The sequence below is a fragment of the Marinobacter sp. UBA3604 genome, from assembly GCF_002375325.1.
GTDB lineage: Bacteria > Pseudomonadota > Gammaproteobacteria > Pseudomonadales > Oleiphilaceae > Marinobacter > Marinobacter salarius.
In genome coordinates this window covers 1-113,122 of the sequence record NZ_DFMB01000046.1, presented here as the reverse complement: position 1 = coordinate 113,122, position 113,122 = coordinate 1, and the positions used below count along the sequence as shown (strand labels likewise).

General features: G+C 57.8%; 108 protein-coding genes and 2 pseudogenes (1 of these 110 cut by a window edge). 58 read left to right on the top strand and 52 right to left on the bottom strand.

Annotated elements, in window-relative coordinates; translation table 11 throughout:
* From B2590_RS14535 to B2590_RS14525, 3 genes are all read left to right on the top strand, one after another.
* On the top strand, positions 1-73 hold the end of the coding sequence (locus B2590_RS14535) for a pyridoxamine 5'-phosphate oxidase family protein (RefSeq protein ID WP_126811843.1). It extends 548 nt beyond the left edge of the window; only the last 73 of its 621 coding nucleotides appear in the window; its start codon lies off the left edge, out of view; it ends in the stop codon at positions 71-73.
* Between the two features lie 120 nt (positions 74-193).
* Positions 194-520, top strand: coding sequence for a hypothetical protein (locus tag B2590_RS14530; RefSeq protein ID WP_036209362.1), 327 nt, complete (start codon positions 194-196; stop codon positions 518-520).
* Between the two features lie 40 nt (positions 521-560).
* Positions 561-3,131 carry a DUF2339 domain-containing protein gene (locus tag B2590_RS14525; RefSeq protein WP_286811450.1) on the top strand — a complete coding sequence of 857 codons (2,571 nt, stop codon included), beginning with the start codon at positions 561-563 and terminating at the stop codon, positions 3,129-3,131.
* Between the two features lie 41 nt (positions 3,132-3,172).
* On the opposite strand, the gene B2590_RS14520 is transcribed toward B2590_RS14525, so the two are convergent.
* The 4 genes from B2590_RS14520 to B2590_RS14505 form a co-directional block, all read right to left on the bottom strand.
* Positions 3,173-3,592 carry a DUF7282 domain-containing protein gene (locus B2590_RS14520; protein WP_041334169.1) on the bottom strand — a complete coding sequence of 140 codons (420 nt, stop codon included), beginning with the start codon at positions 3,590-3,592 and terminating at the stop codon, positions 3,173-3,175.
* Positions 3,593-3,698: 106 nt separating this feature from the next.
* Complete coding sequence (locus tag B2590_RS14515; protein ID WP_286811449.1) at positions 3,699-4,454, bottom strand: anti-sigma factor; 756 nt, start codon at positions 4,452-4,454, stop codon at positions 3,699-3,701.
* On the bottom strand, positions 4,451-4,999 hold the full coding sequence (locus tag B2590_RS14510) for a sigma-70 family RNA polymerase sigma factor (RefSeq protein ID WP_036209373.1): 549 nt from the start codon (positions 4,997-4,999) through the stop codon (positions 4,451-4,453). Before B2590_RS14510 ends, B2590_RS14515 begins: the two co-directional genes overlap by 4 nt.
* Positions 5,000-5,158: 159 nt before the next feature.
* A complete protein-coding gene (locus tag B2590_RS14505; RefSeq protein WP_286811448.1) occupies positions 5,159-7,252 on the bottom strand; it encodes a TonB-dependent siderophore receptor in 2,094 nt (697 codons plus the stop codon).
* Between the two features lie 255 nt (positions 7,253-7,507).
* Between B2590_RS14505 and B2590_RS14500 the strand changes: the two genes are divergently transcribed.
* Positions 7,508-8,545 (top strand): threonine aldolase family protein, encoded by a 1,038-nt coding sequence (locus B2590_RS14500; RefSeq protein WP_036209376.1) that lies wholly within the window; start codon positions 7,508-7,510, stop codon positions 8,543-8,545.
* 88 nt (positions 8,546-8,633) lie between these two features.
* The gene (gene yeiP, locus B2590_RS14495) at positions 8,634-9,200 is read left to right on the top strand and encodes an elongation factor P-like protein YeiP (protein ID WP_036209377.1); all 567 of its coding nucleotides are present in this window, start codon (positions 8,634-8,636) and stop codon (positions 9,198-9,200) included.
* 43 nt (positions 9,201-9,243) lie between these two features.
* On the opposite strand, the gene B2590_RS14490 is transcribed toward yeiP, so the two are convergent.
* Positions 9,244-9,696, bottom strand: coding sequence for an Lrp/AsnC ligand binding domain-containing protein (locus B2590_RS14490; protein ID WP_007152658.1), 453 nt, complete (start codon positions 9,694-9,696; stop codon positions 9,244-9,246).
* 158 nt (positions 9,697-9,854) lie between these two features.
* On the opposite strand from B2590_RS14490, the gene B2590_RS14485 reads away from it, so the two are divergent.
* The gene (locus B2590_RS14485; RefSeq protein ID WP_286811447.1) at positions 9,855-13,355 is read left to right on the top strand and encodes an NAD-glutamate dehydrogenase; all 3,501 of its coding nucleotides are present in this window, start codon (positions 9,855-9,857) and stop codon (positions 13,353-13,355) included.
* Positions 13,356-13,524: 169 nt separating this feature from the next.
* Positions 13,525-17,154 carry a bifunctional proline dehydrogenase/L-glutamate gamma-semialdehyde dehydrogenase PutA gene (gene putA / locus B2590_RS14480; RefSeq protein ID WP_286811446.1) on the top strand — a complete coding sequence of 1,210 codons (3,630 nt, stop codon included), beginning with the start codon at positions 13,525-13,527 and terminating at the stop codon, positions 17,152-17,154.
* 49 nt (positions 17,155-17,203) lie between these two features.
* Here putA and B2590_RS14475 read toward each other — a convergent pair whose 3' ends face one another.
* The gene (locus B2590_RS14475) at positions 17,204-17,848 is read right to left on the bottom strand and encodes a DsbA family oxidoreductase (protein WP_286811445.1); all 645 of its coding nucleotides are present in this window, start codon (positions 17,846-17,848) and stop codon (positions 17,204-17,206) included.
* Positions 17,849-18,079: 231 nt separating this feature from the next.
* Here B2590_RS14475 and B2590_RS14470 point away from each other — a divergent pair, with 231 nt between their 5' ends.
* Entirely contained in the window at positions 18,080-19,819 is a 1,740-nt protein-coding gene (locus B2590_RS14470; RefSeq protein ID WP_286811444.1) for a PHB depolymerase family esterase, read from the top strand.
* 55 nt (positions 19,820-19,874) lie between these two features.
* On the opposite strand, the gene B2590_RS14465 is transcribed toward B2590_RS14470, so the two are convergent.
* The gene (locus B2590_RS14465; protein WP_286811443.1) at positions 19,875-20,567 is read right to left on the bottom strand and encodes a pseudouridine synthase; all 693 of its coding nucleotides are present in this window, start codon (positions 20,565-20,567) and stop codon (positions 19,875-19,877) included.
* A 64-nt stretch (positions 20,568-20,631) separates the two neighbouring features.
* Between B2590_RS14465 and mtgA the strand changes: the two genes are divergently transcribed.
* Both mtgA and B2590_RS14455 read left to right on the top strand, forming a co-directional pair.
* Positions 20,632-21,333, top strand: a complete 702-nt coding sequence (mtgA, locus tag B2590_RS14460; protein WP_286811442.1) for a monofunctional biosynthetic peptidoglycan transglycosylase — start codon at positions 20,632-20,634, stop codon at positions 21,331-21,333.
* A 36-nt stretch (positions 21,334-21,369) separates the two neighbouring features.
* The gene (locus B2590_RS14455; RefSeq protein WP_036209386.1) at positions 21,370-21,996 is read left to right on the top strand and encodes a LysE family translocator; all 627 of its coding nucleotides are present in this window, start codon (positions 21,370-21,372) and stop codon (positions 21,994-21,996) included.
* 5 nt (positions 21,997-22,001) lie between these two features.
* Here B2590_RS14455 and B2590_RS14450 read toward each other — a convergent pair whose 3' ends face one another.
* On the bottom strand, positions 22,002-22,703 hold the full coding sequence (locus B2590_RS14450; protein WP_075197010.1) for a lytic transglycosylase domain-containing protein: 702 nt from the start codon (positions 22,701-22,703) through the stop codon (positions 22,002-22,004).
* A gap of 179 nt (positions 22,704-22,882) precedes the next feature.
* On the opposite strand from B2590_RS14450, the gene B2590_RS14445 reads away from it, so the two are divergent.
* On the top strand, positions 22,883-23,407 hold the full coding sequence (locus B2590_RS14445; RefSeq protein WP_286811453.1) for a shikimate kinase: 525 nt from the start codon (positions 22,883-22,885) through the stop codon (positions 23,405-23,407).
* Between the two features lie 26 nt (positions 23,408-23,433).
* Here B2590_RS14445 and B2590_RS14440 read toward each other — a convergent pair whose 3' ends face one another.
* The gene (locus B2590_RS14440) at positions 23,434-23,610 is read right to left on the bottom strand and encodes a DUF1328 domain-containing protein (protein WP_007152648.1); all 177 of its coding nucleotides are present in this window, start codon (positions 23,608-23,610) and stop codon (positions 23,434-23,436) included.
* A 221-nt stretch (positions 23,611-23,831) separates the two neighbouring features.
* On the opposite strand from B2590_RS14440, the gene B2590_RS14435 reads away from it, so the two are divergent.
* Together B2590_RS14435 and B2590_RS14430 are read left to right on the top strand one after the other, a co-directional pair.
* On the top strand, positions 23,832-24,311 hold the full coding sequence (locus B2590_RS14435) for a hypothetical protein (RefSeq protein WP_051947025.1): 480 nt from the start codon (positions 23,832-23,834) through the stop codon (positions 24,309-24,311).
* 144 nt (positions 24,312-24,455) lie between these two features.
* The gene (locus B2590_RS14430) at positions 24,456-25,349 is read left to right on the top strand and encodes a DMT family transporter (protein ID WP_075197011.1); all 894 of its coding nucleotides are present in this window, start codon (positions 24,456-24,458) and stop codon (positions 25,347-25,349) included.
* Here the strand turns inward: B2590_RS14430 and B2590_RS14425 are convergent.
* The 7 genes from B2590_RS14425 to B2590_RS14395 form a co-directional block, all read right to left on the bottom strand.
* A complete protein-coding gene (locus B2590_RS14425) occupies positions 25,346-26,089 on the bottom strand; it encodes a maleate cis-trans isomerase family protein (RefSeq protein ID WP_286811441.1) in 744 nt (247 codons plus the stop codon). The genes B2590_RS14430 and B2590_RS14425 overlap by 4 nt on opposite strands.
* 51 nt (positions 26,090-26,140) lie before the next feature.
* Positions 26,141-28,024, bottom strand: coding sequence for an N-acyl-D-amino-acid deacylase family protein (locus B2590_RS14420; protein WP_286811440.1), 1,884 nt, complete (start codon positions 28,022-28,024; stop codon positions 26,141-26,143).
* A gap of 51 nt (positions 28,025-28,075) precedes the next feature.
* Positions 28,076-28,294, bottom strand: coding sequence for a hypothetical protein (locus tag B2590_RS14415; RefSeq protein ID WP_126811866.1), 219 nt, complete (start codon positions 28,292-28,294; stop codon positions 28,076-28,078).
* 99 nt (positions 28,295-28,393) lie between these two features.
* Entirely contained in the window at positions 28,394-28,852 is a 459-nt protein-coding gene (locus tag B2590_RS14410) for a DUF4112 domain-containing protein (RefSeq protein WP_286811438.1), read from the bottom strand.
* Positions 28,853-28,856: 4 nt separating this feature from the next.
* Positions 28,857-29,564, bottom strand: coding sequence for a DUF3581 family protein (locus B2590_RS14405; protein WP_036209399.1), 708 nt, complete (start codon positions 29,562-29,564; stop codon positions 28,857-28,859).
* 165 nt (positions 29,565-29,729) lie between these two features.
* Positions 29,730-30,014: a SelT/SelW/SelH family protein gene (locus B2590_RS14400; RefSeq protein ID WP_286811437.1), complete on the bottom strand. Its 285-nt coding sequence runs from the start codon at positions 30,012-30,014 to the stop codon at positions 29,730-29,732.
* A gap of 35 nt (positions 30,015-30,049) precedes the next feature.
* A complete protein-coding gene (locus tag B2590_RS14395) occupies positions 30,050-33,751 on the bottom strand; it encodes a DUF1631 family protein (RefSeq protein WP_286811436.1) in 3,702 nt (1,233 codons plus the stop codon).
* 209 nt (positions 33,752-33,960) lie between these two features.
* On the opposite strand from B2590_RS14395, the gene B2590_RS14390 reads away from it, so the two are divergent.
* From B2590_RS14390 to B2590_RS14380, 3 genes are all read left to right on the top strand, one after another.
* Positions 33,961-34,746, top strand: coding sequence for a substrate-binding periplasmic protein (locus B2590_RS14390; protein ID WP_127401747.1), 786 nt, complete (start codon positions 33,961-33,963; stop codon positions 34,744-34,746).
* 104 nt (positions 34,747-34,850) lie between these two features.
* Positions 34,851-35,573, top strand: coding sequence for a hypothetical protein (locus tag B2590_RS14385; protein WP_036209409.1), 723 nt, complete (start codon positions 34,851-34,853; stop codon positions 35,571-35,573).
* A gap of 12 nt (positions 35,574-35,585) precedes the next feature.
* Complete coding sequence (locus B2590_RS14380) at positions 35,586-36,653, top strand: peptidoglycan -binding protein (RefSeq protein ID WP_127401746.1); 1,068 nt, start codon at positions 35,586-35,588, stop codon at positions 36,651-36,653.
* A 15-nt stretch (positions 36,654-36,668) separates the two neighbouring features.
* Here the strand turns inward: B2590_RS14380 and B2590_RS14375 are convergent, their stop codons facing one another.
* The gene (locus B2590_RS14375) at positions 36,669-37,334 is read right to left on the bottom strand and encodes a hypothetical protein (protein ID WP_286811435.1); all 666 of its coding nucleotides are present in this window, start codon (positions 37,332-37,334) and stop codon (positions 36,669-36,671) included.
* Between the two features lie 235 nt (positions 37,335-37,569).
* Here B2590_RS14375 and B2590_RS14370 point away from each other — a divergent pair, with 235 nt between their 5' ends.
* Positions 37,570-38,358: a TSUP family transporter gene (locus B2590_RS14370; protein ID WP_075197021.1), complete on the top strand. Its 789-nt coding sequence runs from the start codon at positions 37,570-37,572 to the stop codon at positions 38,356-38,358.
* On the opposite strand, the gene B2590_RS14365 is transcribed toward B2590_RS14370, so the two are convergent.
* Positions 38,355-39,140: a ZIP family metal transporter gene (locus tag B2590_RS14365; RefSeq protein WP_286811434.1), complete on the bottom strand. Its 786-nt coding sequence runs from the start codon at positions 39,138-39,140 to the stop codon at positions 38,355-38,357. The genes B2590_RS14370 and B2590_RS14365 overlap by 4 nt on opposite strands.
* A gap of 134 nt (positions 39,141-39,274) precedes the next feature.
* On the opposite strand from B2590_RS14365, the gene B2590_RS14360 reads away from it, so the two are divergent.
* Positions 39,275-40,147 carry a diacylglycerol/lipid kinase family protein gene (locus B2590_RS14360; protein ID WP_041334184.1) on the top strand — a complete coding sequence of 291 codons (873 nt, stop codon included), beginning with the start codon at positions 39,275-39,277 and terminating at the stop codon, positions 40,145-40,147.
* Positions 40,148-40,159: 12 nt separating this feature from the next.
* Here B2590_RS14360 and B2590_RS14355 read toward each other — a convergent pair whose 3' ends face one another.
* Together B2590_RS14355 and B2590_RS14350 are read right to left on the bottom strand one after the other, a co-directional pair.
* Positions 40,160-40,966: a DUF1338 domain-containing protein gene (locus tag B2590_RS14355; RefSeq protein WP_286811433.1), complete on the bottom strand. Its 807-nt coding sequence runs from the start codon at positions 40,964-40,966 to the stop codon at positions 40,160-40,162.
* Positions 40,953-42,083 (bottom strand): arginine N-succinyltransferase, encoded by a 1,131-nt coding sequence (locus tag B2590_RS14350; RefSeq protein ID WP_199480698.1) that lies wholly within the window; start codon positions 42,081-42,083, stop codon positions 40,953-40,955. The genes B2590_RS14355 and B2590_RS14350 overlap by 14 nt, the downstream gene beginning before the upstream one ends.
* 130 nt (positions 42,084-42,213) lie before the next feature.
* On the opposite strand from B2590_RS14350, the gene B2590_RS14345 reads away from it, so the two are divergent.
* Both B2590_RS14345 and B2590_RS14340 read left to right on the top strand, forming a co-directional pair.
* Entirely contained in the window at positions 42,214-42,642 is a 429-nt protein-coding gene (locus B2590_RS14345) for an Lrp/AsnC family transcriptional regulator (RefSeq protein WP_040474313.1), read from the top strand.
* A 624-nt stretch (positions 42,643-43,266) separates the two neighbouring features.
* Positions 43,267-44,814, top strand: coding sequence for a peroxidase family protein (locus B2590_RS14340; RefSeq protein WP_085679639.1), 1,548 nt, complete (start codon positions 43,267-43,269; stop codon positions 44,812-44,814).
* A 64-nt stretch (positions 44,815-44,878) separates the two neighbouring features.
* Here the strand turns inward: B2590_RS14340 and B2590_RS14335 are convergent, their stop codons facing one another.
* Positions 44,879-45,154, bottom strand: coding sequence for a YebG family protein (locus B2590_RS14335; protein ID WP_007152627.1), 276 nt, complete (start codon positions 45,152-45,154; stop codon positions 44,879-44,881).
* A 206-nt stretch (positions 45,155-45,360) separates the two neighbouring features.
* Between B2590_RS14335 and B2590_RS14330 the strand changes: the two genes are divergently transcribed.
* The 4 genes from B2590_RS14330 to B2590_RS14315 all read left to right on the top strand — a co-directional run bounded on the left by B2590_RS14330 (position 45,361) and on the right by B2590_RS14315 (position 48,711).
* Complete coding sequence (locus B2590_RS14330) at positions 45,361-45,963, top strand: LemA family protein (RefSeq protein ID WP_164732149.1); 603 nt, start codon at positions 45,361-45,363, stop codon at positions 45,961-45,963.
* Positions 45,963-46,718, top strand: a complete 756-nt coding sequence (locus tag B2590_RS14325; RefSeq protein WP_036209438.1) for a TPM domain-containing protein — start codon at positions 45,963-45,965, stop codon at positions 46,716-46,718. The genes B2590_RS14330 and B2590_RS14325 overlap by 1 nt, the downstream gene beginning before the upstream one ends.
* Before the next feature lie 59 nt (positions 46,719-46,777).
* On the top strand, positions 46,778-47,404 hold the full coding sequence (locus tag B2590_RS14320; RefSeq protein ID WP_036209441.1) for a TPM domain-containing protein: 627 nt from the start codon (positions 46,778-46,780) through the stop codon (positions 47,402-47,404).
* 89 nt (positions 47,405-47,493) lie between these two features.
* Positions 47,494-48,711, top strand: coding sequence for a DUF5610 domain-containing protein (locus B2590_RS14315; protein WP_286847962.1), 1,218 nt, complete (start codon positions 47,494-47,496; stop codon positions 48,709-48,711).
* A gap of 4 nt (positions 48,712-48,715) precedes the next feature.
* Here the strand turns inward: B2590_RS14315 and B2590_RS14310 are convergent, their stop codons facing one another.
* Positions 48,716-49,630, bottom strand: coding sequence for a glutathione S-transferase family protein (locus B2590_RS14310; RefSeq protein WP_286811429.1), 915 nt, complete (start codon positions 49,628-49,630; stop codon positions 48,716-48,718).
* A 208-nt stretch (positions 49,631-49,838) separates the two neighbouring features.
* On the opposite strand from B2590_RS14310, the gene B2590_RS14305 reads away from it, so the two are divergent.
* Positions 49,839-51,521, top strand: a complete 1,683-nt coding sequence (locus tag B2590_RS14305; protein WP_036209447.1) for an AMP-binding protein — start codon at positions 49,839-49,841, stop codon at positions 51,519-51,521.
* Between the two features lie 93 nt (positions 51,522-51,614).
* On the opposite strand, the gene B2590_RS14300 is transcribed toward B2590_RS14305, so the two are convergent.
* Positions 51,615-51,812, bottom strand: a complete 198-nt coding sequence (locus tag B2590_RS14300; RefSeq protein WP_036209452.1) for a hypothetical protein — start codon at positions 51,810-51,812, stop codon at positions 51,615-51,617.
* Between the two features lie 126 nt (positions 51,813-51,938).
* On the opposite strand from B2590_RS14300, the gene B2590_RS14295 reads away from it, so the two are divergent.
* The gene (locus B2590_RS14295) at positions 51,939-52,832 is read left to right on the top strand and encodes a LysR family transcriptional regulator (RefSeq protein WP_091640855.1); all 894 of its coding nucleotides are present in this window, start codon (positions 51,939-51,941) and stop codon (positions 52,830-52,832) included.
* A gap of 20 nt (positions 52,833-52,852) precedes the next feature.
* On the opposite strand, the gene B2590_RS14290 is transcribed toward B2590_RS14295, so the two are convergent.
* Positions 52,853-53,506, bottom strand: a complete 654-nt coding sequence (locus B2590_RS14290; protein ID WP_197061343.1) for a lysozyme-like domain containing protein — start codon at positions 53,504-53,506, stop codon at positions 52,853-52,855.
* 204 nt (positions 53,507-53,710) lie between these two features.
* Here B2590_RS14290 and B2590_RS14285 point away from each other — a divergent pair, with 204 nt between their 5' ends.
* Entirely contained in the window at positions 53,711-54,529 is an 819-nt protein-coding gene (locus tag B2590_RS14285) for a DUF2059 domain-containing protein (protein ID WP_036209463.1), read from the top strand.
* A gap of 74 nt (positions 54,530-54,603) precedes the next feature.
* Positions 54,604-55,782, top strand: coding sequence for a M24 family metallopeptidase (locus B2590_RS14280; RefSeq protein WP_286810302.1), 1,179 nt, complete (start codon positions 54,604-54,606; stop codon positions 55,780-55,782).
* Between the two features lie 10 nt (positions 55,783-55,792).
* On the opposite strand, the gene B2590_RS14275 is transcribed toward B2590_RS14280, so the two are convergent.
* From B2590_RS14275 to B2590_RS14265, 3 genes and pseudogenes are all read right to left on the bottom strand, one after another.
* Positions 55,793-56,575: a substrate-binding periplasmic protein gene (locus B2590_RS14275; RefSeq protein WP_036209469.1), complete on the bottom strand. Its 783-nt coding sequence runs from the start codon at positions 56,573-56,575 to the stop codon at positions 55,793-55,795.
* A gap of 92 nt (positions 56,576-56,667) precedes the next feature.
* On the bottom strand, positions 56,668-57,624 hold the full coding sequence (locus tag B2590_RS14270) for a succinyl-CoA synthetase subunit beta (RefSeq protein ID WP_286810300.1): 957 nt from the start codon (positions 57,622-57,624) through the stop codon (positions 56,668-56,670).
* Positions 57,624-57,908: pseudogene (locus tag B2590_RS14265) on the bottom strand (peptidylprolyl isomerase); the annotation flags it as partial. The gene B2590_RS14270 and the pseudogene B2590_RS14265, both read right to left, overlap by 1 nt.
* Before the next feature lie 186 nt (positions 57,909-58,094).
* Between B2590_RS14265 and B2590_RS14260 the strand changes: the two are divergent.
* Complete coding sequence (locus B2590_RS14260; protein ID WP_036209478.1) at positions 58,095-59,681, top strand: ABC-F family ATPase; 1,587 nt, start codon at positions 58,095-58,097, stop codon at positions 59,679-59,681.
* Here the strand turns inward: B2590_RS14260 and B2590_RS14255 are convergent.
* Positions 59,672-60,577, bottom strand: coding sequence for a haloalkane dehalogenase (locus tag B2590_RS14255; RefSeq protein ID WP_286810299.1), 906 nt, complete (start codon positions 60,575-60,577; stop codon positions 59,672-59,674). The genes B2590_RS14260 and B2590_RS14255 overlap by 10 nt on opposite strands.
* Before the next feature lie 165 nt (positions 60,578-60,742).
* On the opposite strand from B2590_RS14255, the gene B2590_RS14250 reads away from it, so the two are divergent.
* Together B2590_RS14250 and B2590_RS14245 are read left to right on the top strand one after the other, a co-directional pair.
* Entirely contained in the window at positions 60,743-61,291 is a 549-nt protein-coding gene (locus B2590_RS14250) for a DUF1415 domain-containing protein (protein ID WP_085681968.1), read from the top strand.
* A 130-nt stretch (positions 61,292-61,421) separates the two neighbouring features.
* Positions 61,422-62,036 (top strand): LysE family translocator, encoded by a 615-nt coding sequence (locus B2590_RS14245; protein WP_041332348.1) that lies wholly within the window; start codon positions 61,422-61,424, stop codon positions 62,034-62,036.
* Between the two features lie 61 nt (positions 62,037-62,097).
* Here B2590_RS14245 and B2590_RS14240 read toward each other — a convergent pair whose 3' ends face one another.
* Complete coding sequence (locus tag B2590_RS14240; protein ID WP_075197036.1) at positions 62,098-62,526, bottom strand: organic hydroperoxide resistance protein; 429 nt, start codon at positions 62,524-62,526, stop codon at positions 62,098-62,100.
* A 235-nt stretch (positions 62,527-62,761) separates the two neighbouring features.
* Between B2590_RS14240 and B2590_RS14235 the strand changes: the two genes are divergently transcribed.
* The 3 genes from B2590_RS14235 to B2590_RS14225 are packed head-to-tail and all read left to right on the top strand — an operon-like array spanning position 62,762 to position 64,733.
* On the top strand, positions 62,762-63,616 hold the full coding sequence (locus B2590_RS14235; protein WP_087148971.1) for an NAD-dependent protein deacetylase: 855 nt from the start codon (positions 62,762-62,764) through the stop codon (positions 63,614-63,616).
* A gap of 53 nt (positions 63,617-63,669) precedes the next feature.
* Complete coding sequence (locus tag B2590_RS14230; RefSeq protein ID WP_085679660.1) at positions 63,670-64,413, top strand: AzlC family ABC transporter permease; 744 nt, start codon at positions 63,670-63,672, stop codon at positions 64,411-64,413.
* The gene (locus B2590_RS14225) at positions 64,410-64,733 is read left to right on the top strand and encodes an AzlD family protein (RefSeq protein ID WP_036209492.1); all 324 of its coding nucleotides are present in this window, start codon (positions 64,410-64,412) and stop codon (positions 64,731-64,733) included. Before B2590_RS14230 ends, B2590_RS14225 begins: the two co-directional genes overlap by 4 nt.
* Positions 64,734-64,823: 90 nt before the next feature.
* Here the strand turns inward: B2590_RS14225 and B2590_RS14220 are convergent, their stop codons facing one another.
* Positions 64,824-65,681, bottom strand: coding sequence for a DUF3750 domain-containing protein (locus tag B2590_RS14220; RefSeq protein WP_213479515.1), 858 nt, complete (start codon positions 65,679-65,681; stop codon positions 64,824-64,826).
* A gap of 193 nt (positions 65,682-65,874) precedes the next feature.
* On the opposite strand from B2590_RS14220, the gene B2590_RS14215 reads away from it, so the two are divergent.
* The 3 genes from B2590_RS14215 to B2590_RS14205 are packed head-to-tail and all read left to right on the top strand — an operon-like array spanning position 65,875 to position 68,037.
* A complete protein-coding gene (locus B2590_RS14215) occupies positions 65,875-66,090 on the top strand; it encodes a dodecin (RefSeq protein ID WP_007154494.1) in 216 nt (71 codons plus the stop codon).
* 49 nt (positions 66,091-66,139) lie between these two features.
* Positions 66,140-66,688, top strand: coding sequence for an isochorismatase family protein (locus B2590_RS14210; RefSeq protein ID WP_136633209.1), 549 nt, complete (start codon positions 66,140-66,142; stop codon positions 66,686-66,688).
* Entirely contained in the window at positions 66,682-68,037 is a 1,356-nt protein-coding gene (locus tag B2590_RS14205; protein ID WP_286810298.1) for a nicotinate phosphoribosyltransferase, read from the top strand. The genes B2590_RS14210 and B2590_RS14205 overlap by 7 nt, the downstream gene beginning before the upstream one ends.
* Before the next feature lie 38 nt (positions 68,038-68,075).
* Here B2590_RS14205 and B2590_RS14200 read toward each other — a convergent pair whose 3' ends face one another.
* Genes B2590_RS14200 through B2590_RS14190 form a run of 3 tightly spaced genes read right to left on the bottom strand, consistent with a single transcriptional unit; the run spans position 68,076 to position 70,355 of the window.
* Positions 68,076-68,729 (bottom strand): hypothetical protein, encoded by a 654-nt coding sequence (locus B2590_RS14200; RefSeq protein ID WP_036209499.1) that lies wholly within the window; start codon positions 68,727-68,729, stop codon positions 68,076-68,078.
* A 41-nt stretch (positions 68,730-68,770) separates the two neighbouring features.
* Positions 68,771-69,940, bottom strand: coding sequence for a GNAT family N-acetyltransferase (locus B2590_RS14195; RefSeq protein ID WP_213479517.1), 1,170 nt, complete (start codon positions 69,938-69,940; stop codon positions 68,771-68,773).
* A 55-nt stretch (positions 69,941-69,995) separates the two neighbouring features.
* Positions 69,996-70,355, bottom strand: coding sequence for a hypothetical protein (locus tag B2590_RS14190; protein ID WP_213479518.1), 360 nt, complete (start codon positions 70,353-70,355; stop codon positions 69,996-69,998).
* 189 nt (positions 70,356-70,544) lie between these two features.
* Here B2590_RS14190 and B2590_RS14185 point away from each other — a divergent pair, with 189 nt between their 5' ends.
* The 6 genes and pseudogenes from B2590_RS14185 (at position 70,545) to B2590_RS14160 (ending at position 75,523) form a co-directional block, all read left to right on the top strand.
* Positions 70,545-71,231: a response regulator transcription factor gene (locus B2590_RS14185; protein WP_199447177.1), complete on the top strand. Its 687-nt coding sequence runs from the start codon at positions 70,545-70,547 to the stop codon at positions 71,229-71,231.
* The gene (locus B2590_RS14180; protein WP_213479519.1) at positions 71,228-72,550 is read left to right on the top strand and encodes a sensor histidine kinase; all 1,323 of its coding nucleotides are present in this window, start codon (positions 71,228-71,230) and stop codon (positions 72,548-72,550) included. The genes B2590_RS14185 and B2590_RS14180 overlap by 4 nt, the downstream gene beginning before the upstream one ends.
* Before the next feature lie 58 nt (positions 72,551-72,608).
* The gene (locus B2590_RS14175) at positions 72,609-73,214 is read left to right on the top strand and encodes a YigZ family protein (RefSeq protein ID WP_286810293.1); all 606 of its coding nucleotides are present in this window, start codon (positions 72,609-72,611) and stop codon (positions 73,212-73,214) included.
* A 78-nt stretch (positions 73,215-73,292) separates the two neighbouring features.
* The gene (locus tag B2590_RS14170; RefSeq protein ID WP_286810292.1) at positions 73,293-73,817 is read left to right on the top strand and encodes a DUF4136 domain-containing protein; all 525 of its coding nucleotides are present in this window, start codon (positions 73,293-73,295) and stop codon (positions 73,815-73,817) included.
* A gap of 37 nt (positions 73,818-73,854) precedes the next feature.
* The gene (locus B2590_RS14165) at positions 73,855-74,208 is read left to right on the top strand and encodes a translation initiation factor Sui1 (RefSeq protein WP_036209515.1); all 354 of its coding nucleotides are present in this window, start codon (positions 73,855-73,857) and stop codon (positions 74,206-74,208) included.
* A gap of 60 nt (positions 74,209-74,268) precedes the next feature.
* Positions 74,269-75,523 (top strand): annotated as a pseudogene (locus B2590_RS14160) (D-amino acid dehydrogenase).
* On the opposite strand, the gene B2590_RS14155 reads toward B2590_RS14160, so the two are convergent.
* From B2590_RS14155 to B2590_RS14115, 9 genes are all read right to left on the bottom strand, one after another.
* Positions 75,520-77,169, bottom strand: coding sequence for a fatty acid--CoA ligase (locus B2590_RS14155; RefSeq protein ID WP_286810291.1), 1,650 nt, complete (start codon positions 77,167-77,169; stop codon positions 75,520-75,522). The pseudogene B2590_RS14160 and the gene B2590_RS14155 overlap by 4 nt on opposite strands.
* A 185-nt stretch (positions 77,170-77,354) precedes the next feature.
* Positions 77,355-77,636, bottom strand: coding sequence for a pyrimidine/purine nucleoside phosphorylase (locus B2590_RS14150; RefSeq protein ID WP_007154483.1), 282 nt, complete (start codon positions 77,634-77,636; stop codon positions 77,355-77,357).
* 72 nt (positions 77,637-77,708) lie between these two features.
* Positions 77,709-78,041 (bottom strand): Na+/H+ antiporter subunit G, encoded by a 333-nt coding sequence (locus B2590_RS14145; RefSeq protein ID WP_286810290.1) that lies wholly within the window; start codon positions 78,039-78,041, stop codon positions 77,709-77,711.
* Between the two features lie 39 nt (positions 78,042-78,080).
* Positions 78,081-78,350: a K+/H+ antiporter subunit F gene (locus B2590_RS14140; RefSeq protein ID WP_075197051.1), complete on the bottom strand. Its 270-nt coding sequence runs from the start codon at positions 78,348-78,350 to the stop codon at positions 78,081-78,083.
* On the bottom strand, positions 78,347-78,835 hold the full coding sequence (locus B2590_RS14135; RefSeq protein WP_286810308.1) for a Na+/H+ antiporter subunit E: 489 nt from the start codon (positions 78,833-78,835) through the stop codon (positions 78,347-78,349). Before B2590_RS14135 ends, B2590_RS14140 begins: the two co-directional genes overlap by 4 nt.
* A complete protein-coding gene (locus tag B2590_RS14130; protein ID WP_286847961.1) occupies positions 78,835-80,352 on the bottom strand; it encodes a monovalent cation/H+ antiporter subunit D in 1,518 nt (505 codons plus the stop codon). Before B2590_RS14130 ends, B2590_RS14135 begins: the two co-directional genes overlap by 1 nt.
* A complete protein-coding gene (locus tag B2590_RS14125) occupies positions 80,349-80,720 on the bottom strand; it encodes a Na+/H+ antiporter subunit C (RefSeq protein ID WP_075197054.1) in 372 nt (123 codons plus the stop codon). Before B2590_RS14125 ends, B2590_RS14130 begins: the two co-directional genes overlap by 4 nt.
* Entirely contained in the window at positions 80,720-83,527 is a 2,808-nt protein-coding gene (locus tag B2590_RS14120; protein WP_085679695.1) for a monovalent cation/H+ antiporter subunit A, read from the bottom strand. Before B2590_RS14120 ends, B2590_RS14125 begins: the two co-directional genes overlap by 1 nt.
* 309 nt (positions 83,528-83,836) lie before the next feature.
* Entirely contained in the window at positions 83,837-84,649 is an 813-nt protein-coding gene (locus tag B2590_RS14115) for a crotonase/enoyl-CoA hydratase family protein (RefSeq protein WP_075197056.1), read from the bottom strand.
* A 114-nt stretch (positions 84,650-84,763) separates the two neighbouring features.
* Here B2590_RS14115 and B2590_RS14110 point away from each other — a divergent pair, with 114 nt between their 5' ends.
* A complete protein-coding gene (locus tag B2590_RS14110; protein ID WP_041332370.1) occupies positions 84,764-86,818 on the top strand; it encodes an NADPH-dependent 2,4-dienoyl-CoA reductase in 2,055 nt (684 codons plus the stop codon).
* Between the two features lie 89 nt (positions 86,819-86,907).
* Here the strand turns inward: B2590_RS14110 and B2590_RS14105 are convergent, their stop codons facing one another.
* Entirely contained in the window at positions 86,908-87,072 is a 165-nt protein-coding gene (locus tag B2590_RS14105; protein WP_007154474.1) for a hypothetical protein, read from the bottom strand.
* A 114-nt stretch (positions 87,073-87,186) separates the two neighbouring features.
* The gene (locus B2590_RS14100; protein ID WP_136633464.1) at positions 87,187-88,182 is read right to left on the bottom strand and encodes a GlxA family transcriptional regulator; all 996 of its coding nucleotides are present in this window, start codon (positions 88,180-88,182) and stop codon (positions 87,187-87,189) included.
* Between the two features lie 151 nt (positions 88,183-88,333).
* Here B2590_RS14100 and B2590_RS14095 point away from each other — a divergent pair, with 151 nt between their 5' ends.
* From B2590_RS14095 to B2590_RS14070, 6 genes are all read left to right on the top strand, one after another.
* Positions 88,334-90,136 carry an acyl-CoA dehydrogenase gene (locus B2590_RS14095; protein ID WP_036209548.1) on the top strand — a complete coding sequence of 601 codons (1,803 nt, stop codon included), beginning with the start codon at positions 88,334-88,336 and terminating at the stop codon, positions 90,134-90,136.
* A gap of 111 nt (positions 90,137-90,247) precedes the next feature.
* Complete coding sequence (locus B2590_RS14090; protein WP_041332374.1) at positions 90,248-90,508, top strand: hypothetical protein; 261 nt, start codon at positions 90,248-90,250, stop codon at positions 90,506-90,508.
* Positions 90,509-90,642: 134 nt separating this feature from the next.
* Positions 90,643-90,945 (top strand): hypothetical protein, encoded by a 303-nt coding sequence (locus B2590_RS14085; RefSeq protein ID WP_007154470.1) that lies wholly within the window; start codon positions 90,643-90,645, stop codon positions 90,943-90,945.
* Between the two features lie 152 nt (positions 90,946-91,097).
* Positions 91,098-93,128 (top strand): PhoX family protein, encoded by a 2,031-nt coding sequence (locus tag B2590_RS14080; protein ID WP_286810287.1) that lies wholly within the window; start codon positions 91,098-91,100, stop codon positions 93,126-93,128.
* 234 nt (positions 93,129-93,362) lie between these two features.
* The gene (locus B2590_RS14075) at positions 93,363-95,003 is read left to right on the top strand and encodes a methyl-accepting chemotaxis protein (RefSeq protein ID WP_286810286.1); all 1,641 of its coding nucleotides are present in this window, start codon (positions 93,363-93,365) and stop codon (positions 95,001-95,003) included.
* Positions 95,004-95,068: 65 nt separating this feature from the next.
* On the top strand, positions 95,069-95,440 hold the full coding sequence (locus B2590_RS14070) for a DUF4870 family protein (protein WP_075197060.1): 372 nt from the start codon (positions 95,069-95,071) through the stop codon (positions 95,438-95,440).
* Here the strand turns inward: B2590_RS14070 and B2590_RS14065 are convergent.
* From B2590_RS14065 to B2590_RS14045, 5 genes are all read right to left on the bottom strand, one after another.
* The gene (locus B2590_RS14065; RefSeq protein WP_286810285.1) at positions 95,434-96,750 is read right to left on the bottom strand and encodes an MFS transporter; all 1,317 of its coding nucleotides are present in this window, start codon (positions 96,748-96,750) and stop codon (positions 95,434-95,436) included. The two genes, B2590_RS14070 and B2590_RS14065, sit on opposite strands and share 7 nt — an antisense overlap.
* Before the next feature lie 85 nt (positions 96,751-96,835).
* A complete protein-coding gene (locus B2590_RS14060) occupies positions 96,836-97,957 on the bottom strand; it encodes a DUF1513 domain-containing protein (RefSeq protein ID WP_286810284.1) in 1,122 nt (373 codons plus the stop codon).
* Positions 97,957-99,000: an imelysin family protein gene (locus tag B2590_RS14055; protein ID WP_286810283.1), complete on the bottom strand. Its 1,044-nt coding sequence runs from the start codon at positions 98,998-99,000 to the stop codon at positions 97,957-97,959. Before B2590_RS14055 ends, B2590_RS14060 begins: the two co-directional genes overlap by 1 nt.
* 9 nt (positions 99,001-99,009) lie before the next feature.
* The gene (locus B2590_RS14050) at positions 99,010-100,428 is read right to left on the bottom strand and encodes a di-heme oxidoredictase family protein (RefSeq protein ID WP_286810282.1); all 1,419 of its coding nucleotides are present in this window, start codon (positions 100,426-100,428) and stop codon (positions 99,010-99,012) included.
* A gap of 55 nt (positions 100,429-100,483) precedes the next feature.
* On the bottom strand, positions 100,484-101,812 hold the full coding sequence (locus B2590_RS14045; protein WP_286810281.1) for an imelysin family protein: 1,329 nt from the start codon (positions 101,810-101,812) through the stop codon (positions 100,484-100,486).
* A 187-nt stretch (positions 101,813-101,999) separates the two neighbouring features.
* Between B2590_RS14045 and B2590_RS14040 the strand changes: the two genes are divergently transcribed.
* Positions 102,000-102,842 (top strand): 23S rRNA (adenine(2030)-N(6))-methyltransferase RlmJ, encoded by an 843-nt coding sequence (locus B2590_RS14040; RefSeq protein ID WP_036209582.1) that lies wholly within the window; start codon positions 102,000-102,002, stop codon positions 102,840-102,842.
* 2 nt (positions 102,843-102,844) lie between these two features.
* On the opposite strand, the gene dctP is transcribed toward B2590_RS14040, so the two are convergent.
* Both dctP and B2590_RS14030 read right to left on the bottom strand, forming a co-directional pair.
* Entirely contained in the window at positions 102,845-103,936 is a 1,092-nt protein-coding gene (gene dctP, locus B2590_RS14035) for a TRAP transporter substrate-binding protein DctP (protein WP_286810279.1), read from the bottom strand.
* A gap of 141 nt (positions 103,937-104,077) precedes the next feature.
* Positions 104,078-104,476 carry a DUF4168 domain-containing protein gene (locus B2590_RS14030; RefSeq protein WP_126811944.1) on the bottom strand — a complete coding sequence of 133 codons (399 nt, stop codon included), beginning with the start codon at positions 104,474-104,476 and terminating at the stop codon, positions 104,078-104,080.
* Between the two features lie 241 nt (positions 104,477-104,717).
* On the opposite strand from B2590_RS14030, the gene B2590_RS14025 reads away from it, so the two are divergent.
* From B2590_RS14025 to B2590_RS14010, 4 genes are read left to right on the top strand one after another with little or no spacing between them, the layout of a single operon-like run.
* Positions 104,718-106,220 (top strand): ATP-binding protein, encoded by a 1,503-nt coding sequence (locus B2590_RS14025; protein WP_226909943.1) that lies wholly within the window; start codon positions 104,718-104,720, stop codon positions 106,218-106,220.
* Complete coding sequence (locus B2590_RS14020; RefSeq protein ID WP_091640904.1) at positions 106,210-107,595, top strand: sigma-54-dependent transcriptional regulator; 1,386 nt, start codon at positions 106,210-106,212, stop codon at positions 107,593-107,595. Before B2590_RS14025 ends, B2590_RS14020 begins: the two co-directional genes overlap by 11 nt.
* On the top strand, positions 107,588-108,493 hold the full coding sequence (locus tag B2590_RS14015; protein ID WP_036209597.1) for a DMT family transporter: 906 nt from the start codon (positions 107,588-107,590) through the stop codon (positions 108,491-108,493). Before B2590_RS14020 ends, B2590_RS14015 begins: the two co-directional genes overlap by 8 nt.
* The gene (locus B2590_RS14010; protein WP_036209599.1) at positions 108,490-108,780 is read left to right on the top strand and encodes a GIY-YIG nuclease family protein; all 291 of its coding nucleotides are present in this window, start codon (positions 108,490-108,492) and stop codon (positions 108,778-108,780) included. Before B2590_RS14015 ends, B2590_RS14010 begins: the two co-directional genes overlap by 4 nt.
* Here B2590_RS14010 and B2590_RS14005 read toward each other — a convergent pair.
* Positions 108,755-109,648, bottom strand: coding sequence for an alpha/beta hydrolase (locus B2590_RS14005; RefSeq protein WP_213479529.1), 894 nt, complete (start codon positions 109,646-109,648; stop codon positions 108,755-108,757). The two genes, B2590_RS14010 and B2590_RS14005, sit on opposite strands and share 26 nt — an antisense overlap.
* A 98-nt stretch (positions 109,649-109,746) precedes the next feature.
* Here B2590_RS14005 and B2590_RS14000 point away from each other — a divergent pair, with 98 nt between their 5' ends.
* The 3 genes from B2590_RS14000 (at position 109,747) to B2590_RS13990 (ending at position 113,062) form a co-directional block, all read left to right on the top strand.
* Positions 109,747-110,766, top strand: coding sequence for an alpha/beta hydrolase (locus B2590_RS14000; protein ID WP_036209603.1), 1,020 nt, complete (start codon positions 109,747-109,749; stop codon positions 110,764-110,766).
* Positions 110,767-110,829: 63 nt separating this feature from the next.
* Entirely contained in the window at positions 110,830-111,486 is a 657-nt protein-coding gene (locus B2590_RS13995; RefSeq protein WP_036210301.1) for an OmpA family protein, read from the top strand.
* A 283-nt stretch (positions 111,487-111,769) separates the two neighbouring features.
* Positions 111,770-113,062, top strand: coding sequence for a S8 family peptidase (locus tag B2590_RS13990; protein WP_198324912.1), 1,293 nt, complete (start codon positions 111,770-111,772; stop codon positions 113,060-113,062).
* The last annotated feature ends 60 nt before the right edge of the window (positions 113,063-113,122 follow it).

Below are 113,122 nucleotides of genomic sequence, written 5' to 3'. Positions count from 1 at the left end.
CAGGGATGGCGGTCCTGGAGAGGAACCCGAGGATATGGCGCTCCCGGTGTGGCACGGTGTGCTGCCCGCGTAGGGTGAGTGCAGGCGTTGATGCCCCCGATCGTTGGCCGGCAGGTTATGATTGGGGGTCATTCAAGGTAAACTGTGTTCACAATCGTTTCACTTACTTGCCAGATAACACAGGCAGCAACGCATGTCCGATGTTGATCCCCTGAAAGCCTTGTCCGATATCGCCAGTGATGCACATACCCGCATCCAGGCTGCCCATGAGCACATCAACCCGGTGTTGGAAGTGCGCCGGGGCATGCGTGATTCGGGTATTCCTGCGGATGTCATGACCATTGACTGTCTGCGCACCCGGCGCCGCATAACGTTGATCCTGCACGACAACCAGCCAGGCGTGTTGTTGTATCAGTTTGTGACCATCGATGATGAAGTGGGTGATGAGTTCCAGGGCATGGCGTTGTCGGAGGTCAGTGCCCAAACGCTGGTGGACTGGATGCAGGATTATTTTGGCTAAGCGGGCCCTTATGTCGGGCGCCTGACACACGAGGGGCAGCATGGAAGCATTATTGATTATTCTGGCACTTGGTCTTGCGATACTCCTGCCGGTGGGTTCCGTGCTGGGTATTCTTGCGTTTTCCCGACGTCGTGATCAGTCGGAACGCCTTGAGTCCCTGAACCGGGAAGTGTCCCGTTTGCGCGAAGAAGTGACTTATCTAAAGCAACATTTGGGCGGAAAAGACCAAGACCAGCCGGCCCCGGAGCTGGAGCTTGAACTCGACGAAGCCGTTGTCGAGAACGCGCCAGCCCCTTCTGAATCAAGCCCCTCTCCTGACACAAGCCCCTTTCCTGACACAAGCTCCCCGAGTGCGGATGCGACGTCACGCGATAAATCTCGCCTTGTCCAGGCCCTGAAGGATAACTGGATGGTCTGGCTTGGTGGACTGAGCGTTGGGTTGGCCGGTATTTTCATGGTCAGCCACTCCATCAACGCAGGAATGATCGGCCCATCGCAGCAATTGATGTTGGCGCTATTCAGCGGTCTTGCGTTGCATGCGGGAGCGGAGTACCTGCGTCGTCGCAACCGGGGTGCAAACGAAGTATTTGCGGCGCTGGCGGGTGGAGGCAGTATCACCCTCTATGCGGCATTGCTGGCGGGCGTTCACCATTACGGGCTGGTCGGCCCTACCGTGGGCCTGTTCGGGCTGGCTATTGTGTCTCTGGGTACCATGGTGCTGTCGCTGTTTCATGGCCCGTTGCTTGCTGTCATGGGGTTGAGTGGCGCCTATCTGGTGCCGTTATTGATCGGTGGCGATGATGGCAGCGTGGCTTTTGTGCTGTCTTACAGTTTCCTGATCACCGTCAGTTCGTTGATGTTGATGCGTTATGTCTATCGGGACTGGCTTTGGTACGCCACGTTATCCGGTGCGTTGCTGTGGTGGTTGGCCACGTCCAGCGGAGCCGCCATCGGCGCCTCAACAGCCTGGTACATCGCCGCCCTGTTTGTGGTGTTTGCCATGGTTCCGGTTCGCGCAAAGCAGGCGTTGCCGTATTTACGGGAAGTCTTGATATCCCTGCTGGTTGTCTGGGCACTATCGATGGTCGGGCAGGGCGACCGCCCGTTTTTCTGGAGCTGGCTTCTCATACTGCCAGCCGCAGCGCTGGTGCCGCAGAGCCGTGGAGCGCTCTGGTTCCTGCCCTGGGCTGCGGTGCTGGTCAGTGCGCTGGGATGGCTCGGATACGTTGGGCGCAATGGCACTGAGGTGACCTATGTTACGCAGATGGCGCCGGAGCATCAGGGTGGTTTGCTGTCCTACCTGATTGGGGCCGCCATACTCTCCACCGGGCTCGGGTTGTGGCACTGGGTTCGCCAGAATGATCGTCGCCGGTGGGCCTCCTTTACGCTGTTGTCGCCACTGGTTTGGGCGGTGCTGGGTTGGCTGTTAATACACGGCCACCAGACCTCGTCCGCCTGGTCGGTCGCGATGTTGCTGGTTGGCGGCGTTTACGGCGTGCTCGCGTGGAAGCTCGAAAGCATGCAGCGCTATCGGTTGGGCGTTGTCTGGGCAGTGATGGCGGCACACGTCAGCTATTCCCTGGCGGCGGTCATGATTGCCCGCGAGGCGTCACTCACCCTGGCCCTGTCTGCTCAGTTTGTCAGCCTTACCTGGCTGGCGCGGCGTTATCAGATGCCCGAGCTCTATCTGTTACTGAAGGTGGCCCTGGCGTTGGTGGTGGCACGGCTGACGTTCAACCCCTGGCTGCAGGATTACGATACCGATCTTCATTGGTCACTCTGGAGCTATGGTGGGGCGACGCTGTTTGCCGGCATTGCCACCTGGCTGGCGGGGAAGGATCGTGCCATTCGTCCTTGGTTGGAGGGGGCAACCCTGCATCTACTGGTGCTGTTCCTGGGTGCCGAGATGCGCTACTGGCTTTACGATGGCGATATTTTTTCCCAGCAGTACAGCTTTACCGAGGCCGCAATCAACACACTGCTCTGGGGTGCACTGGGCGTGACCTACACGGTGCGTGCCGGGGCGAGTGAGTCACTGGCCTGGTTGTACCGGTTGTTCTCGCGGATACTGGTTGCGCTGTCGACGTTGAGTTATCTCGCTCTGGTAACGCTGCACAATCCCTGGTGGGGCGGCGGCCCTATTGGTGATACACCGATCATCAACATGCTGCTTCCCGCCTACGGTGGCCCCATTCTGTTGGCGCTTGCGGTCAGCCGGTTTCCCTCGCTTGCGCCCCGGTTCTGGTCGTTGTGCGTGGCGTCTGCCGGTTTTCTGCTGTTCACCGCGCTGGAAATCCGACAACTCTGGCAGGGGAGTGACATGGGGCTGTCGTTCGGTATGTCAGAGGGTGAGCTCTACAGCTATTCGGTCGTCAGTCTTTTCTATGCCATTGGCGCTATTGCCTATTCCGCCAAGCGTGACAATGCGATGCTCTACAAGGCAGGTATGGCTCTGTTAGGCTTGGTGATTGCCAAGATTTTTCTCATCGATATGGCCGGTCTACAGGGGCTTTGGCGAGTGGCGGCCTTTATGGGGCTTGGGCTGGCGTTATTGGGATTGGCGTGGATGTATCGGAAAGCGCAGGGTATTGTGGCCCCACCGTCTGATTAGGCGGGGCCGTGAGAGGCCCCACCCTGTTAATTGCCGGTCAATTACTTCGCTGTGATGGTTTTCATCACAAGCTTGCCGTCTTTCTTGATGGGGCCGTCTTCCTTGGCGCCCAGGGTGTATTCGAAAATGCCGGTTTTCATGCCACCGTCTTCGCTATGAAGCATCAGCATCAGCATGTCGCCGGATTTGACGTCTTCGGTCAGGATGGCGGCCACGTCTGTGTTTTTACCCTTGCGAAGGGGAGCGTGTGCCACGACCGGGCCTGGCTTGCCACTCTCATCCGTGCGGTGCACCACGAGCCAGCCATTTTTCTCGGCAACCACTTTCTTGGCAGTCACGGTGCCGTCCGCTACTGACTGATTGTCTCCCCAAACCCCGACTTTCATGTTGTCCATTGCCAATGCGGAACCAGAAGCCAGAGTTGCGGCTAGAAATGCGCTTGTCATCAAATGCTTCTTCATTGTGTTCTCCTTGCTTTCGGGTTGATCCCATCTTGATGTCTTGTTCGATGGGTGTAACCACAGCTACGGGGTGTGATTCCCAAAAGTTTCAGTAAGGAAAAAAGAATCAGTGAGAGGGGTCGGATGTGGCATCAGCAACGGGATAAAGGTAGCCATGTATGGCCGGCCCGGTGGGCTGGCCAGTAGGTGAGCCGCCTTCGGGCTCTACGCTGATACCGAAGGTGGCTTTCTTCAGTAGTTCAGGATCGTAGTCACGAAGGGCTGCACGCTCCAGCTCAAAGTTGTCGTTGAGTACGCCCAGGGAGCGCGGATTCGGCCCGAGTGAATCGGCCTTTATCCACATCTGGTAGGATTTTCCCTGCATGGGTTCGGCTGTTACCGGACGAATCTGCATTTGACGGTTGTTGAGGTCTACCGAGAGCATGAAGGCCGGCTGCTGGTCATTCTGCTGGAACACGGCCACAAAAGATTGCGGGCCCTGCTCTGGCGCAGGTTGGAATATGAGAACGGCCACCAGCACCATGGCAGCGGCAGACGCCAGGGCCGTACTCCACTGCCAACGCCGGAGGCGCTTGTGCAGGGAAATCACGTTGGATTTATCGAGGCTGTCAGTATCGACACCTGCCCGGCGCGTCTCGAGGGCATCGATATCTTGTTCAATCCGCTGATACAGCTCGGGGTCTGGCGTGACCGGCGTTACTTCATCAGCCAGTGCAGACAAACGCTGCTCCCAGGCAGAGATCATCTCGTCGAGATCCGGTTCGCTTTGCCGACGCACGGCCACAGCGGCCCGCTCCCGGGCATCCAGTGTGCCCAGGACGAACTCTGCTGCCAGCATGTCCAGATCGTCGCGGTCGGTCATGGTGTGAGACACCCTTTCAGTTGTTTCAGCGCCCGGTGTAGCCAGGTTTTGACAGTATTCACCGGTTGATCGAAATGCGTGGCCAGGTCTGCTCTGGACCAGCCGTTAAGATAGGCCAACCGCACCATGTCGCGGCGATCTTTTTCCAGCTCCTCCAGGCATAGGTTCAGTCGGTTCACGGTCTGCTGGCTTTCCACTTGTGATTGGGCATTGGGTTCTTTGCTGGCAAGCTGCTCCAGCTCATCTTCCGGTGCCTTGCGACTTGCCGGCTGCTTTCGCAGCTCGTCGATAGCACCGTTGCGGGCAATGGTGACCATCCAGGTAATCGCAGAGGCCTTGGAAGCGTCGAACTGATCCGCTTTTCGCCAGATCTTGATATACGTATCGTGCACGACTTCCTCGGCCCAGCCCCGGTTATTCAAGATACGGGTGATGGTACCAAGAAGTTTCGGCGCCGTTGCTTCATACAGTGTTGCAAACGCTGCGCGGTCTTTTGCGGCAACGCCCATAAGAAGCTGGCTGAGTTGGTCGGGGGACTCTGACATGGATGGCGACTCCGCGCCTGATGGGGCGCGGCCAGTGGTGGATGAACTGAACGGTTCAGACATGCAGGAGTCGCCAACGGGTGTGTGAAAAGTTGCCTCGTGATACGCAGATTGCCGTGTTCGGGTTTATTTCGTCAAGCAAGTTTGTGTGTGAGCCCTTCACCAACGGTAGCGGACGCTGGCAACCACGCTGCGGGCTTCGCCGTAGTAGCACCAGTAATCACAGCTTGCGACGTATTCCCGGTCCGCAACATTGGTGACGTTCACCTGTGCCTGCCAGTTGCGGGTTACATCGTATTGGGCCATCAGGTCCAGAACCGTGTAAGAGGGAACATCGGTCGTGCCGTCGCGAGTAGAGCCCACATAGCGTGCGCCGCCGCCGATTTTCAGGCCTGGCACGTGGTCGACGAAACTGTAATCCAGCCAGGCTGACGCCATATGTCTAGGGATAAGCGGGGCTGCGCGTTCGCTGTTGTCGGTCTCGGTTTCCTTGATCGTGGCATCGCTGTACGTGTACGCGGCGGTCAGTTCCAGTTGGTCGGTCAGGTAGCTGACACTCTCCAGTTCAAAGCCAGCCGTGGTGCGCTCCCGGTCCTGGATCTGGAAACCGCTTTGGCTGGTGCCGAGGGAATTCTCTTCTTCGATCCGGTAAATCGCCGCTGTTACGTAGCCATCCAGATCGTCCGGAGCGATTTTGACGCCGGCCTCCAATTGCTTGCCTTTCCTTGGTTCGTAAAGGTCGCCAGTGCCATCAGTACCTGAAATAGGCTGAAATGATTCGGTGTAGGACACGTAGGGCGAGAATCCGTTGTCCGCCAGATACATCACACCACCGGAGAGGGAGAATTCATCAGCATCGGCTTCCTGGCGTGTGCCGGCCGTACGATTAACGCTGTCGACTTCGGCCTGGTCAAAGCGACCACCGGCCAGGAACACCCAGCGATCATCCAGGCGCAGTTGATGTTGGAGGTAGTAGCCTGTCTGCTGCTTGTTGATGTCCTGTACGATCAGATCTGTGGCGGTGATTGGCGTGAAGTTGCCGTACTGAGGGTCGAACAGGTCGATAGGACCGCCAAACGGAGTAGATCCCCCAGCGCCGTTCTGTTTGCCCTCGTTTTCAAGATCCTGATAGTCCACCCCGAACAGCAACGTGTGTTCGGTGCGGTCGGTAAACCACTTGCCCACCAGGCGATTGTCGATTGTCCAGCTGTTGATCTCGCCGTCCCGGTAGACCAGATAGCGCTGACCTTCCCGCGGACCTGTCTGGAAGAAGATAAAGCTGCTGCGTAACAGCAGGTCTACCTGGCTGTAGCGGAAGTCCTGCTCGAAGGTCCAGGTGTCGTTTAGGCGATGACTCAGTGAATAGCCGATGGCTGACTGGGTGCGTTCGTTGGTGTCGTAGCCTGGCTCGCTGTAGTTGGTGGACGGGTCCACTTTGCCAAAAGGCGTGTCGTCTATGGTGCCAAATGGCAGCTTGAACGGATTGGTCGGAATGGCGTCGTCCTTCTGGATACTTGCCAATAAGGTGAGCTCGGTGCTGTCAGACATCTCCCAGGTCAGGCTTGGGGCCAGGTAGTAGCGCTCGTTCTCGGTGAAATCCAGATCGCCTTCGTTATAGCGGTGCAAGCCAACCAGACGGTAGCTGAGATCGTTTCGATCGCCGACGGGGCCGGACGTATCGACCCCAAGCTGGCGATGCTCATCGGTTCCTGCCTGTAGATTGATCTGGCCCTGAACAGTATCGGTTGGTCGCTTGCTGATGGCATTAATCACACCACCCGGAGGCGCTTCGCCGTACAGAATGGACGCGGGGCCTTTGAGCAGCTCTATGCGCTCCAGGCCAAAGGGCTCTGGCAGCCATTGATAGAACCCCTCGCGATAGATTCGCAGGCCGTCCTGATAAGTCGACTGGTCGAAACCACGTATCTTCAACCAGTCGGTATCGTTGTCTTCACCATACTGTCCCGAGAGCACTCCGGCACGGTAGCGGAAGGTTTCATCAAGCGCCTGTACGTTGCGCTCTTCCAGTTCCTCCTGCTCCACCACCGAGCCGGGCCGGGGGGTTTCCATCAACGGGGCTTCCACTTTCAAAGCGGTTGCGGACACAACCAGCTCCCCCAGACTCGTTGGTTCGCTGGCATCGTCCTGCGCAGCCGCGATAGCTGGAACACAGATTGCGGAGCAGGTTGCCAAAAGGGTTAGTGTGCGCCTGATCGCCAGCGTGAGCTGGTGCGGGGTGGGAGACTGGGCCATCGAAAACCTCCGGAAAACGCTGGGAGAGAAATGAACGGATGTTCATGTTGGATGGCGGCAATCATATCAGCCGCATTAAATAATGCAAATCAATCTCATTATGATTAATAATTTAGGATGGCATTCTCACGCGTAGGTCTGTGTTCGGCGGCATGTCGTGACGAGCTGAGGAATGCACTTTTTGAGTAGCAAATTCGGAGTTTTGCAAATAGAGTTAAGGTCTTATCAGTCTTTTCGATACAGACTTCCAGGAGTATGCCCGTGTCTGAGTCAGAACAGTTTGCCAGTGATAATTACAGTGGCATTTGCCCGCAAGCCTGGTCCGCAATGGCCGAGGCGAATGGTTCTGACGAGCCGGCGTATGGGGAAGACCGCTGGACACAACGAGCCGCCGATGGGCTTCGGGGCCTATTCGATACCGACTGCGATGTCTTTTTTGTGTTCAACGGCACTGCCGCAAACTCACTGGCACTGGCATCCATGGGGCAGTCATTCCACAGTGTGATCTGCCACGAACTGGCGCACATCGAGACCGACGAGTGTGGCGGGCCGGAGTACGCTTCCAACGGTGCAAAACTGCTTTTGGGGCAGGGGCCGAACGGCAAGCTGACGCCAGAGAGTATTGAGCACCTGGTCACCAAGCGCACGGATATCCACTACCCCAAACCCAAGGCCCTGAGCCTGACCCAGGCAACTGAGGTGGGTACTGTCTATTCTCCAGACGAGCTACGCGCGATCCGGCAAACGGCTGATCGTTTCAACTTGAATATCCATATGGACGGAGCTCGTTTCGCCAATGCCGTAGCGGCGCTGGATGTGCACCCTTCCGAGATTACCTGGAAAGCTGGCGTGGACGTACTGTGTTTCTCGGGCACCAAGAACGGCCTGGCTCTGGGGGAGGCCGTTGTGTTCTTCAATCGTGCGTTGGCAGAGGACTTCGAATGGCGCTGCAAGCAGGCGGGGCAATTGGCGTCAAAGATGCGCTACATTTCCGCGCCCTGGTGCGGGCTGCTTGAAGGTAATGTATGGCTGGAGAATGCCCGGCACGCGAATGCCTGCGCAGAGCGACTGGCGAAGGGCCTGGAAGGCTTGCCGGGTATCGGGCTCCGTTACCCCAGGCAAGTGAACGGCGTATTTGTAGAAATGCCTGACCCGGTGCAGGCGGCGCTGCGCGACAAAGGGTGGAAGTTCTACAATTTCATCGGCGGAAGTGCCCGTTTGATGTGCTCCTGGTCGACCACCCCGGAGCAGGTTGATCGCTTTCTGGCGGACTTGCGGGCGCTGGTGTCCTGATTTTGGTGTCGGGCCTCTCGCCAGCGTCGTCGCTTCATGATATATCAGCACCCTGTTTGTCCCACTTTAAATTCCGGAATCCGTAGCAATGCCAAAAGCAGGTGAAATCAAAAAGAATTCGGCGATCGAGTACGAAGGTGGTGTCTACTTCGTAAAAGATATTGAGCGTTCTGTCCCGCAGGGGCGTGCCGGTGGCAGCCTGTATCGCATGCGCCTTTACGACGTTGTAACCGGCTACAAGATCGACCAGACCTTCAAGGACTCCGATATGCTGAACCTGGCGGATCTGGTCCGTCGGCCAGCAACGTTCTCCTATTCGGATGGCGAGGAGTACGTCTTCATGGATAGCGAGGACTATACGCAGTACAGCCTGAATGGCGAGGCCATTGCCGATGAACTGCTGTTCATCAACGAAGAGACTCAGGGCTTGATGGTGGTTCTGGTGAGCGATGCGCCAGTGGCGCTGGATTTGCCCCCTACGGTGGACCTGCTGATCGAAGAAACCGACCCGTCGGTAAAGGGTGGCTCGGCCACTGCCCGCACCAAGCCGGCCAGGCTCACCACCGGCCTGGTGGTGCAGGTGCCCGAGCATATTTCCACGGGCGACCGCATTAAGGTCAATGTCGATGAGCGGCGGTTTCTGGGGCGGGTTTGATCCTCGGCTTACCCGATAGCGGGGCTTTCGGTGCCGTTGTGGCTCATAGCCCCGCGTCTTTCACATTCTCCATGACCACAAACGTGCTGGTCTGCAACACATGGGGCAGCGCCGATATCTGCTCCCCCAGCACTTGCCGGTATTCTGCCATGTTCCGCGTGCGTACTTTCAGCAGGTAGTCGAAGTTGCCGGCAATCATGTGGCATTGCTCTACCGCTGAAATCTGCTTCACCGAATGGTTAAAGGCCGCAAGGGCATTGCTGCTGGTGTCGTTCAGGGTGACCTGGGCAAAGGCAATATGACTCTGTCCGAGTTTGGTCTGATTGATCAGGGCTGTGTAACCCGTGATATAGCCCTGTTCTTCGAGGCGCCTCATACGGACCTGGCAGGGGGTTTTTGACAAACCAACACGTGACGCCAGTTCGGTGACGGTCACCCGTGCGTGTTTTTGCAGTTCGCGGATGATGGAGTGATCGATCCTGTCCAATTCGACCATAACTTATTTCTCGATATGGATATACGGCTATACAAAGCCAAGAATATAATCAAATTGCCTGCATTTTAAAACTTTATGGGCAAAGAGTCTTTCGTGAGTTGTCTATACTGGGGATGTTCCGTCATACATGCCCCAGTTGATATCCCCGGAGATCTCCGATGACCCATTCCGATTCCCCTCAAAAGCAAACCCTCCTGGAACAGCTCTCCGAGGCGTTGGAGGGTGAGGACTACGACCCGGACGATTCCGGCCATCTGCGTGACGTTGTGGCGACGATGCTGGAGGAGTCCCAGTCCTGGGACGACGCGTTGCACCGCCGTTTGACCGAGGTGTTGGGTAAAGCGGAAGGAAAGCGTTGGGCGGGGATGTTCAGCGGCGGGTTCCCTTCGAGTTACCGATCGAGATTCTCCGTCGCGGAGGCCGCTGGCGATATCCAGCAAATCCAGTCCATTGCCCTCAGTTCTGATGTGCCCATGAGGTTCTACACATCATCGGAGCAGGGAGAGCAGGAACTGAACTTCAAGCTCTACAGTCAGGGCAAGCCGGTGATTCTGTCAGATGTGATTCCGATCCTTGAGAATCTTGGCATGCGAGTGTTGGGGGAGCACCCGTATCGTATTCGGCGGCGTGACGGCGAGCAGTTCGGTGTCAGTGATTTTACCGTGGAATGTCATTCCCGCTGCCGTGGCGCAGATGTCGAAGCGGCCAAACCGCGACTTCAGGAAGGGTTCCGGGAAATCTGGAATGGTTTCGCTGAAAACGACGACTTCAACCAGTTGATGATGGCGGCGGGTCTGAATTGGCGTGAAGTCAGCCTGCTGCGAGCCTACTCCCGCTACATCAAGCAGTTGCGCTTCGGATTTAGCCAGCCCTTTATTGCCGACACCCTGGCCCGGCACCTGGATATCACGGCGTTGCTGGTCGCCCTCTTCAGCGCTCGTTTCGATCCTGTTTTGGGCAATCGGGAATCTGAATCCGAGCACATCGAGAACCGGATTCTTGAGGCTCTCGACGCCGTAACAAGCCTTGACGACGACCGTATCCTCCGGCGGTTTTATGTACTGATCAAGGCCACCCTCAGAACCAACTATTTCCAACGCCAGGACACCGGCGAGTTCAAAGGCTATATCTCGCTTAAACTCGATCCTTCCAGCATCCCGGATATTCCCAAGCCATGCCCGCGTTTCGAGGTATTCGTGTGTTCCCCTCGGGTGGAAGGGGTTCATCTCCGGGGAGGCGCCGTGGCCCGTGGTGGTTTGCGCTGGTCCGACCGTAGCGAAGACTACCGCACAGAGATACTCGGGCTGGTGAAGGCCCAGCAGGTCAAGAATTCGGTCATCGTACCCGTGGGTGCCAAAGGGGGCTTTATCGTCAAGCAGCCTCCGGAAGGCGGCTCACGCGAGGCACTGAGAGAAGAGGGTATTGCCTGCTACCAGACATTCATCCGCGGTTTGCTGGACCTGACCGACAACCTGAATGAAGGCAGCGTAGTGCCACCGGTTGACGTGGTCCGTCACGACGCCGATGACACCTACCTGGTGGTGGCCGCCGACAAAGGCACGGCGACCTTCTCTGACATTGCGAACCGGCTTTCCGGGGAATACGGCTTCTGGCTTGGTGACGCTTTTGCCTCCGGCGGCAGTGAGGGGTACGACCATAAGAAAATGGGTATTACCGCGAAGGGCGCCTGGGAGTCGGTCAAACGTCATTTCCTTGAGAAAGGCATCGACACCCAGGCCGACGAATTCACCGTTGTGGGTATTGGCGACATGGGCGGGGACGTGTTTGGCAACGGTATGCTGCTGTCGGATCGCATTCGCCTTGTGGCAGCCTTCAATCACCTGCACATCTTTGTGGATCCGGAGCCGGATGCAGCGGCGTCGTTCGCCGAACGCAAGCGCCTGTTTGAAACGCCGGGATCGAGTTGGGAGGACTACAGTGCAGAACTGATCAGCGAGGGTGGTGGTGTGTTCTCACGGGCTGCCAAATGGATTCCCGTGTCGCCACAGATGCAGGCACGCCTCGGCATCCGTGAAACCCGCCTGCCGCCCAATGAGTTGATCAGTGCGCTGTTGCAGGCCCCGGTGGACATGCTCTGGAATGGTGGTATCGGCACATACGTGAAAGCGGCTGGCGAGACCCATGACGACGTCGGCGACAAGTCCAACGATGCCGTAAGGATAGACAGCCACCAGCTACAATGCGGGGTCCTTGGTGAGGGCGGAAACCTCGGTTTCACCCAGCTTGCTCGCATCGGTTTTGCCAGAACCGGTGGTGCCGCCAATACCGACTTTATTGATAATGCCGGTGGGGTGGACTGTTCGGACCATGAAGTAAACATCAAGATTCTGCTCAACGAGCGGGTGCGAAGCGGGAAGATGACGCTGAGGCAGCGTAACCAGATGCTCCGGGCAATGACTCCGGAAGTGTCGGAGCTGGTGCTGCGGAACAATTACCGTCAGGCCATGGCTCTGAGCCTGGCCGCCACGGGGGCGGTTGCCACTACGGACGAGTACGAACGCCTGATGCGGCGGTTGGAGGCAGAGGGGAAACTTGATCGGTCCCTCGAATTTCTGCCCGACGACGAGGAACTCCGCTCGCGGCGAGAGCGTGCTTCGGGGCTGACTCGCCCTGAGCTTTCGGTGTTGATTTCCTACGCCAAGATTGAACTGAAGCAGGCGTTGCAGGCTGCGCCTATTGTTCACGACGATCGTTTCTCCGCAGCCCTGTACTCCGCTTTCCCGGGCTCGTTGCTCAAGCGTTTTCCAGACGCGATCGATGCCCATCCCCTGCGCGGGGAAATCGCTGCAACGCAGATTGCCAACGATATGGTGAATCGCATGGGCATCAGTTGGGCGGACAAGCTGCGTAATGCCACCGGTGCCGACTGTGGCCGGATTGCCGCCGGCTACCTGATCTCCCTCCAGATCCATGACGTAGAAACCCAGTGGAAAGCGATTGAAGCGCTTGACGGGAAAATCAGTGCCGGCGTGCAGGCAGAGTTGTTCAGCGATGTGATTCGACTGGTTACCCGCAGTACCAGCTGGCTGTTGCACAATCGCCGGGCTGACCTGGACCCGGATGCCTGTATTGCCCACTATCAGAGGCCGCTGGCGGAGGTGTTGGCGTCGACAGAGAGCCTGGAGGCGGTGATTCCTGCAAGTCGGTGGCAGGAACGCTATGATAAATACTGTGAGCACCGTGTTCCGGAGAAACTGGCAGCCTATGCTGCCTCTGCAGAAAGCCGCTATTGGCTGATGGATATCATCGAAATCGGCCGTCAGTTGGATCGGGATCTTGAGTCGGTGGCCTGGGTGTACTTCAGCTTGGGTGAAGGTCTCAAACTGACCTGGCTGGACCGTCAGATGCGTGCCTTCAAGGCCCGAGGGCACTGGCAGGTACTGGCGACGCTTCATTACAGGGACGAACTGGACCACCAGTTGCGGAACCTGACCGCGAGTGTACTGTCCTTCGCGTCCGAAGGGGGCGGATCGATGTCTCCTGAGCAGTCGCTTGAACGTTGGCGTGAAGACAAGCAGGCTCTGTTGAGCCGTTGGCAAAAGATGCTGGCTGATATGCAAGCCGCGAGTGACGTGGATTGTGCCGTGTTCTCGGTGGCCCACGGCGTGCTTCGGGAGCTGGCTGCAAAGGCAGCTTAGTCATCTGTCAGGGTGTTTTCGTCTGAAAATTAATCATTTCACAGGAAAAATGTAAATTTTAATTAACCAAAAAAGCCTGAACGTCGCGCTTGTATGGTTTTTACAGTCAAATAGTCTTTGTCGTTCCCGGTAGAATGCGGGAAAGATAAACAACTGAGAGGGTTCAACCATGAGACCGCAGCAATCAGAGACTCCCACACTGGTCGATAGCCGGCAGGCCATCCGCAATTATTACCTCGCGGACGAACACAAGGTGATTAGTGAGATGATTGCTGGCGCCCAGTTGACCCGGGCAGAGCGCGATGGAATCTCGGAGCGCGCCGCCGATCTGGTACGCAGCGTCCGCAAGAATGCCAAGTCCACCATTATGGAAAAATTCCTGGCGGAGTACGGCCTCACGACCAAGGAAGGCGTTGCACTGATGTGTCTGGCTGAGGCGTTGCTGCGTGTGCCGGACAATATGACCATTCACGAGCTGATCGAAGACAAGGTCACTTCTGGCGCCTGGGGTACTCACGTAGGCAAGGCGTCCTCAGCACTGATCAACACGGCGACCGTGGCGCTGTTGATGACCAGCAATCTATTGAAAGACTCTGAGCGACACAGCGTGGGTGACACGTTGCGTAAGCTGCTGAAGCGTTTCGGCGAGCCGGTCATTCGCACGGTTGCCGGTCAGGCCATGAAGGAAATGGGCCGTCAGTTCGTGTTGGGCCGTGATATCGACGAAGCCCAGGACGAAGCCAAAGAATACATGGAAAAGGGGTATACCTATTCCTATGACATGCTGGGTGAGGCTGCCCGCACCGATGAGGACGCCAAGCGCTATTTCGACTCCTACTCCAATGCCATTGATAGTATTGCCAAGGCCTGCAAAGGCGATGTGCGCAAGAATCCGGGTATCTCCGTCAAACTGTCCGCACTACTGGCCCGATACGAATATGGCAATAAAGAGCGGGTGATGAGCGAACTGCTACCCCGCGCCAAAGAGCTGGTAAAGAAGGCCGCAGCGGCCAATATGGGGTTCAATATTGATGCCGAGGAACAGGATCGGCTTGATCTGTCCCTTGACGTCATTGAAGCCCTGGTCGCGGACCCGGAACTGGCCGGTTGGGACGGTTTTGGTGTTGTGGTTCAGGCTTACGGCAAGCGTTCAGCCTTCGCGTTGGATTGGCTGTACGGGCTGGCTGAGAAGTACGACCGTCGCTTTATGGTGCGCCTGGTGAAAGGCGCGTACTGGGACGCCGAGATCAAACGCGCCCAGGTAATGGGCCTGAGCGGTTTCCCGGTATTCACCCGCAAGGCCTGCAGTGACGTTTCGTTCCTCTCCTGCGCAACCAAGCTGCTGAACATGACCGACCGGATCTATCCGCAGTTCGCCACCCACAATGCCCATTCGGTATCGGCGGTGCTCGAGCTGGCAAAATCCAAAGGCGTGGATAACTATGAGTTTCAGCGCCTGCACGGTATGGGTGAATCACTCCACAACGAAGTGCTGAAAACCAGTGGTGTGCCTTGCCGGATTTATGCCCCGGTTGGCCCCCACAAAGACCTGTTGGCGTATCTGGTACGTCGCCTGCTGGAAAATGGCGCCAACAGTTCCTTCGTGAACCAGATCGTGGACAAGAGCATTACGCCGGAAGAAATCGCCAAAGACCCGATAGACTCCGTTAAAGAGATGGGCAGTAATATCTCAAGCAAGGCGATCGTCCACCCCTTCAAGCTCTTCGGCGAACAGCGCAGAAACTCCAAGGGTTGGGACATCACCGATCCGGTGACGGTTGCGGAAATCAACGAAGGCCGGGATGCCTATCGTGACCATCGCTGGAAAGGCGGTCCGATTATCGCTGGCGAAGTATCCGGTGCGGAAGTGCAAATGGTCCGTAACCCCGCCGACGCGGAAGACACGGTTGGCCATGTGACGCAGGCGTCCGAGGAGGACGTGAACACAGCGATCACCGCAGCTCAGGAAGGCTTCAAGGCCTGGTCGGCCCGGTCCGCCGAAGAGCGGGCCGAGTGTCTTCGCAAGGTCGCTGACCTGTATGAGGAAAATGCCTACGAGCTGTTTGCGCTGGCCACCCGCGAAGCCGGTAAGTCGCTGCTGGATGGCGTCGCTGAGATTCGGGAGGCGGTGGACTTCGCCCAGTTCTATGCCAACGAAGGTATTCGCTACAAGGACAGCGGTGAGTCGCGCGGAGTCGTGGTGTGTATTTCGCCCTGGAACTTCCCGCTGGCGATCTTTACCGGCCAGATTCTTGCCAACCTGGTAGCAGGCAATGCTGTGTTGGCCAAGCCGGCCGAGCAGACCTCGCTATTGGCGGTAAGGGCCGTGGAGCTGATGCACCAGGCCGGTATTCCGGAAGATGTGATCCAGTTGCTGCCGGGCACCGGTGCGACGGTTGGCGGGGCGTTGACATCCGATTCGCGGGTCGCCGGCGTTTGCTTCACCGGCTCGACTGCGACGGCCCAGCGCATCGACAAGAAGATGAGCGAGAACATGGCCCCCGATGCCACCCTGGTGGCGGAAACCGGTGGCCTGAATGCCATGATCGTGGACTCCACGGCACTGCCTGAGCAGGTGGTGCGTGATGTTCTGGCGTCGTCTTTCCAGAGCGCGGGCCAGCGTTGTTCGGCACTGCGCATGCTGTATGTGCAAAAAGACATTGCCGATCATCTGTTGGAAATGCTGTATGGCGCAATGGACGAGTTGGGCATTGGTGATCCCTGGTTATTGTCCACCGATGTTGGTCCGGTGATTGATGAAACGGCCAGGAAGAAGATTGTCGACCATTGTGACAAGTATGAAGCCAAGGGTCGTCTGACGAAGAAAATGGCGGTGCCGGAGAAAGGCAACTTCGTGTCACCTGCGGTGATCAGCGTCAGTGGCATTGAAGAGCTGGAAGAAGAAATCTTCGGCCCGGTGCTGCATGTGGCCACATTTGCGGCCAAGGATCTGGACAAAGTTGTCGATAGCATCAACGCCAAGGGCTATGGACTGACCTTCGGTGTTCACAGTCGTGTTGACCGCCGCGTCGAACGCATCGCCAGCCGTATCAAAGTGGGGAACACCTACGTTAACCGCAATCAGATCGGCGCCATTGTCGGCTCCCAGCCGTTCGGCGGTGAAGGGCTTTCCGGCACCGGCCCCAAGGCCGGTGGCCCGCAGTACGTGCGTCGTTTCCTGAAAGGTGAAACGGTTGAACGCCCGGCGGATGCCAGCGCCAAAACGGTGGATATCAAGAAGCTTGAAGGGCTGATTGGCAAGGTGGCGGATGTAAAAGCGCCCGCGCCGGAGCCAAGAATTGAAGCCATGAAGCCGATTTTCGGAGATGTGCCAGCACCGCTGGATGCCCATGCTGAGGAACTACCAGGGCCGACTGGTGAGCTGAACCGCCTGAGCAATCATGCCCGGGGTGTGGTGCTCTGCCTCGGCCCGGACAAGGAGACCGCATTGGAGCAGGCCGCAATGGCTCTGTCCCAGGGCAACAAGGTGGTTGTGGTTGCGCCGGGCATCCAGGATACGGTTGACCGTGCTGCCAAGGCCGGTTTGCCGATTGTGGGTATTGATGGCCTGTTGGAGCCAGAGGCGCTGGCCCAGGCGCGCGGTTTCCAGGCGGCCGTAAGCTGCGCGGAGCCATCCTTGCTGAAAGAGTACCGCCAGGCTCTGGCGAAGCGGGAAGGTGCGCTGCTACCGCTGATCACCGAGCACAAGCTCGACCAGCGATTTGTGATTGAGCGCCACCTGTGTGTGGACACCACGGCGGCGGGTGGCAACGCCAGCCTGATTGCGGCTTCCGAGTAACAATCTGCCACCTTGCAACGCCCAGGGAAGGGCATTGCAAGGGTTTTGGTCAGGCAGAATCAGCGATCTCCCGGAACGCGTTGATCAGGGTGTCTGGCTCCTGCGCACCGGATATCAGGTATTTCTGGTTAATGATGTACGCAGGAACCGCTGACACCCCCGCCTGCTGATACTGCTTTTCTTCCTCTCGCACAGCCTCTGCATACTGGTCAGACGCCAGTACCTCGCGCGCTTGCGAGCCGTCCAGGCCAATCGTTTCCACACAGTGGATCAGCGTATCCGGATTGGAAATATTCTCACCGCGTCCGAAATAGGCTTCGAAAAACGCCAGTTTCATATCGGTCTGCTTGCCCTGTTCACCGGCCCACTTCACCAGCCTATGGGCATCAAAGGTGTTTCGAGTGTAGCGTTCCTGGAGTTTCTCGAAATTCAGTCCCAGCCCCTTGGCAATGTCCATCATCTGCGCCTGATTGGCTCTCATCTCGTCCTCACTACGGCCGTATTTGCGGCTCAGGGCGGGCAGGATGGGTTCGCCGTCACCGGATGGGTCCGGGTTCAACTCAAAGGCATGCCATGCAACGGTGAAGTCCATGTCGTCTTTCAGGGCGTCCATCGCCTTTTCCAGGCGGGCATAGCCAATGGCGCACCAGGGGCAGGCAATATCGGAAACAATGTCGATGGCTATTTGGGTCATGGTGGCTCCTGTGTGTAAGGGCGAATAACGGCAGGGTACCTGAAAGTTGAGCGAATGACTGCCCGTGCAGGCTCTTGGCCGTCCGGGCGCTCGGACACCCTGTCCGGCGTTCCGGGCATACCTTTACTCGGCCCCCTCCCTGGGATGAGGGAAATCAGCAACCTGCAATCCTGGCACGTATCTTTCAGTTGCAACACTGCCGAACAATAAATCCAATAAAAGGAGCTCAAGATGTTCCAACTCATCGCACGTCAGGTGCGCGGTGGCACGCTATCGGCATTGCTGGCCTCCGCCGCCCTGATGATTCCTGCTCTTCCCGCGGTCGCGGGCCAGACAGATTCCTATACCCTGCCACAGCAATCCTACAACCAGTCCAGAGCCCGTAACTACAAGGTGTACGTGCCCTCGAACGTGCAATCGCCTGCACCCATGGTGATGGCATTGCATGGTTGCAAACAGACCAACAACGACGTGCTCAATGACTGGGGGTTGAAAGCCGCCGCCGATGAGTACGGATTCATTCTGGTTGCCCCCTTCATTACCAGCTACGACGGGCTGCGTAATGAAAACTGTTGGGGCTTCTGGTTTGATCACCATCGCCACGAAGGCGCCGGCGAAGTGGAAGACCTGCACCAGATTGCACAGGCTGTTGAGGCCAATTACACCATTGACGCCAATCGCCGTTATATCACCGGCCTGTCTTCCGGCGGTGCCATGGCAACCGTAGCCTCGGTGGCCCACAACGAATACTGGGCGGCGGCCGCGCCTGCCTCGGGCCTGCCGTACGGTGAGGATTCTGCGTCTGTCTCGTTGTCCGGACAGTGTCCCGGCAGTGCGACGTTTCACAGCGTATCGCGGGTGTCATCCGACATGCAGTCGGAGGTGGACGACCAGTATCCAATCCCGCTCATGGTGTTGCAGAACGAGAATGACTGCACTGTGGTGAAAGAGGCGGCTGATAACACCCGGGATGCGCACCTACAGGTGTTCGGCGAGTCCGGGTTCAAGACTACGGGCCAAGCCTATGCTTCCTCTGTCGCCTGTTCGCCTTACTACCAGAACAACCACAGCTGCGAGCACATCCGTTATACCCAGGATGGCACCAGCGGAACACGTTCGGTGGTTGAAACCGTCTACCTGGATGGACCCTTGTCGACACCCAATACCCAGGACACCAACCATGGCCATTATTGGGTAGGTGGCGAGAATGGTAATAATGGCAAATGGTCCGTGAGGGTGGGGCCCAGTTATCCGGATATTATCTGGGATTTCTTTAACCGTCACAGCCGCGATGGAACCGAGCCTGAGGGTTTCCCGGTCATCACGTTGATCGGCGATAATCCGATGACCGTGGCGATCAACACCACGTTTACCGATCCGGGTGCCACCGGGCAGGATGCCGAGGACGGTTCATTGACGGTAACGGCTGACTGCAGTGGGGTGGATACGTCAACGGTTGGAACCTACACCTGTGACTACAGTGCGACCGACAGCGACAGCAACACCACGACAAAAAGCCGTCAGGTCGAGGTGTATGATCCCAACGCACCAACCGAGACCTGCGAGCAGGCGACAGCGTCGCCCAGTGCCCACATCTCGGCAAACCGGGCCTACGCTGGAGGTAACTCCAACCTGAGGGCCTATGCCAGTGGCGACGACATCGACATCGGGGGCTCCTTCGACACCTGGAGCAATGTCACCCTCTATGAGGGCGATCCGGGGCTATGGTATACGTCCGAACCCAGCGCCTGCAGCGGAACCGGCGGAGGCGGTGATGATGGCTCCGGCGGCGATGTCACCTGCCAGGACTGGAACGACACCCATCTCAACCATGATACCGCTGGCCGGGCGTACTATTCAGGGGGGTACTACACCACCGGTGGTAACGATTACCTGGGCGCGGTATCCGGCACCTACAGCTGGGTGAAGGAGACCGACAGCGGCGTCTTCGAAGCCGGCCAATGTAACTGATCGCCATCGAAGACCGGCGATCACAGGGGGCGGGAAACCGCCCCCTGTTTCGTTGTTATTCGAGAATAATTTCGCGGGTGGTGAGTGGTCGGAATTCCCCAGGCTTCAGCGTTGGGTCCAGTGTGATCGCACCCATCTGTTCCCGGTGCAGGCTACTCACACGGTTGCCCGTTGCGTGGAACATACGCTTGATCTGATGATAGCGGCCTTCGTAGATCGTTACCCTGGATTCGTTGGCAGACAGTGGCTCCAATCGCGCAGGCGAGGTGGTCAGCTGTTCGTATTCGAACCAGATTCCTTGTGCGAAGTGCTCTATGGCATCGGTTGAAACCGGTTCGACCGTGGTGACCCGATAGACTTTGGGGAGCTTTACCCTGGGCTCCGTAAGCCTTCGTGACCAGGTTCCGTCATTGGTCAGTATCAACAAACCGGTGCTGGCGCGGTCAAGCCTGCCGGCAATGTGGAGATCGTTCCGCAGTTCCGGGTCGATGAGCTCCATTACGGTTTTGTGAACCTTGTCCGCCGTGGCACTGAGGTATCCGGCCGGTTTGTTCAGCATCAGGTAGTGGGCCTGGTCCCCGTGCTGGATAACCCTGCCGTTGCAGGCTACAGTGCTGAAACGGTCGACTTCCCGGGCTGTCTCCCTGCAGATACAACCGTCCACTGTAACCGTTCCGGCGGCGACCAGAGCGTTGGCCTGCTTGCGGCTGACACCGTTTTGATTACTGAGAATTCGGGAAAGCTTCATGGCGGCAATGTTATAGTCTTTCCGACTTTCTCCGTGATTCCCAAACCTGGGTGATGATAACACCGTGGCTCAACGATCCGTGATCCAAAAATCCCTGCGTGCGCTTGCCTGGTTACTGGTGGGCTTTTTGCTGCTGATAATCGCATTGATTGTCTTGCTACGGTTCGTGAATCCGCCGACGTCCACCTTCATGCTGGGGCATCTGTTTTCCGGTTCCAGCCACGAGCTCAGACAGGAGTGGGTTAGCCTGGACGAGATATCACCCTGGGTACCGTTGGCGGTGGTGGCCAGTGAGGATCAACGCTTTCCGTACCATCAGGGGGTGGATTTCAGCGCCATTCGCAAGGCACTTGCGGAATACCGTGCGGGCCAGGGTTTGCGGGGCGCCAGCACCATCACCCAGCAGACGGCAAAAAACCTGTTCCTGTGGAACGGACGCAGTTTCGTGCGCAAGTCGTTGGAGGCCGGACTGGCGCTCGGTATCGACGCTATCTGGCCGAAGCGTCGGATCATGGAGGTGTACCTGAATATCGCCGAATTCGGCCATGGGATCTACGGTGTTGAGGCTGCCAGTTGGGCCTTTTTCGGCATCCCCGCCAGCCGGCTGTCGCAAACCCAGGCAGCACGACTTGCTGCGGTTCTTCCCAATCCGAAAGTGCTCAGTGCCGCCAGCCCCTCCTCCTATGTATGGGAGAGGGTGGCCTGGATTCGTGGGCAGATGTCTCAGCTGTCCGGGTTGCATTATCTGCGTGGACTGTATAATTAAGAGTTCGGTTTCTCTCAACGTAAGAGTCTGTCTGTGATGTCACTGAACCTGGCCCTGCTGTCCGCGTTTATCCCGACGTTTTTTGTGGTGTCCATTACGCCGGGCATGTGTATGACCCTGGCGCTGTCCCTTGGTATTACCATTGGCGTGAAACGGGCGCTGTGGATGATGGCCGGGGAGCTGGTTGGCGTGGCGGTAGTGGCGACTGCGGCGGCAGTAGGTGTGGCAACCTTCATGTTGAAGTACCCGACGGCCTTCGACGTATTCAAGGTTGTAGGCGGCGCCTACCTTGCCTGGCTGGGCATCCAGATGTGGCAGTCCCGGGGCAAAATGGCCATGCCGGAGGAGGATTCGCAACCGGTGGAGAGTTCAAGGGTGCAATTGGCGCTCCAGGGGTTTGTGACCGCTATTGCCAACCCGAAGGGCTGGGCGTTTTTCATTGCGCTATTGCCGCCGTTTATCGACAGTAAACTGCCAATGGCGCCACAACTCACGGTTCTCATCCTGATCATACTGGCCCTGGAGTTCCTCTGCCTACAGCTCTACGCCCACGGTGGAAAGACTCTGCGCAAGGCTCTAAAGCAAGGCGGTGGTGTTCGCACGGTTAACCGTGTGGCGGGCAGTCTGATGATGCTGGTGGGCGCCTGGCTGGCGTTCGGTTAGGCCGGTCAGTTACTGGCGTAGCGCTGATGAAGGATTCCAACCCGCTCCACATAGGCGCGGGTTTCCGCGTAGGGTGGTATGCCGCCATGGCGCCCGACGGCCCCCGGGCCGGCATTGTAGGCGGCCGTTGCCAGCTTGATGTCACCGTCGAAGCGCTTGAGCATACGGGCCAGGTAATTGACTCCACCGCGAATATTCTCCGGGGCCACCATGGCATTGCGAACACCCAGCTCCTCTGCGGTCGCAGGCATTAACTGCATCAGCCCCTGGGCTCCCTTGGGCGACAGGGCTTTGTCATTAAACGCCGATTCCGCATGGATGACAGCCCGAACCAGAGCGGGGTCAACGTTGAACTCCCTGGCGGCCGTCTTGATTTCATCCCGGTAGGGCGACAGGAACAGCGGTGTGGTGCGCCAATTCACGTTGGAATCCGGATCGCAGGCGTAGCAGTGGAACCGGATGACACTGAAATTCGAGCTGGCGGGCTGGATACCACTGTAGGCAACCACGCCATTGTCGTCAGTGTAGCGGTAAACCACCTCATCCTTTGTTGACGCACGCTTGTCGCCACTGCCCTTGACGTTGGTGTACTCCACGGTACCGTCGGGGTGCACAATACGCTTGATACTGTCCGCCGATACGGGCGCAACGAAAGCCAGTAGCAGAAATGCCAGCGAGGAAGTGAGAAGGGTTTTGCCGCTTATCATCGTTGACTCTTGGAGTGCATGATCAAGAACGCCGCCTGCATTCGTAAATAACAACCGTAAGGCGGATTATACGGCGTTAATTGCCTGAAGAAACCGCAATGTTTGTCGGAAAAGTGTTACTTTTCTCAATATAGCCGGTCAATTCTCATTGTTGGCGACATCCTGGAGATTCTGTGCCTTTGAATACGTCCCGCAGCAACCTTGTACTCATCGGAATGCCCGGCAGCGGCAAAAGTACGGTTGGGGTGCTGTTGGCAAAACAGCTTGGCCTGGGGTTTATCGATACGGACCTGCTGATTCAGGAGGAAGCAGGTCGCACCTTGCAGGACATTGTCGACGGTGATGGCTATCAGGCACTAAGGCGAATTGAGGAGCAGGTATTGCTGAGGCTGGATGTGCGGCGTCAGGTGATATCCACGGGCGGCAGTGCCGTCTACAGCGAACCTGCGATGAGCCACCTGAAAGCTGATGGTCTCGTGGTGTTTCTTGATATTCCGCTGGAGGTGGTCATTGCGAGGATAGGGGATTACAGCGCCCGTGGCATCTCCCGACGACCGGATCAGTCGCTGGAACAGCTGTTTTGGGAACGTTTTGAGCTTTACTCGCGGGCTGCGGACGTGGCAGTCAATTGTGTTGGTAAGAGTCAGGAAGACGTTTGCGACGACATATCGGCGGTGATTTTGCAGATGCCGGCGACACGTTAAAAACATGCCGCCGGAAGCGAAGACTTCTAGGGTTTTGGTCCTTTGCCCCGAAGCGCGTTGGCCACCAGTGAAATAACCAGCAGAACCAGAAAGATAAAGAACAGAATTTTCGCAAACCCTGCGGCTGTCCCCGCGATACCACCAAAACCAAGTACGCCGGCGATTACCGCGACGATCAGGCATACAATAGCCCAATAGAGCATAGTATTTCTCCTGTTGTGTAACGTCACCTTCAAAGTGGCACATGGGCCTGAAAGCCACAAATAGTGGAAGTCCGAAAACGCTTCGCAAGAGAATGATTTGTGCTGCAAACGATTGTTTTGTTGGTCTAATTACCTTTATTGTCGGTTGATTAAGCTTTGCTAAGGTGCGGTTTTACGACAAAAGTTGTTACTGTCTACCAAATAATATCGGGAGAATTTCAATGCTCTTCAAACAACTCGGTTATTCTCTGGCTTTCGTTCTTGCACTTGGCATGTCCGGTTCCCTGCAGGCGGAATCGTCCGGGGATTCTTCGGTTGAGTCGCTAAAAAAAGAAACCCGCGAGCTTGGCCAGGCGTTGCAGGAGTTCGGTGCGGACCAGAAAGCAGAGGCGGAAACAGCCATTGAAAATACGCTCTCAGCTCTCGACAAGCGCATAGACACGCTACAGCAGGAACTGGATCAGAATTGGGACGACATGAGTGACACGGCCCGGGAACGGTCAAGGAAAAGCCTTGAGTCACTGCAGGAGCAGCGGCAACGCGTCCAGCAATGGTATGACGAGCTGCAGGCCAGTTCATCCTCCGCCTGGGAACGTGCCAAGCAGGGCTTCTCCAACGCCTACGACGCTTTGTCAGAACAGTGGAATGAAACCGAGCGCAAACTGATGGACGACTCGGACAAGAAGAACGACAGCATTTAGACGGCGTTTCGGAATTGCACCGGCCATACAGACCCGCCCTGAACATCTGTACTGGTTGTTAATTCCGTTTACTGTATCTGTTTTGTTTGTCAGTCACAGGTTACAGTGGGCAGACTCACATTCGTCTGCCTCTCGGTTAACCGTATGCCCCCGATTTTCTATTCGTTTTTTGTGCCGGCGCTCTTTGTTTGGCTGTGGAGCACGGGCTTCATTGGCGCCAAGTATGGTTTACCCTTCGCTGAGCCGTTTACGCTCCTGCTGATACGCATGCTGTTTACGCTGGTACTGCTCAGCGTACTCGCCTGGATAATGAAAACCCGCTGGCCTGGTTGGCGTGGTGCCGGTCATCTGGCGGTTACCGGCCTGCTGGTGCATGGCTGTTATCTGGGCGGGGTTTACTACGCGATTCAGGGGGGCATGCCGTCGGGAATCGTGTCGCTTATTGTCGGCCTGCAGCCGCTGGTAACGTCGGCCGTGGCCATTCTGGTGCTGAAGGAAAGTGTCTCGAGCCGGCAATGGCTGGGCCTGGCGCTGGGCCTGGTCGGTGTAACACTGGTGTTGCTGGAAAAGTTCGGCGGTGGTGCTTCTGCTTCCGATTTCCCGCTTTGGACTCTGCTTTGGGCTGCGCTGTCCCTGGGCGGCATATCCTTGGGCACGGTGTACCAGAAACGTAACGGCACCCAGTCGGATCTCGTCGCAGGTACGTTCATTCAGTACAGTGCTGCGGCAACGTTTTTCGCCGTTGGTGCCTTTGCGTTTGAAACCCGTGAGGTGGTGTGGGCTCAGCCGTTGATCTGGTCGATGGTCTGGCTGGTGTTCGGTGTTTCCATCGGGGCGATTCTGCTGTTGATGTGGCTTATCAGGCGCGGTGCTGCCTCACAGGTGGCCAGTCTTTTCTATCTGGTGCCACCTGTCACTGCGCTGGAAGCATACTGGCTGTTTGATGAAAGGTTGGGCGTGCTTGCGATGATTGGGGGTGTTATCTCCATCACCGGGGTTGCCCTGGTGGTAACGCAGCAGCGAAAACAGGCGGCCTAGTTCCAGGGGTCTACCCGGAACAGGGTACCCAGGCCGGATTGCGGGGTCAGTTTGCCGCACAGCCTCAGCCCCTCCCAGAAGCTGACCTGATTAGCGGTCAGTACCGGCTTGCCCGCCGCTGCCTCCAGGTCTTCCAGCCAGGCGGCGGAATGCAATGCGGTATCGGGAATCAATAGCGCATCTGCGTCCGGGTGGTCATTGTCCGTCACGAACCTCAATACGGCCTCTTTCTCCAGCGTGCCCACCTCCGCTGCGGTAATAATGCCGCGGCAGTTTATGTGCACTACCTCGATATCGAAGTGCTCCAGAAACGTTTTGAACAGCAGGGCTATGTCCGGCGGGTAGGTAGCCGCGATGGCGACCCGCCTGGCGTTGATGGCGGTAACCGCCCTGGCGAATGCCATGGCCGTGGTAGAGGCCGGGATATGAAGCAGGTTCTCGAGCGTCTCGATCTGTTCCCCTATACCGTCGATGCCACGAACGAAACTGGCACTGGTGGAGGTCCATAAAACGGCTTCCATATCCGCACTTTCAAGGTGTCCGGCTCCTTCCGTAAGGCGCGCTGGGCTTCCCATTTCGGTGAGTGCTTCAACGGTATGAGCATCCTCATCGAACGCCGTATGTATGACTCTCACCTCAGCCGGTGGCGAGATCATTCCGGCCAGACGTGGGTAGTCATCCTCGGCAGCGTGTCCAGGATAAAGAAAGGCAAGGCGGGGAACCGGTGTGTTCTTGTCCATGCCTGAACAGTATTAGAGTTCAGGCAGTGTTGGCAACAGGATTGCGGGATGTCAGAAGGTGGTGTCCAGTACGGTGCCCATTTTTTTCTGACCCAGTGCATTGTCGAACGACGTTCCGTGCCACGCTGGATGACCTGCGATCATCACCAGGGGCACCACACCGTCGGTGCGGTTAACCAGTTGTTCGTGCTGAAATGCCTCACGGTACTGACGTTGCACCGTATTGTTGTGGTCCATGCGGCGCAGGGCTGACGGGTCTACCAGGATAAGGTCGGCCTGATCGCCCACTTCGATGCCGCCCCCTTTGACGCCAAATACACGAGCGGGGTCTCGGGTGAGACGGCGTACCATATACGCTACATCTATATCGCCGCCGTCAGAGGCCAGTTTCAGGGCTCTGAGGTTGCCGTCGTAAAAGGCCATGTTGGTGAGATGGGCGCCACTGTCATTGAAGCCCGGCAGCAGTTGCCGATCCATCAGCAGGTTTCGGACAACGCGTTCGTTCCGATTTGCAGACACGGTATACCAGCTCAGGTCACGGTCGAACGCCCGCAGCATCGCCAGCACGAAATCGCCTTCGTCTTTCACCCCAGAGAAGTGTTCTTCCAGCAGGGCCCGTTCCGCATCGCTGCCTTCGAGTGGTTTTTCTGCGTTGGCGGCTTTCACCCGCGCGAAGACATCGGCAAAGGTATGGCCTTGCCATTCTCTCAGGGGGCATACGTCGATGGTCATGTCCGCCAGGGTACGGTTGAAGGCGTAGTCCTCCAGGCGTACCAGCCGTTTGAGGCGCTTGAGGCCAAAACCGGTTTTGCCGCTCATCCACATGGCTTTGAACGACTCGATGTAGGCTGGATCGTTGAGGATTTTCAGCCGGCCTTCACGGTCCTCCAGTTCGGTCTCATTGAGAATACGCAGTTCCTCAATCTCCTCGGAGAGCGGCGTTACGGCGCCGTCGGACCATACCTTGAAGGGGGCGGCCAGGGCCTGCAGGTGGAAGTCACCCCGCAAAAGTCGGGAATTGAGAACCCGGGCCAGCAATCTCGCCAGCCGCACGATCTTGCGGTTGCTTTGCACATCCAGGGCAGCCACCACCGTTGTTCTGAGTGGTTTGCCGTGGAGTAGGCCACAACTGAGCAGAAAGGTCTTGATGGTGCCCATGGTGCTGTCTTTCGGTGGCGTGGCCTGCCAGACACCGCCCTTGCGCCGTACCACGTCCGTCAGCCGTTTGATTTCCGGGTACTTGGCGAACTGCGTGGGTATGGTCTTGCGGGTGTTGGGCTGGTTGGCCAGGTAATGGAACGGCAGGGCATCGGTGGAGAATCCGGCATAGCCGTCATCCATGGCCTGCTCCAGCAAGGCCTCCATGGCATTGAGTTCGTCTTCCGTGGGGTCACGGGAAATGCTGGCGTCAAACCCCATGACCTCAATCCGCAACATTGAGTGCGGCACCATGGTGACCAGATTCGGGCCCAGGCTAAGTCTGTTCAGATGCTGGATGTATTCCTTCGGGTTCTTCCAGTCCACTCGATCGGCGGTCGCCCGCAGGACGTCCTTGGGAATGTTCTCCACTCGGGCGTAACAGTCCACAATCGGGTCTGCACCGTCCTTGCGCTGTGCGCCAAACGCCAGCCCCAGGCTACAGTTGGCAATGACAACCGTGGTGGTGCCATGGCGCACGGATTCGGGCAGGCCAGGGGCAACCTCCAGCTCCAGGTCGTAGTGGGTATGAATGTCAAACAACCCTGGCATGGCCCAGCGTTCAGTGGCATCGATGACCTTGTGCGCTTTTTGCGGATCAAGGTCCGGCCCTCGTGCTGCGACCCTGCCATCTGCGATGGCGATGTCTTCGCGGACCGGTAATTCGCCAATACCGTCGAAGACCTTGGCACCCTGGATCAGATAGTCCCAGACTGTATCGGGTGTGGTATCGCTCATGCGTGCCTCATGGTTTGTTGTTATGGTTCTCCCTAGAAGCCAGACGGGGTGCTAGGGCCTGATCTCGGTGGTGCTACCGGCCGGATTGGCGGGCTCATCCTTGGCTATAACATAGATGGCGCCGAGCACGATGGCCAGGGCTGCGATCAGAACGCCGGCGGCGCCGATAATCATTTTGGGCCTGGAGCTCTGAAGGCTCCCGCATTCCGGGCATTTAGGCGTTTCGGTGGGAAGGCTGGCTCCGCAGTTGGAGCATTGGGTCTTTGCCATGTTGTCTGTCCTCTTGGTGATGACGGGTCACAGGCATAGGGTGACATGTACCGAGTTAAGGCCAGAAAGCATTGGGGATAAATCCGTAGTGACCCTGAGTCAGAGCGCAAATACCGCCACAAGGGCGGTGAATACTGCCAGGGTGCCCACGATCACCAGGAATTGCATCCAGGGGAACCGCGGCTTTTGCGGAACGTTCAGTTCGGTTTCCAGGTGCTCCCTGAGCAGTTGGGTATTCCGGACATTGGCCTTCCAGGCGAAGTCGAAGACGTCGCCAATGACCGGAACAAGGCCGCCGAAAAAGTCGATCAGCATGTTCCTGACCATTTGCTGTTTGACCCGGGGGCTGGCTCCGGCACGGTGCGCTTCCAGGAGTACGTAGCAGGACATGAGCAGCCCGGCCAGGTCGCCGAGTACCGGAACAAGGCCGATGATGGGTTCCAGCCCGATCCGAAAGCGCGTGAAGGGTATGCCAATAGCGTTATCGGCCATCTGACTGAATCGGTTCAGGCGGGCCAGAGCTGCCTGTTTCTCTTCCTGGCTTACGGGCGTTGACATCCCATCAATCCCAGGATTTTTCCTTGAGCCGATAGAACTCCTCGACCACGGCATCCATGGCACCGGCGTCATAGTCACGAAGGCCACTGACCACAAGCTTTTTGGAAACCTCGCCGGCAACGTTGCCGTCTGAGATCAGCCGGTAGTCCAGTGAGACATTGCCACGCTTTCCGTCCGGCTTCAGCTCCGCGTTATGGAGTTCAAGGTCGGGGCTTGGCGCATCAAGCGTATCCAGGGCCAGGCTCATGCTTTGATACATGATCATTGGCCGGTCCGGATTGAACATCACGCCAGCATTTTCCATTAGCGGTTTGAGCGTATGGGGGAAGTTCTTGCCGGACGCGGCCACGTAGCAGCGAGTGAAGTTCTCAATCACGGTGTCATCGTGAGTCCGCTCACCACTGCGTTCCACCTCGATGTAGACCTTGTCATTCTGATCGTAGACGCGAATCAGGCCGTCGTCGTCCTCGCGGAAGTCCAGTGGAACATTTTCGCCGAGCAGGCTGCGAAAATGGAAGGTCATCTGTCGGGACAGGCCGAAGTGTGACAATAGCAGGGCAAACAACAGGTCTCCGGGAACACAGAAACGCCGGGCATCCGGATTGTGGATCGGATTAAAATCACCGGCCACTTCCTTGGCAAATCGACTGGCCTGGGTCGCGCTGATCAGTACGAGTCCGTTCTGGGTGGCGTGGTAGCGTTCAAGAAACATGCGTTGCCTTTTCGTTTTCGCAAATAGAGATGCCATGATAGTGGCCTGAAACGTCCTTTGCAGCAAGACACTACGAAACCAATGTCTAAGGCCTGGACGTAAATAAATGGTTTCGCTATGTCGCCCGGCGATGATGGCGGCCGGTTTGCATGTACACCAGAGTGCTCAGGCTGTGGGTACCCCGTCGGTATGGCCGAGTGATCGATCGGGCGAGACTTCATTTCGAACCAGTTGCTTCAGTTCCCGGATGTCGGGGAAGCCTTGCTGTTCCTTACGTGACCAGATGCGTTTGCCATTGACGTGAATTTCAAAAATTCCGCCTGTGCCCGGTATCAGGGTCAGTTCGTTCAGCTCCTCTTCAAAGGTGCTCAACAGTTCCTGGGCTATCCAGGCGGATCGAAGCATCCACTTGCAGCCCGTACAGTACGTGATTCTTACGCTGTTTGGCATGGGTGGTCTCCCGTTGATTCGGTGATTGTGGTGTTTCAGGCTTTTGCGGTGGCCCCCAGACTATCCATCCGCCGGGGTTTTGCAATACAGAATCCCTGCCCGAAATCTACCTGGATCTCTTTAAGCAGCTCTAATGTCTCCATATCTTCCACATATTCGGCGATGGTTTTCATGTCGAGGAAATGACACAACTCGGTGATGGATCGAACCAATGCGTAGTTGGTCAGGTTACTGGCCATGTCACGGACGAATATGCCGTCCACCTTGACGTAGTCCACCGGTAGTTTTTGCAGGTAGGCGTAGGAGGACAGGCCGGTTCCGAAGTCGTCCAGTGCAAACCGGCACCCAAGCCGCTTCATCTCGGTCATGAAATCGGCGGCGTAATGCAGGTTGGTAACGGCGGACGTCTCGGTGACTTCGAAACAGATCTGATGGGTGAGGGCGTTGTGCTGCTTCATCCTCGTTTCCAGGGCGAACAGAAAGGCGTCGTCACTCAATGATGCGCCGGAGAGGTTGATGTTGAACGTATGGATGCTCTCCATGGCGCCTGGGTGTCCTTCCATCCAGTCTATTGCTTCGTCAATCACCCAAAGGTCAACACGGGAACTCCGGCGGAACTGTTCCGCGGCCTCAATGTAACTTTGTGGGGAAATTTCCTGGCCGGAGGAGTTCTGAAGGCCTAGCAGCAGTTCGTACATGTCACCGTTGCTGCCATCAGTCAGGGGAAGGATCCGCTGTGCTCTCAGGTACAGGCTGCCATCGCGTATGCTGCGGTCAATTTCGGGTACCCACTGGGGGCCCGAGGTGGGCACTTGCTGGGATTGGTCCCGAACCAGTTCAACGCTGTTTCCGCCTTTCTTCTTGGCGGATTTGAGCGCCAGGTTGGCCTGGTTCATCAGTTCGCCGGCAGAGCGTAGGGTGTCTTCGAAAGGGCACACGCTCGCACTCAGGGTGGCGGAGAATTCGGTGTCGTCAACGGTATGTGACTCGGTTCGAAAGGCGTCACGCAGCCGTTCGGAGAAATCCAGTCCTTCCTCCACCGGCATCTTTTGGGCCAGCAGTGCGAATTCGTTACCTCCCAGTCGACCGATGCAGTGATCGCCGGAGTGTCCCGAAGCCTGATCCTGAAGCAGGGAGGCAAACCGTTTCAGGAGCTCGTCGCCGACGCCGGTGCCATAGGTGGCATTGATCACACTGAATTCGTCGATGTCGAACACCATCAGGGTATGACTACCGGGTTTGCCGTCCATTACGGACAGGGCCTGGGCCAACTGCTTCTCGAAATCATGCCGGTGAAGACATCCCGTGAGGGCGTCGTGAGTGGCTTCGAAGTTGAGCTTGCTGTAGACCCCCTGAACGATGTCGAACAGGCTCTGGTCGACAAAGGGAATGTCTCCCTGCTTGACGAGCCACGCGTCACCGCGGGCCAGTCTCGACACGAATTCGGAATATTGATAACTCACCTCACCCAGTCCCTGGGGCGAAAGGAACACAAAGCGAAAGACATCCTTGCCGCCCCAGACCAGTCGCATGCGCCGTTTTTCACCATTGTCGAGGACAATCTCAACCCAATCGCCCACGCCAATTTCCTGGGCACGCCGGGCCCAGCGGGTGTCAACTGACTCTGTAGAGGCCTCCGCTTCCTCCTGCTGGCAGGAACCCGGAGGATAGGCGTCGAGGGTTACTGTTTCGGTCGATACCTGCTGATGCAATTCCCGGGTCAGCCTCGCCACCACATCGCGGACTGGCGACACTTCGCCAACCGTACGTAGTTCCCTGTCGATAAGCTGGATCAACGCGTCGCTTTCCAACTCCCGCTCAAATGCGAGATCCTTGCTGGTTTCTCCGCCCGATAGCCAGAGGCGGATCTGCTCAACGATGTTAATGAAACTTGTGGCGGTTTGGCTCTCAGCGCCTTCCCGCAATACCGCCAGTACGATCAACTGCTCCCAGCCTGCGTTCAAAAGATCAAGCAGTACTGTTGGCACGGCTTTATCCGCCAGGATCATGTTCAGGCGTCGCTGCACGCCGAGCCGCGTCTGCCGCAGGCGTTCCTTGCCTTCCAGGGTCTTGGCGATACGTTCGGAGTTCCTCAGGAACGATTGTTCCTGGCGTTCTACCAGGCCCTGCAACCGGGTACCGATGGACCTGTAAAAGGCTTCATCCCGTTCTTCCGTCTGGATGAGTTCATCGATAATCCCCGTCACCGTCTGTTCCAGGTTGCGGCTTGAACTCCGCTCGGCCAGGCAGAGGCGCATAAGATCGTTGACGATGGTCCTGGCCGGGTGGTTGTCACGGTCAAGGAATTCAGAGGTCTCGAGCAGGACCTCCAGAACCGGAAGTCTCAACTGTTCAAGCTGTTCCCTCAGCGTTCTGTTCAGCCCCTGTTCATGCTCCAGTGGGGCGAACAGACGATCCACGAGGGTGACTTTGTCCCACGTACCGTCATCAAGTGCCTGTTCGAGATCCGGATTGGAGGATGCCAGGTTTCGAATGGCTTCCTCCATGCTGGGGCCGGGCTCGCCCAGCACCTTGCGCAGATCATCTCTGTGCGGTCGCAGTTCGGCGGTAAACTGTGGGTTGGTGCGTGGCCAGGTATCCCGCACGTTACCCGGATCCTGTTGCAGGCTCATGAGGCGCAGTAACGAACGCCCAGGGGCAGAGGCGGGTGCCGCGTGGGGCGTGGAATCTACCACCGATGCTTCGGGATGGGGCGTCTCCGTTGGTGCTTCCCGGGCCTTATTGGATTCCCTCAGTGACCAGTTGGAAGGCAAGCTGGTCAGATCGAGCGCCAGCAGGCCCGCTGCACGAAGGTCGCGGTTCAGCGACTCTGCGGCTCGGGGCCAGAGGTCGTCCAGCACGGTCTCGAAAGCAAGGTAGAGCGTGCCGCGATGCTGTCGGGCAATACCGAGTCGATCAATGGCGAATTGCAGGCAGGTGCACAGTGACAGTGGTGAAAGAGGGTTGCTGCGGTCGCTGATATCGCAGGAAAAAAGCTGGTTGAGCAACTGGCTGAGCACGAACAGCGTATTGGTGTGTTTGCTGGCGAGCTCGGATGCCACCATCTGGAGTTCCAGCCAGTCCTCAAAAACATGCTGCTCCACGACCCTGAGTTCGCCGTTATAGCTGTTGTTGTCCTTACTCGGGTTGAGCTGGTGGTCGAACGCTTGGAATTGCAGCGTGAAATCCCGGTATATCTGCTCCCCCCGACTGTTGAAGATAAAGCGCATGTCCTTCAGACGGGTGATCTCACGCACTTCCGCCGCTTGTTCAAGGTCGTTCCCGATACCCTCGCAGGCGTGGTCGATGAAGTCGGCTACCAGGGTGCCCAGCAGGCGCCGGGTGTGTTTTTGGTAGGTATCTCGCAACGACGGCAAGCTGGCGGAGGGTGGGGTGAGCTGATCAGGAATCCTTTGTGGCAAGCGTCGCAGATATTCAATGGTTTCCGCGTCGTGGGGATCACTGGTCATCCGCACACTGTCCCCAGCGGCAGCTTGTAGACCACCACTCACACGCGTGGGGTGATTGCCGTCAAACAGAAATAGTTCGGCGGGAGTGTGGTCCGACCCATTCAGGTGTTGTATCAGACCAGGCGAAGTGAGGTTCGCCAGTGTCAGTTGGGCGCCGTCGTCGCCGGACGAGGCCGCGACCAGTTCACATCCACAAGGAATAAAACCGCGAACAACGATGAGAGCGTTTTGACGGAGGCCGGTGATACGGGTCTGGCTTTCTGTCATAAACGGGGTCCCTGGGCAGGCCGGCTGCCAACAATTCCATAAACATGCATTCAGATTTTACACTTCTTCACACCTCACGGTAGACCAGTTTCAGCGGAAAATCTGTTTATTCCGATGGATAAAGGTATTGACGGGTGTATTGGCATTATTGCTCAAAGTGACTAGCCTAAACTACCAATACCCCTACCCATTGCGACGAGGACAAAAGCATGCCAGCCAAACCAGGCCCAGAAATGACCGGCCCGTTGAAGTTCATTAGACCGGTCTTGCAAGGCCTCCTTATGCTGGCGGTGGTGTCGTCGGCCGTTGCTGACGAGAAGCTGTATATCTTCACCGAGAACTACCCACCCTATAACGCGTCAACCACGGGGCAGGGCTTCGCCCATAATGAAGACGATATCACCGGTATCTGTACCGATATGGTTAAAACCATGATGGAGCGGGTGGACTACGAATACGTCATGAAGATGCGGGACTGGAGCCGTGCCTACGAATGGGTCCAGGGGCGGGAGAACCATGCTCTGTTCTGCACCGCCAGAACCGAGGAGCGGGAAGACGAGTTTCAGTGGGTCGGCCCGCTGGCGTCGATCAAGTGGACCCTGTTTGCCGCGCCCGATTCCAACATCCAGTTGGAGTCCCTCGAAGGTGCCCGGCAGTACAAGATTGCCGGGTACAAGGGTGACGTCATGTCGGACTATCTGGTGAGTGAGGGGTTTGATCTGGTCATGACTGTGTCCGGTGAGCAGAATCCTCGACGTTTGGTGCTGGGCCAGGCCGACCTTTGGGTGACAGATGGTCTCGTGGGGCCTCTGGTGGCGGAGGAAGAGCACGACATCACTGGCCTGAAACCGGTTCTCGTTTTCCGTGAGACGCCGATGTACCTGGCGGTCAGCAACGAAACGGCCCCGGCCATTGTGGAGGACCTTCAGGCAGCGCTTGATGAAGCGCGAGACAGCGGCGCCCTGGACAGTATCGCTCAACGCTACGAGCCTTGAGCGGTGGTAACAAATCCTTAACGCAACCAGTGGGGGTGTGGACAGCAGTAATGGCAAGCTTGTGCTAGCTTTTAACGTGTTTCCCGACGAATGCGGTGGCGTTAATGAGCAATCCCAAGCATACCCTTTTCTGGATGACGCTGTTCCTGGTGGTCGTTGTGGTGGTTTGTGCATTGATCCACAAACCATTGCAGGCCGCGTTTATGGCGAACTGGGTGTTCAACCTGTTAATTGTTTGTGTGCTGCTGGTTGGCATTGCCATCACCTATCGCCAGGTGTTTGTGCTGTTTCCGGAATTGCGCTGGATTGCGCAGTTCCGCACCGGCAACGCCGGGCTCTCCGTATTGCAGGAACCCCGTCTTCTGAAGCCGCTGGCGCGACAGTTGGATGACGACTCCAAGCGTGACCGCTTCTCGTTGTCCACCATGTCGTTGCGTACGGTACTGGATGGCATCCACAGCCGCATGGACGAACAGCGCGAAATCACCCGCTATTTCATCAGTCTTCTCATCTTCCTGGGATTGCTGGGCACCTTCTGGGGCCTGCTTGGAACCATCAATTCCGTAGGCGCCGTCATTGTAAACCTGGACATGAGCCAGGAGGACTTCGGCAAGGTGTTTGCGGGCCTGCAGTCTGGGCTGCTGGAACCCCTGGAAGGCATGGGAACGGCGTTCAGCTCGTCGCTGCTGGGGCTTGGCGGCTCCTTGGTCCTGGGTTTTCTGGATATCCAGGCGGGCCACGCCCAGAACCGGTTTTATGACGGCCTTGAGGAATGGCTGACTGGTGTAACCAACCTCGTGGACCGGGTTGACGATGATCCGCGATAGCAGGCCAGCCCCATGATCGGTTCCCGGCGTCGAACCCGCAGCAGCATCAACGTATGGCCCGGATACGTCGATGCGTTGTCGGCACTGCTGATGTTGATCATCTTCATGCTGCTGATTTACGTGGTCAGCCAGCTGTACCTGTCGCAAACCCTCTCGGATCGGGATTCGGAACTGGCCAGGCTCAATAGCCGCTTGCAGGAAATTTCCCGGTTGCTTGGTCTTGAGCAGGAAGAGACCGCCGCCCTGGAAAACGAGATGGCGGCGGTCCAGAACCGCTTCAGCGAAAGCCTCGCGCTGAACGATACACTTCGTGAGGAGCTGGAGGAGGAGAAGGCCCGGCGGTTGGAGCAACAATACAATGCCGAGGCCCAGGCCCTGCGGGTTGAAGATCTTGGCAAGGCCGTCGCCAGGGCGGAGTCGGAGTTGGAGGATGAAGAGCAACTGACGGCTTCCCAGCGCACAATCATCCAGCAGCTTTCGAACCAGATTGCGGCGCTGCAGGATCAGCTCGGCCGCATCACCGCTGCGTTGCGTTTACAGGAGGACCTCACCGCCGAGAAGGAAGCCGAACTTGAAGAGGTGGGAAAGCGCCTGAATACATTGCTTGCCGAACGAGTCAATGAACTGGAGCGCTATCAGTCGGAATTCTTCGCCAGGCTGCGGGATATTCTGCAGGACAACGAGAACATCCGCATTGTCGGCGATCGCTTCCTGTTACCTTCGGAATTGCTGTTTGCCTCCGGCTCCGCCAGCCTTGGGCAGGAGGGTCAACAGGAGCTGGACAAGCTGGCAGAAGTGCTGCTGGACGTGGTGGACGCCATTCCCGAGGATATCGACTGGATTCTGCGCATCGACGGCCACACCGACCGGATTCCCATCAATACCGAAGCGTTTCCCTCGAACTGGGAACTCTCCACGGCCAGGGCAGTCGCCGTCGTGCGCTACCTTGCCTCTGCAGGCGTTCCCCAGAACCGCATGGTAGCTGCCGGTTTCGGGGAATTTTTCCCGGTTGCTTCGGGCGGTTCTGCCGAGGCGCTGCGACAGAACCGACGTATCGAGATCAAGCTGACAGACCGTTAAACGCTAGAGGCTGTGTCAGCCTGTCCGCCCGAAGAAACGTTCGAAGAACCCGGTTTCCCGCACGTCGGGAATGGGCAGGTCGGCGTTATCCTCAAGCGCCTTGCGCCAGAACTTCTCGGGGTCATCGAGGTGGGCAACTTTTTCCCGTTCCTGTGTGCTGTAGGAATTGTGGTCTCCACTGAGCCCGTGTTCCATGAGTTCCTGTTCCCAGAGATACAGGGCGCAGCGAACAACGCGAAGCAGCTTGTTATAGCTGTCCCTGCTGATGGCAATGGCCAGTTCGGCGGTCAGGTTGATATGCGCCTGAAGCGTGGCCATTTCCTCTTTGTCGAAAACAATACGGTGGCCCGTGCCTTTCTTGCAGGCCATACAGGTTTTTTCCAGGGATTTGATGCCTTCTGGCATGTCTCGATGGCCGAAGTCCTGCTTCTGCTTGTCGTCGACCGGGGCGGGGATCCAGCCATACTGGGGTGAGCGGGCCACGATATGGCCGGGAACATCGCGCCGGTAGGGCGGGAGTTCCGAAGTATCACTGTAGCCGTCAAACTCGATTCGCATCCACGACGCCATCGTCCGGTGGCGCAACATCATGGCCAGGGTGATGGCTGAGGGCATGATCTCCTCAAGTGATTCTCCGTCGTCCCGGAGCCGTTCGTCCAGATGATCAACTGCTGCTGACATGGCTGTTCTCCATTTACCACGGGCAGAAGGGCCCACCTCCTGCCTGGCTGTTGTTCTTGTCGGAAATTCTGTCCGGCGGCTTTACCGGAAGCATTGATTAAAAACTAGGCGCTTTCTGTCATTTCTTCCGTTGTAGAAAAGTAGCCAGTTTGTTACTGGAAGTAAGGGCTTCCCGGCAGGTATGCTCATACACCTTTGTATTCGCGAACCTGGCTCCCGGAACCTCGATACCTCTATGTCTGACTTGGCGTTGTACCAGTATGTCCTGATTGGCCTGATTTTTATCTGGAGCGGGTTTGTCCGTTCCGGGCTGGGATTCGGCGGGGCGGTGCTTTCACTGCCTTTCCTGCTGCTGGTGCTGGACGACCCGCTGGTGTTCCTGCCCATCATTGCAGTGCACCTGTTGGTGTTTTCCTCCCTGACCATCTGGATGAATAATCGCAAGTCGTCGGGTACGGGTGATGATGGCGCGGCGGTCGTGGGTACGGTCGATTGGCATTATCTCTGGCGGATTCTGGCGATCATGATCGTGCCCAAGCTGATCGGGGTGTTCGGACTGATCACACTGCCGTCAGAGATCATGAGCACGATTATCTTTGTGATCGTGTCCCTGTACTCCATCTCCTACATCCTGGACCGGCCTTTTCGCAGCGGCAGCCGGACTGTGGACGCGGTGTTTCTGATGGTGGGCGGCTACATCAGTGGTACGTCCCTGATTGGTGCCCCGCTGATTATTGCCGTTGTGGCGCAGCATCTGCCGAAAGAGCGCCTGCGGGACACCCTGTTCGCACTCTGGTTCATCCTGGTGGTGATCAAAATGGCGGCGTTTATCTGGGTGGGCGTCGACCTGCAGCTGATCCACCACCTGTGGCTGTTACCCTGCGCTGCCATTGGTCATGTCATCGGGCTTTACGTTCACGACCGCATGCTGAAGGCGGAAACACCGATCTTCTTCCGGGTGCTGGGCGTTGTGCTGTTGATCGTCAGCAGCATCGGTATGGCGAGGGTGTTGTTTCCCGGCTAACCCAGCGTGGCGTCAAGGAACATCATGATGACGAAGCCGCCCAGAAGCGAGAAGGTGGCCAGGGTCTTGAAGCGGCCACGATGGGTCTCGGGGATGATCTCATCACTGATAATGAACAGCATGGCACCGGCCGCGAAGCCAAGGGTCCACGGCATGATGGGTTCTGCCAGCCATACCATGGTGCTGCCGAAAAGCCCGCCAACGGGCTCGAGCAGCCCGGTCAGCACCGCGATCCCGAAGGATTTCAGGCGTGAGTGCTCGATGGCCAGCAGGGCCACGGCCACGGCCAGGCCTTCGGGGATGTTCTGAAGCCCAATGCCCACCGCCAGGGCCACCCCATTACCGATGTCACCACCGGCAAACCCGACGCCAACGGCCATGCCTTCAGGGAAGTTGTGCAGGGCAATGGCGATGATGAACAGCCATATCCGGCGTATACGTGCGCTGTCAGGGCCTTCCCGGCCCAGGGTGAAGTGTTCGTGGGGTAGCCGCTGATGAATGCTGAAGAGCAGGCCTGCGCCCATGAGAAGACCGGCGATAACCATCAACGCGGCGCTCCAGGTAGCGCCGGTGAGCTCCTCGCCGTATTCGATGCCCGGGAGTAGTAGCGAGAAGAACGACGCCGCCAGCATGACCCCCGCAGCTGCGCTGAGCATGCTGTCCTGCAGCTGTGGCGTGAGCTTTCTGACCAGGAATACACCCAGGGCGCCGACACCTGTCCCAAGGCCTGCCAGCAGGCTGGCAATCGACCCCAGCCAGACAACATTGACATCTTCCAGCATCGGTCTCCCTTAGTTCGTCGGTGGCGGCGTTACAGCGCCGTTAAACCTTGACCATGTTGATGGCAAGTTCCGCTACCATGGCTTATACCTTAGTACGTCAAAAATCCAAAACAGACTCAGGAAGACGGTATGCAATGGTTTACTGGTTGATGGCCAACCCCAACGCCGGGGAAAAGGACAATCGTGGCGCTGAGTTCTGGCGAAATTACCTGGAAAGTGCGGGCATTGTCGATATCCGGGATTGCAGTCTTGACGATAAGAGTTGGACCGAAGAGGTGGGCCCCAGGGACTTCATCCTCGCGGCTGGAGGCGATGGCTCAGTAAATGCGGCGGCCGGTTTTTGTCTCGATACCGGCGCTACCCTCGCGGTTCTGCCTTCCGGGACCGCCAATGATTTTGCCCGCAACCTGGGGCTGCCTGACGATCCCCAGCATGTTTGCAATCTGGTCTCGGCAGGACGGACCCGTATGCTGGACGTAGCCACCACCGATAACGGTCTGTTTCTGAACGTGGCTCATATCGGACTCGGCACATTGCCGGTTCGAGAGTCGTCGGCGGACGCCAAACGACTTCTCGGTCGCTTCAGCTATGGCGTAGCGTTGCTGCAGAAACTGCGGGTGTATCGGGGTTTCCATGGCCTCATCGAAACCGAGAAGGGAACCGTAGCCGGGCGATGGCTGACCATTGCGGTGTCCTCCGGTGCCTTTTTCGGCGGTGGCAACGAGATTCCCCAGGCGTCGGCAGGGGATGGTCAATTGGATGTCGTGGCCGTGAGGCCGCGTTCGCTGTTCCAGCTTTTCATGACTTTTTTGACGGTGCGGTTGAGCCGTAACTCTCCGAAACGAACCAGCACAGTGGTTCACCTCAAAAGCCCGACCGTGTCGATCACCACCCGTTCGCGCCGAACGGTCACCATGGATGGGGACATCGCCGGCGATACACCACTTCGTGCTCAATGCAGGCCAGCCTGCCTGAAGGTCATCTGTGAGGAACTGGTAACGACCTGAAGGCTTTGTCCTTCAGGTTCGGCTGTCCGTGCTCTCGAAAATCTTGTCCGCCGAGGCGGCAACAAAGCCACTGTAGAGCTCTCCGTCAGGCTTGGCATAGCGACGTGCGAACTCGTAGAAGCAGCTTGGTATGGCCGCCGTCTGATCCGTAAACCGGACGTCGGCACGGTCCGCCATGGTGGAAGATTGTTCCAGCAGCTCTTCCGGAGAGCCTTTGATCTCACCTCCGGAACTGTTCACACGGTAACCGTTGTCTTTGAGGGTCTGATTGATTTCAGCCACGGTTTTGAATCGGCTGAGATGATTGATGCTCACCGTAAAGTGGTTGGCCCGATAACCCCAAGCCGCTACCCAGGCCGCGTATTCACTTTCCTCCAGCAGGGTCTGGTAGGTGGCGTGGTCGACATCCCAGTGACGACCGGAATAGAGAAAGTCGTCCCGGGTGACGGCGGTAGGGTCCATCTGGCTCACCAGGCCTTCCACAATGGATTGCAGCGACCCGGAACACTGATCAACCAGCAATTCGGAAATGAACACCTTGGGGGCAGTCGGATCTGGATGCTCGTAGTGTTTTGCGTACAGTTTCTTGGCGTCGAAGTGATAGTCGCCGCCTTCGTGATATCCCAGCGCCAGGAAGTGCGCGGCCAGTTTGTCCAGGTTTACCTTCTCGATGTTGAAGGTACGCAGGGCAATGTGGTCATTCACAATTTCGCCGCCCTGGGTGTCATCCAGCAACCGGTGGATATCCTGTGCCGAGGGTGTCACCTCGCAGTAATTGTTCCAAAGGTGGCGGAACAATGTATCTCTATCGGTGTGCATGGATGGCCTCCTGTTGTTGGCGCAGTGGAATGGCTGTGGTCGCAGCGCCGCTCTGTGCGGTTGCAAGTTCCATGAAGCGGACTTCTCCATCGTTGCGCAGATGAAGCGACTTTGCCAGTGCTGCCGGTACCTGCAGGAGATTGTGAGCAGGCAGGTATCGGGCAGCACTGGTGACGGTGGCGCGGAAATTCGCCGTTTCGGTATTGGTGATGGCCAACAGTCGGCCCTGGCCACCCCGGTTCCATTCCTCGAGCGTCGGTTGCACATCATCAACAATCTGGATACGGCAGCCGACGGACGTCGATACCGAGCGGATATCGGCCAGTCTCGCCTCAACGGTCGGGCCGGCATCAAACAGATCCACGTAACCATTATGGCGGAACCCTTCGGCTTCGAGCATGGTGAGGGCCGGACGGGTTTGCGGGTGTACCTGCCCGATAACAGCGCGGGCGTTTTCGTCCATCAAATGGGTGTAGAGCGGGTGTCGGGGCATCAGGTCGGCGATAAAGCCGTTGTCGCCCGTGCCCACCATGCGTGTCACCGTGCTGAAATCAAGATCCACGAAATGGGTCCGCAACCAATCCCAGAAGGGCGACTGCCCGCCTTCGTCCGAGATGCCCCGCATTTCAGCGATGACAGTCTCAGCAAAACGCTGCGGATGCTGGGCCATAAACAGAAAGCGAACCCGGGAGAGCAGCTTGCCCGCGTGCGCCCGCCGAAACCTGGGCCGCAAAAACAGTGTGCAGATCTCGCTGCAACCGGTGTAATGATTGCACATGTTGAGGACTTCCAGTCGGCGGAGCAGATTCAGTTCCGGCGAGTGGTGAACGACCTGGCTGCGATGATAATGATACAGAGGGCGTCGGATGCCTACAGAGGCTTCAATACCGGTGGTACCCATGATTTCGCCGGTTTCCGGGTCTTCCAACACGAACAGATAGCCTTCGTCGCCTGGGGTACCGGTATGGCGGTTAAAACTGTCCATGGAATGACGGATTTTCTGGGTCAGGAAATCACGGTCATCGACCAGTGAGGTGAAACCGGGGCCGGATTCCACGGCAATCTGCTGCAGAGCGGCGAGGTCTGAGAGGGCAACCGGGCGGATAATCATAGACATGTCCTCATCTGCTGACCGCTGGAAGCGGAGAGTGGTAGGGCCAGTATGATGGGGTGTAGTGCCATTTTGTAGCGTCAAAAAATGATAAATGATGATATATTATGGCAATTTGACCAGGAATGATGTCGATATGATCAGCAAGCAGGACCAAAGGCTACTATTACACCTGCGCCAGAATGCCCGTTGCAGTGTCTCGGACCTGGCCAGGGCACTGGACCTGTCGCGCTCAACGGTGCAGAACCGCATTGCAAAGCTCGAAGCGAGTGGCGTGATTCGCGGGTATTCCGTTGAGCTTGGAGGCGAGTATACGGCAACCCAAGTGGAGGCCCATGTGTCGATCAAGGTTTTCCAGAAGCTGACGGCTCGAACCAACGCAGCCCTGGAACAGATCAGCCAGGTATCCCAGTTGTATTCTGTCAGCGGCGAGTATGATCTGATTGCCATCGTCCAGGCTCAGTCCCTGGAGGAGCTGAGTGCGGTTCTGGACGAAATCGGCAATCTTGAGGGTGTGGAGCGAACCAATTCGGCGGTGGTTCTGGAGACGCGTTTCAGGCGTTGATACCAGTATTTCCGGAAATGGTTTGTAAAAGCTGTAATGAGTTTCAACATCTTTGCATATGCGACATATCGTCTGAGTGTTGATTCCTCGCCCAGGTCTGTACCCATTCAGGTGGCTGATTTTACGGGGCAATGCTATTTAGGGCTGAGATAGGGGCTGGTCATTAGAGCTCGAAGTGGAAAACGCCAAGGGCGTTCGGCTAAAAAGTGTCAGATTTTGATACGTAGGGTGTAAAGCAAACCAGAAAACTCTGTAAATGTGTTTAAAGTGCAGTGATTGTGTTGGCTCCTGTCTGCAAAAATCTCAAATCCGTACTTTTTCGTGCTCTCCTGAAAAAATTCCGTCGTCACCCGCTGTCAGCAATGTATGCAGGCGTGCTGTTTTCCGGCGGTCGTGGAAGTTGTCCAATGTTGGCTGTCGGTCCTGAATGTGCCTGGCTGTTGTTGTTAACTGCCTGTTTGAGCATGGGATTCCGATGGGCCCGTAGTTCGGTTTTTTCACTTGATATCTCGCTGGCATGGAAGCTGCTATTTCCCTGGGGCTCGTCGCGAAGGGCACGACGCCCTGGCCGTTGTTCGCGGCTTCGACGGTCTGAGGACCTGATAGTCCAAATGGGAGAGAGGAATGAATATCAAGGAAACGTTCGAAACGAGCGAAAAAACGTACAAGAAAGTCAACATGTGTCCCGGCCATGGCATGGGCGGACGGCACCCGTCACGCAAGGGGCTTGACCAGTTATCCGGCCACGATGACCCAGGCATGTTTGGTCGTATGTTTCCGGGCCTGTCGGCCCTGGATGTGCCAGACAACAAGTTACAGGCGCTGGCGGAAGCCATGCTGGATCCCGATCCGACGGACAGTTCACTGGACAATCCGGGCATTCCGGGCGGTTACACCTACTTTGGCCAGTTTGTCGACCACGACATCACGCTCGATCTGAGCTCTTTGTCCGATAAGAAAAGGGACCCGCTGGGACTGGAGAACTTCCGTACCCCGGCGCTGGACCTGGATAATGTCTATGGTCTCGGCCCTGACGGCTCACCCCATCTGTATGCCAGGAACCCGGCGGACCCTTCGCAACGTGGTCCCAAGTTGGTGATTGGCCGGAACATCAACGTCGATTTTGGTGGCATCACCGGCGATTTTGCCAACGACCTTCCCCGCAGCCCGGAAGGCGTGGCATTGATTGGTGACCCGCGCAACGATGAAAACCTGCTGGTTGCGCAGACCCACCTGGCCTTCCTGAAGTTCCATAACGCTGTGTGTGACAAGCTGCAGAGCGAGGGCGTAGCGGCTGAACAGCTCCTGACTGAAGCCAGGAAAACCGTGACTTACCACTATCAGTGGATGGTGCTCCACGACTGGATGGAGCGTCTGTGCGGGGAAGGTGCGACCGACCGAATTCTCAACGATGGCCGGCAGTACTACCGGTTCAAGAAAACCCCTTACATGCCGGTGGAGTTTTCAGTGGCGGCCTATCGTTTGGGGCACAGCATGGTGCGCCAGCGCTATAGCCACAACCGGATCTTCGCTGATACCGGTTTTGATCTGTTGTTTGCGTTCTCCGGACTGTCTGGGGACATTATTGGAAATCTCGCACCGCAGCCTCCCACCGGGCCAACGCCAGTCAGTGTGTTGCCCAGCAACTGGATTATCGACTGGCGGCGCTTCCACGACCTTGACCGTCCATCGTCGATGCCATTCAATCCGTCGCGGAAACTGGACCCGTTGTTGGTGGAGGAACTTCATAATCTGCCGGGTGGTGGCGGTAACCTGGCTTTCCGTAATCTCAAGCGCGGCGTGAGCCTGGGCTTGCCCTCCGGCCAGGATGTGGCCCGTGAAATGGGCGTAGCCAATGCGTTGACTGCCGATGAAATTGCGACCGGGCCGGATGGCGAGGAAGCCAAGCGCCAGGGGCTGCATGAGTCAACACCGCTGTGGTACTACATCCTGAAGGAAGCGCAGGTGAAAGAGGCCGGTGACCGGCTGGGCCCGGTTGGGGCAGCCATCGTGTCCGAGGTGTTCGTGGGGTTGATCCACGGTGATCAGCAGTCGTTCCTCTGGCAGGAGGGCAAAGACTGGAAACCATCCCTGCCGGCAGCCACGCCAGGAACCTTCACCATGGCGGATATGTTGAGGTTTATTGGGGATATCAATCCCCTGGGAGACTGATCCGCGCAGACGTACCGAGGCGGGGAGGCGTGTGGTGAATGAGCGCCTCCCCGCCCATTCTGGGTTATGCGTCGGTGGTTTCGTTCAGCAATGAGGGTTTTTTCAGGGCCTTGGCGAACAGGTCCTTTTCCTCGGCAATGGCGAGTGCCGCTTTTTCCGCCATGGCTTCATCCAGGCCCTCAACTCGCGCCTGTAGAAACTGGGTGATTTCCTCGGCCAGTTCCAGGACTTTGTCCCGGGCATCGGCTTCCGCTTTGGACGAGAAGAGCATTGTGTCGGGGTGTTTCAGTGCCATCTCCAGTCCATCCCTCTCCGAGTAATACAGCGCTTGTACGGCCATGACGTTCTCCAGTGTGTTCCCGCACGTTGTCGTGTCTGGTGGGGTTCATTGAATCTGCGGTGAGTATACTTAAGGCATCTGTATATGTATACAGTGTTTTCGGCCGCCTGGGCGGCAGATGTCGGGCGGAAAAATGTGATAGTGTTTTAGGCCGGCGATGACCAGACCCACCATCAAGGAACCGATACGCTATGCACGACCGACCCATGGCCAGCCCAGGCCGAACGCCCTTTCAGCTTGCTGCTCTGGCCTTGCTGGCCATGCTGCTCACCGGCTGCGGCATCAACAACATTCCAACGTATGACGAGCAGGTTAAATCAGCCTGGGCGCAGGTGGAGAACCAGTACCAGAGGCGGGCGGATCTGGTGCCGAACCTCGTTGAAACGGTGAAAGGTTTTGCGGATCAGGAACAGGAAACCCTGACAGCAGTCACCGAAGCGCGCTCGAAGGCTACCTCTATTCAGGTCGACGAAAGCATTCTCAACAACCCCGAGAAGCTGAAACAGTTCCAGCAGGTTCAGGGTGAACTCAGCAGTGCGCTCAGCCGCCTGATGGCGGTTTCAGAGCGCTACCCGGATCTGAAGTCAAACCAGAACTTCCTGGCGTTGCAGTCGCAACTGGAAGGTACGGAGAACCGTATCTCGGTCGCAAGGCGTGACTTTATCCAGGCGGTTGAGCGCTACAACACGGAAATCCGGACCTTTCCAGGCCGTCTCTGGCACAGCATGCTTTACAGCGACCTTGAGTTGAGGGCCAACTTCGAGGCCACTACCCCCGATGCCCAGGAAGCGCCACAGGTGGAGTTCTGATGCCTGTTCGTTTCCACCCCGTTATCGTTTTTCTGGCCTTGATTGTGCTGTGCCAGGCCAATGCCCAGGCGCAATCCACTCCTGATTTCCCCGACCTGACCGGTCGCGTGGTGGACCGCGCCGACATGCTGCCCGCCAAAGTTGAACGTCGCCTCAGCCAGATGCTTGAGGCCCACGAGCAGTCAACGACCGAACAGGTGGTTGTGGTGACGCTGCCGAACCTTCAGGGCTATGCCATTGAAGACTTTGGCTACCAGTTGGGTCGTCACTGGGGAATTGGCCAGGAAGGTGAAGACAACGGTGCGTTGCTGTTGGTAGCCAAGGATGAGCGGCGGATTCGCATCGAGGTTGGCTACGGCCTCGAAGGTCGACTGACCGACGCCACATCCGCCACGATTATTAATCAGATCATTACCCCGGCGTTCAGGCAGGGGGATTTTGCCACCGGCATTGCCAACGGTGCTGCGGCCATGGTTCAGGTATTGGGTGGTGAGCCACTTGCGGTTCCGAAGTCCAGTCGCCAGGCAGCCGAAGACGATCGGCCCCATCCGGCGTTGGGCATCCTGTTTTTCGTCATTGTGCTGATTGCGTTCTTTAGAGGCGGTGTCGGCGGGGGCCGTGGTGGCCGCAGTGCCCTGCTGGCCGGTGCGCTCGCTGGTGGTCTTGGTGGAGGTCGCGGCGGCGGTTTTGGCGGTGGTGGCTTCAGCGGCGGAGGCGGTGGCTTCGGCGGCGGTGGTGCCTCCGGCGGTTGGTAAACCAGCGACTCAACGCGAGTAGACAGCGAACCTATTGATTCAGCAACACCGGAACGAACATGACGTTACTAACAGACAGTGAGCAACAACAGGTGGCTTCGGCCATCACAGAGGTGGAGCGTGAGACCGACGCGGAACTGGTAACGGTTCTTGCCGCAGCCTCCGATGATTATTCCTATATCCCTCTGCTCTGGGCCGGGGTTATTGCACTACTGGTGCCCGGAGCGATCAATTACTTTACCGGTTCGTTGGGCGCGGACTGGTTGCTGGTGGTTCAGTGGGTGACCTTTATCCTGTTATGCCTGTTGTTTCGGTTTCCGGGTGTGGGGCATCATCTGGTTCCAAAGGCTGTTCGCTTCTGGCGGGCGTCCAACATGGCCCGGCGGCAATTCCTGGAGCAGGATCTTCATCACACCCAGGGCGGCGTTGGCATGCTGATTTTCGTCTCGGAAGCGGAACACTATGTTGAAATTCTGGTGGATCAGGGCATTGCCGATAAGGTCAGCGACGGCGTTTGGGAAGAGATTGTCGGCACCTTTACCAACCAGGTTCGCAGTGGCGATACCCTGGCCGGCTTCCTCGGTTGCATCGAAAGTTGCGGCCAGCACCTGCGGGAGCAGTTGCCCGCAACCCGCGAGAAAAACGAATTGCCTAATCATCTGGTGCTAATACCGAAACGTTCTTAATGCCTGCCGCCGGTCTGCCGATAAACAGGGGCAGGCTGCGGAAGCATCCCATGTCCTGCCTGCAGACAGCGCTGATGAGGGGTGAGGGTATGGTTTCTCCAATTAATATTCCCGGTTCCGGAATGCCAGGTCGCTCCGGCGCGGAGCCATCGGGAAGCCGGTCGACAAACAATGCCCCCGAGCCTACCAAGGTCCGGGAACAGGGCAGGGGGGCGATCCGCACGCCCGAGGATGCTATTAACGCACTTCGAAGCAGGCTTGAACAACAGCTTCAGCAACGACTCGGGGCATCCGGCCCCGACGCATCTGCCTCCACCCGAAATCGATTCGAACCGCCGACAGCCGCCGACGTGGCCAGCCGCGTGCTGGGCTTCGTCCAGCAGCGCCTGCAAAAGGAAGCGGCTGCCGGTGCAGACTCGGAGCGCCTGGCAGGCCTGCTTTCCGATGCACGCCGTGGTGTTGAGCAGGGGTTCTCCGAGGCGCGGGAGCAGATCGAAGCCCTGGGGTTGATGACGGACACATTGAGTCGTGATATCGACGACAGCTTCACGCGCATCCAGGACGGTTTGTCTGATCTGGAATCGCGGTATCTGCAAAACGGGATGCCGTCAGAGAGCCGGGTAGCAGCGGCGATGGTGGAGAGCGCCAGCAAAGAGTCTTTTGCGTTTGAGGTCACCACCCGTGACGGCGACCGTGTGACCGTTCGCATGGAGGAGCAACGCTACTCGGCGATGTCGGCAAGTGCCCGCGAGAGTGATGGCGTCCGGTCTGAAGAAGTACGCTCGGCCAGCCTGTTTTCGGGGCGTTATGCGTTCTCGGTGGAGGGCAGTCTGGATGACGGCGAGAAGGCCGCGCTCGCGGATCTTTTTGGCAAAGTGCAGCAAGTGTCTGGCCGTTTTTTCGACGGCGATATCCAGGGTGCCTTTCAAGCGGCCCAGTCGTTGAGTTTGGGCGGGGATGAACTGGCGAGCTTCAGCCTGAACCTCTCTGCTACCCGGATGGTGTCTGCCGCTGCTTACGAGTCTGTATCCCGTGAGCCTTCATCCGAGCCCTCCGCAAACATGCAGTTGCGACCGCTTGGCAGTCTCGTCCGGGATATCCAGGGGCTTGCTCAGGAGTCGGTTGCCAAAGGCATGGACCTTCAGGCAATGGAAGGGCTCATGCAGGAACTGCTGGACGATATCCAGCGGCTCCAGAACGAGCGGGGCGGCGAAAACAACCCCGCGCCGCGCTCGTTAATGGATGATTTCCTGTCTTCAGTGTTGGCCGCTTTCGAAAGTGCCGGCCAGAAGGGCGAGCCGGCTTGAGGCATCAGGCCGGCTTGATTGCATAACCCTGTTTCGGGAAGTGGACATGGACCTGCCCGACACGCGCGTGGGAACGCTCCAGAATCAGGGTTTGCTCATCTGCGAACACCAGGCGTCCTGCGACCGGGTCGCGCCCGTAGTCATCGGGTGCGACTTCGACATTCTTTCCTGTTAACTCATTACCACCGGCAGACTCAATGGCTCGCGGCGTTTCATTGCGGGCAATGTCCAATGCCTGGTCAGCGGTGATCTCACTAGGTTTGCCGTGTCCGAAGGCTTTCATTCGCTCCAGCCACGCTGCCACGTTGGGAGTGTCCCGCAGCCAGGGTTTGCCCGCCAGATCGCAGACAAACCACAGGCCATGGTAGGCCGAAAAATCAGCGATGCAGGGAGTATCGCCGAACAAGAAGTCTTTCTCCAGCATCGACTCCATGGTTTCGATGTGCGCCATAACCTTGGCTTTTGCCTGCGGCCCTCGTACCGCTTTCACGCGGGACTTTGTGCCCATGGTGATGCGGTCCTTGAGGAAGCGTAAGGCGTTCAGCAGCGACGTGTCGCGGATCAGCTTCCGCAGCATGCGGCCATCGCTGGCGGCAATCACGCAGGCAAGAAACACCTCAAGGTCCGTGGTGTGCACAAAGTCGATGACTGCTTGCGGCTGGTTGGCCAGGCTCAATTCCGGTTTGCCACTCAGGCGTGCGATTTCGTCAGCGATGGCGCGGCTGTCGCAGAACACATCGGCGCCACTCTGGGCCACGGGAACTTTGCGGTAACCACCCGCCAGCGCGGAAAGCATAGGCCGGGGCGGCATTTCCCGGACGATAACAGACTGCCAGGAAAGGCCGGCGTAGCCGAGCATGGCCCTAACCTTTTCGGAAAAAGGCGACATGGCGTAGTGGTACAGAATGAACTCTTGCATGGGGAAACCCATCCTTATTTGGCAATGTTATCTGGCGCGATCCGGGAGGTTACCCTGCAATCCTGTCGGGCGAAAGGCCGGGAGTTGTCCGTGTGGGCCAGCTGGCCCGTCACCATCGCCCAGGCTTGAGGAAACGGGAAATACAGGTACTATGCTTTAGTTGCCCAAAAATAACGTCAGAAAAGACGACAACAATAAGGAGCCCTTGATGGCTGCAGACAGCAACAAGCAAACGTCCCTCCACTGCCTGTATTACTGGGCAAAGCAAACCCCCGACAAGGTATACCTGACCCAGCCATTTCCGGATGGCACCACCGAAGACATTACCTGGAAACAGGCCGCCGACCAGGTGTCCCGGATGTCGGCTCACTTGGCAACACTGGGCCTGCCGGAACGCAGCAATGTCGCCATTCTTGGCAAGAACAGTGCGCACTGGATCCTGTCAGACCTCGCCATATGGGCTGCCGGCCACGTTTCAGTTCCGCTATATCCGACGCTCAATGGTGAGACAGCTGCGTATGTGCTGGAGCACAGTGAAGCGAAACTGCTGTTCCTGGGGAAGTTGGACGGCAAGGCGGACGGCTGGAACGATATCAAGGGCCACATTCCCGGAGACCTGCCGGTTATTTCTTTGCCGATGTCGCCCCGGGACGACACGCCGAAATGGCTGGACGTTATCGCCCAGCAGCAGCCGGCCGAACCCAGCTTGCCGGACCCTGATGACCTGGCCACCCTGGTTTATACGTCTGGAAGCACCGGTCGCCCGAAAGGCGTTATGCACAGTTTTCGCACCATGATTTCCGTCGCCGATGGGCTGCAGCAGATATTCCCTGTCACCCAGGATGAAAGAATGCTTTCCTATCTGCCTCTTGCCCATGTTGCTGAACGTGCGGCGGTGGAAACCCAGTCGCTTTATTACGGATTCCACCTGTATTTTGCCAATTCCCTGGACACCTTCCAGGAAGATCTGCAAAGAGCCCGGCCGACCCTGTTCTTCTCGGTGCCCAGGCTGTGGATGAAGTTCTACCTGGCCATCAACAGCAAGTTGCCGCCGAAGAAGCAGAAGGTGCTGTTCAATATTCCGGTACTGAACAAACTGGTGAAAAAGAAGGTATTGAAGCAGTTGGGCCTGGATCACTGCCGTGCGGCCCTCACGGGGGCGGCACCGCTCTCGGGTGAAATTATTGGCTGGTACAGGAACCTTGGGCTGGAGCTGCTGGAGGTGTATGGGATGTCGGAAAACTTCGGCTATTCTCATGCCAATCGCCCGGGCCGGGCCAAGGTGGGTACCGTGGGTGTCACCAATCCTGGTGCGGAGCATCGTCTGGCTGAGAATGGCGAAGTGCAGGTCAAGAGCCCCGGCCAGATGCTGGGCTACTATAAGAACGAAGAGAAAACCCGCGAGGACGTTACCGAGGATGGCTTCCTTAAAACCGGGGATATGGGAGAGATCGACAGCGAGGGGTATCTGCGCATCACTGGCCGCGTGAAGGATCTTTTCAAAACCTCCAAGGGCAAGTATGTGGTGCCAGTGCCCATCGAAAGCCGTTTTAATCATCCCAAGGCAGAGGTTGTGTGCGTGGCGGGAGCCAACCAACCTCAGCCCTGCCTGATGGTGCTGTTATCCGAAGAAGCACGGGAAGCGCTGGAAGCAGGAGGCAGTCGTGATGAGCTGGAGAGGGAGCTGGCTGCGGAGCTGGACGCCGTTAACAGTGGGTGCGAGGCTCATGAGAAGCTGGCGTTCGTGGTGGTGGTGAAAGAACCCTGGACCATGGAAAACGGTATGCTCACACCCACCATGAAGATCAAGCGGAATGTGATCGAGGACTTCTACAACCGCAAAATGGACGAGTGGTTTGGCAAGAAGCAAAAGGTGATCTGGGAGTTCTGATCCCCAAAACGAAAACACCGGTGAGCCTGGGTATCCAGGGCCACCGGTGTTTTCGAAATCTGTCTTCCCTTACTTTCCCATACAGGGACGGGCTTAGTGCTCGCCCTGCATCATCTGGGGCATCTCCGGCGACGCGGTTGCTGCCCTTTTTCTCCAGGAATTCATCTTCCGGCTGATAACCTGTACGGCTTGCTTTGCAGCTGCACGGGTATATTGGCGCCTGACCTCAGTACTGTTGTGGAGGATACTGGACGGCAGCGGGTGTACGGTTGCGATATGGTCTTGAGTCATAGCGCCTTCCTCCTTATCTGGTGGATTAAAATATTGGTTAGCTGACTATATAAAGAAGTTTACGGCTTCGTATTTGCAGTTTAAATACGTTAAACTCCGTACTCACGTTGCAAATATGCAGTATCTATGGATTGGGATTATCTTCGATATATACACGCCCTGGCAATAGGGGGAACCCTTGCCAAAGCCGGTGAGATGCTGGGCGTTCACCAGACCACGGTGCTTCGTCGCCTGGATCAGATGGAAGAGCAGATGGGCGTTCAGTTCTTTGAGCGCAACCGGGATGGTCTGCAACTCACACCCGTGGGTGAAACCGCATTCCGCGAAGCCGAAAGGCTGGCCGCCGATATGGAAAATCTTGAACGGCAGTTGGTCGGGCAGGATTCAGCGCCCGTCGGTAAGGTCCGGTTGGCGGCCACCGACACCATGGTGAATGCCCTTATCAGTCCGATGATTGCAGAGCTCGTCCGGGAATACCCGGACATCGAACTGGAAGTGCTCACCGACAACGATGTGCTGAACCTGAGCCACCGCGAGGCAGACCTGACACTGCGGCCGGTAAACAAACCCCAGGCCACACTGGAAGGGGAGCGAATAGGCACGATCGAGTCGGCTATCTACGCTGCTACCAGCTACCGTAAGCGTCATACCGACCTGGACCTTGAGCATTCGCCGGAGCAGGCGCTCTGGATTCTGCCGGATGAGAGCTTTAGCCACCTGGCAACGGGGCGGTGGTATCGCAAGCACCTGAAGAATGCGTCGTCCATCATCCGTTGCAACAGTCTCCAGGCAATGCACGCCCTGGCGCGGGCCGGGGCAGGGCTGGCGGCATTGCCCTGCTACCTGGGCGACAGTACCAAGGAGCTGACGCGCCTGTCGGAGCCACTTGAAGGCGAGGGCGTTGACCTGTGGCTGATGGTGAACCACGACACGCAACAGATGGCACGGGTACGGATTGTAATGGAGTTCCTGACCGCCAGGCTGACCCAACTGACACCCCAGGTGGAAGGCGAGAGCTGACGCCGAATCATTGTCTGGGCTTACCAGTCACCACAGAAGGGCCAGAACTGGTAGAAACGCCAGCACTGGAATTCTTCCTCGCAGGTCTGGAGCTGGCGGTCATAGCGGAAGGCCCGGTTCTGGACCCGAGTGGCCAATGACCTTACCTTCGGCTTGGCGAGGTAGCTCTGTCGCTGGTAGCCGGTCCTGCCTTCGTGGTAGGCGAGGTAAAGTTTCTCGGGGCTGGTGAGAGGAATGCCCACTTCTCTGCGGGTCAGGTGGTTATACCAGCCCACGAAATCGAGTGCGTATTTCATGTTGGTTCGTACCACGGACAGACCGTCTCCGTTTGCGGCCAGGTACTCGGCCCACGCCGGGTCGAGCGCCTGGGCGTAGCCGTAGGCGGATGTTGGCCGGCGCCAGGGAATGAACCCCAGCAGGCGGGTCCGTGGTGGACGGGCATGACTGCGAAACGACGATTCGTAGTAAACAAAAGCCATCTGCGTTGCAATCGGGGTGCCCCAGCGCTCCCGTGAACGGCTGGCATAGTCGTACCATACCGGATGCTCACGGAAGATCTCACAGACGTCGTCCGGGTTTGCCGGTGGGTCTGGCTCCAGCAGGCTGAAACGCATGATGGCGACAATGGCGATTGCCAGCCCCAAGCCCAGTGTTGGCAGGCCATACCACCGCATTCGGGACTTCCAGATTTTCACCCGGTTGCTTTTAAGTCGTCCAGGTCGTCTGTTTTTCGGTCGATTACGGCGTTTCTTCATGGGCGGGACCGGGCCCTGTCACTCCACACTACAAAATGGTCATCTGTTACTGGCCGGCTTTGCTTGCAGCTCTCGCCAGCTCCATGGCATAACAGACCCTCGTTATCAGAGGATACTAGGTTCATGCGCACACTATCCCAAGTTAAACCGGCATTACTTTTTCTTTTGCTGGTCTGTGGTTCTGCCACCGCAAGCCCTTTGGCGGACTCGGTGCTCCGGGTGTCGCCCATTGATGAGGTTGTCGCCCAGTACCCGGCGATGATGAGCCAGGGCATCCGCCAGGGCCTGAAACAAAGCGGGCGGGTTGAGCCGTTTGTTGCCAACACCATCAGCAGTGTTGTGAGTAATGCGTTCAGTGTTGCCGAGATTCGCGCGCGGCTGGTCGAGGACCTGGACCAGGGGCTCAGCGAGGGGCAGTTGAACTCGGTACTGGCCTGGTATGAAACGCCGCTGGCGGAGAAAATTTCCCAGGCAGAGGTGGCTGCCTCAAACCCCGACTCGTGGAAGCAGGTGGAAGCCAATGCCGCGGCGCTGCAGGAGCAGTACAAGGGCAGCGAACGGGCCAAGCTGTTCACTCGCTTTGACCGGGCTGCCCGTGCAACGGAGAGTGCCGTGGACACCACCGTCGCTGTCCAGTTGGGTTTAGCCTCTGCCATGGCAGCGTTCAACGGTAGCAAAGGCCCAACCTTCGAACAGCTTCAGCAACAGATCGAGAACCAGCGTGGCATGCTGCGGGGCATGGTCGCCCAGCAGGTCTACGATGGCTACCTCTACACCTATCAGGATCTCAGCTCTTCCGAGTTGAAGAAGTACATTGAGTTCCTCGAAAGTGATGCCGGCTCGGCATTCACCCGCGTGGTTACCAACAGCGTTCAGCGCTCGATCACGGACCCTGTGGAGTCCATAGGGAACCAGTTGGGGCGCTTTTTTAATCGGCGGTAACACCGCGAAAGATTGAAAAGCCCCTGTTTTGGGTCCAGTCTCCAGTAGTCACTTTCCGTAACGGAGACGGCCCCATGGATTTCAATGCCTACCAGCAAACCCTGGCCACCGAACTCAGGGGCCGGGAATGCCCCTTTCCTGAGGCGGAGTACCAGCAGCGTCTCAAACACCTTCGCGCCAGGATGCATGCGGACGGTCTCGGAGCTGTTCTGTTAACCGACCCGTCCGATCTGTTTTATCTGACCGGTTACAGTACCTTTGAAGTCTCCGTTCACGTCGCACTGGTGGTCACCGCCGATACGCTTACCCTTCAAGTGCCCTCCATCGAAACCGGTCCCGCCATGGTTACCACACGGGTCGATCACGTTATCGGTTACCGTTGGGAAGGCGTGGGCGATGTGTTGGATCCCCTGGCACACGCGCTGATAGGGCATGGCAGAAAGGTCGGCGTTGACTACTGGCATGGCTCGCTCCGCCAGGGGGTCCTGGAAGGGCTCAAACAGCGACTCCCAGACACACAGTTTGTGGATGCTTCAGGCCTGTTGAAAAGCATCCGTATTGTGAAATCAGCGGCCGAAATTGATTGCCTGCGGCACAGCGCCCGCATAACTGGGCAGGGCATCGAAGCCGCAGCAGCGGCCATCCGCCCCGGGATGACCGACAACGACATAGCGGCCATCGGCGCAGAAAGCCTTCTGGCGGGCGGCAGTGAATTCATGAGTATGCAGCCTATCGTAACGGTGGGGCTGCGCAGCAGTGTCATCCATACCAATCACAAGCGGTGCAGGATCGAAGACGGCGATACGGTGTTCCTCGAATTTGGTGCTGCCTGGCAACGTTACACGGCACCGATGATGCGTACTCTGGTGGCGGGTCAGCCGTCGGCCAGGATGCGGGCCGTTTTTGATGGTTGCCGTCGCGTGGTGGATACCCTCCAGGCGTCTATGGTGCCGGGCCAAACTTTCGATTCCGCTGCCAGGGCTGCGGAGCAGGTTATGGCACCACTGGCCAGTGAGGTGTTTTTCTCCGGGGTGTTTGGCTACACGGTGGGGGCACAGTTTCCTCCATCATGGGTGGAAGGCTCCGGTTTTATAGCCCGGGGGGAGTCGACGGTGTTCCAGCCGGGAATGGTGTTTCACTTGCCCATATGCCTGAGAATTCCGGGGCAATGGGGCATGGGGTGCAGCGATACAGTAATGGTGGGTGAGCACGGCGGCGAACCGCTGACGGCCAACCCCTGGCGGCTGGACTGAGCTCAGTCGGCTATTTTCCTGCTTTGTTCAGTGATGCCTGGGGCTTGGTTTCAAAATAGGTGTCGTAGCGGCCATTTTTCCTGAATATCTGCAGGCGCTTGTTGAATACCTCTCGCAGGGTTTGTGTTTCCGGTTCGTTGGCTGGAAACAGCAGGAAGCTTTGATTCTCCAGAATGGGCTTCGGGTGGTGGGTAATCCGGAGGGTTTGCTGTGGGTCGGTTTCCCGGCGAAGAATGTAGTAGCCGACGTTGATTTCTTCCGGGAACGCATCAATCCGGCCAAACAGCAGGCGGCGGAAATTAAGTTCCGTGGAGGCGACCCATTCCACGTTCAGAATACCGTTCTCGATTGCGCTATCGAACTCGGGGCCGTAGCTGTACCCGATGCTTCCCCCAAGATTAAGGTTGGCAAGGTCCTGCATCTGGTGCCATTGAATGGGTGTGTCCTTGCGGTAGAACAGCACGAAGCGCTCGTTCATCACCGGCTCGCTGTAGAGAAAGTCTTTCTGTCGGTCGGCTGTGTACATCCAGATCGCGGTGGCATCGTGTTCGCCGTTTGCAGCTTCACGATAGGCGCGTTTCCAGGGCAGGAAGTGAAACTCCACGCTGTAGCCTTCCATTGCGAAGATGTCTCGGACCAGCCGGGCAACCGTACCCTGACCAGGCTCACTTTCCACGAAAAAGGGAGGCCAGTCGCCAACGCTAATGCTCAGTTTTCGCTCGTCATCATCCGCTAATGCCAGAGTCGACCACAGCACAACCAGCGCAACCAGGTACGCTTTTGAAGCCTTCATACAATCGCCTACACACAGATGTTGCAATAATAGGCAAGGGGATACCTTACGGGCGCTTCTCCTTTTGAAAGTAGACCAGGGATGATGATCCGTCATTCCAGCCGAATGTCACGCAGGTAGAGTGTCTTGGGCTCTGGCAGTGCAACCGTGAACAGAATCAGTCGTCTGATGGCCTGCATATTCATTGATCGGCCTTCGGGGGCTGCCCTGACCCTGTCGAGGTCCAGTTCGAATTGGTTGGGGCCGGGAGCCAGGGAGAGGCGGGTGTTGAAGCGGTCATTGTAGTCGTTGTCGCCCAGGTCATGCTCTATGTCGTTGATTCTTAGAACCATCGGCAATGGGTGGTCCTGAGGGTTGTACAAGTCGATGACGAGGCGGTCATAGTCGCGCCAGTCTTCGGGTAAATTGTGTAGGGAAACTCCGGAATAATGCGCTGTGGACAGGGATATCCTGAGTGCGCGCTTGTGGGCGTCTATGGCATGCTCGGTTACGGGCGCTATGACGCCATCCCAGAATGGTGAGGGATCTGGCTGGCGGAAGTCGTAGAGTGCCGGCAGCAGTTGGCTGACGTGGTACTGCTGAATGGCGACCCTTGCCGTGGCACCGATTTCGGCGGCCAGTAGCGCAGCCACGATGAGCCTCAGTGGCCAGACCACCGGCCGTGACTTCCGGGTGAGTGAGGCCCGTGGCCGCAGGGCCAGGATGGTCCATACGCCCACCTGGTTGCGGAGGATATCCTGCCAGTCCATCTGGCGGCTGGTTCCGTGTTGTAGCAGTTCGATACCGGTGCCAAGCAGGAGTACGGCAAGTGTGCCGATGCCCCAGAGAGTCCAGCCCGTCCAGATCCGCCAGGGCTGGATGGCCAGGGTCAGCAGAGCAAAGAACAGAATATGCCCGAGATTCCAGGCTGATTTGAACAACGGCCCATCGGACCAACCGGGGCCGCCGACAAAAAACAGAGGGGCAATCAGAATCATGCCCGCAAAAGCCAGATACCGGAGTATCTGGGTATTGCGGGCGGGCCGGTACGCTGGCAGGTTTAAAGCCATCAGCTCCGGCTGGTCACTTCCAGCAGGTGGTAGCCGAACTGGGTTTTCACCGGGCCGAGCACCTTGTTCACTTCACCACTGAAAACCACCTTGTCGAATTCCGGAACCATCTGGCCCGGGCCGAAAGCGCCCAAGTCGCCGCCGTTGCGGCCTGAGGGGCAGGATGAATGTTGCTTCGCCACTTCCGCGAAGTCCTGGCCGCCTTCAATGGCTTTCTTCAGTTCTTCACATTTTGCTTCGCTGTCTACAAGGATGTGACGCGCGGTTGCCTGTGTCATGGTGTGTTTCCTTTTTTCGAATGAGGATCATGTTGCGATCACCGAGGGTGAAATGCTGCCCGCACTGGGCCGTTGAGGCAAGCGCTTTTTATCCGTGTTTTTGCTGTCTCACGGTTTTGGCCACAAACCTGTACAATGCCGGCTTTTCCTTCGCCGGCCCGTGCCCGGTCTTCACTCTCAGCAGGTCTATTCTTGATATCCACCGCGAACATTACCATGCAGTTCGGGGCCAAACCCCTTTTCGAAAATGTGTCCGTCAAATTCGGCAATGGCAACCGCTACGGTCTGATCGGCGCCAATGGCTGCGGCAAGTCCACGTTCATGAAAATCCTTGGCGGCGACCTGGAACCGTCGGCCGGCCAGGTCATGGTGGACCAGAATCAGCGGCTGGGTAAGCTGCGCCAGGACCAGTTTGCCTACGAGGACTGCTCGGTGATTGATACGGTCATTATGGGCCACGAAGAGCTCTGGCGTGTAAAAGCCGAGCGTGATCGTATCTACTCGCTCGCTGAAATGAGCGAGGAAGACGGCATGGCCGTGGCGGACCTGGAAGTGCAATTCGCCGAGATGGACGGCTATACCGCCGATGCCCGCGCTGGCGAACTGCTGCTGGGCCTGGATATTCCCCTGGAACAGCACAACGGCCCCATGAGCGCTGTTGCGCCGGGCTGGAAACTGCGTGTTCTGCTGGCCCAGGCGTTGTTCTCTGATCCTGATATCCTGCTTCTGGACGAGCCCACCAACCATCTGGATATCAATACCATACGTTGGCTGGAGAACATCCTGGTGGCTCGCAACAGCACCATGATCATTATTTCCCACGACCGCCACTTCCTGAACAGCGTGTGCACACACATGGCGGATCTGGATTATGGCGAGCTTCGGCTGTTCCCTGGCAATTACGACGAATACATGACCGCTGCCACCCAGGCCCGCGAGCGCATGCTGTCGGATAACGCCAAGAAGAAAGCCCAGATTGCCGAGTTGCAGCAGTTTGTCAGTCGCTTTTCCGCCAACGCTTCCAAAGCCAAGCAGGCAACCTCCCGCGCCCGTCAGATCGACAAGATCCAGTTGGAAGAGGTCAAACCGTCCAGTCGGGTAAGCCCGTTCATCCGGTTTGAGCAAACCAAGAAGCTGCATCGACAGGCGGTAACGCTGAAGGAATTTACCAAGGGCTTCGATGGCAAGCCCCTGTTCGACAAAATGAACCTTCAGATCGAAGCGGGTGAGCGAGTGGCCATCATCGGGCCCAACGGCATTGGCAAAACCACACTGATGCAGTGTATGGCCGGCGCCATGACGCCTGACAGCGGCGATGTTAAGTGGACCGACAGTGCCCAGGTCGGCTACTACGCCCAGGATCACGGCGCCGACTTTGATGAGGACATGGATCTGACCGAGTGGATGTCGCAATGGACCACCGGCGGAGAACAACTGGTTCGGGGAACCCTCGGCCGCATGTTGTTCTCAGGGGATGATATCGGTAAATCGGTGAAGGTCATTTCGGGCGGAGAGCAGGGCCGTATGCTGTTCGGTAAGCTGATCCTGGAAAAGCCCAACGTCATGCTGATGGACGAGCCCACCAACCACCTGGACATGGAATCCATCGAGGCCCTGAACCTGGCGCTGGAAAATTACCCGGGCACGCTGGTGTTTGTCAGCCATGACCGGGAGTTCGTGTCATCCCTTGCCACCCGAATTATTGAACTGAAGGCCGACGGCATAACCGACTTCAGCGGCAGTTACGATGACTACCTGCGAAGCCAGGGTTATGTCTGATCACTTTCGTCCAGGCGAGCCATCAGGGTATTGATCGCCCCCGCAAACTCAACCGGTGAGTCTTCCTGCAGGAAGTGTCCGCCGGTGAGAGTGGTGTGGGGCTGGCCCTTTGCGCCGGGAATTCTCTCCTGCATATAACGGTCGCCGCCCCGGGTGATCGGGTCGCCGTTACTGAAAGTGGTCAGGAACGGCTTCTTCCACTGCTCCAGAACCTTCCAAGCTTCGCGATTGGCTTCACTGGCAGGGTTGTCTGGTGTCACCGGCACCAGTTTCGGAAAAGCGCGAGCACCGGCCTTGTACTTCTTGTTGGGGAATGGCGCATCGTAGGCACGACGCTCGTCGGGCCCCAGGGTGCGAAAGCTTCCGGTATTGATAATGCGGGCAATGGGAAACCAGGGGCTGTACAGGGCGAAGTTCTTCCACAACTGGAACGCTTTTGGCACGGGCTGGTCGCCGGTAGGCAGCATGCCATTACCCACCACAATGGCACGGAACCGCTCCGGATTTTCCGCCGCCAGTCTCAGGCCGAGAAGAGATCCCCAGTCCTGGCATACGAGGGTGATGTTCTGCAGGTCAGTCTGTTCCAGAAACGCCTGCATCCAGTCCATATGGCTCTGGTAACTGTACGCGTTGATATCCGTGGGTTTGTCGGATTTGCCAAAACCGATCAGGTCTGGCGCGATCACCCGGTGCCCTGCCGCTGCACAGATGGGAATCATGTGGCGGTAGAGGTACGACCAGGAAGGTTCGCCGTGCATCATCAGCACCGGGCTGGCGTCCGAGGGGCCTTCATCGACGTAATGCATGCGCAGTCCGTCGACCTCCACGTAATGAGGGGCGAAGGGATAATCCAACAGGCGTTCAAATCGTTTGTCAGGTGTTCGCAGCGCGTTCATCGTGTTCTCCGGCAGCCATCGGTCACGGAATTATTGTAAGCTTGCTTAACGTATCATGACTTGCGCTGGCTGTGTCGGTCCTTTCAGGTCCTTTTCAGTCTTGTTCGGCGCTCGGGCAGCATTTTCGCCATCCTTTCCCCGCTTTTAACGTATGGGAGTTTCAACTTGGAGTGTAATACCGTTCTGGCCGCCACGCGGCGGTGGGTGTCAGAGGTGGTCATTGGTCTCAACTTGTGCCCGTTTGCCCGTCGGGAGTTGGTGAATGGGCGCATTCGATTTGTGGCGACGGATGCCAACTCGGAGGAGGGGCTGTTAACTGCACTGCAGGAAGAAATGATGCATCTGGAACAACATCCGGAGGTTGAGACAACGCTGCTTGTGCATCCCGACGTGCTGACGGACTTTATGGACTACAACGATTTTCTCGACGCAGCCGACGGCCTTCTTGTGCATCTCGAGCTGGACGGGGAGTATCAGATTGCCAGTTTTCATCCCGACTATCAGTTTGGCGGCACCAATGCGGCTGACGCCGAAAATTACACCAATCGCTCTCCTTACCCGATGCTGCACCTGCTGAGGGAACGCAGCCTTGAGCGCGCCATCGCCGGCTATCCCGGAACAGAATCGATACCGGAGCAGAACGTTGAGCTGATGAATCGATTGGGTGCAGACCACATGCGCAACCTGCTTATCCGGACTTTGTCCCCCGGATAAGAGCTCTGACGGGTAATGAATCGCTCAACTGTTATGGTCAAAAAACCACACTTCTGAATCTGTTTCACTGGCGGCCCGCTTTGTAGGATTGACGAGTAACGAATCGGTAACAGGGAGCTCGGCAGGGAACATGGAAATCGTATTAAGCGTATTGCTCTTCGCGCTGGTGTCGACGGTAACGCCAGGCCCGAACAACATCATGATCATGACATCGGGCGTCAATTTCGGGGTGTGGCGAACGCTACCTCACTACCTGGGTATCTGCTTTGGTTTTCCCGCCATGGTGGTAGCGATCAGTCTGGGCCTGGGGAAAGTGTTTGAAGCATTTCCGCAGTTACACCTGGTGATCAAGGTTCTTGGCATAACCTATTTGCTGTATCTCGCCTGGAGAATCGCGACCACAGCCACAGAGATCGACGGTGAGAAAACCAGCAAGCCGTTGTCGTTCCTTCAGGCGGCGGCCTTCCAGTGGGTGAATCCCAAAGCCTGGGTCATGGCGGTTGGCGCTTTGGCGACGTTCACCACGGTCAGTAGTGGCGAGGTGCTGCAGCAGTCGTTCTGGATCGGGCTGACCTTTTTGCTGGTCAGCGTGCCCTGTGTCGGTAGCTGGATGCTTGGCGGGGCAGGATTGCGGAAATTGTTGCGCAAGCCGTTATATCGAAGGATGTTCAACTGGAGCATGGGCGCGCTGCTTGCGCTGTCGGTAATTCCCATGCTCTCGGTGGAAACCGCAAAGCTGGTCTAGCCGGTTCCTGACAGCGGGCAGGTAGCCCGCTGTCAGATTTCGGTGATCGACCAGGTCGATATCAATCCACCCGGGTCAATGTCACATCGATGTTGCCACGGGTGGCGTTGGAGTAGGGGCACACCTGGTGAGCTGCATCGATCAGCTGCTTGGCCTGTTGATCGTCCATGCCCGGCAGAGAGATTTTCAGTTCCACCTCGATCCCGAAGCCTCCGGGAATCTGGCCAATGCCGACTACACCCTCAATAGACGCATCTTCTGGCATGGGAAGCTTGTCCCGGCCAGCGACGAATTTCATGGCGCCGATGAAGCACGCAGAATAACCGGCCGCGAACAACTGCTCCGGGTTGGAGCCTTTGCCGCCGGCACCACCCATTTCTTTCGGTGTTGTCAGCTCAACATCGAGGACGCCGTCCGAGGAGATGGCACGGCCGTCACGGCCGCCGGTAGCTTCTGCTGACGCGCGATAAACAACCTGTTCAATAGACATGTTTTCGACTCTCCTTCGTGCGCATTACAACGCATCGTGTGTTGATGACTTTATTTCATTGTTAATGGTTGCACAAAATTAAATTTTGCACAATGCAAATAGAATATTGTGCCCTCTTCAGAATCTTTTCCGGTTGTTACCATTGGCAGCGGTGGATTTGCTCCCTAAAGTAGAGGAGTTCCCAACGAGTGTGAGTGTGATGCCTGTCATTCAAAAACCTGTTAAAGGCGTAACAATGCCGGCCGCTGATCAGCCACTGGAGCTGCATTCTCCCGAGCAGGCGGGGGCCATGCTGGCGGAATTCATCCACCGGCATCCTGGCCTGATGATATTGACGGGAGCCGGCGTCAGTACCGATTCCGGCATTCCTGACTATCGGGATGGCGATGGCGCGTGGAAGCGCAAACAACCGGTCCAGCATCAGGACTTTATGACGAGCACGATGGTTCGCCAGCGTTACTGGGGGCGAAGTCTCATTGGTTGGCCAATCATTCGCAACGCCAGGCCCAACATCGCGCATCATCGTGTTGCCGAGTTGGAACTTCGCCGCTACAGCCGCCTGCTTGTCACCCAGAACGTGGATCGCCTGCATCAGCAGGCGGGTAGCCGTTCGGTAACGGATTTGCACGGCAGGGCTGACGAGGTTGTCTGCATGGATTGCGGATATCGCTGCAAGCGCGACGAGGTCCACGAGCGTTGCGCGGACATGAACCCGACTTTTGGGCACTATTCCGCCGGCGCCGCGCCGGATGGTGATGCCGATCTGGAAGTGGACTTTTCTGAGTTTCGCATCGCGGACTGCCCCTGTTGCGACGGCATTCTGAAACCGGATGTGGTGTTTTTCGGCGACTACGTGCCCAAAGACCGGGTGACGTCCACACTGGACACGCTCAAGACGTGTGATGGCCTGTTGGTGATCGGCTCTTCGCTGATGGTCTATTCCGGATTTCGATTTTGTCGCTATGCCAAAGAATGGGGTAAACCCATGGCGACACTGAACCTGGGGCGTACCCGTGCCGATTCACTGGTGGACCTGAAGCTTAACGCGGGTATCAGTGACACCCTGGCCTACACCCTCGGCCAGCTCTGACTCTTCGGCATCTACCTATACGCATCTGAAGCTGGTTTCATTAGCTTGCTTAGATGAACGTTCATACATATTCCTACCAGCTTCAACCCGAAAAAGTCCGCGCGGAGTTTTTCCGGCTTCTTCCCATCTCGTTATTTGTGGTGGCCTTTGGTGCTGCCTTCGGATTGGCGGCCATCCAGAAAGGATTGGAGCCACTGCAGGCAATACTCATGAGCACCACGGTATTTGCGGGCGCTTCCCAGTTTGCCGCTGTCGATATGTGGGGTAGCGAGGTGTCGCTGATTCCTTTGATGGCCGTCGTGTTCGCCATTAATTCCCGCCATCTGCTGATGGGGGCCTCCCTGTACCCCATGCTCAGGGATGTGTCCCCGGGTCGGCGCTATGGCTTACTGCTGCTCCTGACCGACGCCAACTGGGCCGTGTCCGCGCAGGAATACCAGAGTGGTAAACGGAACCTGGAGGTTATCCTCGGCGGTGGTCTTGTGCTGTGGGTGGCGTGGATTATCGGAACCTGGCTGGGGGTTTATTTCGGTGGCCTGCTGCAGAATCCCAAGTCTCTGGGCCTGGATATGGTGCTGGGTTGCTTCCTGCTGGCCATGGCACTCGGCGGCAACAAATCCCCCCGAACCCTTGTGGCCTGGACCGTCGCGGCAACCTCATCGCTGGCCGCCTGGAAATGGCTACCGCCCAATACCCACGTGGTTGTCGGTGCGTTGGCAGGTGGCGCTATTGGTTTTTTCTGGATGGAAAAGAAGTCTGAAGCACCGGAATCTGTTGAAGAGGGACGTTCATCATGACGGTTGAAACCACGGTTGCTGGCACTCTGGCCCTGATCGCCATCATGACGCTTGTCACCCTGGCGACTCGCTTCGGCGGTGTGTTCCTGATGTCGTTCGTAACGATCAACCCGCGCATCGAAAGCTTCATCAACACCATGGCCAGTTCGGTGTTGATCGCGATCATCGTCCCCATGGCGGTAAGCGGCGATGCCGGCTCATTGGCAGCACTGGTTGTCACCGCTGTTATTATGCTGGCAACGAAGAAGCCTCTCCCCGCTATCGCAGCCGGTATCGCTGCAGCAGGGCTAGTCCGCTATGCAGGAATCACCGCGCTCTAGGGTTTTCCTCCGAATCAGGGCGAGGCAGGGCAGGTCTCCCAAAAATGTGCGGAGCCATGGATGGCGGAGCCCAAGCGTACATGGATGTATTCAAAGCGTTTTTTGGGAGACCTGCCCTGCCTCGGCCGCCTCAGCGGCACCAGTTTGAGGCACAGCGTCGGTCTCAGGCTCAGAGTTCGAGCCAGACGGTTCATGCATCGGATTGGTGCTGCGGAACGCCAATTCGCCGACTCCGGGGAGTTTGATGCCAAGCGCCAACGGGTTGATGCCCATCGAGAGCCCCAGAATGTTCAATTCCAGTCCTTCCCGAACACCGGCCAGAATACCAAAATAACCACCGAGCGATAGTTGATAACCGCTGCCGCCAGGTACCTCGGACACAACGCCATTTCCCAGATAATCCTTGCCAATCGCGTGGTTGGGCAGGGCCACATCCATTTCCGGAATCTGACGGATCACCCAGGCGACGAAGGTGTTGCTGTTGGGGCCGGGCCAGGCGGTGTATTCCGTTGGGTATGGGTAGCGGTCAATCACCTCATTCAGCTGATCAATAATCCGCTCGGCCTGCTCACCGCGGATATCCGCAATCAACGTCGGCGGCGCGCCATACCAGGCACGATCCGGGTCGTCTGGCCGGGACTGGACCACGTAGTGACGCCAGCCCGTGACTTCATGAACATAATAGCCATCGGCGCCCGTCTCTTTGGTGCTGATCCAGGTATGCAATGAGAAATACCCCCGCCAGTTATAGGCACGGGCCCCGTAGACCTGAACCACCGCCGCTTGCTCCTGCTCCGGGCGTGGGGCAATGCCCGCGCTGGAGCGGTCTGCCGTTCGCCAGCTCCCTGAGTCCTGGAGGCCGGCGCAGGCGGCCAGGAACAGCGGGCCGGCGAGCAGAAGTGACAGTGTCAGGGTGAAACCGATAAAACAGCGTTTGAAGGTTTTCATCTGAATCCGGAAACGTTGAATGACCCATGTTTTGCGATGGTACGACGAAAGAAACTCAGAGTTCATTCATGCCGTAAAGTTCCCGTCGCCCGTGCTCTTGGTCATTTGATGGTCACGGTTTACTGGTATACGCTGAAAATACAGGCATTCGAAGCACTTGCCTGACACTTACAGCCTTGGAACAGGAGGCGTCATGTCCGACCATCATGTTTACAAGAAGGTGGAAGTGGTTGGCTCTTCGAAGAAAAGTATCGAGGATGCCATTGAGAATGCGATTGCCGAATGCAGCAAGAATCTTCGCAACATCGAATGGTTCGAGGTGCAGGAGACGCGCGGCCATGTGGTCGACGGAAAAGTCGGACACTATCAGGTCGTGCTCAAGATAGGCTTCAAGATTGAGGGAAGCTGACATCCGGTGATCTGAGCAAATTTTTGGTAAAACCATGGGAGGTATTCTTATGGGCACTGGACCAAATGCTCTGTTACTGGTTGATGTTCAAAATGATTTCTGCGAAGGCGGCAGCCTGGCGGTGCCTGGCAGTGATGACATTTTTCCGGCGATCAACGGATGGATCGACAAGGCCCAGTCGTCTGGATGGCCGATTCTTGCCAGCCGGGATTGGCATCCGGTGGATCACATAAGTTTCAGTGATCGCGGTGGGCCCTGGCCCGTCCATTGCGTTCAGGACACCCCCGGGGCCGAGTTTCATCGCAACATGGCACTGCCTGACTCGGCCATCCGGGTGAGCAAGGGCACCGCATTCGATACCGATGCCTATTCCGCGTTCGACGCTACCCAGCTGGACAGCTACCTGCGCCGCCACGGCATTCATCGGCTGTTTGTAGCCGGGCTTGCACTGGACGTGTGTGTCCAGGCGACCGTGAGGGATGCGTTGAAGCTCGGCTTCGAGGTTGAGCTCATTACCGATGGAACACGGGCCGTTCAGGCTGATAACGCCCCAGCGGTTTTCAAACAACTGGAAGAGGAGGGCGCGGAACTGTGCTGAAACACCCCCCGGTTGTAAAAGAGACTGACCTGCCTCTGCTGGTGGATCTGTATGAGCTGGCTATGGCCCAGGCGTACTGGTCCGAAGGCATGAACGAGAACGGGGTTTTCAGTCTTTTCTTTCGCACACTTCCTGAGAACCGTAATTTCGTTCTTGCCTGTGGCCAGCAGCACGTGGCCCATATTATTGAATCTCTCGCCTTTACCGACGAACACATAAAGCGCCTGGAATCCCTGGGCAGGTTCCAACCCCGGTTTCTGGACTGGCTGCGGGAATTCCGCTTCAGTGGTTCTGTACATGCGATTGCGGAAGGAACGCCGGTATTCCCTCAGGAACCCTTGCTGGAAGTGGAGGGGCCTGTTGCCGAGGTTCAGTTGCTGGAAAGCCTGGTGATGAACTACGTGCATCTGGAATCTGTGCTGGCCTCCAAGGCGGTCCGCCTGATATTCGCGGCGCAAGGCCGGCCGGTCGTCGACTTCGGGATGCGCCGCACCCATGGTATGGACGCGGCACACCGAGGTGTGCGCGCGTACCGATTCGCCGGCCTGGCCGGAACCAGCAATGTCCTGGCAGGCCTGGATTTCAACATGCCGGTATACGGCACCATGGCACACAGCTTCGTTCAAGCCTGTACAGGTGAGATGGAGGCGTTCAGAACCTATGCCCGGCTCTACCCGGGCACAACACTGCTGGTTGATACCTATGACACCCGCTCGGCGGTGGCGAGGATCATCGATTGGCTGCAAGAAGAACCGGAGGTGCGCATTGGTGGTATCCGCCTGGATTCCGGCGACCTTGCCTCGGACGCTGCTGAATGCCGACGTATGCTGGATGAGGCGGGCCTTGGCGATGTAAAAATCATGGCGAGCGGCGGTCTGGATGAATACAAGATCGCGACACTTGTCTCCGACAACGCCCCCATCGACGGCTTCGGTGTTGGCACTGCCATCGGGGCCTCGAACGACGAGCCGGCATTGGAGCTTGCCTTCAAGCTTACGGAGTACGCGGACCTGCCAAGAATGAAAAACTCCCCTGGCAAGCAGTCGTTCCCAGGCCGCAAGCAGGTCTACCGTCGCCTTGACCCGAACGGCCGCCTCGCGCAGGACGTCGTTGCCGGCCGGGACGAAGTGTTTGATGGCGAGCCGCTGTTGAAGCCGGTCATGAAGCGAGGCCTGATCATCGAAGGCGCCATTCCGACACTGGATAGTCAGGTGGACAATGCGAAGCGGGCGTTGGATGCCCTGCCGAGCCAGCTTCGCTCGCTGGAGCCTGCACATGAAAATCCGGTTGTGATCAGCGACTTTCTCAGGGCATTGCAGCGGGACACGCTGGCAAAGGTCCGGGGCTGACTGAAAGGCAGAGGTGCGAGATTCCGCGTGGCCCGGGATTACCGAAGCATGCGCCGTCTGATGGCGCCAACCAACTGGTTCAGCAGTTCGCGGGATTGGCCCTCGTAAAGCGTGTGAAACTTTTCTTTCTGCACCTCTCGTTCATGGCTGGTGTTCGACGACAGGGAATCCTTGCGCAGATCCATGAAGTGGCAGGCGGCCAGGTGGGCTTTTATATGATTGTCAATCAGTTGCGTAATGAGCCCATCGACGTCGTCATGGCAAAAGGGGCGTACGCGATTGAGGGTACTGCGTGCGTCCAGTGCCGCCTTGCGGGCTTCCAGGCGTAATTCGCCGGCCGGTTCATCAGACTCCACAGAACGCAGGAACATGCCCAGCTTGTCGTGCAATAGCCAGACCAGAGGCCAGATGGCCTCGTAAGCGGCCTTTTCAGCAGAGAACTGCTCACTGGCAATCGGGTTTCTTCCGGCTTCCGTGGAGTCGGGGCCATTGAACTGGGACACGCGTATTTCGTCCATGTCATGCCACAGGCTTTCGACGCGCTGCTTCACGGTGTCACTCTGTTCAGCCGCGGCCCGCCTGGCGGCGGAGGCCGAAAACAGGGCGACAATTGCCACAACGAGTGCGGCAATTGCGATGAAGAACGTCAGCTGTGTTGTCGCGAGAAAGTCGAAAAGGTAGTCCATGTCCATGGCTGCCCGCTCCGGTAAGTGTCTGCACGACCCCTGGCTCGCTACTGGTTCTGCTCGGTCTGTCTGAATGGCAGCGCCTGCAGGGCATCTTCAGTATAGGCCATGACATGCTCCGCTTCTTCGCTGGTAAACCTTTCGATGGCGTCGCGAAAACCGGGGTGCATAACGCCATGCCAGGAATGGGTGATCACCGGCTCAAACCCCCGAACCAGTTTGTGCTCCCCCTGCGCGCCAGCATCGAAGCGTGCCAACCCCAGCTGTATGGCCAGTTCAATGCCTTGATAGTAGCAGGTTTCAAAATGCAGGTGGTCGAATTCCTCCAGGCAACCCCAGTAGCGCCCGTAGAGCGTATCCTCGCCCGTCAGGAATAGCGCACCGGCGATCATCTCACCCTCTTTTACCGCCATGACAAGGTGAAGATGCTCCGCTTGGCGGTCTTTCAGCAGGCGGAAAAAGGCCTTGTTCAGGTATGGCCGCTGGCCCCGTTTCAGGTAGGTGGCCTGGTAAAATACGTGGAAGGCCGCGAGCACATTATCCGGGATATCGTCTCCCGAAAAATGTCGGAATGAAATGCCCTGATCCGCAACCTGTCTTCTTTCCTTGCGGATTGATTTGCGCTTGCGCGACGTCAGCCGGGCGAGAAAGTCCTCGAAGGTGTTGTAGTCGTGGTTGTGCCAGTGGAACTGGCAGCCGATCCGGTGAAGCTGGTCGCTTCTGTCCAGCAGTGCCTGGTCCTGGCGATCCGGGAAAAGCAGGTGCCAGGAGTGGGCCCCCAGGCGTGTGGTGATGGCATCCAGCGCATCGTGGATTCGTGCGGGCGTCATCCACTGGCGAAGGGTTTCCGAAAACAACAGCCGTGGCCCCTGGCAGGGTGTGAACGGAATGGCAATCAGCAGCTTGGGATAGTAATCCATGCCATAGCGCTGATAGGCATCGGCCCAGGCCCAGTCGAAGACGTATTCTCCCATGGAGTGAGCTTTCAGGTAGGCCGGAGCCACTCCGGCAAGCCGGTTGTCCAGGTAGAACGCCAGATGGGCCGGTTGCCAGCCTGTCGCGGTGTTTGTGCAGCCAGACTCTTCCAGTGCAAGCAGAAACTCGTGTTGAAGAAAGGGGTTATAACGGCCGACAAACCCGTTCCAGTCTTGCGGATGGATGTCATCAATCGACTGGACGGGGCGGATTGTCAGTTCTGCGGTACCGGGTTCTGGCATGGTCGGGGCTTCTCCGTGGTTTACCCAGTACCATACGTCAGAACCCGGCCTGTGATCACTGCTCGGAAGTGCTGTTTTCCATGTCTTTGCAGCGCTTTTCCATTTTCTTTTGCCGTTTTTCCATCTTGGCGCTGTGTTTCTCTCGCCTTTCCTCGTGGATCTCGTCCCAGATCTCGCGTTGCTCGTCGGTCAGTTTCAGGCGATCCGCCATGTCGTTGCGGTGCTCTGCCCATTTTTCCTGGCGCTTTTCGTCATTGAACCAGCCTTTGCCCTCGCGCATGTTCTCGCACATCTCGGCTTTGTCGTGTTTGCCGCGGTGGTGTTCGCCGTGGTCCGAGGCCATCGCCATTGGGCTGGTCAAAAGAGTTGCTGCGATCAACGCGCTGGCAATGCGTCCGGAAGTGATGTGTTTCATTGGGTGTTCTCCTGTGTTGTAAATGAGCCTGCTCCAGCAGGCCCGGTCTGAACTCACAGGGACTATGCTAGCGGAGGACGGTGTCAGGCGGCGTCAGCGAACTGTAAAGGTTATGCAAAGGAAAATGATGCAAATCAGTGGGCTTGTGGGAGCGTGTTAGACTGCATTCAGTCACAACGGAGGATTGCCATGCAGAACCGGGTGCTGTTGGTTGAAGACGACGAGGAGTTGCGGGAACTGCTGTCCCGCTATCTGACCAATCAGGGCTTCACCGTAAGAGAAGCCGCAAACGGTCAGGATGGATTGTCACTGGCGCTGGGGCAACACTGCGACCTGGTGGTGCTCGATATCATGTTGCCGGATATCAGCGGCCTGGAAGTGCTGCGTCAGTTAAGGGCAAAAACCCATCTTCCCGTTGTACTGCTGACGGCCCGTGGCGATGAGACGGATCGAATCGTGGGTTTTGAGGTTGGCGCGGATGATTACATACCCAAACCCTGCAACCCCCGGGAACTGATCGCTCGGCTACAGGCGCTGCTTCGCCGAGTTGCCTGGGATCAGGAGGTGGGGATGGATGAATCAAGGGCCTACGGCGACTTGCGGGTCGAGCCGGTTCATCGTCGGATCTACCAGAACGACGTAGCGCTGGACCTGACGGCTACCGAATACGAAGTATTGCAGGTTCTGCTGGCCCATGCCGGCAGTGTGGTACGCAAGACGGATCTTATGCAGTGGGCTCTGGGTCGCCGGCTGGAAGCCTACGATCGCACCCTGGATATGCACATCAGCAACCTCCGAAAAAAACTGGGAAATGATGACCCGCCCCGAATCGAAACCGTACGCGGGCTGGGCTATAGCTATCGGGTGCCGGTATGACCCGGCGGCTCAGATTCCCCCTGTTCTGGCGGATCTTCCTGTCGATCTGGCTGGCTATGGCGATCACAGTGCTGATGAGTAATGTGGCAACCCGTGCCCTGATGGAACGGGAGCGAATGGCCATCGAACGACAGGTCGGTCTGCGGGAGCTGGCGCTGGAGGCTCTGGTGGTCAGGGAAAACGAGGGCCGCGGAGCGGCCTGGCGCTTCCTTAAGGAGCAGGGGCGGAGCCTGGACCTTCACCTGTTACTGATAGACGCAGATCGCCACGACGGAGACCTGCCTTCATCCATCCGCGAGCGGATGAAATCGGGTGGTTGGCACCGGCAGAAACCGGCAGTTATTGAGGTCGGTGCGGACCATCGCCTGGTGGCCTGGCCCCGCCTGGATGGCGAGGGCTGGCTTGATCCCAAGTTGTTCCGTCTCCTGGAACTGGGGCTGGCGTTCGTTATCATCACGCTTGCCTGTTGGTGGATTGCGCGTCTGGTTTCCCGCCCCCTTAAACATATGGAATCCACCGCTCGTGCCATTGCTGGAGGGGACAATGCGCTTCGGGTCAGTGATCGCATCGCGAGTCGACGGGACGAGGTGGGTGCTTTGGCGACAGCCTTCAATGCCATGACCCAGCAACTGTGCAGTTTGCTCGATCGCCAGACACACCTGTTGCGTGATATATCTCACGACCTCCGAACCCCCCTGACGCGGCAACGGATTGCCATTGAGCTGGCCAGTGACGGTAGCGTGGATGCGGATCTGCTGGCCTCGATCCTGCGGCAGAACGAACGTCTGGAAGCGATGACCTCCCAGATCCTGACGCTCTACCGGGTCTCGGAGCAAGGAGGCGATATCGAGCGGGAAGCCGTGCAGCCAGTCGTGGTGATCAATGACGTTCTGAGGGATGCGGCGGACTACGCCGAGCACCGGGGAGTGGATTGCCAGCTTATGGTGGATGAGGGCTGCCGCAACACGTCGTTGTTAGGGGATCGCGGGCTCATCCAGCGTGCGCTGGACAATGTCCTTCAGAATGCCCTGGATCATACGCCGCCGGGAAAGAATGTGCATGTCGCGCTGCGCTGTGATCAACGGCACTTGTTGGTGGAAATACGGGATGAAGGCCCAGGTGTGCCTGAAGACGTTCTGCCCCATCTCTTTGAGCCCTTCTACAGGGCTGACAAGTCCCGCGGGGGCAAGGGGTGGGGGCTTGGTCTGGCTATTGCGAGGGACATTGTTGCCATCCATGACGGCCGGATAGAAGCGCTCAATGGCGAGCCGGGCGGTTTGATGGTGGTGTTGAGATTTCCGCTCTTTACCTCTGGGTGAAGAGGATAGAAAGGCTTGCTGTTGGCCTCATGATGGCTGTGTGTCAGGAACTGGTTTTATGTCCAAGGATTACCCGATACCCGCTGGCTTTCTTGAGCGGGAGACAGAGATCAAAAAGAGTCGGTTTATTGCCCGGGTTGCGCCGGTGTCGTCCCGGGATGAGGTCAAGGCCTGGCTCGAACAGGCCCGGAACGACCACCCGGATGCCCGCCATATCTGCTGGGCCTATCAGATAGGCCGACCCGGCGCGGCCGCCGAAGCCGCCATGAACGACGATGGCGAACCATCAGGAACGGCCGGTAAGCCCATTCTCAGTGTCATTCAGCACAAGGACCTGGGAGACGTGCTGGTGATGGTGATACGGTATTTCGGAGGTATCAAACTCGGGGCTGGCGGCCTAGTCAGGGCCTATGCCGGGGCCACCGAAGCTGTCCTTTCAGGGGTTGAAAGGGTGATCCAGCAACCCATGTCACGAGTAACGGTGACGATGACCTTCGCAGATGAGCAGCCACTCAGGCATTGGTGTGACCAGAACGGTGCCGAGATTGACAATGTTGGGTACGGCGCCGGTGTAACGGCTGACGTAAGCCTGGTGGAAGAGCGGAATCAGGAATTCACGGCGTTTTGCGATGCACGGGGTATGGGTTACCGTTTTGACAGCTAAGGAACCATTTGCGAAACGCTTCGTGTCGACTGTGCGTATACTTTAATAAATGAAGTATGGAAAGAGGCAACCAAGATTATGAAAGCTATCGTTGTGACCCTGTTTTTGATGGCCCTGACGGGCTGTGCCAGCAACGTAGTCACCGATTACGATTCCAACGCGGTCTTCGGTAACTACAGTTCCTGGGCCTTTGCACCGAAGGGGAAGGACCAGTCGTTCACCTCGCTTGATGGTGGTCGGATAGAGAGTGCGGTTGAGCGAGAGCTGAACCGAAAGGCCATGCGTAAAGTGGGCGAAAGCGAGGCGGATCTGCTTGTCACCTGGCAGGTGGTTGAGGAGGAGCGTCTCGAGCGCAGCGGTGTTGGGCTCGGCTTCGGCTTCGGCAGTGGTAACTTTGGCTGGGGGCTGGCGTCGGCTCCGCCAGTGCGTGAAATCCAGGAAGGCAAGCTGGTGGTGGAGCTGGTAGACACGGAGACTGACCGTGTCGTCTGGCGCGCAGCAAGCCGGCGCTATCTGAATGAGAACCAGGCAACCGAGTCGCGGCGGGAGCTGATCGACGAGATTGTCGCGGACATGTTCGAAAAATACCCTCCCGGGGCGTGAGTGTCTCAACAGGGCTCTTAAACAACATGAGGACGTTATGAAGAATCGTTCTGGGGGACTGGTGTTCTCCACGGAACAGGGGCGTATGTGCCCGGACTGTCGCCACCCCGTTGATGAATGTGTTTGCGGGGCACCGGCTCGCCCCTCCGGTGATGGCGTTGTGCGCGTCAGTCGGGAAACCAAGGGGCGCAAAGGAAAGGGCGTTACCTTGATTACCGGTATTCCGATGGACGACAAGGAACTGAAAGCGTTCGCGAAGGTGTTGAAAGCCCGATGCGGAACCGGCGGCACGGTGAAAGAAGGCACCGTGGAGATCCAGGGTGATCAGCGAGACCTGCTGGTGCCCCTTTTGAAGGAAAAAGGTTGGACGGTGAAACGGTCCGGTGGCTGACATTGTATACTCATATGTATACTATGTGGCGTTCTGAACTTGTTCAACCGGAGAAAATGGATGCACGTACTGGTGCTGGGTGCAGGTGTTGTTGGTGTTACAAGCGCATGGTTCCTGAGGCAGCAGGGATATGACGTGACGGTAGTGGACCGGCAAAATCAGGCAGGCACCGAAACCAGTTATGCCAACGGCGGCCAGATATCGGTATCCCACGCCGAGCCCTGGGCCAATCCTTCTGCCCCCCTTGAAGCTACTTAAATGGCTGGTCCGGTCCGATGCACCGCTGCTTTTTCGTCCCCGCCTGGACCCGGTCCAGTGGCGCTGGGCGATGGCTTTCCTGAAGCAGTGCACGGCTTCCCGGGCGGCTTACAACCTTCGGCAGATCGTGAATCTGGGGATCTACAGCCGCGCTCATTTACAAGCGTTGCGCCAGGAGATCGGCATTGAATACGACCACCTCGAGAGAGGCATCCTGCATTTCTACACCAATCCTGAGGAATTCGAATCGGCCCTGAGGCCGGCCCGCATGATGCGAGAACTGGGGTGTGATCGTCAGGTGATTGACACCAACAGGGCCGTCGAACTGGAACCCGCCCTGGCTCCAGTTAAAGAACGGATTGCCGGCGCCACGTACACCGCGGAAGATGAATCCGGTGATGCCCGTCGATTCACTCAGTCCCTGGCGAAAAAGGCTGAGGAAGCCGGTGTGGAGTTCCTCTACAACAGCGAGATCCTGGGGTTCGAGAACACCCAGGATCGTGTTCTCGGAGTCAGTGTTATACGTGAAGGTCGCCACCAGATCCTTCGTGCCGAGAACTACGTGCTGTGCCTGGGTAGCTTCAGCGCTATCCTGGCTCGAAAACTGGGCCTGACTCTGAACATTTACCCAGCGAAAGGCTACTCCATTACGGTGCCGGTGAAGAGTGAGGCCGCTGCCTTCAACGTCAGCCTTACCGACGATGAATACAAGCTGGTGTACTCAAGACTGGGCGACCGCATACGGGTCGCAGGCACCGCGGAACTGAGCGGCTACAACCGGGCACTGAACCTGACCCGCTGCCGAACGATCGTCCGGCGCACCGCAGAGTTGATGCCCGATGCGGGGCACTGGGAAAGGGCCGAGTTCTGGACCGGATTGCGCCCGGCGACCCCCTCCAATGTGCCCTACATCGGAAAGAGCCACTTCGGCAACCTCTACCTGAACACCGGCCACGGCACGTTGGGGTGGACACATTCCTGCGGTTCCGCGGCCGCTTTGGCGGACATTGTGGCTGGTCGCACCCCCGATGTGGATTTTGCGTTTACCGGGCTTTAGTGTTCCTGCAACTGATCCCGAATCAGTTTCTTGTTGATCTTGCCAACGCTGGTTTTCGGTATGTCGTCGACGAAATCAATCTGGTTCGGAATGGCCCACTTATTGATCTCACCGGAATCCACGAACTGCTTCAGGTGGTTCTGGATATCGTCCAATGACGCTTCCTCTCCCGGCTTCAGGGTAACCAGTGCGTGGGGCCGTTCGCCCCATTTCTCGTCGGGCACACCCACCACCGCTGCACCGGCGACGGCTGGATGCTGACTGATCAGGTTTTCCAGATCCAGGGAGGACAGCCATTCACCGCCGGTTTTGATGACATCTTTGATGCGGTCCTTGATCAACAGTGTGTTGTCTGTTTCCAGGCTTGCCACATCCCCCGTGTGCAGCCAGCCACCTTGCCAGAGCTCCTCGCCTTTCTCCGGCTCCTTGAAGTAACTCTGGGTCAGCCACGGTGCCCGGGCAACCACTTCGCCCTTGGCCTCGCCGTCGTGGGGGACCGGTTCGCCCTCTGGATTCACGATTTCCAGTTCCACCATGGGCACGGCAATACCGGTCTTGATGCGCTTGGAGGTCTGCTGCTCCAGGGGCAGTTCCAGATCCTCGGCTGTCAGGTGAGTGGTGCTGAGAAGCGGGCAGGTTTCCGACATGCCGTACCCCGTGTACATGGACACGCCCAGCTTCGCCCCGGCGTCACATAGGCCGCGCGTAAGGGCGCTGCCACCGATCAGTACGTGCCAGTTGCTGAGGTCGGCCGTCTTGATGGATTCGGTTGCCATCATCATCTGCATGACCGTCGGCACACAGTGGGAGAAGGTCACCTTGTGCTCCTTGAGGAGGTCGACCAGCAGTTCCGGTTCATAGCGTCCGGGGTAGACCTGTTTTATGCCCAACATGGTCGCCGCGTAAGGCACGCCCCAGGCGTGTACGTGGAACATGGGGGTCACGGGCATGTAAACGGACGAGGACCTCAGTAGCGGCATCTCATCATACGCAGACAAAGAGCCGGTCATGGCCAGCGTATGGAGAACGAGCTGGCGGTGACTGAAGAAAACACCCTTTGGATTCCCGGTGGTGCCGGTGGTGTAGAAGGTGGTGGCAATGCTGTTTTCGTCGAAGTCCGGGAAGTCGAACGTTGTACCGGCCTTGGCAAGCAGTTGTTCGTATTCGCCGAGTGATGGCAGTGATGTGGTTTTCGCTTGTGCCTCGTCACTCAGTTGGACGTAGTGTTTGACTGTTTTAATCTCGTCCTTCACACCTTCCAGGATGGGCAGGAAGTCGTCGTGGACCATCACCAGGTCGTCTTCTGCATGGTTCATGGTGTAGACGATCTGCTCGGGCGACAGGCGTACGTTCACCGTATGCAGCACGGCGCCAATCATCGGGATGGCAAAGAAGCATTCCAGGTACCGGGGCGTATCCCAGTCCATCACAGCAACGGTATCACCCGGCTTGACACCCGCGTCGGTGAGGGCGTTGGCCAGTCGGTTGATACGTTCAACCAGGTCGGTATAGGTGTACTTGCTGCGGTTGGCGTAAACGATTTCCTGGTCGGGAGAGTACCGGGGGCCGGAAAGAAGCAGTTGTTTGATCAGCAGTGGGTATTGGTGAGCGTTGTCTGCCGGCTTCAGGATGCGGGTCTGTGCCATGGTTCGGTGCCTCTCTCAATTGTTTAATTTATAACGAGAAGAGGGGTAAATCTGACACAGTTTCTGGCTTACGGAAACCTTTAGGCGATAAAAAAGCGCAGATCCGGTGCAGCGGGATTTAAATGGCCCGCTGGTCCCGGTCTGCGCTCTCGATGGGGTGTTCGCGAGAGGTTATTCGCGAGAAATTATTCGTAAGTGCAGAGGTAGGCCGTGTCGATGTCAGTCCGGGCCTTGAAGCTGGCCTGTCCCGCCACTTCAAAAAACTCGCCGGAACCGTAGGTCATCCATTCTTCCATGCCAGGCAGGAGAACGGTCAATACGCCACTGATCACCGTCATGGTTTCTTTCTTGCTGGTACCAAACTCATACTCGCCCGGGCTGATCACCCCCACGGTAGCCGGAAGACTGGAGGTCTGGAAGGCGATGGATTTGGCCTTGCCGTCGAAATACTCGTTAACTTTCAGCATGGGATACGCTCCTCAAAATTGTGGGAGCCTACTATACGGGAATTTTGTGCAACTCCAATGACAAATTTGCCGTTACTGGTCCCAGGTATTTCCACGCGTGTTGTCGGTTGTGGATACGCCGATATGCATCGCCGCCTTTGCCAGTATGTTGGCGCTCACTGGAGCGGTCAGGAAAAGGAACACGGTGATGAGCACTTCGGCAATGCCTATACCTTCTCCTTTGCTGCTGAAGTAGATGACTGAGCTCAACACAATGGCGCCTACGCCCACGGTGGTGGCCTTCGTTGGGCCATGCAGGCGTGTGTAGAAGTCAGGTAGTCGAGCCAGGCCAATGGCGCCGACCAGGGTGAAAAAACCACCGACGATCAGTAACAGTGCAATGGCGTATTCGGCAATGGGACTCATAACGGGGAACCTCTGGTCACAGGATGCTTGCCTTGTGGGTTACTCAATCACGCTGCCGCGCTTCAGGTATTTGGCCATCGCCACGGTACCGACGAAGCCCATCACGGCGATCAGCAATGCGGCTTCAAGATACAGGCGTGTACCCAGCGTTATTCCGAGCAGGACAATCAGCGCGATAGCATTGATGTACAGGGTGTCCAGCGCCAGTACCCGATCCGGCGCATCTGGCCCTTTGATCAATCGATAGACATTCAGTACCGCCGCCAGGACAACCATGGCAATGGTGACGTACAGCGCGATGGTAATCATTGAAACATCTCCTTCAGGCGTGCCTCGTAGCGGGTGCGGATCGCGTTGATCACCTCGTCGTCGCTCTCGGCGTCAAGAGCATGGATCAGCAGCAACGTTCTGTCGTCACTGACATCGGCGCTGACGGTTCCCGGTGTCAGGGAAATGGTGCTGGCCAATATGGAAATGGCCAGCGGATGCGTCAACTCCAGGGGATAGGACACCAGTATCGGTTTGGGTTCTCGGCCGCTGAGTATCAGGCGGGCGACGGAAATGCTGGCCACCAGGATATCGTAGAGGACAAGGACCAGATACGGCGGCAGCTTCCAGGGACGCGCGAAGAAGGGAGGGTCCGGCCAGAAGCCGCGGGTCAATTGTGGAATCATCCAGGCCAGGACCAGCCCCATGACAACACTGGCGCCAGAAACGCCGTCACTCAGGAACTGCCAGACGGCAAACAGGATGAGGCTGAGGTATGGCTGTGGAAAGCTCAGGCGGTCAAGCATTACTTTTCCTCCCCAACCATGGGTTTGCTCAGGATTTCGGTGTAGGCGCTGGTGTCATGGAGCTGTGCCGCCGTATCTTCGGCGTAGCGGCTGATTGGCCCTGCCAGGATGACCATCACGATACTCAGAGAAATCAACGCGCTTGCCGATACAGACAGGGACGGTGTCAGCTTTTGAGGTTCTTCAATATGACCTTCCACGTTGCGCCAGAACACGATACTGCCTGCGCGGCTGTAGGCGATCAGCGTGAAAAAGCTGCCAATCAGCAACACGCTCCAAAGCCAGGCAACATCCGACTCGGTCACTGCCGACTTGAGAATCAGCAACTTGGCAAAAAATCCACTGAGGGGCGGCAGGCCCACGGCAGCCACCGCCCCCATCAGGAATAGCACACTCAGGAAGGTGCGGTTGGCGATCCGTGGCGCAGTGACAATTTTGTCCTGGGCGCTGCCACGTTGGCCATCAACGAGATCGGCCACCAGGAACAGGCCACCGGCCACCCAGGTGGTGTTGAGCAGGTAGAACAATGCAGCGGATGTGCCGGCCACCGTGCCAAACGAAATGGCGGCAAGCAGCGTCCCAACAGAGATAATCACCTGCCAGGCAATCAGTTTCCTCAGGCTCGCGGCACCCAGGGCCCCGATGACCCCCATGGTCAGAGTGATCAGCGCCAATGGGAAGAGCCAGTCCTTACCCAGGCCCGACAGCTCACCTGCCTGGTTGCCAAAGATCAGGGTGAAGACGCGGATAATGGCGTAGATACCCACCTTGGTCATGACCGCAAACAAGGCTGCGACTGGCGCTGTGGCGTTGGAATAGGCGCCGGGTAACCAGAAGCAGAGCGGCAGGATGGCGGCTTTCAGGCCAAAAACCACCAGCAACATCATGCCGCCGGCTTTCACCAGGGGAAGGTTCTCTTCGGCGACCTGCGGAATCTTGACCGCCAGGTCTGCCATGTTGAGCGTTCCCGTTACGCTGTAAATCATGCCGACGGCGATCAGGAAGACGGCAGAGCCCGCTAGATTCAGAACCACATAATGCAGGCCAGGAACGGTTCGGCTGGTGCCTTCGCCATGCATCAGCAAGCCATAGGAGGCAATCAGCAGAACCTCGAACGCAACGAAGAGATTGAACAGATCACCCGTGAGGAAGGCGATGTTCAGGCCAAGTAGCTGAAAAAGGAACAGCCCGTGGAACTGACGGCTGCTCTCGTCGGTACCACCGATGGCATAAATGTGACAAAACAGCGCCAGCACCGCGGTCATGACGAGCATCAGAGCCGCGAGCCGGTCCAGCACCAAAACGATACCGAATGGTGGTTGCCAGTTACCAAAGGCATAGAGGCGATAACTACCGTCGTCGGCGAGAACAAGAAGGACGATCGCAGCAACGAGCATCAGCACTGTGGTGGCAATGGCGAGCGTCCGCCTCAAGGCGATGGGCGCGTATCCCATAAAAGCCTGCAATATGCCGCCGATCAGCGGAATCAGTATGGGAGCAGTCAGCCAGTGGTTCATGTGTTGGCGCCCTCCTGCTCCTGCTTTTGCACAGTGCTGTCCTGTTCTGGAACGCGGCCGTTGACATGGTCGTCGTTGTTGTCGGCAAGGCTGCGCAACGACAGAACAACGACGAAGGCGGTCATGGCGAAACCGATCACAATGGCGGTCAGCACCAGTGCCTGGGGCAGGGGGTCGGAATAGGTTTCCGCGCTGCCGATGATGGGCTGGCCACCGGTCGCCAGCCGTCCCGACGAGAACAGGAACAGGTTAACGCCATAAGACAACATGGTCAGGCCCACCACAACGGGAAAGGTGCGGGCTCTGAGCATCAGGTAAACCCCGGAGGCAGTCAAAGCCCCGATGACCACCGCGAATGCAAGCTCCATTATGAGCCCTCCTTATAGTTGGTACTCTTGATGGCCGAATGGGGCGACAGGCGACCAACGCTGGTCAGTGCCAGCAGTGTGGCGCCGATGACGGTCAGATAGACGCCGAGATCGAAGATTAGCGCCGAGGCGACCTCGAACTTTCCAACCACAGGCCAGTAAACGTAGTCGAACGTGGATGTGAGGAACGGATAGCCGAATGCGAAACTGCCAGCCCCGGCGATCAGTGCAAACAGCAGCCCCAGGCCGATGACGTTGTGGTAGCGGATTGAAATACGGCCCTGGGTCCAGGACATCCCGCTGGCAATGTATTGCAGGATCAACGCCACCGCAGTGATCAATCCGGCGATGAAGCCGCCACCCGGCATGTTGTGGCCGCGCAGGAATATATAGGCGGAGATCATCAGGGCCAATGGCAGCATCGGCCTGGCAATCTGCTGCAGCATCATCGGGTACGCATCCCGCGTCCAGGGATGGCCCTGGCCATCACCCGGAGGCGGGGTCAGGTCGACATTGCGCAGCATTGCGTAAATGCCCAGTGCCGCAATGCCCAGAACCGTGATCTCACCGAGGGTATCGAAGCCACGGAAGTCCACAAGAATGACGTTGACCACGTTGGTGCCACCGCCGCCGGGTTTGCTATTCTCGAGGAAAAACTCCGAAATGGACGTAAACGGCTGTGTCAGCATGGCCAGAGTAATGAGTGTCATACCGATACCAGCCGCGCCAGCGATCAGAATATCCCTGATGCGGCGGCCTTTCGGCGTCTCGATTGGCGTCCAGGACGGCATGTAGTACAGCGCCAGCATCAGCAGGACAATCGTTACCACTTCAACCGACAACTGCGTCATCGCCAGATCCGGAGCTGAGAAGCGGGCAAAGCCGAGGGCAACAAGAAGCCCGACGACGCTGAGCAAAACCAGCGCAAAGAACCGGTCACGATGCACTGCCGCCGTACCCAGGGCCGCAACCACCAGGATGGCAACACCGATAAGCGTGGGCCAGTCCACCGGGCTGAGCCCATTGCTGCCAATGGCAATCCCCAGGTCCCAGAGCGGGAGCACGGCAACCGCAATCACACTGACGATCAGCAACATGGCGTAGCGCTGCAGTGAGCCGTTCTCGATGTAGGCAGTAACGGTATGGGCAGTGTCCGAAATTCGGCTAACGATGGCCTCGAAGACCGCTTTTTCATCAATTTCCTTGAAACGGGCGTGGAAATCGAAAAACCGCTGGCGCTGGGTATACATCAACAGGCCCCCGAAGAAGGCCACGAAACTCATCAGCAGCGGCAGGTTAAAGCCGTGAACAACCGTCAGGTGATACTCGGGAACGTCGCCACCCAGAGTGGCAGACGCTGCAGCATAGAGCAGTGGGCCGACGGAGAACGCCGGGAACATGCCAACCATCAGGCAGGCGAAGACCAGGATCTCAACCGGTATCTTCATGTACCTTGGCGGCTCATGGGGCGGAAAGATAGGCAGGTTGACGGGCCGACCGTTGAAAAACACGTCGTGTATGAACCGCGCCGAGTAGGCAACGGCAAATATGCCGGCCAGTGTTGCAATAAGCGGAGGCAGATAGGCCCACAGGCCGGGAAGATTCAGTTCCAGGGCTTCGGCGAAGAACATCTCCTTGCTCAGGAAACCATTGAGCAGCGGCACACCCGCCATCGACGCTGCTGCCACCATGGCCAGCGTGGCGGTATGAGGCATGTAGCGCCAGAGGCCATTGATCCTGCGCATGTCCCGGGTGCCGGTCTCATGGTCAATAATGCCGGCGGCCATAAACAGGGACGCCTTGAATATTGCGTGGTTGATCACGTGAAAGACCGCGGCGACGGCAGCCAGCTGGGTCCCCATACCGAACAGCAGGGTGATCAGGCCAAGATGACTGACCGTTGAATGAGCCAGGAGGCCTTTCAGATCATGCTTGAACATGGCGACATAGGCGCCAATCAGCAGCGTGGCCATGCCGGTAAAGCTCACCATGTAGAACCACTGTTCGGTGCCGGCGAGGGCCGGGTAAAGCCGGGCCATCAGGAAAATGCCGGCTTTCACCATGGTGGCTGAATGCAGATAGGCCGAAACAGGTGTCGGCGCCTGCATGGCGTGGGGTAGCCAGAAGTGGAACGGGAACTGTGCGGACTTGGTGAACGCGCCCAGCAGTACCAGCGTCAGTGCCACCGGGTACATGCTGTGGTTCTTGATCAGATCCCCGGCGGCGAGAACGTCCTCCAGCTCATAGCTGCCCACGATGTTGCCAATCAGCAGAATGCCTGCCAGCAGTGCCAGGCCGCCACCGCCAGTGACGGCCAGCGCCATCCTTGCCCCGCGGCGGGCGTCCTTCTTGTGAGTCCAGAAGCTGATCAACAGGAACGATGTCAGGCTGGTCAACTCCCAGAAAACCATCATCAGCAACAGGTTGCTCGACAACACGATGCCAAGCATGGAGCCTTTGAAGCACAGCAGAAGCGCGTAGAACTTACCGACGTTCTCGTGGGGCTTCAGGTAGTAGCGGGCGTACAGGATGATCAATAGCCCGATAATCAGGATCAGCAGGGTAAAAAGCAGCGATAGGCCGTCCAGGCGAAAGCTGAAAGACAGCCCGATGGCTGGCAGCCACTCGGTGGTGTGCTGCACGATGCCGCCGTCGGCCAGGATTGCCCAATGGGGGTATAGTGCCGCCAATCCAATGATGGCAGGGACACAGGAAATGACAGCAATTGCCGTGCGTCCGCCCTGGGCGAACAGCGGAGCCGCCAGGGCTCCCAGAAACGGCAGTAAAACGACCAGCGGTAGCGACATCGCAACCTCTTGTTGGCTTTCTTCTTTATGGATGGAGAAGCAAATGTTGCCTGAGTTTAGCCCCCGGTGTCCGTGCTTGCACGGGCAACCATATGAATGGTGGCCAGGATATCAGCAGTGATGGGGTGGATCCGGGAAGTAGGGCAAGCTGCCGCGATGCTTCTTTGCATCAGCAGCGACCGGTGAAAAGCCGGGATGTGTATTAGCCAGGGACCTTGCGGTCGTCATGGTTGCTCCGATAATCAGTTACCCTGGCTGATGATACGTGGCCGTCTACGCAGGTCAAGTACGCTGACCATTTATCCGCGTTCAGAAATCACGGCGGTCCTGGTAGGGTTTGTCGGGAGAGCCGGAATTCCGGGCAACGGCAATGCGCTGGTTAGCCCGCCCGAGTACCTTCTTCTGCAGCTTTGTTTCCCAGTCCAGTGCGGTTCTGTCGGTGGCGTTCCAGCTGCGGTTGAACAACAGCTTGCTGGCGGCGACGGCGTCTGGCGAGCGCTCGGCCAGCTCGCGGGCGAAGTTCATTGCTTCTGCCATGGGATCGTCGCTAACGCGGCTGACCAGGCCCATGGCTTTTGCTTCCGTGCCGTCGAATCGTCGCGCGGTCATGGTCAGTTCCTTGGCCAGATCAATGGGCACCAGTTCCCGCAGGGTCACCGTCAGGCTCATGTCTGGGATCAGCCCCCACTTGCTCTCCATGATGGAGAATTCGCAGTCGCTGGTGGAAAACCGAAAGTCGGCACCCAGCGCAATCTGGAAACCACCACCGAAACAGTAGCCATGGGTAACCGCAATTACCGGTGCCGGCACATCCCGCCATAAATAACCGACATTCTGGGCAAGGTTGCTGATCCTGCGGCCAGGTTTGACCAGCAGCTTGAGGAAATTCACCGGATTCTTCGACACGGTCTTCACATCCAGCCCGGAGCAGAAAGCGTCTCCGGCACCGTTCAGTATGATGGCGCGCACACTGCGGTCTTTCTTCAGGGTTTTGGCCGCCCTGGTGATCGCCTCGAACATGGGCATGTCCAGACCGTTGTATTTATCCGGCCGGTTCAGGGTCACGATGGCGATACCGTCCTCAATCGTGATCAGTACCCGTTCAGAATCGCGTGTGCTCATAGTGTGGGTTCCATGTCATACGTTAGTCGTAGGCCGCTATGCTACCATGTTGCCTCCTGATGAAAACGTCCGCATGAGACGAGACGACCAGACGACCAATCAAAGAGAAACAACATGACCGCAGCCTACCCGAACCTGCTGAAACCCCTCGACCTGGGTTTCACCGAGTTGAAAAACCGCGTGCTTATGGGCTCCATGCATACTGGCCTGGAAGACCGGTTCTGGAACATCCACAAGCTTGCCCGTTATTTTGCCGAGCGTGCGGAAGGCGGAGTGGGGTTGATGGTTACCGGGGGCTTTTCACCCAACTTTGTCGGCCAGCTTTCGCCCCTGGCGTCCACCATGAACCATCGTGGCACCGCCATGCTTCACCGTCATGTCACCAGTGAAGTTCATGACGCTGGCGGCAAGATCTGCCTGCAACTGCTTCATGCCGGTCGCTATGGCTACCAGCCGTTCAGCGTATCCGCCTCGGCCACCAAGGCGCCGATTACGCCGTTCAAAGCTCGCGCGCTCTCCACCAAGGGGGTCGATAAGCAGATTGATGACTTCGTCAGCGCCGCGAAACTGGCGAAACTGGCCCGTTATGACGGCGTTGAGGTTATGGGGTCGGAAGGGTATTTCATTAACCAGTTCCTGTGTGAGAGAACCAATAAGCGTACTGACAAATGGGGCGGACCGTTCGAGAACCGCATGCAGTTGCCGGTGGAGATCGTTCGCCGCATGCGGGAAGCGGTCGGCCCCGAGTTCATTATCATTTACCGCCTGTCGATGCTGGACCTTGTAGAAGGCGGGCAGACCTGGGACCAGGTGGTGCAATTGGGCAAGGCCATCGAAAAAGCCGGTGCCACCATTATCAATACCGGTATCGGCTGGCACGAAGCCCGAGTGCCAACGATCGTGACGTCGGTGCCACGGGGCGGTTTTGCGGATGTGACCGCCAAGTTTTACGGCGAAGTGGACATTCCCGTGTGCACCACCAACCGCATCAACACCCCGGAGAAAGGCGAGGAAATCCTCGCGGCGGGCAAGGCCGATATGGTGTCCATGGCGCGACCGTTGCTGGCGGATTCGGAATTTGTGCGCAAGGCCGAGCAGAACCGTAGCGACGAAATCAACACCTGTATTGCCTGCAACCAGGCCTGTCTGGATCACGTGTTCCAGCTCAAGCGGGCGTCCTGCCTGGTGAACCCGCGCGCCTGTCACGAAACCGAACTGGTCCTGACGGTGGCTCCGGTCAGCCGCCGCGTGGCGGTGGTCGGAGCCGGTCCTGCCGGTTTGGCCGCCGCGACCACTGCCGCCAAGCGGGGTCACAAAGTGACGCTGTTTGAAGCGGATGACAAAGTTGGCGGCCAGTTCAACTACGCCAAGCGCATCCCCGGGAAGGAAGAGTTCTATGAAACGCTGCGTTACTACCAGCGCCAGATCGAAATTCTGGGTATTGAACTGAAGCTCAATACCCGCGTGGATGCCGATGTATTGGGAGAGCAGGGCTTTGACGACGTGATCATCGCCACGGGCGTGAAACCGCGTACGCCAAGAATTGATGGCATCGACCACCCGAAGGTGCTCGGTTACCTCGATGTTCTGCGCCACAACAAGCCCGTAGGCCAGTCAGTAGCGGTGATAGGTGCCGGTGGTATCGGCTTCGATGTCAGCGAGTTCCTCACTCACGAATTCGGTCATCACCCCGAGGGAGAGCAGGTCAGCATGGCAGACTGGCAGGCTGAGTGGGGCGTTGATCCGCAATTCGACGGGCCGGGCGGCCTGGCTGAGCGCAAGCCGACATCGTCACCCCGCAAGATCTACCTGATGCAGCGGAAAACCAGCAAAGTCGGCGGTGGTCTGGGCAAGACCTCTGGCTGGGTACATCGCAACAGCCTCAAGCACCGTGACGTTGAGATGCTGAGAGGGTGTAGTTACGAGAAAATTGATGATGACGGTCTGCATATCACGCTGTCCGACAAGGACGGTAAGGTCACCGAGAGCAAGGTTCTGGCGGTAGACAACGTCATCATATGCGCAGGTCAGGAGCCTTTCCGGGCGTTGTTTGATGATTTGGTCAATCGGGGTATTCAGACCCACCTGATAGGTGGTGCGGACGTGGCCGAAGAGCTGGACGCCAAGCGTGCTATTCGGCAGGGGACGGAAGTGGCTGCCCGGATCTGACCGGGTGGACAATTTTGGTCATAAAGTGATCATCTTGATCATTTGTGACCCGTTTGGGCGTCAGTCATCGTTACGGTGACTGACCCGGGTTACCGAATGGCTTTCAGAGCCTCGCTGATGGCGTCTGCCTCGGCGGACAAAACCCGATAGCGAAGGCTATCGGCCTGCTGGCTGGCCTGAAGTAGCTGTTTCTGCTTCATGTCGTAAAGGCGACTGAGCAGTGCGCATTGCTGGTTTTTTTGCGGTGCGTTCATGGTATTACCCTCCACAGGGAGTAGCCTGTGTCAGTTATTTTTACGTTTTGCCTCGGCTTTTGGCCTTGTATTGAAAACTAAGCATAACCCGGGCCAAAAGCGCTCAGGCTCGGGTTACCTTCCGAATCTCGCCCGATAAATGCCGGGCGCCAGGCCGGTATGCTTCCTGAACAGACGGCTGAACGAACTGACATCTTCATAACCGACCAGCCGCGTGACTTCTTCAACCGCCACCCGCGAATTCTCCAGATGCTGCCGGGCCGCCTCTATTCTCAGAATCTGCAGGTAACTGGTGGGGGTGTCCCCGGTTGCCGCTTTGAACCGACGAATCAGCGAACGCTCCGTTAGATCGGCGAATGCGGCGAGGGCTTGCAGCGTCACCGGCCGGGTGTAGTTCACATCCAGCCAGTCCTGCAGTTTCAGAATCGCGGCATCGGAATGATAGCGCCGGGCCTGTAGCGCTCCATAAGGCGCCTGGCTGGTCCGCCCGGCATCAATAACAAACGCCTTAGCCAGTTCACGGGCCACCTTCGCCCCGGCGTAGCGTTCCACCAGATACACCCCCAGATCCCACCACGCCATACCACCGCCGGCACAGGCAATGTGCCCATCCACTGTAATCAGCTTTTCCGGCTGCAGGTCTACCCCGGGAAAGCGTTTTCTGAACTGGTTGCTGAACCCCCAGTGCGTCGTCGCCTGCCGCCCGTCCAGCAACCCGGCCTCCGCCAGCAGAAACGCCCCCGTGCAGTTACTGGCCAAGCGGACCTGTCCGTTTGGCGCCTCCCGGAAGCCGCCGAGCCAGTCAACCAACCCGGGATTGGCCTCCAGAACCTGCGCAATCGGCGCGCCAATCGTGGGTACAATGACCAGGTCTGCCTGCGAATTACCGGTGGGAATGTCCCGCCAGTCCCCATCGGCCATCAATGTTATCCCATTGATACACCGACAGGGCCGACCACCCTCGGTCAGCAATTGAGTGGTGAACTGCTGCTCCGGAGGCGTATCGTTGATGCGTGCCCAGGTTACCCCCGCCAGTCGAAACAGGTCGATAACCCCCGTAATCGCACTGGCAAGCGCCCCATCAAACCCAATAACAGAAACCGTTCGCATACCACCTCCAAATCAGGGCGCCACAAGCCGCGCATTCACAAAAGGAGACCTAGAATAAAAATGGCAATTTTAACCATGATTATGTCATTAACGCCGGTTTCAACAAAAACAACCGTATGAGAGGCTATACGCCATAAACAGGAGACCCGAAATGACCGACACCCTGATTGACCGCCGCGACCTGGCGTTCCAACTCTACGAAGTACTCGACACCGAAAGCCTCAGCGAACGCGAGCGCTTTAGCGAACACAGCCGCGACACCTTCGACGCCGTCATCGAAACCGCCGACAAAATCGCCCGTGACAAATTCGCTACCCACAACAGCGCCGCCGACAAAGACGAGCCAAAATTCGTCGACGGCCAGGTGGAAATGCTGCCTCAGGTCAAAGAAGCCTTTGACGCCTACGCCGATGCCGGCTTCATTGCCGGGCGCTACGACTACGAACTGGGTGGCATGCAGCTCCCCGAATCCGTCATGGCAGCGTGTAACGGCTTCTTTACCGCCGCTAACCCGGGCACTGCGGGTTACCCGTTCCTCACCACCGCTGCCGCCAACCTGATCCGCGTGTTCGGCAACGACCAGCAGAAAAGCACCTTCCTGCCACACATGCTCAGCGGCCGCTTCACCGGCACAATGGCCCTGACCGAGCCCCACGCCGGCTCGTCACTGGCTGATATCCGCACCTCCGCCACGCCGACTGACGACGGTCATTACCTGATCAAAGGCGCCAAGATCTACATCTCCGGCGGCGAACAGTCCCTCACCGAAAACATCGTTCACATGGTGCTGGCGAAGGTCAAAGGCGCCCCGGCAGGCGTAAAAGGCATCTCCCTGTTTATCGTGCCGAAATTCATCGTGGATGAAGAAGGCAACGCGACTGAACGTAACGGCGTGAACCTGGCCGGCCTGATTCACAAGCTGGGCTACCGCGGGACCACGTCAACGGCGCTCAGTTTTGGTGACGACGCACCCTGCCATGGCTATCTGGTGGGCGAGCCCCACCAGGGCCTGAAGTACATGTTCCAGATGATGAACGAAGCCCGTGTGGGCGTCGGCTTCGGCGCCGCCGTGATTGGTTATCGTGGCTACATGCACAGTCTGGAATACGCCAAGGACCGCCTGCAGGGCCGCAAGCCGTCAGAAAAGAACCCGGAGGCACCCCAGGTTCCCATCATTGAGCATGCCGATGTGCGACGCATGCTGCTGGCCCAGAAAGCCTACAGTGAAGGTGGCCTGGCGCTGTGCCTATACGGCGCACGCCTGATGGACGACCAGCACACCCATCCGGACGAGCAGAAGCGGATGGAAGCCGGCAAGTTGCTGGATCTGCTAACGCCAGTCATCAAGGCCTGGCCATCCGAGTTCGGCCCGAAGGCCAACGACCTGGCAATCCAGGTCTATGGCGGTGCCGGTTACACCCGGGAATACCCGGTGGAGCAGTGCTGGCGGGATAATCGCCTGAACCCGATTCACGAAGGCACCAACGGCATCCAGGCGCTGGACCTGCTGGGTCGTAAGATCTGGCAGGATCAGAGCCACGGCCTGCAGTTGCTGATGCAGGAAATGCAGGTGGACCTGGAAGCCGCCACCACCGATCGGTGCCAGCAATGGGCGCTGTCCCTCAGTGAAACCCTGCAGCAAGCAGTGAAAGTGACCCAGAGTCTGGGTAAATCCCTGATGTCGGAGGATCCCGACCGGGTGTTGGCCAACGCGTCCTGCTACCTGCACCTGTTCGGACATATCATCGTATCCTGGATGTGGCTGCGTCAGGCCAACGCCGCCGCCAAGGCCCTCGGTTCTGCCAACAGCGACGAAGAAAGGAACTTCTACCAGGGCAAGCTGCAGGCCGCCCAGTACTTCTTCCATTGGGAGTTGCCTACTGTGGCACAGGATCTGGTGCTGCTCCGCAACCAGGACGACACCTGCATGAACATGAAGTCGGAGTGGTTCTGAAACTGGCGGACTGACACAATCTAAACCAGACTGTAGGCTGGCCCCGGAACGCAGGTTTCAGCGTACCGGGGCGCTTTCCTATCCTGCTGCATCCACAGGGAAGAAGCTGCCATGACGTCGGGACACGCCTCCAATGCCTATCGCCCGGTACGCTGTGAAATTCACAGTTTGCTCCGGGAGTATCTGACCTCTTCAAAACTGGCCGAGATTGTCTATCGCGACGATGCCGGTCAGATCTGTACGACCCACGATGTCATCCGCGATCTCTTCAGTCGCGCTGGCCAGGAGTTTGTTTTTCTTGGGCGGGGGCACATGGTTCGCCTTGATCACGTGCTGACACTGGACGGTAAGGTCGTAGCCGGAGCCAATTAATGGCTACAGGTTATTGCTTTCGCTAACTTATTGTCGCTGCTAACAAAAACGTAATTCCCAAGTAATTGTGCCCGCTCCGTCACGGCCGTAGACTTGTCGCTGTTGTTTTCACACGCCAAAGAAAGGACACAGTTATGAACAAGCTGACACTGAGCGCACTGGCACTGCTGATGACGCTGGGCCTTGCGGCCTGCAGCCAGGATGACAACGAAGGCGTCGATCTCGAGGAAGCCGGCGACAACGTTGAGGAAATGGCGGATGACGCCGGCGATGCGGTCGAAGAGACCTACGAAGATGCCACCGGCCAGAATGACAGCGCCTGGGACGAAACCAAGGACGCTGCTGGAGATGCCGCCGAAGAAACTGGCGAAGCAATGGAAGAGACCGGTGAGGAAATGGGCGAAGCCGCTGAGGAAGCCGGCGACTCCATGCAATAAGATTGCGTCTGTGGCCTGCCCTTTATGGGCAGGCTTTTTTGGTTGTAAGAAATTGTTAAAGAAACTGTCTTTTTACTGTCTGAAATCTGTCACCTAACCCACCGACACTGTTCTCTCGAAAACCAATAACCCACCCGAGAGAGAGCAGGACCATGGCAAAGCATGACCTGGATCCCAACTACCTGGATCCCAATTACGAGCCCGTCGTCAACCATTCAAGCAACACGCCCTTTCATCAGGTCCTCGCGGCCCGTATGCAGCGCCGTACCGTTATGAAAGGTTCCGTTGGCGCCGCGTTGGCCAGCGTTATGGGGTTGGGCCTGGCTGGCTGTGGCAGTGATGACGACGATGACAACGGTTCCTCCACAGGGGGAAGTTCCGCCAATACGGATCTTGGTTTCAAAGCGGTTGCTGTATCCACCGCCAATGAAGTGGTTGTTCCCGAGGGCTACTCATCCGTGGCTTTTCTTCCCTGGGGCACCCCGATCACCGGATCCTATCCCGAGTATAAAGCGGATGGCACCAACACCGGTGCCGATCAGGAACAGCAGATGGGCATGCATCATGATGGTGTTCATTTCTTCCCGATTGACCAGAAGGCCGGTGGTAACAGCTCAACGGAAGGCCTGTTGGTGATGAATCATGAGTACATCAATCAGTCTGCACTCCATGCCAATGGCCCGACCAACGCCGGTGATAATGGTGGCGTGCGCCCCGCCGATGAGGTTCGCAAGGAAATTGCCGCTCACGGTGTGTCTGTTGTCCACATCAAGCGTGACACCAACGGTACCTGGGACGTCGTCTTCGGCAGCCCATTCAATCGTCGCATTACGGGCAACACCGAGATGGACATTCGTGGCCCGGTGCGTGGTTACAGCAAGCTGGTCACAACCTACAGTCCCGACGCGACCGAAACTCGCGGCACCCTGAACAACTGTGCGATGGGCCCAACGCCCTGGGGCACCTACCTGGCCGCGGAAGAGAATTGGCACGGTTACTTTATGAACGCGAACGCGGATCGCCCGCGCGAGCAGGTTCGACACGGCGTTGACGATACCTCAAGGTATGACTGGGAACTGGCGGATAGCGGCGCAGATCAGTATGTACGCTTTAACGTCACGCCGACCGGGGCGACTGCGACCGACGACTATCGCAACGAAGCCAACACCTATGGCTTCATGGTTGAGATTGATCCGTTTACGCCGGAAAGCAAACCCCAGAAACGCACTGCGTTGGGACGCTTTGGTCACGAGGGCGTCATCTTTGCGCCGGCGAAGGAAGGTGAGCCGGTGGTGTGTTACTCCGGTGACGATTCCCGTTTCGAGTACATCTACAAGTTTGTGTCGTCTCAGCCCTACTACGCCGCGACGGCCGGTGGCTACCTGTTGGATGAGGGTACCCTGTACGTTGCCCGCTTCAACGAGGATGGCTCTGGTGACTGGCTGGCGCTGGATCTGGACGACGCGGATTTCGCCAGCAAAGTTGCTGCGGCTGAAGGCGGCATGGTCGGCGATATCCAGTTCGACGGTTTTGAGAACCAGGCTGATGTTCTGCTGAATACCCGCCTCGCAGCCGATATTGCCGGTGCTACGACGATGGACCGCCCGGAGTGGGGTGCCGTTGATCCCAACTCTGGCGAGGTCTATTTCACCCTGACAAACAACTCGAACCGGGGCCAGCCAGGGTTCGACGACGTCAACGCCGCCAACCCGAACTCTCCCAATGCCACCGGCCACATCATTCGCTGGACTGAAGAAGGTAGCGATCACACGGCTACCAGCTTTGACTGGGACATCTTTGTCTTCGCCGGCGAGCAGGGTACGGAAACTGTTGTCGATGGTGAGGCCGTCGTCTCCCTGAACGATGATAATATTTTCAACAGCCCGGATGGCCTCTGGTTTGACTACAATGGCCGGCTGTGGATCCAGACCGATGGCTCTGACGCTGACCCGTACTTCAACAACATGATGCTGGCCGCCAATCCGGAGACACGCGAAATCAAGCGCTTCTTCGTCGGGCCCCAAGGTTGTGAAGTAACTGGCGTTGTCAGCACACCGGACGTTAAGACCATGTTCGTGAACATCCAGCACCCGGATGGTAACTGGCCGAACGCGGCCGAGTCCCGTCCCCGCGACGCCACTGTTATCGTAACCAAGGACGATGGCGGTGTGATCGGCGCCTGATCGCCTGATAGAGGCGCCACGGGCGCACACCGACAAGAGCCAGCCGTAACGCCGGATTCTTCCAACAGGACGTCTCCGGCGTTACGGCTTTTTTGTTTCAGTTTTTCATCGATCTGCCGTAAAACCAGTATTGGTCAACTAAAGTAGCAGTTATAAGTAAAGGTCAATTCTTTACTCTCACGAGTAATCGTCAAAAAAGATGCATTCACTAATAATGAAAATAAAGAGGTGGATATGGGTTTGCTCAGTCGGCCTGTTCTGGTTGTGGGGGTGTCAGTCGCCGTTGTCGTCGCCTTTGGGGCTTTCCTGGTGGCGCCGTTGATAGGGTTGGATAGCGCGTCGCTGGTGGCGGGCGTGGTTATTGGCCTGGCCGTCGCCACCGCGTATCTGGTGTTACGCGTTCTGGAACCGGTTGAACGTTCCATCAAGCAGCTCAACGCCGGTAAGCTGCCAGCGGATAGTCCGCTGGGCAAACAGTGTGCAAGCCTCCTTGCGGACGCCAAAGCAGGGCGGGCACTGGTGGAAACCCTGTCCGGCAGTGCCGATAAAAGTGCCATTTCTGCGGCCCAGGTGTCCCACGCGGCCGACCAACTAAAAAACCGCCTGGATCGACAGGTCAGTGAAACTGCACAGATGGCGGAGTACGCGGGTCAGATTACCGAGAGTGTGCGTGAATCCGCCCAGCAGGCCACCGATGCTGCGACCATGGCTCTGCAGAACCGTCAGGTGAGCGTTGAGGGCCGTGATGCGCTGACCTCTGCCATCAATAGCGTGCGAGCCGTGCACGAGCAGTCCAGCGAGAACCTCAGATTAATTCAGGAACTGAACGAGAAATCCAACAAGATCCAGGGTGTCACCACCACCATTCAGGGCATCGCGGAACAAACCAACCTGCTGGCCTTGAACGCGGCAATTGAAGCCGCTCGTGCCGGCGACCAGGGGCGGGGCTTTGCGGTGGTTGCCGACGAGGTCAGGCAATTGGCCGGGCGAACCGCGCAGGCAACTGGTGAGGTGGCCGAAACGCTGCAGGAAATACGTTCCGATACCTCCCTGATTGTTTCGCGGATCGAGGACCTGGCCAAGAGCGTTGAATCCGGCCTGGAGTCAGTTGAAAGCGTTGGCGAGCGCCTTGATCAGATTCGTGATCAGTCTGACCGTGTGCAGCAGCAGGTGGCGCGCATTGCCGAGATTGACCAGAACAACGAGCAGAGCCTGCAGCAGGTATCGTCGGCCATTGAAACGGTTCGGGATCAGATTACCGAGAGCGATACCAGCGTTGCGTCGCTTGCCCAGCAGGCAGCGACACTGATGGAACTGGCGGAAGAGGCCAACGCGGCATTTGCGTTGAACAGCGATGAAAGCTATCACCGCTTCTTCTACGACCAGGCCCGGCAGGGTGCGGACCGGATTGGAAAGCTCTTTGAAAAAGCGGTTCGCGATGGGCAACTGGCAGAAAGCGCCCTGTTTGATAAGCAAAGAAACCCCATTCCCAAGACCGATCCACAGAAGTATTCCAGCAGCTTTGATCGGTTCACCGATCAGCAACTGCCCACCGTTCAGGAAGCGGTGAAAGGGGCCCACCCGTCGATGGTCTTCGCGATTGCCGCCGCGCCGGATGGCTATGTGCCGACCCACAACCGTGATTTCGCCCATGCGCCAACGGGCGACCCGAAAGTGGATCTGGTAAAGAGTCGCAGCAAACGGCTGTTTAACGACCGCACCGGTGCCCGGTGTGGCAGCCATACCCAGAATATGCTGCTACAGACCTACCGCCGGGATACCGGAGAGGTTATGCATGACCTGTCAGTGCCGATCTACGTGAATGGCAAGCACTGGGGTGGCTTCCGCCTGGGTTACAAACCGGACAACCGCTAAGTTCTGGCGGTTTCCGGCTCCTGTTGCTGTGATACACTGCGGGTGTGGAGCCAGAGGAGAGTGACTTGTCCGAGCACGAATACATCCCCGCCAATGCAGACCCCATAGCACGACGTGAAGAGCCAGGCCGCAACCTGGCGGTGCTGGTTTATATCCTGCAGGCGCTGTCGTTCTTTGTCGGTGGCATTACCGGCCTGGTGGGTGTGATCATCAATTACGTCAAGCTCGATGACGTAAAGAGCACCTGGATAGAGCCTCATTTCCGTTGGCAGATACGAACCTTCTGGATCGGGCTGTTGTGGACGGTGATTGGCATCGTGACGACGCCACTGATCATTGGCTGGTTTGTGTTGCTGGGCATCTCCATCTGGATCATCTACCGCATTGTGAAAGGCGCCCTGGCGTTGAACGACGGGAAGCCACCGGAACCTCACTGATCCTCGGTCACTTCCCTTAACCGGGTGGCGCTGATGGCGCCGGCCAGCCCCATGGCGCCCAGCGTCAGTATCACCGCCACGTCGGATATCATCGATACCAGCGCTGTCAGCCCGCCCGTTGCCAGTAACAGCACCCCAATAACGGTATTGCTCACGGAGGTATAGTCGGTGCGTTTGTTGCCGCCTGCCATATCCACCAGATACGTTTTACGTCCCAGTCGAACCCCGGCATGCGCAATGCTCAGCACGAAGAACCCGGCGGGATAGAACCAGACGCTGGCGGTTGCTTCGCCCGCAAACAAAGCGGTCAGGCCCACCGCCACGCAGGCGCCACTGGCGACAATGGCACCGCGAATCATTACCCGCCGGCTGGACTCGTCCGCCATCCAACCCCACACACTGGCGCTGATGGAACTGGCGAGGCTGCTCGCCAGCAGAAAGACGCCCAGAAGCCACCCGGTGTCAGAGTTTTTCTGGGCGAGCACGACGAAGTAGGGCGACGCCAGCGCCGAGCACAGCAGCAGGGCGCGGGTAATCACGAAGTGCCGGAATGGCGCGTCGTCCCTGAGAAGGGACAGGCTTTTGAACGCGTCCCCAAGCGCATTGCCGCCACCGCCGGTTTCGCCCTCGTATTCATCAACAGAGGCGAATAGAAAGCCGGCAATAATCCAGAGGCAGGCAGCCAACAGGAGCAGGAGGGTGTAGAAAAGTACGCCAGGGTCACCCCGGTTCCAGAACAGCAAGGCGGTGAGGATGACTGTTGCGGTCCCACCGATGGTGGAGGCCAGGCCAGACAGCCGCCCTCGGCGTTTCTTCGGGATGCATTTTCCTTGCACGTCCTTCATGGACACTGAGCAGAACCCCCGGGCCAGGGAAAACAGCACCAATGCGCCCACCACGCCGGCGCCCGCGGCGTAGCCCTCCAGGAACCAGACGCTCGCTGCCATGCCCAGAACACTGGCCGCCTGGCCAAAGCTTCCCAGGATCCAGAACCATTTGCGTACAGGCTTGCGCCGGACCCAGGCACCGATCACCATTTGCGGAATCATTGAGCCGGACTCACGGATCGGGACCAGCCAGGCCACCAGGGCAGGTGCCCCAATCGCGCTTAAAAGCCAGGCCAGCACGGTCTTGGGGCTGATCAGCAAGTCACCCAGTTTGGTCAGCACGTTGCTGCCGAGGATCAGGAAGAAGTTGCGTGGCACCTCACGGCAGGCTTCATCGGGGATGTCCGTGCAGACCCGGGCGTCTTCTTCGTTGGCAATCAGGCTGTAAACCTGGTCGAGGGTGTCCTTGTTTCTGGCGGGCAAGTTGCCGTCCTCCTGAACAAATGGCTTATAAGGATACCAGCTAAGGCGAGTTGCCTTAAGGCAGGAGGGCCGCGTTGCGGGTGATTCAGACCAGGTGGTGGTCCCACTGGACCGGCAGATCGGCGATTTGCCGTGACTGATTGTCCTGCCCCAGGCGCACCAGTTTTCCGCGTCCGGAGGAGATCAGGAAATCGCCTCCTGCCAAGGCCTGGACGCCAGCGCAGTCGGGTATGGACGCCCTGGCCAGCAGTTCGCCAGTGATGCCATTGAACACCACGGCGGTGCCGCCCACTGGCGACGCGGCAGCGACAAGGTCGTTCTCGGGATGGGCAACAACGCTGGCGATGTAGTTGGCCAGTGCTGCCTGGGTACCCTCATCGAATCGGATTTCCTGAAGCTCACCGCCTTCCAGCCGCGCGATGAGGGCGGGGGACTCGTGAAGGGGCCCCTGGTACTGGTAGGCAACGTACACCCGGCCGTTCGAACCGGTACTGACATGACGGGCGCTTTGCTGGTGATGGGCAGGGTTGAACCGCCCAATAATCCGACCGCTGCGGCGGTTCATCAGGATCAGCGCGGGTTCCATGGTGTCGAGGTTCAGCTTGAGGCGATCGTAGTCCGGGTGGGTCAGTATGCCGCCGAGGCCGATCACCAGTGTTTCCCCGTCCGTGTGCAGTGTCAGCTCATGGGGGCCAATGCCCTGAAGCTCAAAGGTATCGACCCGCTGATAATTCTGCTCCGCGTCATAGACGGCAATAATGCCTTGCCCCGGCTCGTAGCGGCTGGCGGTGACATAGAGCCAGCGGCCGTCGGGGGAGAACACTCCGTGACCGACAAAGTGTTCCCCGGAAGCGGCTTTGACGCGATGTGTCCTGTTACCGCTGAGGGCGTCGAACCCGTAAAACGCCCAGCCGGGCCGGCGTTCGAAGAAGATGACCTGAGAGCCATCCGGGCGTGCACAGCCGCTGTGGCAACGGGTGTCGACCGGTGACTCCCATATGAGGTGACCTTTGCGGTTGATGGCACTAATGCCGAACTTACCCCCGGGCAGTCCCACGGCGCCGACGTACTGATCTGGCGCGTAATCCGCTTTTCGAGGCAGCAGACTGCAGCCGGACAGGGTGGCTGCCAGTCCTCCGGCCATCCCCGCTTTCAGTAGTTGTCTGCGGTTGATAAGTGCACCTCCGGGTTGCCTGTTGCTGCTCATCAGTCGCCGTCGCTGGAATTGAAGCCGCGAATGACGCCGAGTTCAACCGCTGCCTGGTCATTGATCAGAGTGGTTAACTGGGAAACGTCAACGTAGAAGCCCTGGAGCAGGGAAAAGGCATCGTCATTGGAAAGCAGCTCAGTCATGGGGCGATGGAGTTCCGGGAAGTGCTCCAGAACGTCCTTGAACTGGTTTTCAATTCGTGGACCCAGTTGCGGTTGTTCGCTTTCCTTTAGCAGCTGTGTCAGGCCCGGCAGGAAAGACTGCTCCAGGCCATGGATGGTTGCTTCCATGGTCTTCAGGCTACGGCCGCTACGCCAGGCATCGGCGGCGTAGACAGAACGCTTGCCATTCCCACGGAGCCCCATTGGCTGGGCAAGCCGGCGATCCTCCAGAATCTCCAGGGCCGCCATGCCGGCCCGGATGGTGGTGTCGCGATATTGCTCCGTGGCCAGGTAATCCTCGCGGAACGCCTGCCATTGATCACTGAGTTGCTGGCTATTGGTTTCGATGTGGCTGGCAACCGCTCTCAGCAGGCCGCAGGTCTTTTCCGCGGGTAGGGCATTGTCGCTGGCGTTCAATGGTTCGTCGTACAACAGGTACTCCAGCATGGGAAAACCCTGTACGGCCACGCCGGACTCGGCGATGACCTCACCTGATATCGGGTCTTCCGAGTTCAGCAGGTAGCTGGCTTTGCGGGCAATCAGGTTTTTCGGGTCGGGCCAGAACTGGAACTGCCAGGCAAGGTTGTCGTTCTCCACCGGGCCAAAATCCACATAACGGACACGTTGCCACGCCAGGAAGGCGTTCAGCCAAGCTTCCTCCAGGGCGTCGCGCGACTCCTGTTCCGGGGCGGTGCAGTAGTCGGCAGCGGCGACGGACAAGTCGCCCGCTTCGGCCGCCAGAGACTGGTAACCCGCGAAAATTCCCTGGTGCCATTGCTGTTCGGCGTTGCTGTTCGTTTCAGTCTGGCTAGCAGCCATCCCAGCAATTGGAGCCAGTATCAGCGCGGCAATACCCACGGCTTTCGTTAATGGTCGCATGGCGTGTCCTCAGAGAGAGTTCAGGAAATCCAGGAGTGCCTCCCGGTCTTCGACGGGCATCTGACGGTAACGTTCAGCTGCCTGCCCGGCCTCGCCCCCGTGCCAGAGCACGGCTTCTTCGAGTGTTCGCGCCCGCCCGTCGTGGAGGAACCCGGACTGCGGATTGACCCGTTGAGCCAGGCCGATTCCCCAGAGCGGGGGTGTCCGCCATTCGTTGCCGTTGGCCAGGAATTCATCCCGACCATCGGCAAGCGCCGGACCCATGTCATGCAGGAGCAGATCGGTATAGGGCCATATGGTCTGGTTGCTGAGGTCCGGGCGGTCCGGGGCGATGCCGGTAGTGTGCCTTGGTGTATGACAGCCGGCGCAGCCGGTTTCATTGAACAGTTCCGCGCCTTGTTGAACGGACACAGTGTCCAGGTCACGGCGTGCGGGCACTGCCAGGCTTTTGGCGTAGAAGGTCACGAAGTTGCTCACCTTGTCGCTCACTTCGGGGCTGCCGCCGTTGGTGAAGCGCTTACAGTTCTGCTCGGGCGTACAGTCGGTTGCCGGTTTGATGGTGGACGTCAGCCCCATGTCTCCGGCAAACGCCCCCATACTTTGCTGATGAACGTTTGGTTCGGCAGCTTTCCAGCCGAATCGGCCCGGCACGGTTTGCTGGCTGTCCAGGTCCCAGACTTGATTGAGTTTGCCGGAGAGGCCGTCGTTGTCCGTATCCTCCGGGTCCGCCAGTGCCTGCAGGTCTTCAAGCGGTATGGCTTCCAGCAGACCCATGCCAATCATCTGTGGAGCCACCCGTGGAGACACCAGCAGGTCCTCCGGGAGCGGGCCATAGTTAGGGTTCTCGATCCGGTAGACCGGTTTTCGTAGTTCTATTTCGGTGCCGTCCGACAGCGTCTCTGTCACCGATTCCCAGTCGATCACCAGATCGGCTTCAGGTTTGGCGGCCGGCAGGGCGGCGGTTTGCAACTGGCTGCCGTACACGGGGGCCGGTTTGAATCCGTGGGTCTTCAGGATATCCGCATCCTGATCGGGATCGGCCGGCACGGCGAGTCGGAGGAACAGGGATACAGGTTTGTCGTCAGCGCCCGGAGGATGTCCGCGGCCATCCTTTATGTGACAGCCCTGGCAGGAGTTTGTGTTGAACAGTGGCCCCAGGCCATCGCGGGCATCCGTGCTGGCAGGGGCTTCGACCCAGGGGTTGCGGAAGAAACTGTTGCCGACACTGAAATCCAGGCGCCTGGTCATGGACAGGTTAGCCTGGGGCAGGGAATAGGCATTGTGATCGAACTGATCCACGGTGCCTTCGCCCCCGGTCTTGACCGTCGCCTGGATCGGATAAGGGTCCTGGGCAGTGGCCATGGCGAAGGCCGCTGCTACGGCCACTCCCGAAGACAAGGTCAGCAGTAGCAGGGGGCGTTGGCGCATGGTTTCTCTACAACGTGTCGTTACTTTTTAGTGGATAAGCTGGTTAGTGGATCAGCTAGAAGGTATGGCCGGCGTCATCAGGCTTGAGCGAGTCGATGCCCAGTTCGCGGGCGGCCTGTTCAATGGAACCGGTTTGTGCCACCAGCGCCATAATCGCGCCGTTTACGATCTTCGCGCCTTTCTCATTGCCGGGAGCGATCATCATATCGAATTTCATCGGCTCTGACTCGGCTTCGGCACTGGATTTCATGGTTTGCAGCGCCCCCATCGACTCTTCGAACTGCTGGCTCAGTGTCTCGTTCAGTTCCGGGTTGAGCTCGGCAACCAGATCGGACAGGGAAGGACCTGTCAGTTCAGAGCCGTCAATCCGGGTGTAGCTGCCGGAGTAGATGTTGGCCACGCCCTGGCCGTTGTAGTAATGGGAGTTGTGGGTGTTGTCGCTAAAGCAGTCGTGCTCATCCTCGTAGGAATTGGCTTCCAGGGCGACTTTCATGCGCTCACCGGCAAGCTCACCCAGGGACAGGGAGCCCATGCCGAAGAACATTTTCTGTACAGCGGCATCCGGTGCTTCGGCGAGCAACTGGGAGCGATAGTTGTCTTCCGGGCCGGGTGCCCACTGTGCAACCATCCACTCCAGATCGGTGATCAACAGATCGGTCGCTGCATCCAGGTAGGCGGCGCGGCGGTCGCAATTGCCGTGGGTGCAGTCCTCGCCCTGGGCGTAGTCCGTAGCAGGGCGCTGTCCGGCGCCGCGATCGAAGCCGTGCAGGTCCTGACCCCACAGCAGGAATTCAATCGCATGGTATCCAGAGGCCACGTTGGCCTCCGAGCCTCCGATTTCGTTCAGCTCCGCCAGCAGGTCCGGGGTCAGGCTGGAAGCATCGACCGTCGTGCCGCCAATATTGATTTCCGTGCTGGCAATAATGTTTGCTGTAGCGCCCTCGTTGCCCAATTCGTACTGGTAGCCATCTTCCTTTACGTAATCAATCAGGCCTTCGTCCAGCGGCCAGGCATTCAGTTGCCCTTCCCAGTCATCAACCACGGCGTTACCAAAGCGGAACACCTCGGTCTGCTGATAGGGCACCCGGGAAGCCAGCCAGGCCTGTTTTGCCTTTTGCAGGTTTTCTTCGGTCGGGCTTTCCAGGAAGGTGTCTATTGTGCTGTCGAGGGACTGTGCGGCGGTCAGTGCGTCTTCAAAGTTTGCATGGGCCAGGTCGGCGTAGTGTTCCACGACATCGGATTTGCTGATGGCTTCTGCTGCCGCCGGCTCTTCGGCTGCCGAGGATGTGGATGCGGTTTCGTCGCCGCTACTGCAGGCCGTCAGTAGCGTCGCGGAGATAGCGAACGCCAGGGGAATGTGTGATGCGTTTGAGAGCAGGGCCATTTCGATGTCCTTTCGCTGTTAATTAAATAAAACGTATTGTTATTCGCATTATAGAGAGCGGGTGGGCGGTTGCAACGAATGTGAGAATGATTTTCAATTTTGTTGACTTGGCTGGGGATAGTTAGAAATGTTTGCCAACTCTGCTCCTGCTGTAGCCTAATGGTGCCCCTTTCGTCAGGAGTCTGTAATGCTAAGTTACCTCCACGCGTTTCATGCCGGTAATTTTGCCGATGTTCACAAGCACGCTGCCTTAACGCTTGCGGTCAGGATGATGCAGGCCAAATCGTCTGCTATCGCCTGCTTCGATACTCATGCCGGTAGTGCCAGCTACGATCTTGCGGGAGATAGGGCGCTTAAAACCGGTGAAGCCGCTGCAGGGATCCAGAAGCTTTGGCCACTTCGAGCCGAGCTGCATTCCGACGACTGGCAGGCCGTCCTGGCTGGGTTGGCCTCGGGGGAGGGGAAGGACGGGCAATTGGCGAGCTATCCGGGGTCGCCGCGCTGGTTCCTCCGTTACCTGCGGGAGCAGGACACCCTGACCGCCTTCGAGTTGCACCCCGCCGAAGGCGAAACCCTGGGGCAGTGGGCTGCCGGGCATTCCCGGGTCAAGGTCTTTCAGGAGGATGGATTAAAGGGGTTGCTTCGCCATCTGCCGCCCAGGCAACCAAGGTTGCTGGTGCTGACGGACCCTTCATACGAGATCAAAAGCGACTATGAAGAAGTGGCGAACACCTTGGCGCGAGCGTGGCAGAAATGCCGTCATGGCGTGTATCTGATCTGGTATCCGATTCTGGCGGGTTTCCCCCACAAGCGATTAAAGGATGCGGTGTCTGATGGGCCCGTGCGCAAGGTGTTGTGCAGCGAAGTTGCACTCAACCGGGCCCCGCAACGTGGAATGTCCGGGTCCGGAGTGCTGGTGGTGAACCCGCCCTGGGGATTCGACACCCGGCTTGCGGAGATGATGGATACGGTTTCCGGTGATCGCTGTCTGGGCCTGTCATCGAACAGCAGCTGGCTGGTGCCTGAATAGCGCTATTGGGCGGTCGTATCCGTTGCTGGTATTGCGGACTCTGTTGTGCTGACCATTGTCAGGAGTTGGTCCAGGATGGCTGCTCCACGCTCACCAGCCATACGTATATAGGCCTTGCGGGCCGGCCGGCTGGCCTCACGGAAGCGGTCCCGCTCATCCTCGGTCAATTCAACCACACGGATGCTGCTGTTTTCCTTGATGGTATCGAGACGGCTTGCATTGAGTTCAGCCTGTACCTCGTAAGCCAGCGGTGCGATCTCATCCATAGCATCTTCCAGCCAGAGTTTCTGGTCTTCGGGAAGGGCGTCAAACCACGACGTATTGGAAACCACGGAGGTGACAAATTGGGCAGGTCTGGCAAACGTCATCACACCCTGGACTTCATAGAATCCCATCTCTTCAATGGCGAAAACAGGGTTGGCCTGCCCGTCAATGCGGCGTAACTGAAGGTCGCTGTAGACCTGCGAAAAAGGAACCTGGCTGGTTGTGGCGCCATAGGTTCTATAGGTCTCTTCAGCGATGTCCGACGTCATGGTGCGGATGGTGAGTCCGTCGAAATCCGCGGGGCTCCGCAAGGGCTTGTTGGCGGTCCAGACCATCCAGCCCTCAGGTACGAAACCATGAAGCTTGAGGCCCTGCTCCTCGTAGGGCTCGTGGAACAGTTGCTTCAAATCATCGCTGGCGAGCACGCCACGATTCACTTCTTCGTCATCAGACAATAGATAATGGAGGGTGAATACGCCCACCTCGGGAATAACGTTGGCCAGGTGGCCGGGGGAGGCGAAAGCGAGATGGACTGAGCCTTCCCGGGCGAGATCCGTCAGTTCGAGTGACGTGCCAATAGAGCCATAGGGAAAAACATCAACGAGGATGTTGCCATCAGAGATACGCTCGATACGGTCCTTGAATTCAAGGGCATAACGGTGTTGTACGCTGCCTTCAATTTCCTCAAGGGCAAAGCGCCAGGTAACGGGGTAGGATGGTTTCTCATCATTGTCGCCGCCGGACGCCGGTGCCGGGCTGTCTGAACATCCTGCCAGGACAAGCATAACCGTCAAGAGCAATGGGGTTAGCCCGCGGCAGAATCTTCGCATGGTTTGTCTCCATTGGTCTCTACAAAATCATGCCGACAAGATACCACAATCAACGTTGATTATGGCCATCGCGACCTCGTTTGCAGAATCAAAAAGGCCCTGTCATAGCAGGGCCTGAAGCAACCAATGTGGGGAGACGGCTTACATCAGTGCATCAACACGATTCCGAACCTGGGGTTCACTGTTGTAAGCGGTTGCGATGGAATTATAAGTGGGGATATCCATGCCGGAATCCTCAATCTCTGTCACCATCTCATCGTTGGCTTCCATCTGTAGTTCCTGAGCTTTTTTCTGGGAATCAGCCGCTTCGATTTTTTCCATATACTCATCACGGATATTGTTGATCCCTTCCTGAGCCTCAACGAATTGCTTCAGTTCCTCGTCGGTAAAGTTGGTTTTCTGAGTGCCGGCTGACGCGGGGTCACTGTATCCGCCGTTGGGATTGGTCGCTTCGGGGCTTTGCTGGTTTTCCTGCGCCAGTGCGGGGCCCGCCGCCAGCAGTGCCAGGGATGCAGTCAGTGAAACGAGAAATTTGTTCATGGCGTTCTCCTTTTGCGTTGAAGGGACTGCACCGTGTCATCGAATGCAGTCTGACGTTGAAAGGAATGCGATTCCTCGAACGTTGGTGTTGCACAATCAAGCTCTGTGCCATCTTTTTTATCTTCAAAAAAATCATTTAAAACAATATCTTGATGGCTATTTGGTGTTACCTTTGAGTAATGTGCGTTGTGGCTAAATGTCACATGTGGCATACCTGTGTGACACTTTGTCGGAGCACGTTATGAAAACGCCTGTATCAAGAGCGCGGGACATGTTTCGCTCGCTGCGCCTGACCTTGGTGCTGAGCATGGTTGTACCGTTGATGGTATTCAGCGGCGTCGCCATTTATGTGGGGCTCGGTGCGGTCGAGCGTAATCTGAATGACCGTTTGCGGGAAGATCTGGAGCTTGTGGCCCGGGCGGTCAGTGGTCCATTGTCCCAGGCCATGTCCGATGGCGATGAAATTGTTCTGGGGGAGTCGCTGAAATCCATCTTCCGCATCGGCCGGGTGTTTGGTGCCTCAGTGTTTGATGAAGACGGGCAGCAGATCGCCAGCCTCGGTGTGGCGGACAGTGATGTTACGCGGAGCGACAGTGCCGAACGCGCGATAGCCAGTGGCAAGCTGGACGGAGCGTTTCGTAGGGTCGACGGGGTGTCAGTCTTCTCACAATTCACGCCGCTGGTTGCCCCGGACGGTCGAATTCAGGGGTTGCTTCAGGTAACCCGAAAGCGTAGCGATTTCCATGAGTTGGTGGCATCAAGCCGAATCTGGGCCGTCAGTATCTGGTCGGTGGTGTCGTTGATGGTCATTCTGGTGGTTGTTCTGGGGCACTATGGTGCCGTCGGTCGCCATGTCAGCCGGCTGTTGGAATTGATGGAGCGGATGGCCCCCGGCCGCTGGCAGATTGATGGACCTCCCGCGGGGCCGAGGGAGCTGAGACAGATCCACGAGGGGTTGCAAGACATGGGCGCCCGTATGGCGGTTGCGGAAAATGAAATCCGGGAGAGCGTTGAACGCGAGCGGGAACTGTCAGAGAAGCTGAAGTATCAGGAAAAGGTCGCCATGATCGGGCGGGTTGCCGGTGGCGTTGCCCATGAGCTGGGTGCGCCGCTGAATGTCATCCAGGGTCGCGCCAATATCCTTGGGCGGGGCGACCTGGCAGATAGCGACCGACGACACCTGAAGGATATCGAACATCAGGTCGAGCGGATGACATTGATTATCCAGCAGTTGCTCGATTGTTTTCGCCATGTGCCGGACTCCCGCCGGGAAACCGACCTGGCGGCGACGGCTCGCGATCTGACCGCGCGGGTATGCGACGAGCCCAAGTGCCATGGCGTTGAGATCTGTACCGATATTCCGGAGGCCAGCGCCGGCGTTCTGGCCGAGCCAACCCGTCTCGAAATGGCCTGCCTGAACCTGGTCCGCAACGCGTGCCAAGCGGCTCGCTCGCGGGTGATCGTGTCTGTTATTCCCCTCGACGGATACTGGGAGTTGCGGGTGGATGATGATGGCCCGGGTATCGATGATTCGCTGCGGGAGCGGATTTTCGAGCCTTTTTTCAGTACCCGTGCGGCGGGTGAGGGAACCGGTCTGGGGCTTGCGGTGGTCGGCAGTGTAATCAAGGAACATGGTGGTCGGATTGAGGTTGGCACGAACGCGAACGGCGGGTGCCGGATGTCAACGTTCTGGCCAGTGTATGAGAAACGAGTGGACTCGACGGAGGCCCATCATGAAAGCTAGGCCCGCTTTGATCATGCTGGTGGAAGACGACGCCAGTTTGCGGACGCTTCTGTCAGAGGAGCTTGAGGTGGATGGTTATGCGGTACGCAGTGCTGCAACCGTTGAGGAAGGCTGCAATGGGTTGCGGGAATGGCGCCCGGACCTGATTGTGTCGGACCTTCGATTGCCAGACGGCGACGGCCTGGCAATACTACGGAAGCTGCAGGCGGAAGGCCATTCGGTTCCCTTTATCATCATCACAGCCTTCGGCACGGTTGACCAGGCGGTAGAGGCGCTTAAGGCCGGTGCCGATGACTTCCTCACCAAACCACTGTCCACCGACCATCTTCGCTTGAAGATCAAGCGCCTGCTGGCCCATGCGGCGGTGACCAGTGAACTCGCACGTTACAAATCCCAGAGTGAAAGCGACAGTGCGCTGGGGCTGGTGGGCGAGAGCCGGGCGATGGAGCGTTTGAGGAACGAAATACGACAGGTGGCCCGTAGCCAGGCGGCCGTCCTGGTCAGTGGCGAGAGCGGCACCGGCAAGGAACTGGTCGCCAGGGCCATTCACGACGAGAGCGAGCGCCGGCAAGGACCGTTTATACCAGTCAATTGCGCGGGCATACCCCATGAGCTGATGGAAAGCGAGTTTTTCGGCCACGAAGCCGGTGCTTTTACCGGCGCAAAATCCGCCCGCAGGGGGCTGTTTGCCGAAGCGGATGGAGGCACGCTGCTGCTGGACGAAATTGGCGAGATGCCGCTCGCTCTTCAGGCGAAATTGTTGCGTGTGCTGCAGGAAGGCACGATTAAGCCGGTGGGTTCTGACCACGAAGAGGCCGTCAATGTGCGTGTTATTGCGGCTACCCATCAGGACCTGGTCAGGGCCGTGGAACAGGGTGGCTTCCGCGAGGACCTTTACTATCGCCTGGAAACCCTGACCTTGATGGTGCCGCCATTAAGGGAGCGGGATGACGATGTGGATCTGCTTGCCATGCATTTCCTGCGGGATTCCGCCCGGCGTCACCAGCGCGGATTCCTGCAGCTGGGCGAAGTGGCTGCGCGAATGTTGGCGGATTATCCGTTTCCCGGCAATGTCCGGGAACTGGCCAGCGCGATTGAACGGGCCGTGACCTTTTGCGACGGTGATGTGGTGTTGCCGGAACATCTGCCGGCCCGTATCCGCAAGCGCCAGACAGAGTCTGCTGAGGGCCGGCCGGTGCTGCCATCAGGAAACCTGGCGGATTGGCCCACGTTGGAGCAGGTCCAGCAGGACTATGTTGTGCGTGTTATTGATGCGGTGGAAGGCAATAAACGCCGTGCGGCCCAGATACTCGGGGTAAACCGGCGTACGCTCTATCGCTGGCTTGATGCGGAAAAGGACACTGCTCATGACTAACCAGAAACAGGCAATGCTTTACGGCCTTGGAACGGTATTGCTCTGGTCAACAGTGGCCACTGCGTTCAAGTTGTCATTGCGGGAATTGACCCCGGTCCAGATGCTGGTGGTCGCCTGTTCCGCGTCGGTAATAGTGATGGCGCTTATTCTGGTCGCACAACGACGGTGGCACCTGGTCTTTGAACTGTCGCGCCGCCAATATCTGCAGTCTTTCGGTATGGGGCTTATCAATCCCTGCCTGTACTACTTCCTGCTGTTTGGTGCGTTCGACCGGCTGCCTGCCCAGGAGGCGCAACCCCTGAACTACACCTGGGCGCTGGTGCTGGCCTACCTGTCGGTGCCCTTCCTGGGACAGCGACTGCGGCGTGCCGATATCATCGCCGGATTGATTTGCTACAGCGGGGTCGTCGTTATCGCAACCCGTGGCGATGTGTTGTCGTTAACGTTCTCCGACCCTCTTGGTGTGGGCCTGGCCATCGGCAGCACCCTGGTCTGGGCGTCCTACTGGATTATCGCGACTCGGGATACCCGGGATCCGGTGGTCGGTCTGTTCCTGAATTTTCTCTGCGGTCTTCCGGTGATCGTGGTGATTTGCGGGGTGACGGATGGTTTCGATTTCAACCCCACAACAGGCCTGTTGGCGGCCACCTACGTGGGTGTGTTCGAAATGGGAATTGCCTTTGTGCTCTGGTCCTACGCCATGAAGAAGGCGGAAAATACCGCCAGGGTGAGTAACCTCATCTTTATCTCACCGTTCCTGTCGCTGGTGTTCATCTATTTCATTCTTGGCGAGATCATTCTGCCATCCACATACGTTGGCCTGGTGTTGATCGTTGCGGGGCTGTGGATTCAGCAACGTAAAACCCGGGAGACAATGGCGAGGGCTTCATCGGTATGAGCCAGTGGTTCATCTACATGGTACGGACCGCCAAAGGGGCTCTTTACACGGGGATCACAACCGATGTGGCGCGGCGCTTTGCCGAACACCAGGCCGGTGCACCAAAAGGGGCCCGTAGCCTGCGGGGCAAAGGGCCCCTTGAGCTCGCATTTTCTGCCGAGACGACAGACAGGGCGACGGCGTCGAAACTTGAGTGGCAGATCAAACAATGGCCGCGCAAGCAGAAGGAAGCGCTGATTCGTGGGGAGGTTGTCCTCCCGGTCAACTCGACAGATGCTGGCGTATAAACGCGCCAGCTGTTTGCAGGGCCTCGGTGGCGCGGTCCAGTTGCCCCGCGTGGACCTGGAAAACGTGCCAGAGCCCGTTATAGATTTCCAGGCGTGTATCGACACTGTCACGGCTGGCCGCGTTCGCCAGGCGCCGGGCATCATTCAGCAGGATTTCCTGGCTGCCCACCTGTATCAGCAACGGCGGAAGGCCGGAAAGGTCGCCAAATACGGGTGAAACGAGAGGCTCGGACGGTGGTGTGTTGCCGCAGTACAGGCGCGCGGACTTGTCGATCCACGGCTTCTGTAGAACCGGCTCGCATTCAGGCGCGAAAAGGTGCTGGTGGGAAAGATCAGTCCAGGGCGACAGCACCATCAGCGACGAGGGCAAGGGCAGGCCTTTGTCGCGTAGGCGCATGGCCAGGGCTACGGCGAGTCCGCCGCCGGCTGAGTCGCCCGCGAGGCATAGGGTTGCAGGCGGATGCCCTTCGTCCAGCAAGGCGCGGTAAACCATTTCAGCATCGTCCAGTGCCGCGGGGAAGGGGTTCTCCGGTGCCAATCGGTAGTCGGGAGTAACCACCATCGCGCCACTGAATTTCGACAGGTGGCCGGTAATTCCCTTGTGTGTTTTTGGCGAGCCTATGATGTAACCACCGCCATGGAAATACAGTATGACCCCGTGAGGGTTGTCGCTGTGACAGGCCCGGGTGATCGAAAGCCCTTCTGCCTGGATGTCTTCAAACCGGGTGCCACGTGGCGGAATCGATGTCAGGTAGGCCTTGCTGATCAACCGGCGTTGCAGGGCAACGGGAATCGCGGGATGCAGCAGGGGACGAACGAGTCGGTTCATGGTCTGGCGCAGGCCGGCTTCCAGGGCGGTTTGTATCATCGGCAACTCCGGGGTTGTGGTGTGCTAATCTAAGCACCAAGCTTAGTGCAGACACACTGCTATTTTCATACCCATTCATGACAGGCGTTTAACTCTACGTGTACTGGAAAACAGATACCATAGAAATTCCGAACTGGGACAGGGCGTCGTTACTTGAGCGAATGTCGCCCTTCGAGCCTGAAAGCCAGGAACAACTCAGCGAGGATATGGTGGCCTACTGCCGGTTCTACGGCCTCGATCTCTGGGTAGAGCACCCGGAGGTCAGCTATCGCCAGGGTTATGTGATGGCGGACCGGCACCAAGTGATGGTCCACTATTTTCGCCTTCCGGATCAGTGCAAGCCCCGGGGCACGGTGTTTATCCTGCATGGCTACTTTGACCATGTAGGGCTATACAGCCAGTTGATCGACCGTTGCCTGGGTGCGGGCTTTGATGTGCTCGCCTATGATCAGCCCGGGCACGGGCTGTCCAGTGGCACACCGGCGGCGATTGGTAGTTTTCTCGAGTATCAGGCCGTGCTGACGGATGTCATGGCCAGTGTAAGGCGTCACGTGCGGGCGCCCTGGTATGCGGTCGGGCAGAGTACGGGCGGGGCTATCCTGATTGACTACCTGCTGACCAACCATCACGACCGGGAAACCTCGGATTTTCGTAGGGTGGTACTGCTGGCACCGTTGATCAGGCCGATGGGGTGGCTGGGTGCCAAAGTTCTGCACAGCCTGGTAAAACCCTTTATATCGCGATGGCGACGGGCGTTTGGGGCCAACAGTGGAAACTCGCGTTTCCTGAAGTTCCTCAGGGACTACGATCCGCTCCAGGCCAGGGCCGTACATGTGGACTGGGTTTCTGCATTACGGCAGTGGGTACCGCATATTGAGTCCGCCCGCCCGGTCGATTTTCCGATTACCGTGGTGCAGGGGGAAAAGGACCTGACTGTAGACTGGCAGCACAATCTGCGGATTATCCGCAATAAATTTTCCTCGGTGGAGGAACTCCGGATACCGGATGGGCGTCATCATCTAGTAAACGAAGCCCAGGATTTACAGGCAACCGTATTCAATACCATTGTGGATACGTTTGAAAACGACCATGACGGGTCTCTGTCTGAGGCCAGTTAAGGAAAGCCAATGGCGGCACCATGCCGCGAACAGTCATACCTTGGAAAGACTTTGGAGAATGCCGTGAAGAAAACGATTGTAGCTTTTGCCGTCGCCACCGTGGGTCTTGGCGGCTGTATGACATACGATCCTTACACCGGTGAGGAAAAAACCTCTAGCGCCACGAAAGGCAGCATTATCGGGGCCATTGGTGGTGCCGCCGTCGGCGCTGCAACCTCCAGCAGCAGTGACCGTGGCAAAGGCGCACTGATTGGTGCCGCATCCGGTGCGGCCATTGGTGGTGGTATCGGTTATTACATGGATAAGCAGGAAGCGCAGTTGCGCCGCAAACTCGAGGGTTCCGGTGTTCGCGTTGTACGCAATGGTGACGAAATTGAACTGGTCATGCCGGGCAACATCACCTTCGACGTCAACCAGTCCTCCATCAAGCCGTCGTTCAGCAACACGCTGGAATCCGTGGCGCTGGTACTGAAGGAATTCGACAAGACCATTATTCAGATCGAAGGCCATACCGATAGCACTGGCTCGCGGGATTACAACCAGTTGTTGAGTGAGCGCCGCGCTGGGTCAGTCAGGGATTTCCTTTTGAATCAGGGTATCGCACCCAAGAGGACCCGTGCGACAGGTTATGGCCCGCGCTACCCGATTGCCTCCAACGACACCGAAAGCGGACGTGAACAGAACCGTCGCGTTGAGCTGACACTGGTTCCCATGCAGTAATATCAGCACAGACTGATTGAGCGACTCCGGGTCATGCCCGTGTTCCGGAGTCGCTTCCTTCCTTTTCTTCTCCTTCCCCATTTTGCTTCCTGTCTCAACCTTCAACGTCTGCCTTTGTTCATTAAAGCTTGTTTATGAGAGCCGAATTGGCCTCATCTGACCTGAATCGCCCTTCAATGCATGGAACGGTGAAGGGGAATGTCCCGTGGTGGAACACAAGGCTCTATGTTGTCCGTTCCCGGTGAGCCTCAATCATGGAAAATGAGCAAATGGGAGATCTGCTTTGACAACAACGATCACAAAAACAATTGGTTTTACCCTCAGTGTTCTCTTGGCCGCCCCGGCCTTCGCAGAACTGTCGGATGGTGTCGGCCTGACGGGCACTTCGGAAGCCTCCGAATCCGCGCTTCAGCCGGGAGATCGCATACCGGGGCGCTATATCCTCACACTGGCCCCGTCGATTCCTGACATGCTGGGGCTTGCCGACCTGCAGGCAAGCGTCGAATCGCTTCTGGTGGCCGTAGGTGGTGGTGATATTCTGCATGTATACCGAACTGCGATGACCGGTGCGGCGGTCACGATGACAGAGCCGCAGGCAGCACTGTTGTCATCCCTGCCTGGCGTGCTGGCAGTTGAGCCCGACCAGGTTGTTGCCGCAAATGCGGTGACGCAGGGTGATGCCACCTGGGGGCTGGACAGGATCGATCAGCCGGTGCTCCCCCTGGATGAGCAATATAGCTACCCGTCCTCTGCCGGTAACGGAGTCAGTGTCTATATCATCGACACAGGTCTGCGGGATAGCCACGACGAGTTTGCCGGACGGGTGATTGAAGGCCGTAACTTTGCGGTGAACGATACGGGCTTGCTGGGGTTGGGTGGGTTGCCGTTGATCGGCCCGATCGTCAACATTGGTGGCGAGACTGACCCGGAAGACACCACAGACTGCAATGGTCACGGGACCCATGTCGCCAGTACCGCAACTGGCACCGTCTATGGCGTTGCCAAGAACGCATCCATCTCGGCCGTGCGGGTGTTGGATTGCTCCGGTGCCGGTTCTAACGCGGATGTGATCGCAGGTGTTGACTGGGTGGCTGAGAACCATCAGGCGCCGGCCGTTGCCAATATGTCCCTTGGTGGAGGAAATTCAGACGCTCTGGACGATGCCGTGCGTGGTGCGATAGAGCAGGGAGTGACGTTCGTCGTGGCCGCCGGTAACAGCGATGCTGACGCCTGTTCCGGCTCTCCAAATCGGGTTGCATCAGCGGTAACCGTAGGAAGCACTACCCGCGAGGATCAACGATCGTCGTTTTCCAACCACGGAGAATGTCTGGACCTGTTTGCCCCGGGGTCTGACATCACCGCGGCCTGGTACCAGGAGGACGATGAAGTAAACACCATCAGCGGGACCTCTATGGCATCGCCACACGTAGCGGGCAGCGTTGCCCTGATCCTGGGGGCTGAACCCGATCTGTCACCGGCATCGGTCAGCACCAGGCTGGACGAGCTGGCGACCAGAAATGTACTTGGGAGTATTGAAGAGGGCTCTCCCAATCGTCTGCTAAGAGTGCCGCAGTAATGCTTAAGGGCCGGAACGATCCCGTTCCGGCCATTTATCGTTGTGCGCCAGGCATGGCGC

Coding starts and splice junctions, on each gene's coding strand:
- B2590_RS14530 (WP_036209362.1), top strand. CDS start 194: ATGTCCGATGTTGATCCCCTGAAAGCCTTGTCCGATATCGCCAGTGAT.
- B2590_RS14525 (WP_286811450.1), top strand. CDS start 561: ATGGAAGCATTATTGATTATTCTGGCACTTGGTCTTGCGATACTCCTG.
- B2590_RS14520 (WP_041334169.1), bottom strand. CDS start 3,592: ATGAAGAAGCATTTGATGACAAGCGCATTTCTAGCCGCAACTCTGGCT.
- B2590_RS14515 (WP_286811449.1), bottom strand. CDS start 4,454: ATGACCGACCGCGACGATCTGGACATGCTGGCAGCAGAGTTCGTCCTG.
- B2590_RS14510 (WP_036209373.1), bottom strand. CDS start 4,999: ATGTCAGAGTCCCCCGACCAACTCAGCCAGCTTCTTATGGGCGTTGCC.
- B2590_RS14505 (WP_286811448.1), bottom strand. CDS start 7,252: ATGGCCCAGTCTCCCACCCCGCACCAGCTCACGCTGGCGATCAGGCGC.
- B2590_RS14500 (WP_036209376.1), top strand. CDS start 7,508: ATGCCCGTGTCTGAGTCAGAACAGTTTGCCAGTGATAATTACAGTGGC.
- yeiP (WP_036209377.1), top strand. CDS start 8,634: ATGCCAAAAGCAGGTGAAATCAAAAAGAATTCGGCGATCGAGTACGAA.
- B2590_RS14490 (WP_007152658.1), bottom strand. CDS start 9,696: ATGGTCGAATTGGACAGGATCGATCACTCCATCATCCGCGAACTGCAA.
- B2590_RS14485 (WP_286811447.1), top strand. CDS start 9,855: ATGACCCATTCCGATTCCCCTCAAAAGCAAACCCTCCTGGAACAGCTC.
- putA (WP_286811446.1), top strand. CDS start 13,525: ATGAGACCGCAGCAATCAGAGACTCCCACACTGGTCGATAGCCGGCAG.
- B2590_RS14475 (WP_286811445.1), bottom strand. CDS start 17,848: ATGACCCAAATAGCCATCGACATTGTTTCCGATATTGCCTGCCCCTGG.
- B2590_RS14470 (WP_286811444.1), top strand. CDS start 18,080: ATGTTCCAACTCATCGCACGTCAGGTGCGCGGTGGCACGCTATCGGCA.
- B2590_RS14465 (WP_286811443.1), bottom strand. CDS start 20,567: ATGAAGCTTTCCCGAATTCTCAGTAATCAAAACGGTGTCAGCCGCAAG.
- B2590_RS14455 (WP_036209386.1), top strand. CDS start 21,370: ATGTCACTGAACCTGGCCCTGCTGTCCGCGTTTATCCCGACGTTTTTT.
- B2590_RS14450 (WP_075197010.1), bottom strand. CDS start 22,703: ATGATAAGCGGCAAAACCCTTCTCACTTCCTCGCTGGCATTTCTGCTA.
- B2590_RS14440 (WP_007152648.1), bottom strand. CDS start 23,610: ATGCTCTATTGGGCTATTGTATGCCTGATCGTCGCGGTAATCGCCGGC.
- B2590_RS14435 (WP_051947025.1), top strand. CDS start 23,832: ATGCTCTTCAAACAACTCGGTTATTCTCTGGCTTTCGTTCTTGCACTT.
- B2590_RS14430 (WP_075197011.1), top strand. CDS start 24,456: ATGCCCCCGATTTTCTATTCGTTTTTTGTGCCGGCGCTCTTTGTTTGG.
- B2590_RS14425 (WP_286811441.1), bottom strand. CDS start 26,089: ATGGACAAGAACACACCGGTTCCCCGCCTTGCCTTTCTTTATCCTGGA.
- B2590_RS14420 (WP_286811440.1), bottom strand. CDS start 28,024: ATGAGCGATACCACACCCGATACAGTCTGGGACTATCTGATCCAGGGT.
- B2590_RS14415 (WP_126811866.1), bottom strand. CDS start 28,294: ATGGCAAAGACCCAATGCTCCAACTGCGGAGCCAGCCTTCCCACCGAA.
- B2590_RS14410 (WP_286811438.1), bottom strand. CDS start 28,852: ATGTCAACGCCCGTAAGCCAGGAAGAGAAACAGGCAGCTCTGGCCCGC.
- B2590_RS14405 (WP_036209399.1), bottom strand. CDS start 29,564: ATGTTTCTTGAACGCTACCACGCCACCCAGAACGGACTCGTACTGATC.
- B2590_RS14400 (WP_286811437.1), bottom strand. CDS start 30,014: ATGCCAAACAGCGTAAGAATCACGTACTGTACGGGCTGCAAGTGGATG.
- B2590_RS14395 (WP_286811436.1), bottom strand. CDS start 33,751: ATGACAGAAAGCCAGACCCGTATCACCGGCCTCCGTCAAAACGCTCTC.
- B2590_RS14390 (WP_127401747.1), top strand. CDS start 33,961: ATGCCAGCCAAACCAGGCCCAGAAATGACCGGCCCGTTGAAGTTCATT.
- B2590_RS14385 (WP_036209409.1), top strand. CDS start 34,851: ATGAGCAATCCCAAGCATACCCTTTTCTGGATGACGCTGTTCCTGGTG.
- B2590_RS14380 (WP_127401746.1), top strand. CDS start 35,586: ATGATCGGTTCCCGGCGTCGAACCCGCAGCAGCATCAACGTATGGCCC.
- B2590_RS14375 (WP_286811435.1), bottom strand. CDS start 37,334: ATGTCAGCAGCAGTTGATCATCTGGACGAACGGCTCCGGGACGACGGA.
- B2590_RS14370 (WP_075197021.1), top strand. CDS start 37,570: ATGTCTGACTTGGCGTTGTACCAGTATGTCCTGATTGGCCTGATTTTT.
- B2590_RS14365 (WP_286811434.1), bottom strand. CDS start 39,140: ATGCTGGAAGATGTCAATGTTGTCTGGCTGGGGTCGATTGCCAGCCTG.
- B2590_RS14360 (WP_041334184.1), top strand. CDS start 39,275: ATGGTTTACTGGTTGATGGCCAACCCCAACGCCGGGGAAAAGGACAAT.
- B2590_RS14355 (WP_286811433.1), bottom strand. CDS start 40,966: ATGCACACCGATAGAGATACATTGTTCCGCCACCTTTGGAACAATTAC.
- B2590_RS14350 (WP_199480698.1), bottom strand. CDS start 42,083: ATGTCTATGATTATCCGCCCGGTTGCCCTCTCAGACCTCGCCGCTCTG.
- B2590_RS14345 (WP_040474313.1), top strand. CDS start 42,214: ATGATCAGCAAGCAGGACCAAAGGCTACTATTACACCTGCGCCAGAAT.
- B2590_RS14340 (WP_085679639.1), top strand. CDS start 43,267: ATGAATATCAAGGAAACGTTCGAAACGAGCGAAAAAACGTACAAGAAA.
- B2590_RS14335 (WP_007152627.1), bottom strand. CDS start 45,154: ATGGCCGTACAAGCGCTGTATTACTCGGAGAGGGATGGACTGGAGATG.
- B2590_RS14330 (WP_164732149.1), top strand. CDS start 45,361: ATGGCCAGCCCAGGCCGAACGCCCTTTCAGCTTGCTGCTCTGGCCTTG.
- B2590_RS14325 (WP_036209438.1), top strand. CDS start 45,963: ATGCCTGTTCGTTTCCACCCCGTTATCGTTTTTCTGGCCTTGATTGTG.
- B2590_RS14320 (WP_036209441.1), top strand. CDS start 46,778: ATGACGTTACTAACAGACAGTGAGCAACAACAGGTGGCTTCGGCCATC.
- B2590_RS14315 (WP_286847962.1), top strand. CDS start 47,494: ATGGTTTCTCCAATTAATATTCCCGGTTCCGGAATGCCAGGTCGCTCC.
- B2590_RS14310 (WP_286811429.1), bottom strand. CDS start 49,630: ATGCAAGAGTTCATTCTGTACCACTACGCCATGTCGCCTTTTTCCGAA.
- B2590_RS14305 (WP_036209447.1), top strand. CDS start 49,839: ATGGCTGCAGACAGCAACAAGCAAACGTCCCTCCACTGCCTGTATTAC.
- B2590_RS14300 (WP_036209452.1), bottom strand. CDS start 51,812: ATGACTCAAGACCATATCGCAACCGTACACCCGCTGCCGTCCAGTATC.
- B2590_RS14295 (WP_091640855.1), top strand. CDS start 51,939: ATGGATTGGGATTATCTTCGATATATACACGCCCTGGCAATAGGGGGA.
- B2590_RS14290 (WP_197061343.1), bottom strand. CDS start 53,506: ATGCGGTGGTATGGCCTGCCAACACTGGGCTTGGGGCTGGCAATCGCC.
- B2590_RS14285 (WP_036209463.1), top strand. CDS start 53,711: ATGCGCACACTATCCCAAGTTAAACCGGCATTACTTTTTCTTTTGCTG.
- B2590_RS14280 (WP_286810302.1), top strand. CDS start 54,604: ATGGATTTCAATGCCTACCAGCAAACCCTGGCCACCGAACTCAGGGGC.
- B2590_RS14275 (WP_036209469.1), bottom strand. CDS start 56,575: ATGAAGGCTTCAAAAGCGTACCTGGTTGCGCTGGTTGTGCTGTGGTCG.
- B2590_RS14270 (WP_286810300.1), bottom strand. CDS start 57,624: ATGGCTTTAAACCTGCCAGCGTACCGGCCCGCCCGCAATACCCAGATA.
- B2590_RS14255 (WP_286810299.1), bottom strand. CDS start 60,577: ATGAACGCGCTGCGAACACCTGACAAACGATTTGAACGCCTGTTGGAT.
- B2590_RS14245 (WP_041332348.1), top strand. CDS start 61,422: ATGGAAATCGTATTAAGCGTATTGCTCTTCGCGCTGGTGTCGACGGTA.
- B2590_RS14240 (WP_075197036.1), bottom strand. CDS start 62,526: ATGTCTATTGAACAGGTTGTTTATCGCGCGTCAGCAGAAGCTACCGGC.
- B2590_RS14235 (WP_087148971.1), top strand. CDS start 62,762: ATGCCGGCCGCTGATCAGCCACTGGAGCTGCATTCTCCCGAGCAGGCG.
- B2590_RS14230 (WP_085679660.1), top strand. CDS start 63,670: ATGAACGTTCATACATATTCCTACCAGCTTCAACCCGAAAAAGTCCGC.
- B2590_RS14225 (WP_036209492.1), top strand. CDS start 64,410: ATGACGGTTGAAACCACGGTTGCTGGCACTCTGGCCCTGATCGCCATC.
- B2590_RS14220 (WP_213479515.1), bottom strand. CDS start 65,681: ATGAAAACCTTCAAACGCTGTTTTATCGGTTTCACCCTGACACTGTCA.
- B2590_RS14215 (WP_007154494.1), top strand. CDS start 65,875: ATGTCCGACCATCATGTTTACAAGAAGGTGGAAGTGGTTGGCTCTTCG.
- B2590_RS14210 (WP_136633209.1), top strand. CDS start 66,140: ATGGGCACTGGACCAAATGCTCTGTTACTGGTTGATGTTCAAAATGAT.
- B2590_RS14200 (WP_036209499.1), bottom strand. CDS start 68,729: ATGGACATGGACTACCTTTTCGACTTTCTCGCGACAACACAGCTGACG.
- B2590_RS14195 (WP_213479517.1), bottom strand. CDS start 69,940: ATGCCAGAACCCGGTACCGCAGAACTGACAATCCGCCCCGTCCAGTCG.
- B2590_RS14190 (WP_213479518.1), bottom strand. CDS start 70,355: ATGAAACACATCACTTCCGGACGCATTGCCAGCGCGTTGATCGCAGCA.
- B2590_RS14185 (WP_199447177.1), top strand. CDS start 70,545: ATGCAGAACCGGGTGCTGTTGGTTGAAGACGACGAGGAGTTGCGGGAA.
- B2590_RS14180 (WP_213479519.1), top strand. CDS start 71,228: ATGACCCGGCGGCTCAGATTCCCCCTGTTCTGGCGGATCTTCCTGTCG.
- B2590_RS14175 (WP_286810293.1), top strand. CDS start 72,609: ATGTCCAAGGATTACCCGATACCCGCTGGCTTTCTTGAGCGGGAGACA.
- B2590_RS14170 (WP_286810292.1), top strand. CDS start 73,293: ATGAAAGCTATCGTTGTGACCCTGTTTTTGATGGCCCTGACGGGCTGT.
- B2590_RS14165 (WP_036209515.1), top strand. CDS start 73,855: ATGAAGAATCGTTCTGGGGGACTGGTGTTCTCCACGGAACAGGGGCGT.
- B2590_RS14155 (WP_286810291.1), bottom strand. CDS start 77,169: ATGGCACAGACCCGCATCCTGAAGCCGGCAGACAACGCTCACCAATAC.
- B2590_RS14150 (WP_007154483.1), bottom strand. CDS start 77,636: ATGCTGAAAGTTAACGAGTATTTCGACGGCAAGGCCAAATCCATCGCC.
- B2590_RS14145 (WP_286810290.1), bottom strand. CDS start 78,041: ATGAGTCCCATTGCCGAATACGCCATTGCACTGTTACTGATCGTCGGT.
- B2590_RS14140 (WP_075197051.1), bottom strand. CDS start 78,350: ATGATTACCATCGCGCTGTACGTCACCATTGCCATGGTTGTCCTGGCG.
- B2590_RS14135 (WP_286810308.1), bottom strand. CDS start 78,835: ATGCTTGACCGCCTGAGCTTTCCACAGCCATACCTCAGCCTCATCCTG.
- B2590_RS14130 (WP_286847961.1), bottom strand. CDS start 80,352: ATGAACCACTGGCTGACTGCTCCCATACTGATTCCGCTGATCGGCGGC.
- B2590_RS14125 (WP_075197054.1), bottom strand. CDS start 80,720: ATGGAGCTTGCATTCGCGGTGGTCATCGGGGCTTTGACTGCCTCCGGG.
- B2590_RS14120 (WP_085679695.1), bottom strand. CDS start 83,527: ATGTCGCTACCGCTGGTCGTTTTACTGCCGTTTCTGGGAGCCCTGGCG.
- B2590_RS14115 (WP_075197056.1), bottom strand. CDS start 84,649: ATGAGCACACGCGATTCTGAACGGGTACTGATCACGATTGAGGACGGT.
- B2590_RS14110 (WP_041332370.1), top strand. CDS start 84,764: ATGACCGCAGCCTACCCGAACCTGCTGAAACCCCTCGACCTGGGTTTC.
- B2590_RS14105 (WP_007154474.1), bottom strand. CDS start 87,072: ATGAACGCACCGCAAAAAAACCAGCAATGCGCACTGCTCAGTCGCCTT.
- B2590_RS14100 (WP_136633464.1), bottom strand. CDS start 88,182: ATGCGAACGGTTTCTGTTATTGGGTTTGATGGGGCGCTTGCCAGTGCG.
- B2590_RS14095 (WP_036209548.1), top strand. CDS start 88,334: ATGACCGACACCCTGATTGACCGCCGCGACCTGGCGTTCCAACTCTAC.
- B2590_RS14090 (WP_041332374.1), top strand. CDS start 90,248: ATGACGTCGGGACACGCCTCCAATGCCTATCGCCCGGTACGCTGTGAA.
- B2590_RS14085 (WP_007154470.1), top strand. CDS start 90,643: ATGAACAAGCTGACACTGAGCGCACTGGCACTGCTGATGACGCTGGGC.
- B2590_RS14080 (WP_286810287.1), top strand. CDS start 91,098: ATGGCAAAGCATGACCTGGATCCCAACTACCTGGATCCCAATTACGAG.
- B2590_RS14075 (WP_286810286.1), top strand. CDS start 93,363: ATGGGTTTGCTCAGTCGGCCTGTTCTGGTTGTGGGGGTGTCAGTCGCC.
- B2590_RS14060 (WP_286810284.1), bottom strand. CDS start 97,957: ATGAGCAGCAACAGGCAACCCGGAGGTGCACTTATCAACCGCAGACAA.
- B2590_RS14055 (WP_286810283.1), bottom strand. CDS start 99,000: ATGCGACCATTAACGAAAGCCGTGGGTATTGCCGCGCTGATACTGGCT.
- B2590_RS14050 (WP_286810282.1), bottom strand. CDS start 100,428: ATGCGCCAACGCCCCCTGCTACTGCTGACCTTGTCTTCGGGAGTGGCC.
- B2590_RS14045 (WP_286810281.1), bottom strand. CDS start 101,812: ATGGCCCTGCTCTCAAACGCATCACACATTCCCCTGGCGTTCGCTATC.
- B2590_RS14040 (WP_036209582.1), top strand. CDS start 102,000: ATGCTAAGTTACCTCCACGCGTTTCATGCCGGTAATTTTGCCGATGTT.
- dctP (WP_286810279.1), bottom strand. CDS start 103,936: ATGCGAAGATTCTGCCGCGGGCTAACCCCATTGCTCTTGACGGTTATG.
- B2590_RS14030 (WP_126811944.1), bottom strand. CDS start 104,476: ATGAACAAATTTCTCGTTTCACTGACTGCATCCCTGGCACTGCTGGCG.
- B2590_RS14025 (WP_226909943.1), top strand. CDS start 104,718: ATGAAAACGCCTGTATCAAGAGCGCGGGACATGTTTCGCTCGCTGCGC.
- B2590_RS14020 (WP_091640904.1), top strand. CDS start 106,210: ATGAAAGCTAGGCCCGCTTTGATCATGCTGGTGGAAGACGACGCCAGT.
- B2590_RS14015 (WP_036209597.1), top strand. CDS start 107,588: ATGACTAACCAGAAACAGGCAATGCTTTACGGCCTTGGAACGGTATTG.
- B2590_RS14010 (WP_036209599.1), top strand. CDS start 108,490: ATGAGCCAGTGGTTCATCTACATGGTACGGACCGCCAAAGGGGCTCTT.
- B2590_RS14005 (WP_213479529.1), bottom strand. CDS start 109,648: ATGATACAAACCGCCCTGGAAGCCGGCCTGCGCCAGACCATGAACCGA.